Below are 115,343 nucleotides of genomic sequence, written 5' to 3' on the forward strand. Positions count from 1 at the left end.
CCTCAACAAGAATAACACGGAAAATGTAAGCGCTTAAATAAGGCGATCCTCCGATTTTGACGGGTAATCGTATGGTTTTTTAACGGGTAATCCTATGGTATTTCCCGCCAATGGCATTCCGGGACATTCATGCTCTCCATGCCGGCTGCTTAATATGAAATCCCTGCCGTCATCGCCGATGAAGGCAGGGCGGTTATTAGATTGGCGATAAACTGCAATTCCAATCGTTGACATTTAGGTTCGGCAGTGAGTATACTGTGTATATGAATATATACAGTATATAAACCAGGAGGCGAGAGCGGATGACTAGCTGGCAGGGGGCGATGGCGCTTCTTCGATTCGAGGGGCGGCAATCTTGGATCGGCCTGCTCATAACGATCGCTTTTTACACCTACGTGAACGTGATCATGCTGCCGGTTCTCCAGGAGCTGTTGACGTCTGAAGGCGGAGGCGGATTCGGCTGGATCGGGGACTTTCTCTATCTGACCATTCTGCCGATGATGGGCTTCGTGATGAACCGCAGCATGTTCCGCTATTGGATCCAGGATCCGTACACGCGCAAATTGGCGTACTGGCGCACGATGCCGATCGGTTGGGATGCCATCGTTCTCTCGCGCATGCTGCAGCATGTCATCGTGATGACCTTCGTCGCGGCGTACTACTTCGTCCTGCAATATGTCCTGCTCGGCGCCATACGCGAGCTGTTGTCTCCCGGGGAATACGTGCTCTATGCGCTGACATGGTACGGTTATGCGCTGATGGCCGGAGCGACTTACGTGTTCTTCGAACAGACGGTGCGGGGGAAAACGTATCTCGCGGTTTGCTTCGGTTACGTGCTCGTATTTGTACTGCTGGAGCTGCTTCTAAGGGCGACGGACACGGAGCTGCTGTTCCGCTCGATCGAGGAAGCGCGCGGGCATCGCTTCGCATGGCCCGCGGTTTCGCTCGTGCTCGGCGCGGGGGCCACGGCGCTGATCGGATTCTCGATCCGCAAGCGGCTTGCGAAGCGCAGTCTGCTGCTGTAACGGCGCGTAACCAGTTTATTCTCGAGAGAAGGTGGAGCGGTGTGGATACCAATACAACTCAATGAACAAAGCGCGGAGCCGCTTTACCACCAGATCGAAGTGCAGCTCCGCGCGCTTATCGTCAGCGGGCAGCTGCCCGAAGGGACGCTGCTGCCTTCCATCCGGGAGCTGGCGCAGCAGACCAAATGCAGCGTCATTACGATCCGGCGGGTCTATCAGGATTTGGAGAACGAAGGGCTGCTCCGAACCCGGCAAGGGACGGGGACCTTCGTTGCCCAAGTCGACGGGCAGCAGCGGGACAATCAGCGGCGCAGCGCGGTCATGACCGCGATCGAGACGGCGGCGGAGGCCGGGCTCCGGGTCCATTATACCGATGACGAGCTGATTGGCATGCTGCGGGAGGCGCTGCTGCGAATGCGCCCGGCGGCCGGAGAGGCGGAGCATGGAAGCGGGCAAGGCGAAGGAGGGAGACAACATGACGGATAGCGTGGTGGAAATCGCGGGGTTGCTGCAGCGCAGGACGCATTTCGAGCTCGGGCCGGTGGAGCTGAGCATCCCGAAGGGCTGCGTGACGGCGATTATCGGGCCGAACGGCTCTGGGAAAAGCTCGCTGTTTCGCCTTATGCTTGGACTGTCGAAGCCGGACGAGGGCAGCCTGCATCTCTTGGGGGAGCGGCTCGGCGAACGGGACGACGCTTCGCTGATGACGCGTATCGGATATTTGCCCGAAGGGGCGATCGAGCTCGATGACCGGCTGAGCGGCGAGGCGAAGGCGGCATTCGTGCGGCAGTGGTATCCCGGCTGGAATGAGGCCGTGTACCGGGAGCTGCTGCGGCGCTTCGAGATCAATCCGGCTTTGAAGCTCGGCCGAATGTCCAAAGGAATGCGGCGGAAGTACGACCTGTCCCTCGCGTTGGCGCATCAGCCGGAGCTTCTGCTGCTGGATGAGCCTTCCTCGGGTCTCGATCCCATCGCCTGGAAGACGATGATCGACGTGCTTCACCGTTATATGGAGCGGGGCGACAGGACGATCGTCATGGCTTCGCACATCGTGGAGGAGGTGCGGCGGCTCGCGGACTATATCGTCTTCATCGTGCAGGGCAGGATCCTGGGGATCTACGAGAAGGATGCGCTGCTGGCGTCATGGCAGACGATGTACGCGGATGCCGGCGGCCGCGATCTGGCGTGGCAGCAGATGCCGGGCTATCGCAGCGGCGAGATGTCCGGCGGCACGGTCTATAAGGTCGTGACGGATCAAGCGTTCGAGGCCGAACGGTGGCTGGACGCTCAAAGCGTAACCGTGATCAACAGGCAGAAGCTGGAGCTGGACGAGATTCTCGTGCAGCTAACCGAACAAGCGAGAGGAGTTTTATGAGTATGAATGCTTTATCGCTGGAACAGGTTTTCAAGCAATACGGCGACAAAACCGCCGTGAACGGCATCAGCTTCGACGTCGCCCCCGGAGAAATCTACGGACTGCTCGGCGCGAACGGCGCGGGCAAGACGACGACGATGCGGATGGTGCTCGGCCTCATTTACCCGGATTCGGGGCGGATCTTATATAACGGCAAAGCATACAGCAAGGAGCAGCTGCATGGCCTCGGCTATCTGCCGGAGGAGCGCGGTCTCTATCCGAAGGTCAAGGTTAGCGACCAGATCCTGTACCTCGCTCAGCTGCGCGGCATGTCCAGGAAGGACGCTGACCAGAACCTGAAGCGCTGGCTGGATCGGTTCGGCGTGCCGGAATATTACAACAAGCGGGTCGAGGAGCTGTCCAAGGGGAATCAGCAGAAGATCCAATTCATTGCCGCCGTCATCCACAGCCCGCGCATCGTCATTATGGACGAAGCGTTCAGCGGCCTCGATCCCGTCAACGTCGAGCTGCTCAAATCGACGGTCAAGGAGCTTCGGGACGCGGGCTCGAGCATTTTGTTCTCGACGCACCGGATGGAGCATGTCGAGGAGCTGTGCCGCAACATCACGATCCTGCACAAATCCAACCCGGTGCTGCAAGGCAACCTGAAGGCGATCAAGCAGCAGTTTCCGCGGGAACGCATCATTCTGGGCACGGACGGCGAAGTGAACGGCTTGGAGACACTCGGGGGCGTCCTCAGCGTGAACCGGCACGAGTACGGCTACGAGCTGATGATCGCGGACGAAGCCGCGGGCAGGCCCATCCTGGAGAAGGCGATGACGCAGACTGAAGTGCGGCGCTTCGAAATCATGGAACCGACGCTTAACGAAATCTTTATTAAGACGGTAGGTGAGAAGCATGAATAACGGCTTTTGGACGGTTGTCGGCTTCACGGCGAAGAATAAGCTGCGGGGCAAGGCGTTTCTCGTGACGACGCTCATCATCGCGGTCATCATGAGCATCGGCATCAACTTGCCGTATATCATTTCGCAATTCAGCGGCGAAGGCAAGGCAACGGTCGTCGGTTACCTGGACAGCACGGCGGATAAAACGTCGTCGCAGTTATTCACGCCTACGCGCATCGCCGATATGCTGAACAAATATTACGGCGCGCAGGAGAAGCCGGAGCTGAAGATCGTGCCGATCGCGGATGCCGGCTCGGCCGATGCGAACGAGAAAGCGCTGAAGCAGGCGGTGTCCGACGATGTCATCGACGGCTATCTGGCGTTCACGCCCGATCCGGAAAGCGGCTTCCCGGCCGTGACGTACAAGTCGGAGAGCCTGATGGAGTCGAAGGTGTCGCAGTCCCTGAAGACCTCGCTGCAGGCCGTGAAGATGGATGCGGTCATTAACGGCGGCGGGCTCAGCAAGGAGCTGAAGGCGCTGCTGACGAAGCCGATCGAGCTCAACACCGTCCAGATCTCCACCGCCGCCGGAGCCGGCTCCATCGACGGGCAGGGCAAGACGACGGAGCAGCAAGGAATGGATATGGCGACGGTGTACGTCATTATCTTCATGCTGTTCATGGCGATCATGATCAGCGGTCAAATGATCGCGAGCGAGATCACGGCGGAGAAGAGCTCGCGCGTCATGGAAATCCTCATTACGAGCGTCGCGCCGCTGAAGGCGATGTTCGGCAAGATTCTGGGCATGTTCCTCGTCGTGCTGCTGCAGCTGGCCGTCTACGTCGTCGTCATCGTGATCAACATGACGCTGCCGCAGAACGCCGACAAGCTGAGCGAGTTCGGCATCTCGCTGAACGAGATCGATCCCGTCCTGCTCGTCTACGCGGTCGTGTTCTTCCTGACCGGCTTCTTCCTGTTCGCTACGCTGTTCGCGGCGGTCGGCTCCATCGTCAGCCGTACGGAGGATCTCGGCCAGGCGGTGCTGCCGATCACGATGCTGTCGCTCGCGGGCTTCTACATCTGCATGTTCGGCGGACTGAACAATCCGGGCTCCATGCTGATGAAGGTGTCGTCGTTCATCCCGTTCTTCTCGCCATACGCGATGGTCGTCCGGCTCGGACTGTCCGACCCGCCGCTCTGGCAGGTATGGTTATCTGTTCTGATCCTGCTCGTGACGATCCTGATCGCAGGCTGGCTGTCCGCGAAGATCTACCGCGCAGGTGTGCTCATGTACGGCAAGAAGCCGTCGATGAAGGAATTGTTCAAGGCGATGCGGGCTTACCGGTAAGAGCTTCCGAGCTTCTCCTGTCGTTGCCCGCCGTCGTGTCGTCTGTCGCGAGTTAAAGGAACGACTGCGTGACCAGATTATACGAATAATCGATAGTAATAGTAATGAAGCCGGTAGAATCAGATCTTGATTCTTCCGGCTTCTTCGATTTCCAAGGTCGCTCCGCATCGCCGGTTATATAAGCAGTCGCTCGGCAGTGGATCCAAAAATCTTATCGTGAAATAATCCAAGAAATAATAGATTCAATACATTGTCGCCTATGTAAACGATTGACATACTTAGGTTGAATTAACGAATCGGCAGCTATGGCAGGTGATAGGAAGATGTATAAGGTACTTGTTGTGGATGACGAACCATTGATGCTGGAAGGCTGGAAAACGATGGTGGACTGGCAAGCTTGCGGCTACGAATTGAGCGGTACGGCGACCGACGGCGAGGAAGCGCTTGCCCTGATCCGTGCTTGCGATCCGGAACTTGTCATAACCGACATCCGGATGCCCGTTCTTGACGGAATCGGGCTGATTCGGGCGATGAAAGAAATGGGCTGCGGCGCCAAAACGATAATCGTCAGCGCTTATTCCGAGTTTGCCTATGCTCAAAAGGCGCTTCGCTATCAAGTAGACCGTTACGTATTGAAGCCTCTTCTGACCGAGGAAATTCACAGCCTGCTGCTCGATATGGCTGCTTCATTGGAGGATAGGAGGCTGACGGAGGCGTCTGCCTCCAAGATGCAGGCAGACGCTGCCGCTGACGCTATAGTCGGCTTGCTCGGCAACGGAGGTCCGGCGGCTGTCGATATGGCGACGCGGCTTCTTGGCGTAAACGAACGAACGCGCTTCCGTCTGATGTTGGCCGACTCGGTCGGTGGAAGCGACGAATCCGAGCCTGGCGGAAACCTTCCTATCGCTCTGATGAAAACGCTAACCGAGGCATTAATCATGGACGGCGTGCGAGCCTGGGCGTTCGAGGAGTCGCCGGGCCTAGCAGGCCTTCTGATTATCGATAACGATCTGAACGAGGAACAATTCGAAGCTTGGTTGGAGGAAGCGCTCGTCAAGAAAGGATGGCCGCCCAGAGAGCTGGCGCTATACTGCAGCGAAACGTCTATCGGACTCATGACTGTTCCGGATCTCTACCGGCAGGCACTGGAAATTCGGAGCCGGGCGTTACTTGGATCGCATGCAGGCATTCATAGTTATCGGGCACGGAAGGCTGCCGGCCAATGGTGCTTGGAAGATATGACCGCATATGTGGGGGCACTGCTTCAAGCGATCGAAACCAACGATCCGGCGGGCATCGATCGCTCCGTGGATGAACTGGCTAGACTGTTCGACAGGACGGGGGCCCAGGAAGGCTGGAAGATCGCCGTTCGCCATATTCGCGGCGAGCTGCTCCGTCGATACGCGGAACTGGGAGCAGACCATAGGGAGGCAGCCGATTGGCTTCATCAGCTGCTGGACGGGACCGAATCAGCCGATACGGCTTCGTGGACGAGAACTTCGCTGAAGCGGTTGTCCATGAAGGCGACCGAGCAGTTTGCGGTGAAGGAAACGTCGGTCCGGGCCAACGGAAGTGCTATAACGGAGGCCGTCGAGTACCTGAAGCAGCATTACCGCGGGAAAATCCGGCTTCAGGAGCTGGCCGGTCGGTTCCATCTCAATCCGACGTACTTCGGGCAGCAGTTCAAACGGGAGACGGGCCATAGCTTTCACGATTATATCCATCGCCTTCGGGTCGATGAAGCCTGCAAAATGCTTCGCAGAACGGATATGTTGGTGTCGGAGATTGCATCGGCACTCGGTTATCACGATACGGAATATTTCACCGCAAAATTTAAAGCGCTTTCAGGGGAATTGCCCTCCTCTTATAAATACAAACGACAAGGGTGATCTGGATGCGAAGAAGTCAACCTGCAGTTCTAAGCGTAGTCAACGACATTCCTCTGAAATACAAATTTCTGCTTATTTATTTGTTATGCGTGCTTCTTCCGATCATAACGATCAACATCTTTTTCTATCAGCAGAATTCCGCCGATATTAAGATTCGGGAAAAGGATAACTTGCGCAAGTCGATCGAACGGGCATCCGGCGAACTGCTTGGCATGATAGACGAAAGCGTCGCTCTCAGCCGATCGCTCGCCGGCGATGATTCGCTTTACAAAGCACTCGATCGCACCTATATGTCGCCGGTCGATTATTACGAAGAATACGACGATTTTCTGCGGGGGAAGCTGACCCGCTACATGTCTCCGAATATTTTGGAAGTGCGCATTTATACAAATAACACTACCATACAGACGGGCGCGAACTATCATGTGATCAGCAGCGTCCCTGAGGATCTTCCTTGGCAGGAGCAATTAAATCAATCAAACGGGGATATTCTGGTTGTTGCTTACGATGACAACGGCTTTCATCCGACCAAACGGATCAGTGTCGTCAGCAAGATGCACAACTTTCCCCTCTATTCCAATTATGCCAAATACCTGCGAATCGATTTGAACATCGATAAGATGGACAGCATCCTGAATCGCGAGCTTGACAGCCTGCAGCTGAGACTCATCGACGACCGGAACCAAGTTGTTGCCGCCAGTGCAGGAGCCGAAGGTTCTGAGGTTTCGGCCGTTCAGGGTTCGCCGCTCTCGGATACTCCCGCAAGCTCCGGGTACGCGATGGAGGAAGCGATCGGGAATTACAGCTACGTGAAGGGCTGGAAGCTAGTCGGAATCGCGGATACCCGGCACATTGACAGTTTGCTTGCTAACGCCCGGCACTCCATTATATGGCTTGCGATCATTAGTACGGTAGTTCCTTCTCTGCTTATTTTCATTATCCTTCGATCCTATCATTATCGGGTAAAGAAACTGTCCAGGCATATGGAGAAGTTCCGAAATGAAAGATTCGACCTGCTCGACATCCAGGAAGGCCGCGACGAGATCGGGAGCCTGATTCGCACCTTCAACGTCATGACGGGGAAGATTACCTCGCTCATCAACGATGTCTACAAGCTGGAAATCAAGCAAAAAAACCTGGAGCTGGAACGGGTGCGTACCGAACTATCCATGCTGCAAAACCAGATGAATCCGCATTTTCTGTTCAATACGCTTAATGGGCTACTGGTCGTCTGCACGAGGAACGGGTATTCCGACGTGACGGTAATCATAAAAAACTTGTCTCTGCTCATGCGGCAGCTGCTTAGCCGGGCGGATGACCTCGTACCGCTTCGGGAGGAGTTGGAATTGACGTCCATGTACTTGCAGATCGAGACGTTCCGTTTCGGCGACCTGTTCGAGTATTCCTTCGATATCGATCCAAAGGCCTTTCTGCTGTACGTTCCGCGAATGAGTATTCAGACGCTGGTCGAGAATGCTTGCAAACACGGGCTGCAGGCACGTAAGGACAACCGCTCGATCAAGGTGACCGCGAAGCTGACCGAACGGGCGCTTGAGATTAATGTCATCGATAACGGCGTAGGCATGGAGGAAGCGAAGCTGAAACAGCTGATGGAGAACGTGAGGTCGGATAAGGGGATGGATGGTCATGTCGGTATCCGAAACGTCTACCGGCGATTGGAGCTGTATTACAACGAGAGCGTCCGGTTTCGAATCAGCAGCGATCCCGAAAATGGGACCGAGGCTGGCTTTCACATTCCGCTCTCGCGGCTTGAAGCGGTAGAAGAATTAAAGAAGGAAGTGTGAATATGTACAAAGTGCTGCTGGCCGATGACGAACCGCTCGCCCTCGAAGGGTTGAAGATCATGGTCAATTGGGAAAAGTGGGGCTTTCGGATCGATCGATTGTGCCGAAACGGCGAAGAAGCGATCGAACATATTCGCCTAAACCCGCCCGATCTAGTCGTGACGGACATTCGCATGCCCGTACTGAACGGGCTTGAACTGATCGATGAGACGCGTCGCTCGGGTAACCGCTCCACCCTCTTCGTCATAGCGAGCGGATACGACGATTTCGATTATGCGAGACAGGCGATGAATTTAGGCGTCAAGCATTACTTGACCAAGCCGATCATCGAGTCGGAGGCGGACGAGGTGCTGGAGCGAATGCAGAATGAGCTTTGCGAGACGGAAAAACGCATGCTCATGCGTACCGGTGCGGATCGTTATGCCGTGAGGCGAGCATTGTCCATGCTTCTCTTCGGCGGCGAGGAAGCGAATCGGCAGGAACTGATGCGCACGCTGAAGCATCTGTCCAGCCAAGCGTCTAATTGGACCTACGTGCAAGTGCGGATGGAGGAAGAAATGATGGGCAGTGCCCGCGAGGTCGCCTTGCGGATGGCCGAAGAAAACGGCCGCAGTTACGTAATCGATAGAGCGGGAGGTTCGTTCGGGCTCATACTCGGCTCGGATCAAGCGGACAATGAAGGCGTCGACGCTTTCGTTGAGCGTCTGCATGCAGCCATGCGAGCCGCAGCATTCGGACGAATCGAAATCGCGGTCGGTTGCGATGTCGATGATCTGAACGATTTGCCAAGGTCCTACCGCAGCGCCATCGAGGCTGCGCGGTTTCTTTTTTTCGGCGGTACTCCCATCGTTCATTACGCGAAAATCCAGGGTCAAAAGCTGTCTTTCGATCCTAGGGAGCTGAAGGCGGTGGACATCATCGTCGAGACAATGGAGAACGCTCGTCCCGACGATCTTGCGTCTGCGATCCGGGAAGTGTTCCGCACGTTCGAAGAGCGAATGGTTCAGCCAGAGCTGGTTCGCATCTTCGAGACTCAGGTCATGCTGGCCTGCGCATCTCTATTCAAGCAGTTAGGCGGAGATCCCGATGAAATGCGCATGTTATGGGATTCCATCTCCGATGTGGAGCATGGCAAACATTTGCAGAAATCGACGGACACGTTGATTGCCTTCTGCCTGAAATGCCAAGCCGCCGTACGCGAGCTGCAGGAAATGAACTGCGGAGGGACGCCGGCGAAGGTGGCCGACTTCTTGCGCCGCCATTACAAGGAGACGTTCACGATCAAGGAGATTGCGGAGCGATTCTATATAAACCCCGTCTATTTAGGTCAATCGTTCTCGCGCAAATACGGCATAGGCATTCTCGACTTTATTCACGATATTCGTATCGAAAAAGCGCAGCAGCGGCTCCGGGAAACGAACGAAGCCTCCTGTGCGATCGCCGAAGCGCTCGGCTATCGAGGCTATCAGCATTTTCTGAAGCAGTTCGAGAAGCGGATCGGCATGAAACCGTCTGATTATCGGCTTCATCATTTTTCCAAGTGACCCGATTATGCTGCAGCCCTCCGTCTGGCAGCTTAAATTAAGGGGGCATAGAACTTAATTCTGATTATGTTGCAAACGCATACATTTCCCCATAATGAAAGAAGCAAGAAGAACCGAATTAAGAGGAGGAGCATGACATGGGGGTTGTGAAAAGAAAGACTCTTTGGGGCTCGTTATCGCTTGGAATTACGCTCAGTCTCGCGCTTGCCGGCTGCGGCGGTAATACCGACAACAGCAATGCCGTCGTGAATCAGGGGACGAAGGATCCGGCATCTAACGCTGCAAATGCCGATAACGGTTCTGCCGCGACGGCATCCGATGATTTGAAACCGATTACCATTTCGGCTTTCATCGGCTCGCCGAACCAGCAGCCGACAGCGGACAATCGAATTTATAAAAAGATCCAGGACGAGCTGGGCGTGAAGCTCAACATGGAATTCCTGGTCGGAGACCTGCAGCAGAAGCTGGGCGTTATGATCGCAGGCGGGGAATATCCGGATCTGATTAGCGCAGATCCGAAGCTGGTAACGGCAAAAGCGGTTATTCCGCTCGAGGACTTGATCGATAAGTACGGGCCGCACCTGAAGGAGCACTACGCGGCGTATTGGAACCGAATGAAGGATTCCAGCGACGGCCATATTTACTGGCTGCCAAACTACGGCGCCTACACGGGCGAGACGCATAGCAATTCTTATTCGGGCCCGGCCTTCTGGATTCAGAAAAACATTCTCAAGGAAGCGGGCTACCCTACGCCGACAACGTTGGATGATTATTTTAAGCTGATCAGCGACTATGCGGAGAAGCATCCGACAATCGACGGCCAGCCGACGATCGGCTACACGACGCTGGCTTACGGCTGGCAGACGTTCGGGCTGCTCAACGCGCCGGAGCATCTAAGCGGCCATGCGAATGACGGCGGCGTCGTAGTCGACGATGGAGTCGCCAGCGTATTCGCTACGGCGGATATCGCGAAGACGTATTACAAGAAGCTCAACGACGTCTATAACCAAGGCTTGATGGACAAAGAAGCCTTCGTTCAAAACGCCGACCAATATAATGCGAAGATCTCGTCCGGCCGCGTGCTCGGCATGTTCGACCAGCACTGGAACTTCCAGGGGGCCGAGAATGAACTGGTCGCCCAAAACAAGATCGGCGAAACCTACGTCGGCTTCCCGCTGACTTACGACGGAGTCAAGGATCACTACCTCGACCGCGGCGTCATTAACTTGAACAACGGTTTCGGCATCAGTAAGGACGCCAAAGACCCGATTCGCATCATTAAGTTCCTCGACGCGCAGCTGGACGAGAAGTGGCAGAAGATTTTGCAGTGGGGAGAAGAAGGCGTCGACTACCAGGTTGACGAGAACGGCAAGTTCTTCCGCACGCCGGAGCAGCGCAAGCAGCAGGAAGATCCGGCTTGGAAGCTGGCTAACAAAGCCGAGGCCTTGCTTGGTTATGCGCCGAAGATCGAGGGCACTTACAGCGACGGCAACGCTACGGATGCGGGCAGTCAGCCGGACGAGTTTTACGCTTCGCTTAAGCCGGAAGATAAAGAGCTGCTCGACGCTTACCATCATAAGACTTGGTCGGAGTTCTTCTCCCCGGCCCCGGAGAATCCGGTTTATTATCCGGCATGGCAGATCGACCTCATCGACGGATCCGATGCTTCGGTCGCGAACAAGCAAATGTCTGACGCTTCGCTTAAGTATCTGCCGAGGGCAATCATGTCCAAATCGGATAAATTCGATTCCGTCTGGCAGGACTACGTGAACGCGTACAAGAAAATCAACGTGAAAGCTTACGAAGATCGGATTAACGCGCAAATTCAGTGGCGGATCCAGAATTGGACCAGCAAATAAGTGAAGCAATGATAGGCTGCCGAAAGCATCGGCGAACCGCCGGTGCTTTCTTTTCTTTTCTTTTCGTACTACTTGCCGGAAGAAAGATAGGAGGAGAGAACGATGGCGAGCGCCCCGAAAGCCGTTTCATCCAAGACGGCCGTGATGACTGCCGCACCCAGATCGTCCCTATTGAAACGGATGCGCAGCCAGAAGCAGCTGATGATCATGTCGCTGCCCCTACTGCTTTATGTCCTTTTATTTAATTACTACCCCATTTGGGGATGGCTGCAGGCTTTTCAGGACTACAAGCCGGCGTTACCTTTTTCCCAGCAGGATTGGGTCGGTTTTAAGCAGTTCAAATTCCTTTTCAAAGACGATACGTTTCTGCTGGTTCTGCGCAACACAATCGGCATGAGCTTCATCAATCTCGTGCTCGGATTCGTTACGGCGATCGTGTTCGCCATTTTGCTTAATGAAATCAAGAGCAAGCTGCACAAGCGCACGATACAGACCATTTCCTATCTTCCGCATTTTCTGTCGTGGATTATCGTAACGGGCCTCGTTGCGAATGCGCTGTCCGTGGACGGCGGCATCGTCAACGTGGTGCTCATGAAGCTTGGATTCATTCACGAGCCGATCATGTGGCTCAGCAAGCCGCATTACTTCTGGGGAATTGTAGGCGCCTCCCATGTGTGGAAGGAAGTCGGATGGAATGCCATTATATACCTGGCGGCTATTACGTCCATCGATCCCTCGCTTTACGAAGCGGCGGAGATCGACGGGGCGAATCGATACAGGAAAATGCTCAACATCACGCTGCCGGGAATCAGGTCGATCGTCATTATTTTACTGATCATGAATCTCGGCTGGATTCTGGATGCCGGCTTCGAAGTGCAGTACCTGCTCGGCAACGGCGTCGTCGTCGACTGGTCGCAGACCATCGATATTTTCGTGCTGAAATACGGCCTGCAGATCGGCAACTACTCGCTTGCTACCGCAGCGGGCATATTTAAGAGCGTAGTCAGCATCACGCTAATCTTTGTGGCGAATACGATTGCCAAACGCTTCGGCGAAGATCGATTGATATGAGGAGGGCAAACCGATGAGAACGAGAACGCTTCGGCTGGAGCCGGTTGTCTTTCAATCGTTCAACGCGATCGTCATGATCGCGCTGGCAGTCATCACGCTGTATCCTTTTCTGAATACGCTGGCCGTTTCGTTTAATCCCGGCAACGATACGATCCGCGGCGGCATCTACTTATGGCCTCGCGTTTGGACCGATCAGAACTACAGGGCGGTGTTCGCGGGCGGAACGATCTATCATGCCTTCTGGGTATCGGTGGCGAGAACGCTCATCGCCACGGTGCTCAGCCTGTTCCTGACCTCCATGCTGGCCTATACGGTAAGCCGTAAGGAATATGTGTTCCGCAAGCCGGTTACGATCATCATCGTGATGACGATGTATTTTAATGCTGGACTTATTCCGTCGTATTTCTTGATCAAGGATTTGCATCTTCTGAACAGCTTCCTGGTTTATATCGTTCCAGGCCTGATCAGCGCGTTCAATATGATCGTCATTCGAACCTATATACAGACGCTGCCGGACGGGCTGATCGAATCGGCCAAAGTAGACGGCGCAGGAGATTTCCGGACGTTCTTCTCGATCATCATGCCGCTCTGCCAACCCGTGCTTGCTACCGTTGCGCTGTTCGTCGCGGTCGGGCAGTGGAACTCCTGGTTCGATACGTTCCTGTATGCGTCCTCCAAGCAAAGCTTGAGCACGCTTCAGTACGAGCTGATGAAGCTGCTGTCCTCCGCGTCGTTCTCGAACAGCAACCCGTCCGTAGCCAATGGGAACAATGCGAACGCCGCGCTTAACATGGTCACGCCGATATCGATCCGGGCGGCCATCACGATCGTCGCATCCGTCCCGATTCTCGTTGTGTATCCGTTCCTGCAGAAGTATTTCGTGCACGGCATGAATCTCGGCAGCGTGAAGGAATAGCTGCCGCTTCTTCCGTGCCGTTAACTGACGCTGCCGTGCGAATGTAAGACCTGCTCGGTCAGCTGGCGCAAGCTGGTTGGTCTTTTGCTCAGAAAGGGGATGGGAATACGTGTTTCTTGAATCGGCTCCGCCTGGTTATGACCAATATAGGGATGATGTTCCTCGCGGAAAAATGGCTGCGATCGAATATGAATCCGGCACGGTCGGCAGCAAACGTACATGCATGGTCTACACTCCTCCCGGATATACCGATGCGTCGCAGTACAATGTCTTGTACCTCTTGCATGGGATTGGAGGGGATGAGCTGGAATGGTATCATCATGCCGCTCCGCAGGTGATTCTCGATAATTTATATGCGGAAAGCAAGCTCGCCCCTATGATCGTCGTTCTGCCGAACGGCCGTGCAATGCCGAACGACAGGGCAGAGGGGAATGTATTCGATGCCGATAAAATAAAAGCATTCGAGACGTTCGAAGCCGATTTGATGAATGACTTGATTCCTTATGTGGAGTCGCGCTACCCGGTTCTAACGGGCCCGGAGAACCGAGCATTAGCCGGCTTATCGATGGGCGGCGGGCAGGCTTTGAACATTGGATTGAACCGTCTCCATTCATTTGCATGGATAGGGGCTTTCTCCCCCGCGCCGAATACGAAAGCTCCCGGGCTGCTTATCCCGCAGCCGGAGGAGACGACAGCAAGACTCAGGTTGCTTTGGTTGTCGTGCGGCGTCTTGGATGAACTGAAGCATGTGAGCGACAGAACGCATGCCTATCTGGCGGAGCTCCAAGTTCCTCACCTATGGTACGAGGAAAGCGGCGGTCATGATTGGCCCGTATGGAAAAACGATTTGTATCATTTCTCCCAGCTTGTCTTTCGATAGCTCTTTGCATCGAGTCCCGTCCGTATTCATGTACGAATCAAGTGGGAAGATCACGGCCCGTACGGGCCGTGATCTTTTTTGCCGTGATGTCTGATTTTGAAGCCGGTGACCTGCTGGAATGGAAAAAAGACGGGATTTGCATCTCGAATACAAACTGATAAAGTGAGATCAAGTCATATTTATCTTTAGGAGAAAAGAGTATGGGAGAATTTTTCGAACCCGGCAGCGAGCTTGTCGTCGATCTGCATGCCATGTCCAATCTTCATTTTTCCTTCCAGATTTACGGCATTCACTGGCGAAGCGTTCGACAAGGCTGGTCGTATGCCGAACACGAGCACCCGCTCCTGGAGCTTAATCTGGTGCTGGCGGGTACCCAAGTGACACGGGTTGGAGACAAGGAATATGTGCAGAGACCCGGGGATTTACTGCTTATACCGCCAGGGCGGGAGCATGCCAGCAGGTGCGAAGGGATAGACGGCATGACTTTTTTCTGCCTTCACTTGAACATAGACGATCACTTCATCATGGAGCCCTTCTATCATTTAACGGACTTGTTGAATCCCGGTCATTCTGACCTGACCGTGCGGCTTCGGCCGCTGCTGGACGATTTTATAGAAGAGGCTTCCAATCCGTCGGGCCTTTCCTCCACGTATCAACGAATCAGGATGAAAGCCAATGCCCTAAGCCTGATAACGGCGCTAAGCGAAATGCTCCTTCGCGACGGGAGCGGGTTCGTGGACAGGGAGTTTAGCGATGCGGAAAGGAGAACGATGCTGGGGGCGGTCAAGATGAGGGAGCAGACGCTGATGGAAAAGCGCGTGCAGGATCTCTTCTACGGAACGCTGGGTGCGGAGGCGTCGAAAATCTATGAAGCGCTGCTCCCCTCGTACCGCTGGATTAGCGTCTGTTCGATCTCCAGGCGGGATACCCTTTACTGGGATAATAGGCATCGGGCATCCGCCGGGTCGTTGTTGGAGGAAGTCTTGTCCTCGCTGGGCTCGGTCGTGATTATCGACGATCTATTGTTGACGGCCGTCGTGTTCTCCGATCGAATATCGGTCCCGCCCGTTGAGCAGAAGATGCTGGAAGCGGAGAAGCGCCTGCAAAAGAATGTGGACCCTAATCTTCGTTTGGGCTTCGGAGGCATAACCTCGGACTTGCGAGAGGTCGGCTCCATGTACGAGCAGAGCCTGATGGCATTCTCGGCCGATTCACTGGATCCGGCTTCGGAATGTCGAACGATAGAGTTCGTGAATCGAATTATCCGGTTCGCGATGAACCGGCTCGAAACCGAATACGCGAACAAGGACTTCTCGCTCGGCTTGCTGGCCGAGTCGCTGGATGTCTCCCCCAACTATTTAAGCGCGTTGTTCACAACGGAGACGGGCATGACCTTCACGCAGCACCTGACTCGTATTCGGATGGAGCACGCGAAACGCCTCTTGAACGAAACGCGATTAAAAATTTACCAAATATGCCAAGAGGTCGGGTATTCGGATCAAGCCTATTTTAGTCGGCTCTTTAAATCGCTGGAAGGAAGGAGTCCGTTCAATTATCGGGAACATTCTAGAATTCCGGGCGATAACGACTAAACGTAGCTAAGTACAAAAAATGATAAATTCCTTGCCTGTTCTCCCTTGCTACGGCGGTGATATAACTAAGGTGAACTACCGGTCTGTCCTGGAATTCAAGCAAAACGAGATAAAAAGGCTTCTCTTCGAAAGAGGAGCCTTTGTTTCATAAGAAGGATCGAAGACGATCGTACAATCGCGTTCTACCCTACAGAATGGATGGTGAATAAAATGAACGTGGCGGCAGGACGCAAGAGGCTCTGGTACAAGCAGCCGGCCAAGGATTGGAACGAAGCGCTGCCCCTTGGAAACGGACGGTTGGGAGCGATGGTGTTCGGAGACGCGAATAACGAACGACTTCAATTGAACGAGGATTCCTTGTGGTACGGGGGACCGAGGGATCGCAACAATCGGGATGCGCTTCCGAATCTTCCTAAGATCAGGGAGCTGATACTGGCCGGAAAGGTTCGCAAAGCCGAGGAGCTGGCCTGCATGGCGTTGACGGGCATTCCTGAAACGCAGCGGCATTATGTGCCCCTGGGCGATCTGCAGCTTCGCTTCGCTTCATCCGGTTCTGACCCTTCGGCGTACAGCAGGGAGTTGGATTTGGAGAGCGGCGTAATGACCGTCTCCTATCGGCGGGATGGAGTGCGCTTTACCCGCGAAATGTTCGCGAGTTATCCAGATCAAGTCATCGTCGTCCGGCTAACGGCAGATCAGCCAGGGAAGCTGACGTTCCGCGCAAGATGGGACCGCCAGCAGTGGCGGTACGTGGACAGGATCGAACCGTGGGGAACCGATGGATTGGTCATGTCGGGCGAGGGCGGAGGCGAGAACGGGGTCGCATTCCGCGCCGTATTGAAGGCCGTTGCAAAGGGCGGAAGCTGCCGCACCGTCGGGGAATATGTTCTGGTGGATCAGGCGGAGGAGGTTACCTTGCTTATCGCGGCCGACACGACGTTCCGTTCGGTTAATCCGGAGCGATCCTGCAAAGCCGTCATCGATCGGGCAGCGCGGAAGCCGTACGCTGAACTGCTCGGTCGGCATATGGCGGATTATCGTTCTTGCTTCGCGCGCGTGGAGCTGGAACTCGAGGGCCCGAATAAGGACCGGGACGAGTTAGCAACGGACGAGAGATTGGCTGATTACCGACATGGACAAGAAGATCCGGGACTGGTGTCCTTATACTTTCAATTCGGGCGTTATCTTCTTATCTCGTCAAGTCGTCCGGGGACGCTGCCGGCGAATCTTCAGGGAATCTGGAATCCCCACTTCTTGCCGCCATGGGACAGTAAGTTTACGATCAATATCAATACGCAAATGAATTACTGGCTTGCCGAAAATTGCAATTTGGCGGAGTGTCACCTTCCTTTGTTCGAATTGATCGAGCGAATGCGGGAGCCGGGAAGAACGACGGCGGCGATCATGTACGGGTGCCGCGGGTTTACCGCACATCATAACACGGATCTATGGGCGGATACGGCTCCTCAGGATGGGTGGCCGCCATCGACGTTCTGGCCGCTTGGGGCCGCTTGGCTGTGTCTTCATCTTTGGGACCATTACGACTTCGGCAGAGACGAGGCGTTTCTGGCTCAGGCTTATCCGACAATGAAAGAAGCGGCCCGATTTTTGCTGGATTACCTCATTGAAGGGGAGGACGGGCAGCTGATCACTTGTCCTTCGATATCCCCGGAGAACGCTTACTTGCTCGATAGCGGCAAAGCCGAGGTATTATGCGCGGGAGCTTCGATGGACTTCCAAATCATTCGCGCCTTGTTCAACGCTTGCATGCAAAGCGCCGGCATCCTTGGGATCGACGAGGCGTTTACCGGGGAGGTGGCAATCGCCATGAGCAGGCTCCCGCAACCGGCGATCGGCAGACACGGCCAGATTCAGGAGTGGATGGAAGATTACGAAGAAGCGGAGCCTGGGCATCGGCACATCTCCCACTTGTTCGGATTGTATCCCGGAGAGCAGTTCACGCCGGAGAAGACGCCGGAGCTGGCGGCGGCCGCTCGGGTCACCCTCGAGAGGCGGCTGGCTCACGGCGGCGGACATACCGGATGGAGCCGAGCCTGGATCATCAACTTCTGGGCGCGCCTGAGGGATGCGGACAAGGCCCGCGAGAACGTGAAAGCGCTGCTTAGCCATTCCACGCTACCGAACCTGCTGGATAATCATCCGCCGTTCCAGATCGACGGGAATTTCGGCGGCACGGCAGGCATCGCGGAAATGCTGCTGCAAAGCCATTCGGGCGTGCTCGATCTGCTTCCCGCCTGGCCGGCTGCTTGGGGAGACGGGCATGTGCGCGGCCTTCGGGCTCGAGGCGGTTACACGGTTGACATGGCCTGGGCGCAAGGACGGCTGCAGCGCATCGTCATCTACGCGGCACAAACCGGAATCTGCCGCATCCGGGGGATTGGAGAGAACATCATTGAGAAGTTCATGGAGGCTGGGCAAAGCCTTGCGTCATCGTTCCCTTTCGAGGAACTCGTCGCGTCCAAGTCATGAATGGAATGCGTTTGACGCATATCCTGATCAGCTTTGCCGTGAACCGACCTAAATCATATCGACTCACAGCCTGCCGGTTCTATATCCGGCAGGCTGTTATGTTGAGAGCGGGCATGCGGCCCTTGGTTAAGCTTCTTAGCTTGATTGTATTTGCTGCTCGGAATACAGGCGATTAAATGGAAAATGGCAGCCGAAAGCGGCTGCCTTTTCTTTATATTTTTTATCGTCTTAAAATCTAGCAACATTTTGTGAGCGTTATCGTTTATACGAGCCGCAATTCGGCAACTCTAGTAGTATACCAAGCGTTATGAAAGGAGTTTTTATCCATGAAATGCATCAACTGCAGCTCGATCGATATCGGAAAGATCGGTCCTCATCAGTATTTCTGTTGGAATTGTTGTATCGAGATGAACGTCGTCGGCGAGAAGCTCGACGTGTATCAGGTGGAAAAGGATGGGTCGCTTAGTTCGTTGAATGACTTGTTCGTGACGGAAGAGGTCGCGAACCCTCAGGAAACGGAAATGGAAGTGTATGCTGACAGACATTAGCGGTTATCGAGATAGGTCCCGCGGATGCGAAACCGCGAGCCCTCGGTTTAATGTCGCCAGTCGTCATCGATGCGATAAAGGATTGCTAGGATCGATCTTCTAATGGTAGATTGATCATGAGAAGACGAATCCATACATCCTTATGTTGACGATACAGAGGCTGACAGGCGGCGAATGCCTTGCGTGGCAGACATGCCATGACCGGGCACGTGCCGCAGAGGCGCTCCGACCGAAGGCGGGACGAGATGAATTATACGGATATCCGGCTTGAACACGGCTTCATGGCCGAGGAGAAGATCGCGTCGCTGACGGAGCATGAGCTGCACACCCATGACGCGCTGGAAATCAACATTCCGCTGGAGAACAGCATTCGCTGCACGCTGCTCGGCGGCAATTATGACGCCGTGCCCGGGGACGTGTTCTTGTTTCGTCCCTACGAGCCGCATTGGAACCTGATCCAGGAAGGGAACGAGCCGGCACGCTGGATCATGCTGCTATTCTCGCCGGCTGTCGCCGCTCAGCTGCCGGGCGGCAGCAAGCTGCTGCTGCCGTTCTATCGCATGGACGTGCCCCCGCTTATCCCGGCCGATTCGCCGCAGGCCCAGGAGATCGGAAGGCTGGCGCTTACGCTGGTGGAAGAGGAGAAGACTCGTCAGCCGGCCTGGGAGCTGCAGCAATTTACGGCGCTGCTTCAGATTCTCGTCCAGCTGCACCGGTTCTATGAAGCGTACGAGTCGATGCAGCCGGGGAACGGCATGGATGCCGCCGATATCGTTCGTTCGGTCGAGTACATGATCGCTTGCGGAACGGACGAGGCCGATATGGAGGAAGCGATACGGCTGTCGGGCTGCGGGAAGACTCGGTTTTATGGCAAATTCAAAGAATTGACGGGGGTAACTCCGCACGATTTCCTGATCCGGCTGCGTCTGCAGCATGCCAGCCATCGGCTGCGCATGACGGATGACCCCATCGTGCGGATCGCCCATGACTGCGGTTTCGGCTCCTCCAGCTACTTCAATAATCGCTTCAAAGCATTCTACGGCATCACGCCGCGCCAATTCCGCAAACATGGAAGCCGCGTGCCGGAGCAAGTCTGATACGGAGATCTGGAAACCGGGCGTACATAAAAGAAGAAGAACCTTGGGCCTCCCATGTTTAAAAAAAGAGCCTTGCGCCTCCCATGCGGGAGCGCAAGGCTCTTCGATCTTCCGGGCGGGCGCCGTTCGGCAAGGAACGGCTAGGTCCGCAGGCCGGACAGCATCGCCCTGTCGTCGATCGGCTTCCCGGTCCGCGCATAGCGGCAGCTGGCCGCTCCCGCTTGGAAGGCGAAGGCCCGGCGCGGACGATCGGTATGGTTTTGCTTGCTGTGATGCAGCGTCTCCCGATGGAAGAAGACGGCATCGCCCGGAGACATCGGACGGCAAGGCATGGCGTTCGCCGGTTCCGCGGCGCGCCGATGCGCGTGCCCCGGCCCGTTCAGGTCGGGCTGCCGGCCGAGAAGGTGGGAGCCCGGCGCCAGCCACAGGCCGGCGTTGGACTCGTTGATGGCATCGAGAGCGATAAAGCCGTTCAGCATATGGCCCAGCACATGCGTATACTGATTGTCCTGATGCCATTCGAGGCCGGTGCCGTGCGGTTCCACGACAGCGAACATTCCGAGCCACAGCCGCACCTTGTCTCCGAGGATGCGCTCCAGGATGCCGACGATACGAGGATCGGTCAGCATGGCGATCGTGACGGGATACTCGGCTTGATCGTCTTGGAGGCTGATTCCCCGGCTTCGCCATTGGCCGTCCCCCGGCCCGTTCGCAAACCTCTCGTTCTCCTTGTTGAGCGCCTCGACCGTTTCCGGGCGAAGAAAGCCCGGCGCGTAGAAATACCCTTCTCTGTAAAATTGCTCGATTAGCTCTTCCGTTAATTGAAACGCCGCTGCGTTTGCCATGTTTCGTACGCCTCCGTTTACGTTGAGATTTCTGCTCCAGTATAAGGCGGCGACGCCGGCCGATCTTGCGGCTTATGCCTTGGGAAATAGCAATTTTGTTCACGGGCGGCCGGCACGCGCGAAAAGCTTCGTCGCTGAGCGGATAATCGGGCTAATGCTTATATTCATCCGCATTCAGGTGCAGCGGAATGGGGTGCGAGCATTTGACATCCCGCATTCTTTGCGTTATACCTAAGTTGTATGTACACCGAACGAACAAGGGGGATGCATGATGGATAATCCGATGCTAGACGCTCCGGGCGGACAGGCTGACGAGTCGTTCCTTCGAAATTGCCTGTTCTTCAACGCCAACCGGCTGAGCCGCGCCGTCACGAAGCTGGCCGAAGAGCATTTCGCCCAGACGGGGCTCTCGCCGATGTACGGGTATTTGATCCGAATCGTGAACGGCTCGCCGGGAATCACGCAGAAACTGCTCGCGGAGAAGCTGTATATTACGCCTTCGACGCTGACGCGGTTTATCGATAAATTGGAAACGAAGAAGCTTGTCGAACGAAAAGTGCAAGGAAAGACCGTGCTCGTATACCCGACGGAGAAGGGGTTGGCGCTGGAGAATCAAATTCGCGACGCCTCCAAATCGTTCAAAGCGGCGTACGAGGAGCTGATCGGCCAAGCGGCGGCGGTCATGCTGTCGGCCGAGATCGAGAAGTCGAGCGCGCTGCTCGAAGAACACTGACCGACGTGCTGCCATGATCATGTTCTGATCGAAACCTAAGCCCGGCATTGCATGGCAATGCCGGGTTTGTTATGCCGTCCGCGCCTTGCGGAGCAAATGGCCAACGACGACGTCCCGGGCAAAAAGAACGTTCCGAAGATGGGGATTGACAAAGTCAATGTCTCAGTTTTATATTAGTTGTACATACAAAATATAAATACGCGTTGTCTCTTACCGAGCATCGCAAATCGCAAATCCAAAACGAGGCAGGTGTACATCCATGAAATCATCCGTTCCTACGGCATCCCGGTTTTATTACGGCTGGATTGTCGTGTTCGTGGCTTTTCTTGCATTGCTTGTAACCGCCGGCATCCGGTCGATGTCGAGCATATTGATGGTGCCGTTCGAAACGGAGTTCGGATGGGATAGAAGCAGCATATCCGGCGTCATCTCGGTCGGTATCTTCCTCTACGGGCTGGTTGGACCTTTCTCGGCTGCGCTGCTGGCGAAGTTCGGCATCCGCAGAATGATGGTCATCTCGCTGGCCGTGCTGGCGGCCTCGCTCGTGCTGACGCCGCAGATGACGAGTCTGTGGCAGTACCAGCTGCTCTGGGGGATCGTATCCGGCCTCGCAACGGGCATGATGGCGAACGTGCTCGGCGTGACCGTCGCGAGCCGCTGGTTCGTAAAGCGCAGAGGCTTGGTCGTCGGCATGCTGACCGCCAGCGCCGCCACCGGGCAGCTGCTGTTTCTGCCGATCCTTGCGCGCATCACGGTGCATGAAGGCTGGCGGCACGCCGCTTACGTGTCTGCAGCCGTCGCGTTAGCGCTGCTTGTCGTCGTTGCGGTCTTCATGCGCAACCACCCCTATGACGTTGGCGCGGCCGCGTACGGAGAGAGCACGCCGACGAAGCCGGAGCCGTTCCGGGGCAGCATCTTCCTGATGCCGCTCCTCACGCTCCGCGATGCCATGAAGAGCGGCACGTTCTGGCTGCTGGCCGGCACGTTCTTCTTCTGCGGCTTCTCGACGAACGGCCTGATCGGCACGCATCTGATTGCCGCTTGCGGCGACCATGGCATTCAGGAAGTGACGGCCGCAGGGCTGCTCGCGTTCATGGGCATCTTCGATCTCGTCGGCACGACCATGTCGGGCTGGTTCACGGACCGGTTCGACGCGCGCAAGCTGCTCTTCTGGTACTACGGCCTGCGAGGGCTGTCCTTGCTCTTCCTGCCGTATGCGTTCGATGCGACGCCTGCGATGCTCGTCGTCTTCTCCGTTTTCTACGGTCTGGATTGGATCGCGACCGTGCCGCCGACGGTCAAGCTCGCCGCGCAAACGTTCGGCAAGGAACGCGCGGCCATGGTGTTCGGCTGGGTCGTCGTCTTTCATCAGATCGGCGCGTCGACCGCTGCCTACGGGGCAGGATTGGTACGGCAATGGACCGGCACGTATACGTCGATATTCGTGACGGCGGGGTTCATCTGCCTCCTGGCGGCGCTCATGGCGCTTCGGATCGCGAAGCAAGCCGCAGCGGCGCGGGCATAAGGACGACAGAATCCGTTTGTCACAAAATCGATCGCAGCGTCGTTATATCTGGAGTTGTTCGGTAATTTTAAGATAACGATTCCAGGAAAGAGAGGCACTGTGATGACGCAACGCATCAATTTCGCCCAACGATCGCCGGATCTTTTCAAGAAATTTTTGGCCTTTACCAACGCGCTGGGTAAAAGCTCGATTGAGGAGGGCATTCTCCATCTCGTTTCGATCCGAATTTCGCAATTGAACGGCTGTGATTTCTGCCTGGACATGCACGTCAAGCAAGCTGCGATCTATGGCGAGAACGAACAGCGCCTCGATCAGATTGCCGGTTGGCGGGAATCTGCGCTGTTTACGCCGCGCGAACGCGCCGCGCTGACATGGACCGACATCCTGACCCGTCTGCCCGATCAAGGCGTGCCTGACGAAGTCTATGATCGCGTACGCGAGGAGCTGTCCGAACAAGAGATCGCGGACTTGAGCTTCCTGATCGTTTCCGTCAACGGATGGGACCGCATAAACATCGGCTTCAAGACGGAATCGGGGCGTTCGACGCGAAATGAAGCAAGCACTTGGCCGATGTGATGAATCTGGCGACAAGAATAGCATTCCTCCATGGGGCCGCGTAATTCGCGGCCTTTTTTGCATTGCGGTTCATGACCTGCGGGGCTTGGGGCAAGCCGGCTCGCTAACTACAAAACGAATGCCGAGCAGCGAGCGCGGCACCTGCTGTCACACATTGGCGCCCTAGATCGTTTAACTAGTGATCAGTCATCTTAGAAAGGAGCAGCATACCATGAAAGGTAATGCCTATTACTGGCGCAAGCTTCACTCGCTGTTCGGCGTCATTCCTCTCGGGGGATTCATTCTCGTGCACGTATCGATCAACTTTCAGGCGTTCGAACGCGGGCCGGAAGGGTTCGCGACCTACGTGAAATTCATTAACAGTCTGCCGCTTAAGCCGCTGCTGGAGATTTTAGGGATCTATTTGCCGATCCTATTCCATGGCGTTTATGGCTTGTACATGGCCTACCGGTCCAATATGAACGCCGGGCAATACGCGTACGGCCGCAACTGGGCGTTTATTTTGCAGCGCATGACGGGCGTCGTGACGTTTATTTTCGTGTTCTGGCATTTCTTCAACACGCGGCTTCAAGTGTACATGGGTACGATCACGCACGAGGATCTTGGTTCGACGATGCATCGGATTGCCTCGAATCCGGCGTACTTCATTCTTTATGTCATCGGCGTCTTGTCGGCTGTTTTCCACTTCAGCAACGGTCTCTGGGCGTTCCTGATCAGCTGGGGCGTGACGATCTCGCCGCGATCGCAGAAAATCTCTTCTTATGTCTGCATGGGGATATTCGCGGTCGTTTCCCTGCTGTTCATTCTGTCGCTCGTTGCGTTTACCGGGGAAGAATTCAGCGCATAGAAAGGAATGCGGTCATCATCGGATCCGCGAAAGCGCGGGGACTGGGGAAACGCAGCGTAATCTTCTTCCATGCGCTGACTAACGGCTGCCCTACGGCTGCCGCAAGCAAGCACGAAACAAAGAGAAACCCGCGTCCATGACGCGGGTTTCTTCGTATGGCCGCAGCTGCGCGGATTAGGGTTCCAATATGCCTTTTGCGACATCGGCGATGCGATAAAGCTTTTCTTTGCCGGCCATACTACGAGTAAGCACGCGAAGACCGAGCAGGCTGGCGTGCAGGCTCTCGGCGAGAATCGCCGCGTCGTGCTTCGACGTGAACTCGCCGGTCTGCTGCCCCTTGCGAACGACGTCCGCGATGACGTGTTCCCATTCGGCGAAGCTTTCGTTTACGAACGTTTCAGCCTCGGGATCCCGGGAAGCCAGCTCTACCGCCATATTCACGAGCATGCAGCCCGCAGGGCTGTCTTCGCCCATGCCGCGGATGACGAAGTCGAATATAAAATCGATGGCCTGCTTGGCGGTAGCGTCGCGGATGCCCGGGCCTAGTTGGCTGTTGGCCAGATCGCCGTAACGATGGATGGCCATGAGATAGAGTTTATGCTTATCGCCGAACGTATCGTACAGGCTTCGGCGATGAATGCCCATATGTTCGACAAGATCATTGATCGACGTTTTCTCGTAGCCCTGCTCCCAGAACAGCCGCATGGCCTTCAGCAGGACGGCATCTTCTTCGAATTCCTTCGTTCTAGCCATAGTACGGCCCCCTTCGGTTTGATCTTATCATAATGAGAACAATCGGTAAATAATTCGGCAAGCCGACGAAAATAATTCTTTACTGATCGTTCTCAATAGGGTATGATGGGTTTGCGGATAATTAGAATGGTCGTTCTCAAATAAATCGGCAGTCATCGGCACCGATCGGCCGACTGCTCGCACGATGGCGAAAAACCGGCATTCCGCTCGTCGCGGGATGCATGTCCGCCTGGATTAGCCATTCCATTCATTCCAAATACACAGCGAAGGAGCAATTATAATGACAACATTCCATGGGAATCTCGAAGGGAAAGTCGCTTTCATCACCGGAGGGAACCGCGGTATCGGCCTGCAAACCGCACGCGATCTGGGCAAGCTCGGCGCTCAAGTCGTCATCGGGTCGCGCGATGCGGAGAAGGGCAAGGCCGCGGCGGAATCCCTCGCATCCGAGGGTATTCGCGCGGAGAGCATCCAATTCGACGTGCTGCGGGCCGAAGACCGTCAGGCGGCTTTCGACTATTTTGAACAACGGCACGGCAAGCTCGATATCTTGATCAACAACGCCGGCGTGCAAAAAGAAGTCGAGCATCTGATGCCGATGAACGAGACTAGCACCGTGCCGCCCGCCATCCTGCGCGAGACCTTCGACGCGAATTTCTTCACGCTTGTCGAATTGACGCAGCTTCTGCTGCCGTTGATCCGCCGGGCGCCCGCGGGCCGAATCGTCAATCTCTCCAGCGTGCTGGGCTCGCTGTCGCTGCATGCCGATCCCTCGGCTCAGATTTACGGCGTGAAGGTCTTTGCCTACGACGCGTCCAAAGCGGCCGTGAATATGTTCACGATCCATCTTGCGCACGAGCTCAGGGACACGCCGATTAAAGTCAACTCCGCTCACCCGGGCTGGGTGAGAACAGAAATCGGCGGCAAATTCGCCGATCTCGACGTGTCGGAGAGCAGCAAGACCAGCGTGATGCTGGCTACGCTGCCCGATGACGGCCCGTCCGGCCAATTCTTCTACTTGGACAATCAGCTGCCTTGGTAAGCCAAACGAATTGAATAGGGCAGCGACGATTCGTCGTGCGACTCGAGATGGCCTCTGATCCGATCAGGGGCCATCTTCTAGTATGCGCGGATTGTTCTCAGCCGAGCCTCAACGACAACGCTGCACATGCTGTAACTGCCTGGGCGGATCGAGTAAGTACTTCAGCGGATCGCTGGAGGTGCAGCAAAACTTGACGAAATTCACCGCGCGGGAATTGTCGAGGTATGATAAATAAAAACGTGACTGATATGCATATCGAAAAGAAGGAACATTTTTTTCCGTGCAGAAGCTTATTATAGAACATAAAGAAAACGCTTACAAAAGGTGGGGACGCTGAAGCGCATATTCTCATAATGTTGGAGGGTGATGAGGTGCATACCTATCAAGCAGCTGATTGCGTACGCCAAGATGAGAAAGTAGCTCTATGGAAAATAGCCAACCACGAGCATGAGCCCGAGCATACCCACAGTTTTGTCGAGCTTGTCTATATCCTGCACGGTTCCGGCATTCACCGTATCAACGATCAAAGCTACAACGTCAGGCGCGGCGATTTATTGTGGATGAACGTCGGGGACCGCCATTCCTTCTATGCCGGGCAGGACATGCATTACATGAATATTTGCATTGTGCCTGACTTGTTGAACGAACACTTATCCTCGCTCGAGCCGAACCAAGGCTTTTTCTCGCAGCGGTTGTTCCAAGAATTCCGGCAAGCCTTGCAGCGTTCGTTCCACCACATCCGGTTTCAAGGCCGGTCGCTCCTGGAGCTGGAGGCGCTTCTCGAATCGATGTATAACGAGTATGTATCCAAGAAAATCGGCTATTGCGCCATGCTGTGCGGCTATACGATGCTGCTGCTGGCTTCCGCCTTCCGCAAAATGCAGGACAATTTCGAACAGGAAACGGGAGTCGATTTCCAGGAATTGCTGCCCAAGCTTCTATCCTATATCGAGCAGCACTATGCTTCGCCGATCACGCTTCGGGACTTGGCCAAAGAAAGCTATTATTCGCCGCAGTACATCAGCAAGACGTTCAAAGCCTGCTGCGGTTATACGTTTACGGAATACGTGCAGGGCGTTCGTCTTCGCGAGGCGAAGCGCCTGCTGCTCGAATCCGGCGAATGCGTCGTTACGATCGGCAGAAGCGTCGGTTATGCCGATAAATCGCAATTTTACAGGTTGTTTAAGCAGTACTACGGGATTACGCCGCAGCAGCTGAGAGAACAAGCGTCACGTTTATGAACCGCTGCGTACTCGTCGTCCGGAGTCTTGTCGAAAAGTCCCATTTGGGACTTTTTTTGTTTGTCCGCGGTCGAAAGTTCGCCGTTCTTGTCACGGAGTAGACGATCTTTGCTTGTTGTCCCTTTGCCGTTGAATTGTTTGGCATCCCACATAATAATGATGGTGAGTCCAAAAAACTCAAAGACAAACAAACAAAAACGTTGGAGGGTTGTGCATGAAGGTAAGGAGAAGGTTTCTGGCAGCAGTTCTTGTAACCGCTCTCATTTTGACCGCCGCTCTAACCGCTTGCGATGACGGATCGAATTCCAATTCCAAATCGACCTCGTCGAACACGGACAACAAGTCTGATTCCTCTTCATCGAACGATGCGAACACGGCCAAGAACGATGCAAACGAACCGGCGAAGTCCGGGAACGCGAACGACGGCGCAGCGAGCGCGGCGGATGGGCAGATCGGCGAATTTCATCAGTCCGCCGCCCTGGACGGAAAGAACCTGCCGGACGTGAAAGACCGCCTGCCCGCCGATTACAAGATTACGAACGAGATGGACGAGAATCAGCTGAAGTACGAAATCGGCTCCTACGGCGGCACGCTCCGCACGGTGACATCCGTGGCGAACTGGGATGCGGACGTATTCGTCATGGACAACGAACCGCTGCTCAATACGCCGAGTATTCTCGGCGAGAAAATCACCGGGAACGTCCTGAAGGATTATTTGCTCAGCGACGACCAGATGTCGATATCGTTTCAAATGCGCAAAGGACTGAAATGGTCCGACGGCGAGCCCGTGACGACGGAGGATATCCGCTTCACGGTCGAGGACGTGCTCATGAATCCGGAGCTGACGCCGATCTTCCCGCTGTACCTTCGTTCCGGCGGCGTGGCCGAAGGCGCTCCGATGAAGCTGGAAGTCTTGGATGACTACAACTTCAAACTGACGTTCGATCGGCCGTACGGCGGTCTCTTGATCCGCTTGGCGATTCAAGGCTGGCGCGGATATACGGAGCTGCTCAAGCCCGCTCACTATCTGAAGCAATTCCACACGAAGTACACGCCGCTTGCGACGATCGAGCCTGCAATCAAGGAAGCCGGGTTCAAACCGGGCGAGTGGGTCAATCTGTTCAACTTCAAGGATATTACGAACTGGAAGCTGAACCATTCGGAAGCGGTCGGCTTCCCCGTGCTCTATCCGTGGGTCATTACGAAAGCCACGCAGAGCATGACGACGTACGAACGTAACCCGTACTACTTCAAGGTCGATACGGCCGGCAACCAGCTGCCCTACATCGACAAGATCGAAAGCACGCTCGTCAACGACATCGAGATGGTCAGCCTCAAGACGATTGCCGGCGAAGTCGACTTCTCGCGGGAATCGGCAGCCCTCGTGAAGATGCCGCTGTACAAAGAGAACGAGAAGAACGGGTACAAGGCGGTGCTGAACAATATGCACGTCACGCCGACCGATATCTTCCTCAATCTGACGTACGATAACCCGACGTGGCAGAAGGTCGTCCAGGATGTCCGCTTCCGCAAAGCGCTCAACATGGCCATCGACCGCCAAGAGCTGATCGACACGATCTATTACGGCTTCGCGCAGCCTGGCAGCATCGAAGATCCGACGTTCGATCTCGATCAAGCGAACCAGCTTCTCGACGACATGGGCATGAAGAAGAATGCCGACGGCAAACGATTGGGTCCGGACGGCAAAGTATTCACCATTCCGTTCGAAGTCGGCGCGCAGGCGCCGGATATCGTACCGTACACCCAGCTGATCTCGGAAATGTGGAGAGCGCTGGGCCTGAACGTCACGATGAAGACGATCGACCAAACGCTGTGGGGTCAGCGGCAAACCGCGAACGACCTGCAGGCCACCGTCATCTGGACGCACACGCCGCTCTGGTACATGGGCGACTGGGGACAGGGTCAATGGGCGCCGGTATGGGATCAATGGCATTCGAGCTCGGGCAAGAACGGCAAGGAGCCGCCGGAAGACGTCAAGAAGCTGTACGCGAAGATCGACGAAGCGATGGCTTCGAAACCGGATGACGCCAAGCGCCTGATCGAAGAAGTGAAGCAAATGATGAAAGACAACGTGTATTACATGATCCCGCTGAGCGAAGTGAAACAGCCGCTGATCGTGAACGACAAGCTGGGCAACATCCCGACCGACAGCAGCTTCGCGATCGGAACCGACTTCAGCGGCGAGCAATTCTTCTTCAAGAAGTAAGGAAGCCGGCTAACCGGCAGCTCGCAGGGCCCAGCCGCGCCGTTTCTCCGGGCGGCTGGGCTTCGGAGTTCCGCCAAAGACGGCAACGCCGATTTACCCTGATTCGGAGGAGGGAACCGCATGCTTAATTATATCTCCTATCGCCTGCTGCAGCTGATCCCGCTGCTGGTCGCGATCAGCATTATCGTGTTCGTCATCATACAGCTGCCCCCGGGCGATTTTCTGACCAACTATATCCAGCAGCTGAAGCTGTCGGGCAATGACGTGTCGGAGAGCGCCATCTTGAATTTGAAGCAGGAATACGGCTTGGATAAATCGATGATCGTCCAGTACGTCTACTGGATCAAGGATATGGTGCTGCACGGCAATATGGGCCGTTCGTTCCAATTCAACATGCCGGTTGCCGATGTCATCTGGCCGCGGCTCGGGCTGACGGTGGCGATCTCGCTGATCTCGCTCGTCTTCGTATGGCTCGTCGCGATTCCGATCGGCATCTATTCGGCTACGCACCAATATTCGATTCTGGACTACGTATTCACGTTTATCGGGTTCATCGGCGTGGCGGTGCCGGGCTTCCTCATCGCGCTCGTGCTCGTCTATTTCATCTTCATCGAAACCGGCGTCTCGATCACGGGGCTGTTCTCGCCGGAATACGTCGATGCGCCGTGGACGCTGGCGAAGGTGCTGGATATGCTGCCCCGGATGATCCTGCCCGTCATCGTCATCGGGATGGCATCGGCCGCTTCGCTCATCCGCATCACGCGGGGCATGCTGCTCGACGAATTGTCGAAGCAGTACGTCATCACCGCGAGGGCCAAGGGAGTCTCGGAAGGCAGGCTGCTCTTCAAGTATCCCGTTCGGATGGCGATCAACCCGCTCATCAGTACGATCGGGTGGACGCTGCCGGCGCTCATATCGGGGGAGGTAATCGTCTCGATCGTGCTTAACCTGCAGACGACGGGGCCGATGCTGCTCAAGGCGCTGATGACGCAGGATATGTATCTATGCGGCAGCTTCATCCTGGTGACCAGCGTCATCACCGTGCTCGGAACGCTCTTGTCGGATATTCTGCTGGCGGCGATCGATCCGCGAATCCGCTTCGGGGGTGTCGGTGAATGAGCGGGCTAACGACGGTCATCAACCAACTGCGCCGGCCGCGGACCAGACGGAAGAAGAAGACCGATCAACCGAGCATGGAAGTCGCCTCGCAATGGCAGCTGATGTGGTGGAAGTTCAAGAAGCATAAGCTGGCGGTCATATCGGCGGTCGTTCTCATTCTCATGTACTTGATCGCGCTGTTCAGCGAGTTCGTATCGCCCAATCTGTCCGCTACGCGCTTCACCGCGTACAAGAACGCGCCGCCGCAGAAGATCCACTTCGTGGATGCGGAATCCGGGTTCCAGCTTCGCCCGTTCGTCTACGGCATGAAGGAGAAGATCGACGAGGAAACGTTCCTGCGGACCTTCAGCGAAGACAAGACGAAGAAATATCCGATTCAATTCTTCGCCAAAGGCGAGCCTTACAAGCTGTGGGGCGTCATCCCTTCGAGCATCCATCTGTTCGGCGTGAACAATCCCGACGGGGCTTTGTTCCTGATGGGGACGGACCAGCTCGGACATGATTTGTTCTCGCGCATCATCTACGGCGGGCGCATCTCTTTATCGTTCGGCCTCGTAGGGATCGTGCTGACGCTGTTTATCGGACTGCTGCTGGGCGGTGTTTCCGGCTACCTCGGCGGCGTCTCCGACACGATCATTCAGCGGATCATCGATTTCCTGATCTGCATCCCGACGATCCCGCTGTGGATGGCGCTATCGGCGGCGGTGCCGCGAGAATGGTCGGCGACCCAGATGTATTTCGGCCTGATCATCATCTTCTCGATCATCGGCTGGACCGGGCTTGCCCGCGTCGTGCGCGGCAAGATCCTATCGCTGCGCGAGGAAGACTTCACGATGGCGGCCCGTCTTGCGGGCGCGGGCGATCTGCGCATCATTCGGAAACACCTGCTCCCTTCCTTCGCCAGCTACATCATCGTCAACGTGACGCTGTCGATTCCCGCCACCATTCTTGGGGAAACGTCCTTGAGCTTCCTCGGCATCGGACTGCAGGCGCCTGCTGTATCATGGGGCGTGCTGCTGCAGGATGCGCAGAACCTGGAGACGCTCGCGCATCATCCGTGGCTGCTTTGGCCGGCTGCTTTCATCATGCTGACCGTGCTCATGTTCAATTTTCTCGGAGACGGGCTTCGGGATGCAGCAGATCCATACAAATAAGCGTACGCTTCCGAAGTCGTTTTGCTCCTATTTCGCTAGATTCCGGCAAAATATACGACAAAACTTTTAGGGGGAGTTCCCGTGTCGCAGCAAGAGAACGTCATATTGGAAATGAAGGACGTCAAGGTGCAGTTTCGATTGGATGAAGGGCTGCTGAAAGCCGTCGACGGCGTCGACCTGCGGATTAAACGCGGCAAGACGCTGGGCATCGTCGGCGAAAGCGGCTGCGGCAAAAGCGTGACTTCGCAGGCGCTGCTGCGCATCGTTCCGAAGCCGGGCGAGGTGCAGGGCGAGATCCGGCTGACCCGCAAGAAGAAGGACGGCTCGCTCGAGGTCGTCGATCTCGCTAAGCTCGATGCCCGGGGCAAAGAAATTCGGGATATCCGCGGCGCCGAGATCGCGATGATCTTCCAGGAACCGATGAAGGCGTTCTCCCCGATTCACACCATCGGCAATCAAATCATGGAGGCGATCCTGCTTCATACGACGGACGATCAAGACGAGGCCTACCGGATCGGCGTCGAGATCTTGAAGAAGGTCGGGATGTCGAACCCGGAGCAGCGGATGAGCGAGTATCCGCATCAGCTCTCCGGCGGAATGCGCCAACGGGCGATGATCGCGATGGCACTCTCCTGCAGCCCGTCCATTCTCATCGCCGACGAGCCGACGACGGCGCTGGACGTGACGGTGCAGGCCCAGGTGCTGCAGCTGATCAACGACTTGAAGTCGAGCCATGATACGTCCGTCATCTTCATTACGCATGATCTCGGCGTCATCGCGGAGATGTCCGACGACGTGGCCGTCATGTACTTGGGCAAGGTCGTCGAATACACCGACGTCGATACGCTCTTCCATCATCCGAAGCATCCGTATACGAAGGCGCTTCTCAACTCCATCCCTTCGGTGATGCGGGAGAGCAAGCGGCTCGAGTCGATCGAGGGAACGGTGCCGTTTCCGATGAATTTGCCGAAGGGCTGCGGCTTCTACACGCGCTGCAAGCTGGCGAAGGACGGCGTGTGCAACGTGGAAGACGTGCCGCTCGTCGAAGTGACGGCGGGTCATTCCGTCCGCTGTTTATTGGTGGATGAGGTCTAAATCCGAAGCGGAGGCTGAGCCATGACGCAACAGGAGTTCGTGTTGGACGTGCGATCGATGAAGAAGTATTTTCCGATCAAGCAGGGCTTCATGAAGAAAACCGTCGGCTTCGTGAGAGCCGTCGACGATGTCCATATTCAGATTCGGCCCGGCGAGACGCTCGGTCTGGTCGGGGAGTCGGGCTGCGGCAAGACGACGCTCGGGCGCTGCGTCCTGCGGGCGATCGAGCCGACCTCGGGCACCGCGTTATTCCAGGACCGGCAAGGTCAGGTCAAGGACGTCTTGAAGCTGAACAACCATGACCTGCGGGCGATTCGCCGCGATATGCAGCTGATCTTCCAAGACCCGTATTCCTCGCTCAATCCGCGGATGACGGTGCTCAACATTATCGCGGAGCCGCTGATCTGCAACGGCTTGGCCCGGGGTGAGGCGCTCAAGGAACGCGTCAAGGAACTGATGGAGATGGTCGGATTGAACAGCCGGCATCTCGAGCGTTATCCGCATGCGTTCAGCGGCGGGCAGCGCCAGCGGATCGGGATTGCGAGAGCGCTCGCGACGAATCCCAAATTCATCGTGTGCGACGAGGCGGTGTCGGCGCTCGACGTGTCCGTGCAGGCCCAAATCATTAATCTGCTGCAGGATTTGCAGGAGAAATTGCATCTCAGCTATCTGTTTATCTCGCATGATCTTGGCGTGATCCAGCATATCTCCAACCGGGTCGGCGTGATGTATGTCGGCAAGATGGTCGAAACGGCGGCGACGAAGGAATTGTTCCGCAATCCGCAGCACCCGTATACGGAAGCGCTGTTGTCCGCCAAGCCGGTGCCCGATCCGCGCAAGAAATCGAATCGGATCATTCTGGCCGGCGAGGTCGCCAATCCGGCGAATCCGCCTTCCGGCTGCTATTTCCATCCGCGTTGTCCGTATGCGCAGGACATCTGCAAGAGCCAAGCGCCCGAATGGAAGCAGGTCGGGGAAGGCCATTATTCAGCCTGCCATTTTGCTGGCGAGCTGCAGCTGCAGGGGGCGGTTGCCCAATGACGGCGATTGCGTTGATTCTGCTCGTCTTCATGGCGTGCCTGACGCTGATCATGGTCGCTTCCATCTGGTATATGCGCCTCATGCTCGACAAGATATTCGGAGAGAAGCACCGCGATCTCGAGCACATCGCGTCGACCGGCATGATCCCGGAGCGCTGGTCGCTGAAGCATGCCAAGAAGATGATCCGCCTCTATGAGAAGGGCGACGACAGGGCGCTCCGCAGCGCGCGGCGGGCGGCTGCCCGCAGCTACTTGAGGAAGCTCCGCCGATTATCGGCTTATGTAAAGAAAACCAATCTCGTCGAGAACGAGGAGACGCGCCAGTCCATGCTGCGCAATCTTCGGCAAGCTGCTCGCGAGTGGAGCGAAGAGGTGCAGAATGGATCCATTGCTGCAGGAGCATAGAAGACAGACCGCAGCCGGATTTCTATCCGTTGCCCTGACCGTCGTTCTCTCGTTCATCGGCATCTTCGATTGGCTGTCGATGCGCGGGGTGGTCATCGATCTGCTGTCGTATTACGGGGTAGATCCGTATGCGTGGCAGGCCGTCGAATACGGAACGTTCATCGTGCTCGGGATCGTCTGGCTCGCGTTCGTGTATTATTGCCAGCATTTCTTGAAGATGCGGGCGCTCGCGGGCAAGCTGTGGGTGTCGTTCACGAAGCTGTTCGCCATCCAGTTGGCGGTATTGTTCGGGTGCGAGCTGATCGTGTTCGCCATCGACGAGAAGAAGAACCTGACGGAAGCCTGGCTCCTGGCCGCCGCGGAAGGCATCTGCGCGCTGGCGCTGTTCCTGGTATCCATCGCTCTTGCGAAGAGGGCGGTTCCCTCAGACCAATGAGCCGTTAGGAACCAAGCTTAGGCAAGGGGGGAAGATCATGCTCGTCGCGGAAAGGTACCAGTACATTCTAAGGTTGGTAAACGAGAAAGGCAGTATCCGCGTTGCCGAGCTTAGTCAATTGTGCAAGGTGACGGAGGAAACGATTCGCCGCGATCTGGACCGGCTGGAAGGCGAGGGCCGCCTGCTTCGCAGTTATGGCGGCGCGATCCGCATCGGGCCGCAGACGGAAACCCCTTATTTGCTCCGCGAGACGGTTCATGTCGCGGAGAAGAAGTATATCTCCACGGAAGCCGCGGCGTACGTCGAACCCAACGAGCGGATCGTGCTGGATGCAAGCACGACGGCCTGGCATCTGGCCTCGCAGCTGCCCGACATCCCGCTGACGGTAGTGACGAATTCGCTGAAGGTCGCGTTCGTGCTCAGCGAGAAGAAGAATGTCGTCGTCATCAGCACCGGCGGCACGCTCGTTCCGAACTCGCTGTCCTTCGTCGGCCCCTTGGCGGAGCAGTCGCTGGAAGAGTATTACGTGGACAAAGCGTTCATATCCTGCAAGGGCGTTCATATGGAACGCGGGATCTCCGAGTCCAACGAGCTGCAGGCCAGGGTGAAACGGAAGATGGTCGGGATGGCGGAGCATGTTTACTTGCTGGCCGACTACAGCAAGTTCAATACGCAGGCCTTTACGACGATTACCGGCTGGGAACGGATCGACCACCTCATCACGGATGCGCATACGCCGGCCGAATACGTGCAGCAGCTGCGGCGCCGGTCCATCAACGTCATTCAGCTGTCGGAGTGAAGGAGCGTGGGTCATGGAACGTAATGCCGGATTGGACCTCATCCGGAGCAGCGCAATTCTGCTCGTCTTGTTCTGCCATGGGCTCGGTTTCTTCTTCATGCCGTACCATGATTTCAATCCGCTCAACTACGTGACGGGGTACTTGGGCGTGGAATTGTTTTTCGTCCTGAGCGGTTTTCTGATCGGCCGCATCTTGCTGCAGGAAGTCGTGGAGCGAGGGTCCCTGGCCCGGCTGGGCACCTTCTACGTGCGCCGCTGGTTCCGAACGCTGCCGCTCTATTTGCTCGCGGTCGCGACGACCTACTTGTTCTTCAACCGCCATATGAATCCGACGAACCTGTTCTTCCTGCAAAATTTCGACGAGGGTCATCTGTCCTTCCTGCCGATCTCCTGGAGTCTGTCGATCGAGGAGTGGTTCTACCTGCTGATTCCGGTTCCGCTGCTGCTGGCAGGCAAATTCCGCCATAAACCTGCGGCTTTCTTCGCGATCTCGGCGCTGCTCATCCTGTTTTTCCCCGTTCTGAGGATGATCGAAGTTCATCACAATCAGCCGTTGTGGGATTACGGGGTTCGCAAGCAAATCCCGCTGCGTCTCGACAGTCTCGTGTTCGGCGTCCTGCTTGCAGGGGTCAAGACGTACCATGCGGCATTGTACCGAAAATACCTGGCCGGCAAATGGGCCTTGCCGATCGGGGTCTTAGGGCTCGCTTATTTCGGCGGGTATTTGGTTTATAATGGGATTGCGGAGCAAACGATGGATCATTCCTGGTTCGGCCGGACGCTGCTGTTCAGCGTGGTATCGCTCCTGATCGCCCTGCTGATCGCGGCAGCCGAAACCCATATTCCGCGCATGGAGCGGCTGCCGAATTTGCGCGGCTTCATCGGGTTCGTCAGCGCGCAGAGTTATGGCTACTACTTGTTCCATTGGAATCTGTTCGTCTGGTTCAGCAAGGAAAATACGACCGCAAGCGTCGCTCACAGCTTGTATTTGCTTCTATTCGCGCTCATTGTGCTGATCGCGTTTACGTTCGTCGTCCATCGTTATTTCGAGGTGCCGATCATGAAATTACGGGATCTCCTCACGAAGAAATCAAAGCGTCCCGCGGCGCATGCACCGGCCGCTCGGGGCAATGAACCGCTTAAGCTCGATTGATCCGTTAGACTTGATTGACGTATGAGATTGGATTGACGTATTTCACGAGAATGGATTGACGTACCGGGGATGAAGGAGGAGAACAGACCATGACCGCGCATGTGAAACCGCTGATCGCAGCCGCCGAAATCGAAAGCGCGATCGGCCATCACCTCGGAGAAGGCGCGGCTGCGATAACGCCCGTGAGCGGCGGGAATTTGAGCAGCGTCTTCTCGTTCGAGCTGCAAGGCAAGGAATATATCATTAAGTTCAGCGAGCTGGAGCACGCGTACGAGACGGAAGCGTACGTCTCGGAGCTGCTCCGGAAGCATGGCATTCCTTTCCCGAGATGCGTGGGGCAAGGGAAGTCGGGCATCCGGGCATATTCGATCCTGGAGAGAATACCCGGCCATAATCTCGTCGACTGCACCGCAACGGAGCAAGCCGACCAGCTTCCGGAGCTCATCGGCATGCTGACCGCGATGAACCGTATCGAACTGGGAGAGACCGGCGGCTATGGCTGGATCAAGCCTGACGGGATGGGAACCTATCCGACGTGGAAGGCCTATGTCGAAGCATTCTTCTCCGAAGAGCAGACCGGCTTCTGGGAGGGATGGCTCGAGATCCCCGCCTTGGAGAAGGACGTGGCCGCGGAGTGTTATGAACGGCTGCTGGCCTACGCGGCCTTCAATGAACCGCATCGGCATTTCGTCCATGGCGACGTGTCCCCTTGGAATATTCTATCGGACGGCCGGCGGATCACCGGGATCATCGACGGCAACTTCGCCTATGGCGATTTTCTCGTCGACCTGGCCACCTTGAAGCTCATGTCGGGGGAATTGGATGTCGTGCAAGCCTACAGGGAGCACAACGAGCGATTGGGCATTTACATACCGGACTTCAATGAGCGGATGATCGGCGCCTGCTATTTCAAGGGATTGGACGGACTCCGATTCTTCGCGAAGATGGGCTGGGACGATGCCTACCGGAATATGAGGAAATTTCTATTCTCGTTAGCGAACTGAACCGAGGCGGGCGAATCCGCGAGCAGCGTGGCAGAAGCTCCAAAAAAAGCATGAATTCCCTGTTGCATAACGAACGCGTGTTCTGGTTATAATAAGATCATACGTTCGTATCGGAGGGGATGCACATGTCAATCGACCGGTATATCGACTGCCTTGTAACCATCGTATATATGGACCGTCATCGGCGGATCACGCAGCGAGACATTACGATCAAAGCGGTGAGAGACGGGTATGTAAAGGCGCACTGCCTAAAGTCGAAGGGGCCGCGAATCTTCGCGGTCGACAATATATTGGCCTATCAGCCCGTGAGCGCGAAGTCAGGCAGGTACCGGGCCTGACTTTAACCGATATGCGGATCCCCTGCCATCCGGCTATGGGGATTTTTTGCTGTTTCCGATCTGCGCGAACCGTGCGGCATCCGAGCCATGCCGGTTAATGAGAGAACTGCAACCTCGAGACGATTACCTGCTGTTAAGAACCATGCGCATCCGTTACAATAAAATGGCAAACGGCTCTCTTGGCCTCAATGAATGTAAACGCTTACGGTTGCTCGGCGAAACGAATCAAGGATTCAGGTTTTCACTATCCGAGAAGGGAGCGCCAATGAAAGCAGTGGTCAATTATTCGTCCGGCAGCGGGAGCGCCGAGGTGCGGGACGTCCGGATTCCGTCGGACTCGCGCCGAGGGCGAGGGAAGTGCTGATCCACGGAGCGGGACGCGAACCGGATGGAGGTCGCCAAGCGATCCGGCGCCGGTCGGCTTCTCGCTGGATCCGCTCATTCAGAAGGCAGCCAGGCTTCAAGGATCTTTCAGCCATAATTATCCGATGTGGGAGAAGGTGCACCCTCATGGGCAGCCGCTTGATCGATCCGCTGCCGATGGCGCGCAGCTACGGCATCGGCGGCTGGAAGCAGGCATTCGACGAGATGGATGCCTTGCAGCACGCAAAATCGATTATATTGCCAAACGCGTAGACGAGAACGAGGAGGAGAGATCCGAATGGAGCCAATCGTGCAAATTTCGTTGGATTTGACGACGATCGAGGAAGCGCTCGACATGGCGGCGATCGCCGTGGAAGCAGGCATCGACTGGATCGAGGCGGGCACGCCGCTATTGTTGGGAGAAGGACTGCATGCCGTGGCCGCGCTTCGCAAGGCGTTCCCCGACCATCCGATCGTCGCCGACTTGAAGACGATGGACGGCGGGTATCTGGAAGCGGAGATGATGGCCAAGGCCGGCGCGACGCATGTCGTCGTCATGGGCGTCGCCCATCCGGCGACGATTCGCGCCGTGGTCCGGGCGGCCCGGGATTACGGCATCCAGGTCATGGGAGACATCATGGCCGCTCCGGATCCGGTCGCATGCGCCCGGATGCTGGAGCGGAACGGGGTCGATTATATTCTCGTCCACACGTCCTTCGACGAGCGGGGAGAAGATCCCGCACGCAGTCCGTATGATCACTTGGAAGCCGTCGTGAAGGCGGTCTCCATCCCCGTCCAGGCCGTCGGCGGGCTATCCGTCGAGCAGGCCGCGGAGATGCCGAAACTCGGCGCGCCGCTCGTCGTCGTCGGCGCGCCGCTCGTCATCGACCGTCAGGAGTTCCGTCCCAGCAAGGATCGCGACGAGCTGAAGCGCATCCTGGAGCAGCTCGTGGCGAAGGTGAAGAACCATGCCGCGACCTAATCTGCAAGACGCGCGGGTGGCCGTGTTCCCGAAGGGGCTTATGGATGAATTGACGAACGGGACGATTACGATATTCGACTGGATCGAGATGGCCGCGTCGCTCGGGGTGGACGGACTCGAGCTGTACCCGACCTTCCTCCAGGCCGGCGGCGACGAGTATTTGCACAGCGTGAAGGCAGCCGCGGAAGCGCACGGACTCGCCATCCCGATGATGTGCTCGTCGCCCGACTTCACGAATCCCGACGAGAACGAGTGGGAACGTGAGGCGCGGCGCATGGAGCGGATGATCGACGTTATGGCGCTGCTCGGCCCCGAGGAATTCCGCAGCGTTCGCGTCTTGTCGGGGCAGAACCGCCCCGGCCTCTCCCGGGAGGACGGCATCGCATGGACGATCGCCGGCATTCGCCGGCTGCTTCCGTATGCGGAGGAGCGCGGCGTTCACTTGGTCATGGAGAACCATTACAAGGACGGCTATTGGATCTACCCGGAGTTCGCGCAGTCGTCCGAGCTCTTCCTGGCTATCGTCGGGGAGATCGACTCGCCGTGGTTCGGCGTGAATTTCGATCCGTCGAACGCGCTGCTCGCGGGCGAAGATCCGCTGGACGTAATGGAGCGCGTGAAGGACCGCATCCTGACGATGCACGCGAGCGATCGATACTTGAAGCCGGGCTATACGCTGGACGACCTGCGCGAGTATTCGCTGCAAGGCTATTCCGAAGCGCTGGCGCACGGCGTCATCGGGGAAGGACTGAACGACTACGACGCGATCTTCGCGAATTTGCGGGAGATCGGGTTTCACCGATGGATTTCCATCGAAGACGGCGTTAACGGGCTGGACGAGATGCGGCAATCGGCCGTGTTTCTACGATCAAAGCTAGCGGAATGGGCCGCGAAGACGAAGGAGTGAATGACATGGGGCACAGGCTGGCCGGCAAAACGATCGTCATAACGGGAGTGGGGGAGACAGCCGGAATCGCCGCTGCGATCACAATTTTAAGACAGCTTTTTTCGATTTTCGGCCAGGATGGATGAAAGCGATTACGGGATGTTCGGTTCAGTGCTACACTGCTGATAAGAACAGGCTGAAGATCGAGGAGTGACGGTACAGTGAGAACCATCGAAGTGCTGGAAAACAAGCTTCATATCGTCTACGAGGTGGGCGATTACGACGAGCTGCGCTTGATGCATTTTTCCCGGCTGCCTTATCGCGCGGAAGACGTGGACGCGTCTTGCAAGTGGCGGTTCAGAGCGATGGAGGTCCATGCGACGGGCGAGAACCAAGGGGATCATCACGGACCGAAGCATACGGGTTCGAATCCCGGAGAACGGATGAAATACCTCTCGCATGCGGATACGCGCAACGAACGGGGAAGGAAGCTGGCGATCGAGCTGGGGGAAGCGCGCACGGGACTGCGGGCGACGATGCATCTGCAGTTCTACGACGGCGTATCGGTCGTTCGTTCGTGGACGGAGCTGCGCAATGAATCGGACGCGCCGATTCCGCTCGAATACGTCACCTCGTTCGCGCTCACCGGGCTCGGGAAGGAGGGGCTGGCCCCGTGGGAGCGGAAGCTGCGGCTCTCGATTCCGCACAGTACGTGGTGCGGCGAAGCGCAGTGGCGGACGCATACGCTGCCGGAGCTGGGTTTCCAGAACGTCAACGATTACATGATGAAACGCATCTCGCTGACCTCGACGGGGACATGGTCGACCGCCGAGCATTTGCCGATGGGCTATCTGCATAACGACGAATCCGGCATCGGTTTGCTCTGGCAGATCGAGCATCACGGCTCCTGGCACTGGGAAATCGGCAATATCAACGATCAGCTGTATCTGCATCTGAGCGGGCCGACATGGACGGAGAGCCACTGGCTCAAGCAATTGCGGCCGGGCGAAACGTTCGTGTCCGTGAAGGCGGCGATCGGCAGCGCGCCGGGCTTCGATGCCGCGGTCGGCGAGATGACGAACTACCGGCGGGCGATTCGCAGGCCGAACGAGGACAATAGGCGGCTTCCCGTCATCTACAACAACTACATGAACGGAATCAGCGGCGACCCGCGCGAGGATACGCTCCTTCCTTGCATCGATGCGGCTGCGGCCGTCGGCTGCGAATATTACGTCGTCGACTGCGGCTGGTATTCCGACGGCAACTGGTGGTTCGAGGTTGGCGACTGGCAGCCGTCCGCCAAGCGCTTCCCGAACGGCATCGGGGCGGTCATGGACTATATTCATGCCAAAGGGATGGTGCCCGGCTTATGGCTCGAGCTCGAGGTGATGGGCATCGACAGCGAGACCGCGAAGCGGGTGCCGGACGACTGGTTCTTCTGCCGGAACGGCAAGCGCATCATCGCCCACAGCCGCTACCAGCTCGATTATCGGAATCCCGAGGTCATCGCCTACGTGACCGAAGTCGTGGATCGGCTCGTCCTGCAGTACAGGGTCGGCTATATCAAAATGGACTATAACATCAATGCCGGCGTCGGCACGGATATCGGCGCGGACAGCCCGGGCGACGGCTTGCTCGAACACAACCGCGCTTACTTGGGCTGGCTGGACGGGATCTTCGCCAAGTATCCGTCGCTCGTGATCGAGAACTGCAGCAGCGGCGGCATGCGCTGCGATTATTCCCTGCTGGAGCGGCACAGCATCTATTCCGCCAGCGATCAGGCCGAGTACCGCAAGAACGCCGTCATCGCGGCGGCGAGCGCTTCCGCCGTTACGCCCGAGCAGCTCGCCGTTTGGTCGTATCCGAACCGGAAGAGCGACGAAGAAGCGGTCATCATGAACATGGCGAGCGCGCTCCTGCTGCGCGTTCATCAGAGCGGGGAGCTCGAGGCGCTGGCGCCGGAGATGACGGCGCTCGTCCGCGAGGGCATCGCGTATTACAAGTCGATCCGCGACCGGATTCCGGTCTCGCTGCCGATCTGGCCGACGGGAATGCCCAGTCTCGACAGCCGCTGGACCAGCTTCGGCCTAGTGGACCCGGCCGGCGATCGGATCTTCCTCGTTGCCTGGCGGTTCGAGAGCCCCGACGAGACGCTCGAGATTCCGCTGCCCGCCTGGCGCGGACGGCAGGCCGCCGCGACGATGAGCTATCCGCGCGAGCGAGCGGGCGACTGCCGCTGGAACGCGGAAGCGGGGACGTTGTCCGTACGGCTCCCTGCGATGAACGCGGCGCGGGCGTTCGAGGTCAAGCTGAACGAGGAATCGCGATAGCGCCGGCATTCCGCCGTGCGAATCCATGGAGCCGCCCTATGCGAGGGGCGGCTTTTCCGATGAGGCGAATATTGCGACTCCTGATCCGTGGAAGTTTTATAGTATAGTAATAGGCAGACGAATTTTACTATACAGCCAAAGGAGCTTACGCATGCTGCTAGAAGTGATCGCGCTGACGCCCGAGGATGCGAGGGTCGCGGCCAAGCACGGCGCAGACCGGATCGAGTTCGTGTCGGCCATCGAGGAAGGCGGGCTTACGCCCGCGTTAACGTTTATTGAAGAGACGGCGGCGGAATGCGCCATCCCCGTGCACGTCATGATTCGTCCTCACGGCAGGTCGTTTCTCTACTCGGAGGCGGACTTGGAGCGGATGATCCGCGATATGTCCGCGCTTGGCAAGGCCGGAGCGGGTGCGTTCGTGCTCGGGACGTTGACGCCAGTGGGGACGGTCGACGAGGAGAAGCTGAAGCGGCTGCTGGATGCGGCGGGCGATATTCCCGTCACGTTCCACCGGGCGTTCGACGAAGCCCGGAATCTGGAGGAAGCGTTCGGGACGCTGGTGCGTTATCCGCAGATTCGAACAATATTGACGTCCGGCGGCAAGCCGAGCGTATTGGATGCCGCGGAGGAAATAGCCCGGCTGGTGCGGCTGAGCAGCGGAACGACGATTGAAATCATGGCGGGGAGCGGCTTGACGCCGGCGTCATTGGCCGGCTTCGTGGACGCGACGGGAGTCCGCGCCGTGCATTTCGGCTCGGGCGTTCGTCAGGACGGCGCGCAGACGGCGCCGCTGGATTCCGTTCGGCTGGCGGCCGTTCGCGCTGTGCTTGGCGGGCGAGAGCGAGGCCGGGACGCTTAGATCCGATGGCGTAAACGCATGACGAACAACGAAGCGAGTAAAGAGTAAGCAAGTAAAGAGTAAGCGAGTAAAGAGTAAGCAAGCAGCGGTGTTATTCCCTTTCCGAGCATGCTAGTTGGGTTCGTTCGACAGAGCCCCGCAGGCCAGCCATGGATCGGCGGGTGCGCCGTTTTTGCCGTGCTTGCTCAACTGTCGGAGGGACGGCCCGCATCGGCGGGGATGGTGCCCAACCTAAACGTTCGCTCGCGCACGAATACGATAATTATCAGCCTCCGAATGGGCGTTACCCCCTGTTATCCGGCTCGCCAACCACTTCATCTCATGCCCAGTTTACCGTGTAGCCAACCACTACATCTCGTGCCCAGTTTACCGTGTAGCCAACCACTACATCTCGTGCCCAGTTTACCGTGTAGCCAACCACTTCATCTCATCCCAAGTTTACCGTGTAGCCAACCACTACATCTCGTGCCCAGTTTACCGTGTAGCCAACCACTTCATCTCATGCCCAGTTTACCGTGTAGGCAACCACTACATCTCGCGCCCAGTTTACCGTGTAGCCAGCCACTTCATCTCATGCCAAGTTTACCTCCTCACCAACCGCTTCATCTCATCCCAAGTCTACCGTCTCACCGCCATTCCGCGCACGCAGGAGATGATTTGTGTATTTAGTACAACAATTTCAGCTCAAAATCCCGCATTCTCTTGATTTGTTGTACGAACTGCAACAATTTTAAGCCGAGAGCGGCATTTGGCTTGATTTTCGGCGAGATTGTTGCAGAATCTGCAACAAATGCTCTTTGAACGCCACTATTGGGTCAGTAATGTTGTACAATGTGCAAATTTCACCGTACGGCGCGCGCGGCCCCTCGACCAATCAAGCGACCTATTCAACCGCAAAGCGCTCGCAAGTTTAATGCTTGCGGGTGCAGCCGCCCGAATCAAGCGTCTCATTCGGCCGCGAAGGCAGGCTTGCATCCGTCCATTCCTTCAACCGACGCACTGCCAACCGTGTCCGCGGCAGCGCGGTTTGCGCCGCTCACTTCTCTATTTTCGCCCCGACGGCCGCTGCGAAAATCGCATAGTGCCTGCAATTGGAAGGAAAAAGGAGAACTGGCCGAAAAAATCCCGTTGAGTACGCCCGATTCCGCATTTATCCTAAGTCTACTCAAGCTTATGGAAGGAGTGGAGAAATGGGTGTATTCGCAGTAGAAGGAAGCGCATTCATCTATGACGGGGAGCCGGTTCGGCTGCTCTCGGGCGCCATGCATTATTTTCGAATCGTACCCGAGTTATGGCGGGACCGGCTGCTGAAGCTGAAGGCATGCGGCTTGAATACGGTGGAAACGTACGTGGCTTGGAACGTTCATGAGCCGAATGAAGACGAGTTCCGCTTCGAGGGCATGGCTGACGTATGCGCCTATATCGCGCTTGCGGGCAGTCTCGGCCTGCATGTCATCGTTCGTCCGAGCCCGTATATATGCGCGGAGTTTGAATTCGGCGGATTGCCTGCGTGGCTGCTGGCCGATTCCGATATGCAGCTGAGATGCAGCCATCCGGCTTTCCTGCGAAAGGTCGATGCTTACTACGACGAGCTGCTCCCGCGATTGAAGCCGCTGCTCTGCACGAACGGGGGGCCGATTATCGCGGTGCAGATCGAGAACGAATACGGCAGCTACGGCAATGACGCGCGCTACCTCGAATATCTGCGGCAGGCGCTGCTTGTCCGGGGCATCGACGTACCGCTGTTCACCTCGGATGGTCCGACCGATGCGCTGCTGCAGGGCGGGTCGGTACCCGGCGTGCTGGCGACGGTCAACTTCGGCTCCAACCCGGGTTCGTCCTTCGACAAGCTGAAGGAGTACCGGCCGAACGCGCCGCTGATGTGCATGGAGTATTGGAACGGCTGGTTCGACCATTGGGGCAAACCGCATCATACGCGCGGCGCGGCAGAGGTCGCGGCCGTGCTGGAAGAGATGCTGTCGGCAGGCGCTTCGGTCAACTTCTATCTGTTCCATGGGGGCACGAACTTCGGGTTCGGAAGCGGAGCGAACTGCCAGGAGCCGAATCTCTACGAGCCGACGATTACCAGTTATGACTATGACGCGCTGCTGGATGAGTCGGGCGAACCGACGGACAAGTATTTCGCGGTACGCGAGGTGATCGCCCGCTATTCGAACGTTGAACCGCTGCCGCTTCCCCCTGCCGCAGACAGGCAAGCTTACGGCCGGGTCGAGCTGTCGGAGCAGGCAGACCTGTTCGAGCAATTGGACGTCTTGTCCGCGCCAATCCGGTCGGTCGCGCCGATGCCGATGGAGAAGCTCGGCCAGAACTACGGCTATATTTTGTACACGACGCGGGTTTCCGGGCCAAGGCCGGAAGAGCGGCTGTTCGTGCAGGAAGTCCGGGACAGGGCGCTGGTCTTCGTCGACGGGGCGTATCAAGGCGTCATCGAGCGGGCGCCGACGATGCAGTCGCTGCCGATTGCCATTCCGGCAGAGGGCGCGAGGCTGGATATCCTCGTCGAGAACATGGGCAGGATCAACTACGGACCGTATCTGAAGGACGCGAAGGGCATCACGGAAGGCGTTCGTCTCGGATTCCAATTTCTCTTCGATTGGACGATCCGGCCGCTGCCGCTGGCGGATTTGTCGGGACTGCACTATGCCCGCGGCCGTTCGGCCGACCGTTCTTCCGATCGTTCTATCGTCTATTCTGCGAACCTCTCTACCGGCCGTCCTGCCGATTCTTCTATCGTTCTTTCTGCCGGCCTTCCTACCAATCTAACAGCAGCACTCTCTGCCGCCCATCCCGACAGCCGCACCGCCGGCCTTCCAGCGGCAACGGAAGAGCCCCGCTTTTATAAAGGGACCTTCCAAACCGCCTCGTGCGCGGATACGTTCCTGGATATGCAGGGCTGGACGAAAGGCGTCGTCTTCGTCAACGGCTTCCATCTCGGCCGTTACTGGAACAAGGGGCCGCAGCGAACCTTGTACGTGCCCGCTCCTCTCCTACGGAAGGGCGGCAATGAAATCGTCATTTTCGAGCTCCACCACACGCGGGAAGCGGCGGTTGTTTTCACGGATCGCCCGATGCTCGGCCAGCCTTATGAATGATCGCACCTAACACACACAAATAAACACACGATGAGCGGCTGAACAGCCGCCTGCCAGGAGGAACTAACCATGAGCGAGAACGCAGTCGAAGCACAAAACGGCCATACAGAAGAAGTCGAGAACGGCATCCATAATTACAGCGGCGAATCGGAATGGGTACGGCCGGATAACCCGGTGACGCTGGAGCGGCTGGAATGGTTCCGGGACCAGAAGCTGGGCCTGATGATGCACTGGGGACCTTATTCGCAGATCGGCATGGTCGAATCATGGACGCTGAGCGACGAGGACAGCGATTGGGCCAGAAACGACGTCGACTGGACGAATGATTATGAAGAAATGAAACGGGAATATTTCGCCCTGAACAAAACGTTCAATCCGATCCGCTTCGAGCCCGGTAAATGGGCGGAGGCGGCTGCGGACGGCGGCTTCAAATATTTGATCTTCACGACCAAGCACCATGACGGCTTCTGCATGTGGGATACGCACACGACCGATTACCGCATCACCGGCAGCGATACGCCGTTCCATGCGCATCGCTATGCCGACGTATGCAAGCAGGTGTTCGATTCGTTTCGCGATAAAGGACTTGCCATCGCCGCTTATTTCTCCAAGGCGGATTGGCACACGCCGTCTTATTGGGCGCCGGGCATGGAGAGAGGCCGCCATATGTGGCGCGGGCCTTCTTATGACCCGCAGGAGCATCCGCATCTATGGGAGAAATTCGTATCGTTCACGCACGAGCAGATCATGGAGCTGATGACGCGCTACGGCCGCATCGATATCTTGTGGCTGGATGCCGGCTGGGTGAGAGAGGGCGGCAGAGTCAGTCAGGATATTCGCCTTGGCGAACTGGTGGAGCGAGCTCGCCAAACGCAGCCTTGGCTCCTGTCGGCCGACCGCACCGTGGGCGGAGCGTACGAGAACTACGTCACGCCGGAGCAGACGATTCCGGACCGGCCGCTGAACGTGCCTTGGGAGAGCTGCATCACGATCGGAACCTCGTTCTCGTTCGGATTCGAGGACAAGTACAAGTCCGCCCGCCGTTTGGTTCATATCCTGATGGAAGTCGTCGCGAAGGGCGGCAATCTGGCGCTGAACGTCGGACCGCAGCCGGATGGCCGGTTGCCGAAGGGCGCCCTCAGAAGCATGAAGGAACTCGGCGCTTGGATGAAGGCGTACGGGGAAGCGGTATACGGCACCCGTATCTGCGCGCCGTACTTCACGAGCGGCTGTGCGTTCACGCGCAAGGGCGACATCGTATACTGCACCTACTTGTACGCGAGCGAGGATGCGCAAGTATCGGAATTCCTGACGGTGCCGTATACCGAAGCGGCGTCGAGCGTCGAGCTCGTCGGCACGGACGAAGCAGTCTCGTACACGCAGGACGGCAGCGGACTTACGCTGCGGCTTCCGGCGAGCCAATTAAGCGGAGGTACGCCGATTGCGCATGTATTCCGCATTCAATCCTAAGGCGGCGCCATGGCGGGTGCGGCAGAAATGGCAGAATTTGAGAATTTCGCTTGCCGACCGCGATGGTAGAATTGCTCCGCCCTATCGTGTAGAATAAACTTTTTAACGCGTTGCACCGCTAAATACGAGCGAAGAGGAGGATAACATGAACAGCAGCTGGTTCCGCAAATTGCTATTATCCTATCTTCCCGTGTTTGTCGTGGTGGTTACGATCTTATTCGTCGTGTTCTTCCAATCGCTGAGCGAACAGAATCGCAAGCAGGCGATCAAAGCCAACGAGTTCCTGGCGGAACAGGCCGTCCGGTTCACGGACAATTCGTTGAAGACGCTGGATTACCAGATCTTGCGGGATACGCTGTCTTCCGCGGATTTGAAGCGGTTCTTCGGCACGGACAGCGACGATGTCTACGGCAATATTCAAGGCAATAAGCTGATCGACGATTGGAAGCTCAATTATTCGATCATCGATTCCGCCTATTTCATCCGAGTAAAGGATCGATTCGTGCTCGGGGACGGGTCGGGCCTGCAATCGGACTTTCTGGATCAACCGTTTATCCTGCCGTTCATGAACCGGCAGGCGCAGCCCGGCAAATGGTCGGGCAAGCGAAGCTTCAAGCCTTATCAAGCGTCCAAGCCGGCGGACGTGATTACGCTGGTGCAGGGCTATCCGCAGTTAACGAAGGCCAAGAAAGGGTACGTCGTCGTGAACGTCAGCTTGTCGAAGCTGAAAAACGCGATTACGCCCATGTACAATCCGGCGTTTACGTTCATACGGATCAGCGACCAAGCAGGCGGCATCCTGATGGATGACAATGGCGTCGACAACGGGAAACGAAGCGTCTTGGCCAGTTACATCTCTCCCTACACGGGCTGGCTCGTGGAGAGCGGTCCGGCGAGCGGAAGCTTGTCCCGGATCGCGCTCGATTTCTACAACGTCTGGGTGGTCATTGCCCTGGCCGTCGTGGTGCTGGGCGTTCTCTGGGTCGTGCATGTCACGCGCCGCAATTACAAGCCGATCAGTCAGCTCGTCTCGCTCATACGGACAAGCGCCTTGGTGAATCCCGGGATTCATCCCTTCGGAAGCAATGAGTTCGGTTTTATCCAAGGCGCGCTGGAGCAGCTGATGGAAGAGACGACGAGAACGAGGCAGAAGGATAACGAAACGATCATTTTGCAGAAGAAGCATCGGTTTCAAGAGGCCGTCTTGGGTACCGCTCCCGTGCGCGAGACGGAATGGCAGACGGATTTGCTCGCCTTCCACGTGAATCCGGCGGGAGCGAGGGCGTTCATGCTGGAGCTTGAGATCGACCGATATGCGCAATTCACCGCGGCCTACCATCATCAGGACCAATCGATTCTGAAATTCGTCGTCGCGAGCGTTGCGCAGGAGATCGCCGGACTGAGCGGCGCCTCGGTATGGGCCGAATGGGTTGCGGATCGCAGGCTGTCCGTCATCGTATGGGTGCCCGATGAAGCGGACGGCGCTTCGCTCGGCATGCAGATCGGCGAGCAAGTCTTGGAGTGGGTGCGCGGCAACTTGAGCTTCACCGTCACGATCGGTATCCATGGCATGGCGGAAAATCTCGAGGAGATTCGGCGCTCGCATGAAATCGCGCGCGATATGCTGCACTATAAGGCGGTGCTCGGCACGGGCAGACTGCTGGATGCGACGGCGATGGAAGGGGCCAAGTATCATGGGCATGATTTCTTCGGCACGATCCATGCGTTGTCGCAGTCGATCCGGCTGGCCGAGGACGGCTGGAGGAAGCATCTGGACGAGCTGTTCGGCCAAATCACCGATGCCGTCTCGTCGCGCAAGGAAATCGAGAGCTTCATGCAATTTCTTCAGCAGCAGCTGAACCGCGTCTTCCTCGAGCTGTCCAAGGACTATCGCAACGTGTGGAAGGATGCCGATGCGGCGCTGCGCGAGCTGTGGGCGAATTGGGAAACGCTAGCGGAGCTGAAGCAGAGCTGCGCGCAGATATTCGAAGCGGCGGCAGGCAAACTGCAGACGTTGAAGGATTCGCAGGGGACGCGCGCCGTCATCGGCGACATTCGCGCCTACATCGAAGAGAACTATCCGAATCCGGAGCTGTCGCTCGACCACCTCAGCGCCAAGTTTTCGCTCCATGCCAAGAACATCAGCAAACTGTTCAAAGAAGAATTCGGCGGCAACTTCGTCGATTTCCTCATCGGTCTGCGGATGGACAAGGCCAAGCAGCAGCTGCTGTCGACGGACAAGTCGCTGCAGGAAATCAGCGCGGAAGTCGGCTATTTCAACTACAATTCGTTTAACCGGGCCTTTAAGAACGTTGCGGGCATGTCGCCAAGCGACTACCGCAAGCGGCAGGCCGATCGATAATGCCAGAAACCTTGAATCTGCCGGCGGCGGACTTCAAGGTTCTTTTTTTGGTTTGCCCGGATTCCGGTTTGTATGAATTCGGTTTGTATGGATTCCAGTTTGCCCGGACGCCGCACCCGCCGCGAATTCGGCATGGTCCCGCACGCGCCGCGAAATCCACGCGTTCCACGCACCTACGCATCACCAATTCAACCATTCCAATCATTCCAACCATTCCAATCATCGCCTGCCGCGAAAAGCGCACAGCGTAGAAAAACGGGAAGTCCGCATGATTCTCCCATGTTAACGGCTTGTAAACGCGCGTCCGGAGAAAAATGCGTGGTCGCCGAATCTTACGAATTGATGGCGCGGGCGGCAGCGGGCTAGAATCGAGCTATCCAACCGAGCCCGTCAGGGAAGTCGGCCGAAGAATCAACGACGATTCAATCTGAAAGAAGGAGAAATGCGGATGGTGCAAACATGGATCAAGATGAGACGGAGCTGGGAATTGTATCTCCTCGTCCTTCTTCCGGTGCTTTACCTCATTATATTTCAGTACATTCCGATGTTCGGCGTCATTATCGCGTTCAAAGACTTCAATATTATCAAAGGGATTTTAGGCAGTCCGTGGGTAGGCTTCAAGCACTTTAACGAGTTGTTTCATTCGCCGAATTTCCAGCTGCTCCTGAAGAACACGCTGCTGATCAGCCTGTACTCGCTTCTCGCGGGCTTCCCGGTTCCGATTCTGCTGGCGCTGGCGCTGAACGAGATCCGGATGGGTCTCTTCAAACGATCGGTACAGATGATCACGTACGCGCCGCATTTTATATCGACCGTCGTCATGGTGTCGATCACCATCCTGATGCTCTCGCCGCATGTCGGCGTCGTGGACAAGCTCTTGTCTTCGCTCGGATGGTCGTCGACGAATTTCATGGGAGAGCCCAAGCTGTTTAAGTCCATCTACGTCTGGTCCGGGGTATGGCAGGAAATGGGCTATGCATCCATCATCTATATCGCCGCGCTGTCTAGCGTCGATCCTTCGCTGTATGAAGCGGCGCGTATGGACGGGGCGTCCAGGTTCAAGAAGATCATTCACATCGATCTGCCGTCGCTGCTTCCGATTACGATCACGATGCTGATTCTAAGCTTGGGCAACGTCATGGGCGTCGGCTTCGAGAAAATCTACTTGATGCAAAACTCGCTGAACGTCAGCACGTCGGAGGTTATTTCCACCTACGTCTACAAGGTCGGTCTCCTCGGCGCCAACTTCAGCTTCTCTTCCGCCGTCGGACTGTTCAATTCCGTCATCAACCTGATCCTGCTCGTCACCGTCAACGCGATTTCCCGTAAAGTTTCGCAAAACAGCTTGTGGTAGAAAGGCGGCCGTCCATGTTGACCAATCAAACCATCAGAGAACCGTTCGGCGACCGCATGCTGCTCGTCTTCATCTATGCCTTGCTCGGCCTGTTGACGTTAACGGTGCTGTACCCGCTGCTCTATATTCTCAGCTCCTCCCTCAGCTCGCCGAGCGCCGTCGTGTCCGGTCAAGTGTGGCTGTACCCGGTCGAGTTCTCGTTGAAGGCGTACCAGTCGATTTTCAAGAGCTCCCAGTTAATGATGGGCTTCTATAACAGCGTCATCTACACCGTTGTCGGAACGCTGATCAACGTCCTGTTCACCGTGCTGATGGCTTTCCCGCTGTCGCAGCGGGGGATGCCCGGCCGCAAGTACATCATGATTCTCATGATGGTCACGTTGTTCTTCAGCGGCGGTCTTATCCCGACGTATCTATTGGTGAAGAACCTGCACATGCTGGATACGCGCTGGGCGCTGTGGCTCCCCGGGGCGTTCTCCATCTTCCAGGTCATCATCGCCAGAACCTTCTTCATGTCCTCCATTCCGCTGGAGCTGCAAGAGGCTTCCCAAATTGACGGCTGCAGGGATACCCGCTACCTGTGGAGTATCGTACTGCCGCTGTCGAAACCGATTCTTGCGGTCATGACCTTGATGTATGCGGTCGGACACTGGAACGCGTACTTCGACGCCCTCATCTATCTGCGGTCCGAGCATCTGTTTCCGCTCCAATACGTGCTGCGCAACATGCTCATCCTGAATGCGGCCGATCCGGAAATGCTGGCGAACACCGCGCAGTCGCTGCGGGATCAAGGCTTCGAGCAGGTGCTCAAATACGCGCTTATCGTCGTGGCCTGCATCCCGGTGCTCGTCATGTATCCGTTCGTGCAGAAGCATTTCGTCAAAGGCGTCATGATCGGTTCCTTGAAGGGCTGATTTGCAGTGCGATTGAAATTGGTCGATTATTAGTGGAGGTGATCGGGAAGCGCATACCGTACGATCCGAGTACGATTAAGGCATAGCAGGGGGACTGCCCCTCAGCGGGCAGAGCAGCGAAGGATACGATTCAAGGAGGAGACGTCGATTGAAAAAGTCCATTTGGGTTTCGCTCATGATAGTCATGATCAGCAGCATCGTTCTTTCCGCTTGCGGAAGCTCGGGAAATAATACGAACGCAGGCAATGCGGGTTCAGCCGCTACGAACGGCGAGGCTTCCGATACGGCTGATGCCAAGCCGGTCAATCTCGGATTCTTTGCCCCGCAGGGCAAGGCTCCGCTTGAAGATAACGATTACACGAAATACATCGAACAGAAATTCAACGTCAAGATCAAATGGGATCTGGCGCCTACCGACGCGCTTGTCGACCGCAGACAGCTGCTGCTCGCGAGCGGCGACTATCCGGAAGTGTTCCTGGAAGGCAAGTTCACGAATTCGGATTTGATGACCTACGGCAAACAAGGCGTGCTCGTGCCGCTTAACGAACTGATCGATAAATACGCGCCGAATCTGAAAGCGATGATGGACAAGAAGCCGTACTTGAAAGAAGCGATGACGGCGCCGGACGGCAACATCTACGGCATTCCGCGCTTCAATGAATGCTACCACTGCACGTTCTCGCAGAAGTATTGGATGAACAAGGAATGGCTCGACAAGGTCGGACTTGCCGTGCCGAAGACGACGGACGAGCTCTACAACGTCCTGAAGGCGTTCAAGACGAAGGACCCGAACGGCAACGGCAAAGCGGACGAAATTCCGATGACCGGCGCGCCGAACAAATACGTATGGAACGGCAATGTCGACTCGTTCCTGATGAATGCCTTCATCTACAATGACAACGACAAATACTTGACCGTAACGGACGGCAAAATCGATTTTGCTGCGAACAAGCCCGAATGGAAAGAAGGCTTGGCATATATGCACAAGCTGTACAGCGAGGGCTTGATCGATAAAGCGTCCTTCACGCAAAACGATCAAGCGGTCGGCCAGCTCGGCAACCGCGAGGGCGACGAGGTCGTCGGCTCCATCACGACGGCGCTGCTCAGCTACCTGGTCGATACGTACGACGACAAGAAAACGCGCAGCAAGCACTGGGTCATCGTACCGCCGCTAAAAGGGCCGAACGGCGTGCAGCTTGCGGGCATGTCGCAGGGCTTCGGCGAATTCGCGATGGCGATCACGAATAAAGCAAGCGAAGCGCAGCAAATCGCGGCGATCAAAATCGCCGACTACGCGTTCTCGGAAGAAGGCGCGCTGTTCAGCGAATACGGCGTGAAAGAAGGCACCGGCTGGAAGAAGGCGAATGCGGACGAAATGAACATCGACGGCAAGCCCGCCAAATACAGCTTCGCCAACCTGGCGCCGGTCGACCCGAACGTCGTCCGCAACGACAGCTGGTCGCTGCTTGGACCGAAGGATCTATCGAAGGACTTCCGCGACCTGTTCGCGACGGCGCAGGATCCGCTCACCGGCGCAGGCTACGAGAAACGCCTGGCGGACGCGACGAGCGCGTACGCGCCGTACGCGCCGAAGGAATCCTATCCGTCCAGCGCGTTCGTGCGTCCCGAAGATACGGATACGATGGCGCAATTGGCGACGTCCATCAAAGACTACGTCCAGTCCAATATGGCGCAGTTCATCATCGGCGACAAAAACCTCGACAAGGATTGGGATTCCTACGTGAAAGGGTTCGATGGCCTGAACCTGCCGCAGTATATTCAAATCTATCAGTCGGCAATCGAGAAAAAATAAGCAAGCTTATCGGGACAAGACTTTATATAATAGAGAAAAATATAACAGTGCAAGCGCACGGGAAGTATTCCTTCGGGTATACTTCCCTATGCTTGTCTAGGAGCAGGAAGGGGAAATCGACGGATGCGTTACAAGGACAGTACGCTTACGGCCAACGAACGGGCAGCCGATCTGCTGGCGCTGATGACGGCGGAGGAAAAGATCGGCCAGATGACGCAGCCCTTCGGTTGGAAAACCTATCATAAGCAGGGGGACGGGACGATCGAGCTGGATGCCGCTTTTCGGGAGCAAGTCAAGGCAGGCGGCATCGGATCTCTCTACGGCACGCTGCGCGCCGACCCGTGGACGGAAGTGACGCTGGAAAACGGCCTCTCTCCGGAAGAGGGCGCGCATGCGGTCAATCGCATTCAGCGCTTCGCGATCGAGCAATCCCGGCTCGGCATCCCCATTCTGTTCGGCGAGGAATGCTCGCACGGCCATATGGCAATCGGCGCGACCGTGTTCCCGGTTCCGCTGCTGATCGGCAGCGCGTGGAACGTAGAGCTCTACCGCGAGATGTGCCGGGCGGTGGGGCTGGAAACCCGCAGCCAGGGCGGCGCGGCGACGTACTCGCCGGTGCTCGACGTCGTCCGCGATCCGCGGTGGGGAAGAACCGAAGAATGCTTCGGCGAGGATCCCTACATGATCGGGGAGATGGCGGCGGCTGCCGTGCAGGGCTTGCAGGGAGAGAGGCTGGACGGCGAAGGAAGCGTGATCGCGACGCTGAAGCATTTTGTCGGCTACGGCCATTCGGAGGGGGGCCGCAATGCCGGCCCCGTCCATATGGGCCGGCGCGAGCTGCACGAGATCGACCTGCTGCCGTTCCGGAAGGGGGTAGAAGCCGGCGCGATGTCCATCATGCCGGCCTACAACGAGATCGACGGCGTTCCTTGCACGACGAATGAAGAGCTGCTGGAGCAGGTGCTGCGCAGGGAGTGGGGCTTCGACGGCTTCGTCATCACGGACTGCGGAGCGGTCAACATGCTGGCCTGGGGCCATGACGTGGCCCAAGACGGCGAGGACGCGTCGGCGATGTCCGTGAAGGCGGGAATCGACATGGAGATGTCCGGCGAGATGTTCGCCGCTCACCTGCACGGGGCGCTGCGGAACGGCCTGCTGGACGAAGCCGATCTGGACCGTGCGGTTCGGCGGATACTGGAAGCCAAGTTCAAGCTCGGCCTGTTCGACAATCCGTACGTCGATCCGGCGGCAGCCGCGCGCATCATCGGCAGCCAGGCGCATAAGCGGCTGGCCCTCGAGCTCGCCCGGCAGGGCGTCATCCTGTTGAAGAACGAGGGAGCCGCGCTGCCGCTCGCGAAGAAGAGCTTGGGCAAGATCGCGGTCATCGGACCGAACGCCGATCACGCCTACAACCAGCTCGGGGATTATACGTCGCCTCAGCCGCGCGAGTCCATCGTCACGCTGCTCGACGGGATCAAGGGAGCACTCGGCGAGGAAGCGGACGAACGCGTGCTCTATGCGCCGGGCTGCAGAATTCAAGGCGATTCCCGCGAAGGCTTCGCTTCCGCCCTCTCCTGCGCCGAGCAGGCGGAAGTCGTCGTGCTTGCGCTCGGCGGCTCCAGCGCCAGGGACTTCGGCGAAGGCACGATCGACTTGCGGACGGGCGCATCCGTCGTAACGGGATTATCCTGGAGCGATATGGATTGCGGCGAAGGAATCGACCGCGCCGGCCTGCATTTGATGGGCGTCCAGCTGGAGCTCGCCCAAGCCGTTCATAAGCTGGGCAAACGGCTGATCGTCGTCTATATCAACGGACGTCCGATCGTCGAGCCTTGGATCGACGAGCATGCGGACGCCATTATCGAAGCCTGGTATCCGGGTCAGGAAGGGGGAGCGGCGCTCGCCGACATCTTGTTCGGCGACGTCAATCCTTCAGGCAGGCTGACGATCTCCGTGCCTAAGGACGTCGGGCAGCTGCCGGTCCGCTATAACGGAAAGCGCAGCGGCTCGAAGAAGTATCTCGAGATGGACGCGAAGCCGCGGTATCCGTTCGGCTACGGGCTCAGCTATACGACTTTCGCTTACGAGGATTTGACCGTATCTCCGGAAGAAATCGCTCCGGACGGAGAAGCGACCGTCACGGTGAACGTGACGAATACCGGCGAGGTCGAAGGGACCGAGGTCGTCCAGCTGTACGTGACCGACGTCGTCAGCTCGGTAACGAGGCCGGCCAAGGAGCTGAAGGGCTTCGCGCGCGTCCTGCTTGCGCCGGGAGAGAAGAAGGCCGTTCGTTTCACGATCGGCAGGGAACATTTGCAAATGTGGAACGCGCAGCTGAAGCAAGTGGTGGAGGCCGGCGAATTCATCATCACGGTCGGCAGCAGTTCGGCAGAGGGTAACGGCGCAGCGCTGACTGTGCGGAAAGAGGGTTAAGGCATGCAACGCATTCAACGTTTTATTCGCGAATTATCGGAGCGTCAGTGGGCGGAGACAGAGCCGCTGCGCAATTGGCATATCAAGAAAACCCGTTATGGCTTGCCGGGAGAATACGTGACGCTGCCCGGCGGCGAAGGGAGCTTCCAGGAGGATATTCAGCTTGACGGGGAGCATGGCATCACGTATTTTCTGACCAAACGAATCGCGATTCCGCGGCACTGGGAACCCGGTACGGCAGGCTTGACCGTGAGCGGCGGCGGAGAGGGCTTGCTGCGGGTGAACGGAGCTTCATATCAAGGCATCGACCGCAATCATGACGTGGTGCCGCTCTATCTGGAAGGCGTCGGCCTGGATCCGCTGCTGGAATTCGAATTGTTCGATCCGATCCCGGAGCCGGTCGATCCGCTGAACGATCAGGCGCCGGTCAATCCGCCGGTAACGCGGTTCGAGGTAAAGCTCGTGCGCTTCAACAAGCCGGTGCAGCAATTGCGCTACAGCGTCAAGACCGCGTGCGAGACGATGGAGCTGCTGCCCGAGCAGGACGGCAACCGACGCCGGCTATTGGATCTGTTGTACGGGACGATGAACGAATGCGGCGCCTGGACGGAGGAAGAATGGCTGAACGGCGAGCGGGTGAGCGCGGCCGAGCGGCGTCTCGCGGACCGGATCACTTCGGAATTCCCTTCGGCTCCGAACCGAGGCAAGATGCATATGGTGGGCCAATCGCACATCGACATCGCCTGGCTGTGGCCGGTGCGGGAGACCGTCCGCAAGGTGAGCCGCACCTTCTCCACGATGACGTCGCTCATGGAGGAATACCCGGACTTCGTCTATTCCCAGAGCCAGCCGCTGCTGTACGCGTTCGTGAAGGAGCATGATCCCGCGCTGTATGCCAAGATCAAGAAGGCGGTCTCCGAAGGGAGATGGGAGCTCGTCGGCGGCATGTGGGTCGAACCGGATTTGAACATTCCGAGCGGCGAGTCGCTCGTGCGTCAGATGCTGCACGGCCAGCATTTCTACCGCGACGAGTTCGGCAAGGGTTCGGCGATCGAATGGCTGCCCGATACGTTCGGCTATTGCGCTTCGCTTCCGCAGCTGCTGAAGCTGGCCGGCGTCGATTACTTCATGACGACCAAGCTCGACTGGAACGATACGAACAAATTCCCGCACGAGCTGTTCAACTGGGTCGGCATCGACGGCACGTCGATCGTGTCGTACTTGAACCACGGGCTGAACGAGCATACGCGTCCGAAGAACATGGACGAGCATTGGCGGGAGTTCCGCCAGCAGGACAAGCTGAACGAGCTGATGCTGCTGTACGGACACGGCGACGGCGGAGGCGGCGTTACGCGTGACATGGTGGAATTCGTGCAGCGCAGCCCGCTCATGCCGGGTCTTCCGGCGGGCGGCTTCAGCACGGCCGGCGCGTTCTTCGATAAGGTCGGCGAAGCGGCGGGGACGCTGCCGGACTGGCATGGCGATTTGTACCTGGAGCTGCATCGCGGCACCTTGACGACGCATGGCCGCAACAAGCGAAGCAACCGCAAGGCGGAGGTGCTGTACCGCGAAGCGGAGATATGGGCTTCCCTGGCCCGCGCCTATACGGGAGCGGAAGCGAATGCCGATGCGATGAACCGCGGCTGGAAGCTGATGCTGCTGAATCAATTTCACGATATTATTCCGGGCACGGCCATCACGGAGACGTACGAGACGTCGGCAGCGGAATACGAGGACGTGTTCGCCCTCGGCGGCGAGGCATTGCAGGCGTCGATGCTTGCGCTTGCCGGAGCGGTGAATGCTTCGGGCGAGGGGACGCCGTATGTCGTGTTCAACAGCTTGGGGTGGGAACGGGACGAGACCGTCGTTATCGAAGGCGGGGCGGAGCTTGCTGGTCTCTGCGCTTATGACGAAGCGGGCTTCCGGCTGCCGTGCGATTATCTGGCGAACGAGCCGGGAGAAGCGGCTGAGGCGGACGGGGCGGACGAATTCGGTGGAACGAGAAAATCGGGTGCGGTGCATGGCAGCTTGTCGGTGACCGTTCCGGCGATCCCGGCATTCGGCTACAAGACGATTTGGCTGAAGGAGCCGGACGCTCAGGAAGCATTGCAGCAGCGGACGCAGCAGCAGCAGCAGGCGCCAAACGGGGACGCAGGCGAATTCGACGCATGGGAGACGGCGCACTACCGGCTGGAATTCAACGCGCGCGGCGAGATCGTCCGCTGGCTGGACAAGGCGGCGCAGCGCGAGCTTCTGCCGCCGGGCGCCAAGGCGAACGAGCTGCAATTCTTCCATGACAAGCCGACCTATTGGGATGCGTGGGACATCGATCCCAACTACGAGCAGCAGCCGGCGGGTCAGGCGGAGCTGATCGGGAAACGGGTCGTGCAGTCCGGCGATACAGCAGATATTCTCCGGTTCGAGTGGCTGCTTGGCCGGTCGCGCATCACGCAGGATTTGATCCTCTACCCGCATCGGAAACGGGTGGATTTCAAGACGCGCATATCTTGGCATGAAAGCCATAAGCTGTTGAAAGCGGCGTTCCCGATCGACATCGTGTCGACGAAGGCCGCTTACGAGATCCCGTTCGGCGCCTTGGAGCGTCCGACGCACCGCAATACGAGCTGGGAACAGGCGCAGTACGAGGTATGCGGACATCGCTGGGCGGATATTTCGGAAGGCGATTACGGCGTCAGCCTGATGAACGATTGCAAGTACGGCTACGACATCAAAGGCGGCGTCCTGCGCCTGTCGCTGCTGCGCGCGCCGAAATGGCCGGACTCCGGCGCGGATCAAGGCGAGCATGAATTCACGTATTCGCTGTACCCGCATGAACGGGACTGGCGGAATGCCGAAGTCGTGCGCAGAGCGGCGGAATTGAACCATCCGGCGGCTGCGATTCGAGTGCCGGCGGGAAGCGGGGACGGTTCCGGAGAATCGGGGCACAGCCCGGGTTCCGGCTCAAGCTCCCATTCAAGTTCCGGCTCAAGCTCCGGCTCCGGCAAAAGCTTGCCGGCGACGAACACGCTGCTGCAGCTGAACAGCAGCACGGTTATATTGGACACGGTCAAGCCGGCGGAAAGCGGCGAGGGCATCGTTCTTCGCTTCTACGAATCGACCGGCAGCCGCGACCGGATCCAATTCCAGCTGCCGCCGACCGCTCGGCGGGCGTCCATCGTCAACTTGCTGGAGGACGAGTTGGAAGCCTGCGGCGTCAGCCCGGAAGGAACGGTCGCGCTCGCGTTCAAGCCGTTTGAGATTATATCGATCCACTTATCATAATCCTATCTTAGAAATGGAAGGGCGGTAATCGCAATGAAAATCGGGTTAAGCACGTACAGTTTGCTGGGGGCGCTCAAATCCGGCGAAATGACCGTATTGGACGTCATTGATTGGATCGCCGAGAACGGCGGCGAGCATATGGAAATCGTGCCGTACGGCTTCACGCTCGTCGACAATCCGGAGCTGGCCGATGCGGTGCGCGGGCATGCGAAGGCCGCCGGCATCGCGCTGTCGAACTATTCCATGCCGGCGAATTTCGTGCAGCCGGACGAGGCGTCGTTCGAAGCCGAGATGGCGCGCATGAAGACGCATGTCGACCTCGTCCGCCGGCTCGGCATGACGCATATGCGCCATGACGTGACGGCGTTTACGATCGAGAAGGAACAGATGACGATCGCCTGGTTCGAGGAAAGCTTGCCGCTCATCGTCAAGGGCAGCCGAATCGTTGCCGATTATGCGGCGCAATACGGCATTACGACGACGATCGAGAATCACGGCTTCAGCGTCCAGGCGAGCGACCGCGTGCAGCGGGTGCTTCAGGCGGTGGACCGTCCGAATTTCAAGACGACGCTCGACATCGGCAATTTCATGTGCGTGGACGAGGATCCGGTCATCGGCGTGATGAAGAACCTGCCGTACGCCTCGTTGGTTCACTTTAAGGACTTTTACTTCCGGCCGTTCGACGAGCCGCCGGGCGGAGGCGACTGGTTCCGGACCAGCAACGGCAATTACCTGCGCGGCGCGATCGTCGGCCATGGCGAAATTCCGATTCGCCGCATTATCAAGCTGATCAAGGGATCCGGATACGACGGCAGCATTACGGTCGAGTTCGAAGGCATGGAAGAGTGCAAGTCGGCGTCGCGAATCGGGATGGACAATCTCCGCCGGTTGTGGGAGGAAGCATAACCCATTTTGGATGTTAAGGAAGGCGGGCAAAGGATGCAAACGGAGACGAATACGAACATTATTCCTACGGCGAAGCAGCTGGCTTACCAGGACTGGGAGTTTGGCTTGTTCCTGCATTTCGGCTTGCGGACGTTCTATGAAGGGTATGCCGATTTCGACGAGCGGCCGATGACGCCCGCCGATTTCAACCCGGCCGGGCTCGACTGCGAGCAGTGGATCCGAACGGCCAAGGAAGCCGGGATGGCGTATGCGGTCCTGACGGCGAAGCATCATGACGGCTTCTCCAACTGGCCGTCCAAGTACAGCCGCTTCTCGGTCGAAGCATCCCCGTGGAAGGACGGCAAGGGAGACGTCGTGCGCGAATACGTCGACGCCTGCCGCAAGTTCGGGGTGAAGGCGGGCCTCTATTATTCGCCTTACGACGGCTCCGCCGATTTCTACGCGCAGGACGCCGAAGCGTACGACGATTATTTCGTGAATCAAATCACGGAGCTGCTCGGCAGCTACGGCGAGATCGACATTCTCTGGTTCGACGGCTGCGGCTCCGAGAATCATACGTATGACTGGGACCGTATCATCGGCACGATCCGCCGGCTGCAGCCGGGCATACTCATCTTCAATATGGGCGATCCCGATTTCCGCTGGATCGGCAACGAAGACGGCATCGCGCCGATCCCGTGCTGGAACGTGGCCGACGCGACCGATTTCTCGATCTTGACCAAAGAGAAGGAAACGCTCGGAACGCGGCTCTGGCTGCCGGCCGAATGCGACGTGCAGATGCGGGCGAACGGCAGCACCTGGTTCTACAGCGATCAAGACGAGCACATGGTCAAGAGCGTCGGCGAGCTGATGGGGCTCTACTATCTGTCCGTTGGCCGAGGCACGAATCTGCTGCTCAATATCGGACCGAACCGCGAGGGGCTGCTGCCGGCGAAGGATACGGCGCATCTGGAAGCCTTCGGGGAAGAGATTCGCCGCCGCTTCGGCCGGCCGATCGCGACGCTTGCGGCATGTAGGCAGGAGGGGCTGGTATGGCGGTATGACGCGCAGGAATCCCATCTGCTCGATCACATCGTCATTCAAGAGGATTTGACGGAGGGCGAGCATGTCCTCGCCTTCCGCGTTTCGGTCCTGACGGCCAAGACGCATCAGCCCGTCGCCGTCTACGAAGGCAGGAATATCGGACATAAGGCGATTATCCGCCTTCCGGCGGTCAAAGCCGCCGGGGTCATCGTGGAAGTGACGGCGCACGGCGGCGCGAGAGAGCCCGTGCTCCGCGAGCTCTCGATCCACTATTCGGGGGATACGGGAGTTGTTTAAACCGTATTTATGAATCAGGTTCATGAGACGGGGCCGTTTGGATCGATTCGTTGATCCAAGCGGCCTTTTTTTGCCGGCCGATTAGGCATTGTAGCGTATTCTAGCCGAGTGTTATGATGAACGGGTCAAGCGGTTCATATCATGCTGAGAAGGGGCTTTTAACCGATGAAAGACATCCAGCAGCACATGCAAGCGGTTCTCGAACGAATGGTCGACGAGGGCAGGGAACGGGGCGTCCAGCTCGCCGCGTATCATGAAGGCGAATTAATCGTCGACGCTTCCGCCGGCATCGCGGACCGGCGCACGGGCCGGGCGGTGAACGGCAGGACGCTCTTCCCCGTATTCTCCACGACCAAAGGCATCGCCTCGACGGTCCTCCATCACGTGATGGAGCGGCAAGGGATCGATTACGACCTGCGGATTGCCGAGCTGTGGCCGGAGTTCGGCGCGAATGGGAAAGAACGGGCGACGATTCGCCATGCGCTGAGCCATACGACCGGCATCCCTCATATGCCGGATGGAATCGGGCTTGCCGAGGTCGTAGATTGGGACCGGATGGCTGCGGAGACGGCGAAACTCGTTCCTCAATGGCCGCCGGGAGAGCGTATGGAATACCACGCGATTACATTCGGCTGGATCGTCGGCGAGATTGCCCGGCGGCTGGACGGCAGGCCGTTCGCGCGCATTCTGGAAGAGGATATTTGCGATCCGCTCGGCATTCGGGATGAATTGTTCGTCGGGATTCCGGATGAGGCGGACGCGCGCGTCGCGTATCTGGAGGAACCGGGATTCGATCCGGCCGCGTTTCCGGCAGCGGGACTGCAGGCGATCCCGGCATGGGTCACCCCGCTCGCCGACTGGATGAACCGCCCGGATGCGAGACGGGCATGCGTCCCGGCCAGCAACGGCATCATGTCGGCCAAGGCGATTGCCAAGCATTACGCGGCGCTCCTGCCGGACGGCGCGGACGGCATTCGGCTGCTGCCGGAATCCCGCATCAGGCTTGCGACCGCGCTCCAGGACCTGCCCAGCCAGGAACCGCAATACAGAGCGCTCGGCTACCACATCGGCTCGCCGGGCTCCATCATGGGCGGGAGCCCTTCTGCCTTCGGTCATGGCGGCTACGGGGGATCCATCGGATTCGCCGATCCGGATCATCGGCTGGCGATCGCCTACGTCAATAATTTATACACGCCCCAGAGCGCGGGCACGGCTATTATCCATGAATTGAAGAACGCGCTTGGCATCGCGATTGAATAAACCTCCTCAACCAAACGGGCGGTTCTCCTTTGCTTCTGACAGCAAACGGAGAACCGCCCGTTATTTACGCAGCGGATATTTCAAGATCCCACCACCGACAGTAGAGACAGTCAGTAAGGTGGTCGGATTTAGTCAGGTTAGTCAGTCAGCCAGATTAGTAGGAGTCATCCGGCTGGGGTCAATGGAATAGAGAGCTTGCAGCTTAAGCGCTGGCCTCGCTCCTCGGCGCTTCTTCCTTCTTCGGCAAGCGGCTGCCTGCGCCAATCCGGAGATAGCCAAAGGCTCCAGCGGCCATCAGAGCGGCGACGGCGACGCCGGCCGCGCCAATCCAAGTAATGGCGGTCAGCGAGCTGCCCTCCACGATGACGCCGCCGACGCCGGCTCCGGCTGCCATGGCGAATTGCAGGACGGAGCTGTTCAGGCTGAGCATGATGCTCGTAGCTCCGGGCGCCAGCGTGATGAGATGGTACTGCTGCGTCGGGCCGGAAGACCAAGCGGAGAAGGACCATAGCATAAGCAGCGGAAACATGAGCGACGGCGAATGGGCGGCGAAGGAAATGACGACGAGCCAGACAGCGTGCAGGATCATGCCGCCGACGAGCGTCCGCCGATAGCCCCACCTGTCCGTGCTGAAGCCGCCAAGCTGGGAACCGATCAGGCTGGCAACGCCGAACGCGAAGAGCGCGATGCTGACGGTGCTGCCGCTCATGCCCGTAACGTCCAGCAAGAACGGAGACATATAGGTGTAGGCGATGGCATAGCCGCCGATCCAGAAGAAGGTGATGGCTAGGCCGATGGCGATCCTTGGATTCTTCAGGAGCGATAGCTGCTGACGGAGCGGCACGGGCAGTTCGTTGTCCGTCTTCGGTATCGCGGTCGCGATGAGCAGCAGCGCGAACAGGCCGAGAATCGCGATGGCGCCGAAGACGGCCTTCCAGTCATAGACGGAAGCGGCAAGGCGGCCAAGGGGCACGCCGACGATGAGCGCGGTGCTGAAGCCCATGACGAGCGTCGCGATGGCGCTGCCCTGCTTCTCCGGCGGAGCCAGCTTGGAGGCGACGGTCAGCGCCGTGACGACGAATACGCCGCTGCTGAGCGCCACGATGACGCGGGAAACGATGAGGGCGCCGAAGCCCGGGAGCACGTAAGCGGCGGCGTTGCCGACGACGAACACCGCCAGCGAGTACAGCATGAGCTGCTTGCGGCCGACGCGGGATGCGGCAGCCATCAGGAACGGCGTTCCGAAACCGTACGCCAGGGAAAATACCGTAATCAATTGGCCGGCCGCGGCCACGGAGACGCCGATGTCGGTCGATACTTTATCCAGGATACCCGCGATGATGAACTCCGATGTGCCGACGAGAAAGCTGACGATCGCCAGCATATAGATTTTCCAGGCAGTAGACATTCTCTCCAACTCCTCTTGCCAAGCTATTTTTATATTTCTAAGTTTATCGAAATAAAGGGCGAAAAAAACGCTACCCCAGCAAGTAAGGGGCGTATTTGCGCGCGACTTCCTTGTTGACGCTGTAATAAATGTACGTGCCGTCCTTGCGCAGCGAGAGCAGTCCGCAGTCCGTCAGCTGCTTCAGATGATGCGACAGGGTGGAACCGGCGACGGATTCGAGCTTGCTGCCGATATCCGAACAACAGAGATTTTTCTCTTCCGTAAGCAGCATCGCGATTTTGATTCGGGTCGGTTCGCCGAGTGCTTTGTACACTTTCACCGCTTGTTTGACTTCCTCGTTGTCCTCGACCATGGGTTCTCACCGCCTCTTCGCCGTAATTTCGAATGCCGTAATTCGATGTTTGTTGAAATATACCATGCCTCGCCGTCTCCTGTAAATAGGCTGCGTAAAAACGGCCGCATACGGCATATATAGGGCAAGTTCTTTCCTTCCGCGGTTGTCATTCCGCCTGATTCGCTATATGATGTTAGATAACTTGACATCTTAGGTTGTTCAACTTGGGGAAGGACACGGAAGGAGGCGACGAGCATGCATTTGACCGTCGAACAGGCACTGGCTGTTTATCCGCTGTCGGAAGGCGAACTGATCGCGGGCGATTCGGGCAAGCAACGAATCGTCAAATCGATCAACGTGATGGATGCGCCGGACATCGCGGATTGGATCAAGGAAGGCGAAATGTTGTTCACGACGGCCTACCTGATCAAGGACGATCTCGAGGAAGCGTCGGAGCTGATCAGGAAGCTGCATTATCGCGGCGCATCGGGGCTAGGCATCAAGCTCGGCCGATTCTGGGAATCGATTCCGGAGCGATTGACCTCGTTGGCGGACGAACTCGGCTTTCCTCTTATTGCGCTTCCGTTTCAATTCACCTTCTCCGATCAGATGAACGGCTTGTTCCATGCCGAGATGAAACGGAGCACCGACCAGCTCGAGGGAGCGCTGCAGAAGCAAATCCGCCTCATGCGTTTCGCGCTGCGGGCGGAGTCGATCTCGTCGCTGTTCGAATCCGTCACGGACGCGATCGGGTGCCCCATCGCGGTCGTCGGCGCCAAAGGCCAGGTCGTATTCAGCTCGCCCGGCATCCCCGCGGATTGGCTGACCGATCAATGGCCATGGCCCCCGCTCAAGACGCGTCTCAAGCATCTAGGCAGGCAAGCATTCCGCATTCCGCTCATGAACCGCGACGCCTGCACGGGCTTCGCATTCTTCTTCGATTCCCTGCCGTTCCTCTCGCCCGTCGAGGAAGGGCTATACACGCAGGCGGCCGAAATCATTTCGCATCATCTTAATTACAGCTACGAGGACTATTTTGAATTATCGGTACAGAAGGACTTCGGCTCGTTGATCAAAAAGTTCCTCAAGAACGGCGTCACTGCGGAGGCCGTGCTCGAATACGCCGAGCGATGGGAAATGGAGTGGCTCGAAACGGGTTATTACTGCGCGCTCGTCGATCTTCCTCCCGCCGCCGCCGTACTGCGGACGGAACGGCTGGATGATTTGAAAGCCTCCATGCTGAGCAACGCGCGGATGCAGGCGCTGAAGGGGATTCACGTCGTAATGGACGAAGGCGTACTCTGCGTCGTTCCGATCGCAACGGCGGGTACCGAAGGCGAGCTGCTGCGCGAAGCGCTCGAGTCCTGCCTGGCCGGACTCGGACTGGATGAACGAAGAGCCCCGAAGGCGGCCATCTGCGCGCGCAAGAAGCAGCTGAAGGAGATGGCGGACGCGTTCGCGGAATGCCGGAACACGTTCAGGCTTGCCCGAGAATGGGGCGTCGAGGAGCGGATCGTCCGTTACGATACGCTGGACCTGGCGATGATTTTCGAACCCGTCTCCCGCGAGAAGATGCGGATCTACTGCCAGCGCTGGCTCGGCGGCCTGCTGAGCAAAGATCCGGGCTACGCCCTCGAGATGCTGAAGACGCTGGAGACGTATCTCGACTGCGACGGGCAGTTGAACGACACGGCGAAGAAGCTGTTCATCCACCGCAATACGGCCACCTACCGGATCGAAAAGCTGAGCGAGCTTCTGGACGTGGACTTCAAGAAAGTGAATGTGCTCGTACGGCTCAAAATCGCCTTTCTCTTCCGCAGCCTGTTGGCCGCGGAGACGGGGGAAGGAGAGCGCGGAGCATGAGGCGGCCGCGGGATGTTCTGGCCGAGCTCTCGAAGGATGCAGCATGCATGGCAGACAAACCGGCCGGCAGACTACGTGCGCGTAGTGCTGCCGGTTTGTTTTTGCCGAGAATTGCCCGTCGCCGACGCCCGGCGTCAAGGCCTTTGTTAAATGGCGTGATTTCATAGGATTTTTAGATCAAGGAAGAAGACTGGAATTTAGTGTTACATATATGTTAGTTAAATAGAAATGTAAGCGCTAAATCTGAATGTTTATTGTCATCCGCACCAATAATGTACGTCTATTTCGGCATGACGCACAAATATATGTGAGGTATGTAGACATAAACATGACTCAAATCATAAACTAAGCGTAGAAAGAGCTACACGATGATCGCAATTTTGGAGGGGGACGAGGATGATGAAATCAGCCAAGGGTACGGTTTACTTCTCGAAACGCAATGCGGCGATGGCGGTTTGTCTGGTGACCGCAATGGCGGCCTTGTCCGCATGCGGCAGCAATGAAGCGTCGAACGACGGCAATAACGCGGCGGCCAGCAATGCCAATGCCGGCACGGATGCCGGCAACAATGCGGCTGCCAATGCGGGAACCGGCACGGAAGGCACGACGACGAATGCCGGGACGGATACGGCGGTCAAGGATCCGGTGAAGGCGACCCTCATCCTGAACTGGTTCGCCGAACCGGAGCATGGCGGCAACTTCGCGGCGCTGGCCAAAGGCTTCTACAAGGATGCGGGATTCGACATGACGCTGATGCCTGGAGGACCTTCCGTCTCCGCCACGCAGCTCGTCGCTTCAGGCAAGGCCGAATTCGGCATGGCCAACGGAGACGATATTCTCGTGGCCCGTCAGGAAGGCATCCCGGTGGTGGCAATCGCGACCGCGTTCCAGAAAAGCCCTCAGGCGTTGTTCTACCATAAAGATTCGGGCATCTCGGATTTCGGCGATCTCAACGACCATAAGGTATACGTCGCCGCGACCGCAAACTTCTGGCAGTACATGAAGAAGAAATTCAGCCTGGATAAAGCGCAGGAAATGAAGTATACCGGACAGCTCGTCAACTTCATCAACGACAAGAACGCGGTCACCCAAGGCTACGTAACATCCGAGACCTATACATTGCAGCAAGAAGGCATAGACTTCGACGTCCTGCTGAACGCGGATTCCGGCTACAACATCTACGCGGGCGTATATTTCACGACGGAGAAGATGATCAAGGAGCATCCGGACCAAGTCAAAGCGTTCGTGGAAGCGACCGTGAAGGGCTGGGACTACTACAAGACGAATTCCGACGAGATCAACCCTGCGATACAGGAGAAGAACCCCGAAATGACGCTCGACATGATGAAATTCAGCGCCGAGAAGGAAATGGACTTCGCCTTCGGCGGCGACGCGGCGACCATGGGCACCGGCGTCATGACGACGGAGCGTTGGACGGAGGTTCAACAGCAGCTGAAGGATGTCGGCGTACTGACGAAGGACGAAGATATCGGCAAAGCGTTCACGACGGAGTTCTTGCCTAAGAAATAAGTTTCTAGGCACGAAAGGGACGGTGGGGCTCCGGCCCCTTCTTCTCTCAAAATGTGTATGAGTTTGAATGTGTGGTGAATAAGTGACCGCAGGTCATGATTCTACGCAAAAAACGAAAGGAGCATGGCTATGGCAGCGGAAGAAGCGAACAACAGTATGCTGAAAAGCGAAATGTACCCTGCCCGCGACCGGTCGAGCCGGATGTCCAGATGGCTGGAGGGCCGCTCGAGAAAGGGAAGCAAGCCGCTCGCGGCTTACATCAAGAAGCTTACGCCGCCTCTTGCGGCATTCATCGTGTTTATCGGAGGCTGGCAGCTGATCTGCCATTTGCTCGATTCGCCGACTTACCTCGTGCCGAAGCCTTCGGACATCTTCAAGGCGGCGATCGACAACCGTCATGAGCTCTGGACGGCGGTGTCGACGACGGCATTCGAATCCGTCTTTGGCTTCCTGCTCAGCATCGTGCTTGGCATCTCGTTCGCGATTCTGATGGCCAGTTCGAAGGTCATCGAAGAAAGCGTATATCCGTACGCCATTATCATGCAGACCATACCTATCGTGGCCATAGCGCCGCTTATCGTCATCTGGTTCGACGCCGGCTTTCAAGCCATCGTGATTATCGCCTTCTTGATCGGGTTCTTCCCGATGCTGTCCAATACGCTGATCGGTCTCAATTCGACGGAACATAACCTGCGAAACCTCTTCTATTTATATAACGCGAAGCCGCTGCAGACGATGTGGCGCCTGCGCATTCCGGCCGCGCTGCCGTATATCGTGGCGGGACTCAAAATCTCCTGTACGCTGTCCGTCATCGGCGCGATCGTCGGGGAGTACATCGCCGGCATCGGCGGCGGCAACGGGGGTCTCGGTTACGCGATCACGTACGCGGCGGGCCGGCTCAAAACCCCGTATTTATTCGCCTGCGGCCTGTCGGCGTCGCTGCTCGGCATTCTATTCTTCCTGCTCGTGAACAGGCTGGCCAAATGGATGCTCAGCTCGTGGCATGAATCCGAAATGAAACGCGAAGGCTGATTCTCCCGGAGGACGCCGCGGACTCGCGGAACAGCCGAAGGAGAAGGGTCGGATCACCTACTATCGAGAGGAGGCCGCAGTATGCTGCAAGCGGAACAATCGGTACTGCGCAAGTACTATTATCCGGTCATGCCGGTCACGGATCTGAACGAAGGACCGAAGCCGATCACCATGTTCGGGGAGCCGGTCGTCGTCTGGCTGGATGAGCAGGGCAAGCCGGCGGCTGCCATCGATCGCTGCTGCCACCGCACGGCGAAGCTGTCGCTCGGAGCAACGCGGAACGGCTGCATCGTCTGTCCCTATCACGGCTGGACGTTCAACCGCGACGGCAAATGCACCTTCTTCCCGCAGTCGGAGCTGGAGGATCCGCCGAAGGTTTACAAGATCAAGGCCTACCGCTGTGAAGAGAAATACGGGTACGTCTGGATCGCGCTCGACGAGCCGCTGGCAGGCATTCCCGATTTCAGCCGCTACGGCGATCCGGAGATCCGGCAAATTCATCAGTTTCACGAGACGATCCGCTGCTCGGCGCTCCGGCTCATGGAGAACTCGTTCGATACGGCGCATATCGCGTTCGTGCATCACAATACGTTCGGCAACAATCAGGACCCGGTTCCGCCGGAATTCCGCATCGTGCCGAATGAGCTTGGCTTCGAAATGTTCTACGAGGTTCGCGTCACCAACAAGCTGAACAAGGACGTCAAGGCGATCAACGTCGATTCCGACGAGACGGTGCGCAGCGTCCGCGCGGCGTGGTTCATGCCGTTCGTGCGGCAGCTGGACATGACGTATCCGACGGGACTGGTGCATTCCATCGTCACCTGCGCGACGCCGATCGATAACGAATCCTGCATCCTCATTCAGTTCGTCTTCCGGAACGACACGGAGGCGGACGTGCCGGCCGCGACGATCATCGCGTTCGACCGGGCCGTCGTCGACGAGGATATGCTCATCCTCGAATCGACCGAGGCGAACATTCCGCTCGATTTGAAGCTTCGCCTCGAGACGCATATGCATGCCGACAAACCCGGCATCGTCATGCGGGAGATGCTGCTGAAGCTGTTCGACGAGCACGGGGAGAAGGAAGTTCTGCCGCGGCTGCGGACGCCGCAGCTGTACAAGACGGAAGTGCTGGAGCGCGCCGCCGAACCAAATTGACCGAGAATCCGGGAGGTGCATGGGCGATGCGGCAGCCGATGATAGGAACGAAAACGATGGTCGTCAGCCCGCACTACCTGGCTTCGTCCGCCGGGGCGCGCATCCTGCAGCGCGGCGGCAACGCATTCGATGCCGCCGTTGCGGTCAGCGCCTGCCTTGCGGTCGTCTATCCCCATATGACCGGTCTTGGCGGCGACTCGTTCTGGCTCCTGCACAGCAAAGCGGACGGAGCCGTTCGCGCTTACAATGCCAGCGGCAGATCCGGTTACCGGGCGAGCCGAGCTTTGTACGCGGGCCTGGATGCCATCCCGCAGCGGGGCATTCGAAGCGTCGTTACCGTGCCCGGCATGGTCGACGGCTGGGACGCCGTCCTTCGGGAATATGGAACGATGACGCTGGCGGACGTGCTGGAGCCGGCAATCGGTTATGCCGAGCACGGCTTTCCGCTATCGCGGGATCAATACGCGAACACGCTGCAGCGGCATTTGCTATTGAATGCCATGCCGGAAACCTCGGCTGTTTATACGCCTGGCGGCTGCGTTCCCCGGGCGGGCTCGCGGTTCGTCCAGCGTCAGTTGGCGCAGAGTCTGCGGCGGCTGGCGATGACCGGGAGAGACGGATTTTATAAAGGAGATTTGGGAAGGCGCATCGCCTCTTACTTGGCGAACCGCGGCGGCGTGCTGAACGAGGACGATTTCGCGGATCACGAGGGCAGTTGGGAGACGCCGCTCAGCGGTTCGTACAAAGGGCTGACGCTCTACCAGGTCCCGCCGAACTCGCAAGGATTCACGGGCATTATGGCCCCGCAGATCATCGAAGGCTTCGGCTTCGGAACGGCGCCGGGCGCCGTCGAGCATGGGTCCTTCGCTTATTATCATTTGCAGATCGAAGCGTTGAAGCTGGCTTTTCAAGACCGGAACGCGGTGCTGACCGATCCGGACTTCTCCGCGATTCCGGTGGAGCGGCTCATCGATAAGGCGTACTGCCGGGCGCTGGCGGATCGGATCGATCCGAACAAGGCGCTTCCGGTATTGTCGGAGCCCGTCGGAAGCGATACGGCCTACGCGGCCGTCGTGGACGGAGACGGCAACGCGGTATCGTTTATCCAAAGCCTGTATTTCGAATTCGGCTCGGCGGTCACGGCTGGCGATACCGGTATTCTGCTGCAAAACCGCGGCTCGTTTTTCTCGCTCGATCCGAAGCACGTCAATGCGCTGGAGCCGCGCAAGCGGACGTTCCATACGCTGATGCCCGCCATGGCCTGCAGGGACGGGGCGCCGCATCTGCTCTACGGGACGCAGGGCGGCGAAGGCCAGCCGCAGACGCAGTGCGCGCTGCTCACCCGGATCGCCGATTACGGCATGGATCCGCAGGCCGCCGTCGACGCGCCGAGATGGGTATGGGGCCGGACGTGGGGAGAATCGACGCAGGAGCTGCGGATAGAGAGCCGCGTGCCGGAAGACGTGCGCGCCGAGCTAGCCCGGGCGGGTCACCTCGTTCGGACGGTAGACGCCTTCGACGGCGTCGTCGGCCATGCGCATGCGATTCTGATCGACGGCCACGGCTTCCGCCTCGGCGGCACGGATCCGCGGAGCGACGGTCAAGCGATCGGCTGGTAAGCCGGTCCGGAATGCCGAATCACGACAGAGGAGGAGAGCCCATGCGATTCGGTGACGTAATCGTGAAACGAAACGTTCCCTGCACGATGCGGGACGGCGTGAATTTATATGCGGATATTTATTTGCCGGAGGAATCCGGGGAATACCCGGTCCTCCTCATGCGGCAGCCATACGGCCGCAAAATCGCTTCGACGGTCAGCCACGCGCACCCGGTCTGGTACGCTTCGCGGGGGTATATGGTGATCGTGCAGGACGTTCGCGGCAGAGGCGATTCCGAAGGGGAGTTCGTCCCTTTCGTCCACGAAGCCGAGGACGGCTACGACACGGTGGAATGGGCGGCGAAGCTTCCGTATTCCAGCGGCAAGGTCGGCATGTACGGCTTCTCGTACCAAGGCATCGCGCAATGGGCGGCCGCATCGCTCCATCCGCCGTCCCTGGCGACGATCATTCCGAGCATGACGGCCGCGGACATTCACCGGTGGGCCTATCCGCAGGGCAGCTTCTCCAGCGGCATGCTGATCTGGGCGTTCCAGCTGGCGCGGGATTCCGCGCGGCGGGCCGGCGACACGGAAGCGGAGCAGGCATGCACGCGCATCATGAACAGCCCCGAGGCGGTGCTGCGCCGTCTGCCTTTGAACGAGCGCCATCCGATCCTGGCGCAGTATTGTCCGGCGTACTTCGACTGGGTCGATCATACCGAGTACGACAGCTACTGGCTGTCGCTCAATTGGCTGCCGGCGTTCATCGACAATCCGATTCCGGCGTTCCATATCGGCGGCTGGTACGATTTTCTGCTCGATGGAACGGTCCAGTCGTATCTGGCGCTCCAGGAAACGCTGCCGGAACGGTCGCCGGACCTGTTCCACCGGCTGGAGATCGGACCTTGGATCCATATTCCGTGGGGCCGGAAGGCCGGCGGCGTCGACCATGGCCCGGATGCGGACGGCGACATGCACCGGAAGCAGGCGCAGTGGTTCGACTATTGGCTGAAGGGCAAGCGGGATAACGGGTTGTACGAGGAACCCGCTGTTCGATACTTCGACCGCGAGGAGAAGCAGTGGAAGACGTCCGATAGATATCCGGCGCATGCCGGCGGCCGCAAGTGGCTGCTGGGCGGCTCGGGCAAGCCCGCGAACGGGGCGCTCGGCGGCGGCCGCATCCTGAATGTGGCAGCGGAGCCGGATGCCGAAGCGGCAGCGGACGTATTCGTCTACGACGCGCGGCTCCCGATGGCGCTCGCGGGTTATGCGCCGACGGACCGAAGCGCGCAGCAGGATCGCACGGAAATTCTTGTCTATACCGGAAGTCCGGCCGATAAGGCATTCAGCGTGCTGGGCGCGCCGGTCGTCAACGTGCACGCGCAGTCGATGGAAGGTCCGACGGACCTGGTCGCCATTCTGACGATGCTCCTGCCGGACGGCAGCGCGAAATTCCTGTCCGTCGGCCGGACCGAAATCGGTCAGAGCGGCGACGGCGGCTGCTGGCGTCCGGCGCGGATCGTGATGCGGCCGCTCGCGGCGACCTTCCCGCCCGGCTCGGCGATCCGCCTGGAGCTGACGGGGAGCGCGTTCCCGACGCTAATCCGCCATCCGAACGGCATTCCGATGAACAGCGCCCACGGGGCAGGGGAATGCGACTTGACGATCGCCGTCGTGGCGGTGAAGAGCAGGCCGGGCATGGAATCCTGGATCGAGCTTCCGGTCGTGGAAGGAGAAGCGTAGTAAAGGTCAAGTTGCTGGAGGGCCGGGTTTCAGCAAAATTTTCGAAAGGGGCTGCGGGCGAATGACGAACGAATGGAAGCTGATTAACGTAAGTTTACCGCTTCGGGACGAATCTCATCTCTATGCGCTTACGATCCGGGACGGCATCTGGACGGAGATAACGGCGCAGCCGGCGGCGGCGGATCTGCCGGGAGCCGTGCCGATCGACGAAGCGACGGGGAATGCGGCCGGCGGAACGGTTATCGATCTAGGCGGCAACGTGCTGCTGCCGGGTCTTGTCGACGCCCACATGCATCTCGACAAAGCGTTCTCGCTTCCGCAGGTCGGCAACGTGTCGGGGACGCTGGACGAAGCGGTGAACAACTACGCCAACGCGGTTCACGCCTTCTCCAAAGAAGAGATCAAGGCGCGGATTATCCGCTCCGCCCTGCAGGCGGTATCGTACGGCACGACCGCGATTCGCACGCATCTCGATTATCATGTCCGGTGGGGCGCGGAAGTCGCGCTGCGGACGATCGAGGCGGCGCTCGAGGCACAGGCGGAGCTTGCGCCTTACGTGAAGCTGGAGCTGTTCCCGCTTGCGCCGATGTTCCGTTTCGCGCCAGGCGATCTCAACATACTCGAGGAGACGCTGCGCATGGGCGTAACCGGCGTCGGCACCGCGGCCCATATGTCGCAGACGGCGGAAGCCGATATCGACAAACTGTTCGAATTCGCGGCGAAGTTCGATATGCCGCTGGATTTCCATACCGACGAGAGCGACGATCCGAACATGCGGACGGTCAGCCATATTGCCCGTCGGACAATCGATTACGAATGGTCCGGCCGGGTGACGGTCGACCATCTATGCTCGCTCGCCGCGATGAACGACATGGACGCCGGCATGCTGATCGAGCAAATGGCGGCCGCCAAGCTGCACGCGGTCACGCTGCCGGGCGCGAACCTGTACCTGCAGGGACGCCGCGACAGCTTCCCGGTCCGGCGCGGCGTCACGCGGGTGAAGGAGCTGCTTGCGGCAGGCATTACGCTGGCGACGGCATCGGACAACATTCATGATCCGTTCCATCCGTTCGGACGGGGCGACCTGCTGCAAATCGGCTTGATTACGGCTTATGCCGCTCATATGGGCAGGCCGGCCGATTTGCGGACGATTCTGCGGATGATGACCGAAATTCCGGCCGCGATCCTGCGCCTCGAGGGCTACGGCGTGGAGGTCGGCAACGACGCCGATTTCGTCGTCTTCGACGGTTCGACCCCCGAAGAGCTGTTCACGATGGTGCCGGAACGGCGCTGGGTATTCCGCGGCGGCGGCTGGCTGAAGCTGGCGGCCGGGCGGAGGGGCTTCCAGCTGCCCGAGCTGGATCGCAAGCTGAAGGGCGCGGCGGAGAAGCTGGCTTTCGGCACGCCGGCGGCCGCCTCCCGGGCATAACCAAAGAAGGGAGCTGCGGTGATGACCAACCTGCTCGTCGTTTATTACAGCGCTTACGGCCACGTGCACGAGATGGCGCTGGCCGCCGCGCAGGGCGCCGCGAACTTGGCGGACTGCGAGGTGCGCGTCGTCAAGATTCCCGAGATGGAATCGGAGAACAATCGGACGCCTTATCTCGATAGAAGGAAGAAACAAGAAGAAAGCGCCTTGTCCGGCAAATTCCGAACCGTGGGCCGCTTCGCCAAGTACGAAGGCTCCAAGCTGCTTCAAGCGCCGATTCCGTTCGCGACGAACGACGATCTTCGCTGGGCGGACGGCATCGTCTGGGGCTTCCCGACGTACTTCGGCTCCATGCCGGCGCAGGTGAAGCTGTTTCTCGAATTCGCGAGCGAGCTGTGCGCGGACGGCGGTCTCGAAGGCAAGCCGGCGGGACTGATCACGAGCGCCGGCTCGATCCATACCGGTCATGAAGCGAACCTGTTGACCTCCATGGTGCCCCTGTTCCATTTCGGCATGATCATGGTCGGGCTTCCTTACTCGGAGAACCCGGAGTATCTGACGGCCGACGCGATCGGCTGCTCGCCGTACGGCGCGTCGACGGTGGCCGGCCCCGACAGCGGGAAGACGCCGGACGAGCGCGAGCTGGTCATGGCGGGCAGATTGGGCTTGCGAGTGGCCAAAGTGGCTGCGGCATTGAAGAAGTGCGAATTTCAGTCAGGCCAATAACGCGTAAAGGGGACAACCGACATGAGTTTCCTATCCACGATTCTGACTTCCGCCGGATCGGCAGCCCCTGCCGTGCACCGCACGACGGACTCGCTGATCCGCCTGCAGGATGTCGGCAAGACGTATCCGAACGGCACGGTCGCCGTGCAGCATGCGAATCTGACGGCGGGCGAAGGCGAGTTTCTCTGCTTCGTCGGCCCGTCCGGCTGCGGGAAATCGACGATCTTCAATATGATCGCCGGCCTAACCGGCCAAACGAGCGGCCAGCTCGACGTGCTCGGCACGACGCCGAAGGAGGCGCGCAGGCAGAGCGAGATCGCGTTCGTGTTCCAGGAGCATACGCTGCTCCCTTGGTCGAAGCTGATCGACAACGTGACGCTGCCGCTCAAGCTGCGGGGCGTGCCCAAGAAGGAGCGTCTTGCGGAAGGCGAGCGCGTGCTGGAGCTGGTCGGCTTGAAGGATTATTTGAAGGTGCTGCCGCGCGAGCTGTCCGGCGGAATGAAGATGCGCGTCTCGATCGCGCGGGCGCTCATCTCCCGGCCGAAGCTGCTGCTCATGGACGAACCGTTCGGCGCGCTCGACGAGATCACCCGCCAAGCGCTGCAAGACGAGCTGCTGAAAATCTGGCGGCAGGACAAGAAAATGTCGGTGCTGTTCATCACGCACAACGTATTCGAGGCCGTCTTCCTCTCGACGCGGGTCGTCGTCATGACGCCGCGGCCGGGCAAAATCTCGGACGTGATCGACATCCCGGCACCTTACCCGCGCGATCATGATTTCCGTTCGTCGCCGGAATTCGGGGAGTACGTAAGGCATGTGTCGCATCAATTGAAGCATTAGTTGAAGAGCGTGACCTGCGGTCGGCAGGGTCTCCAATCGCTGTTGTAGTTCCTGATTTCTTTGATTATGTAAGTGAGTATAGGTAGAAATCAGACTACAAAGGCGAACGCTGGCGCTTTTCCGACTCCTGCCGACCTCCGGTCACTCCTGCTAAGACATGGTGCATACACCGACTTCCGGTCACTCCTGCCAAAAACTCGAGCTTCACGAACTTATTAAGAAAAGAGGGATGCCGATGCATCGTCTAGGCAATCGCAAACGGGCATGGCGCGTGTCCCGGGAGCATGTCGACTTAAGCGGGAGCGCAGGGACGCGCGATGCGAATGCAAGTGCAGGCGCCTCCTCGGCGGAGGAAGAGGCAGATGCCTCTTCCGTCATCTCGTTCGAGGCGCAGCCGCAGCGTTTGACGCTTGATCTTGAACGGACGGCGATCATCGTCGTCGATATGCAGAACGACTTCTGCAGCCCCGGCGGCTGGCTGGATTCCATCGGCGTCGATACGGCTCCGCTGCTGTCGCCGGTCGATCCGCTTAACCGCCTGCTGCCGGCGCTTCGCGCAGCCGACGTTCCGGTCGTTTGGCTCAATTGGGGCAACCGGCCGGACCGGCTTAATCTCAGTCCTTCGGTGCTGCACGTGTATAATCCGGACGGCGCGGGCGTCGGCATCGGAGACCCGCTGCCGGGTAACGGCTCGCTTGTGCTCGAGAAGGGCAGCTGGGGCGCGGCGCTGATAGACGGGCTCGTGCCGGAGCAAGAGGACGTTCGCGTGGACAAATATCGGATGAGCGGTTTTTGGGATACGCCGCTCGACAGCATTTTACGGAACATGGATATTACGACGCTGCTCTTCGCGGGGGTCAATCTGGATCAATGCGTCATGCATACGCTGCAGGACGCGGGCTGTCTCGGCTACGACGTCGTTTTGCTGGCGGACTGCTGCGCGACCAGCTCGCCGGATTATTGCGCCGAGGGCGCGATTTACAATATTAAGCAATGCTACGGCTTCGTTGCGGAGTCGGCCGATGTGCTTGGGGCATTGGCAGCCAATTACGGGAAGGTGGAGCTACGATGAGCATACCAGGATTGATTGCAAGCCACTACACGGATTGTCCGGTTCGGAAAATATCGCCGCGCGACTCCAATAAATTCGTGCTGCTGTGCGACGGTACGCAGGCGCCGTTCGTCTCGGTCGTGGAGATCTTCGACGAGGGCGGCAAGACGCCGCCGAACGAGCATTCGGCAGCCGTGGAATATTTCTACGTTTTGGCGGGCGAAGGCTCGGCCGTGGTCGGCGATGAAGAGCTGCCGATCCGCCAGGGATCGTTCTTCATCGTGCCTCCCGGCAATAACCATGAGGTGCGCAATACGGGACGGGGACGTCTGTACGTGTTGACGACGATGGTGCCGGACGAGGCGTTCTCCGATCTTATCAAAGCCGGTCCCGAGGCGTCGCTGGACGAAGCGGACCTGGCCGTGTTGAACGGGATATTGCAGCCGCGCTAGTCTACGGCAACGGACGGATGGAGGAAACGGACATGGCCGATCATTGGCGCGCTTACGTGAAAGAGGATTTTACGATCGAACCGGCCGGTACGGGCTTGCTGCATGGGCGCTTGTTCGCGGTCAAGGACGTGTTCGGTCTCGCGGGCTGGACGAATACGGCCGGCAATCCCGATTGGCAGCGCACGCACGGTCCTTCCGCCGCCAACGCTCCCGCCGTCGATCTGCTGCTGGGCCAAGGCGCCAGGCTGCAGGGCATTGCGCACACCGACGAGCTGATGTTCAGCTTGAACGGCGAGAACCATCACTTCGGAACGCCGGTCAACCCGCGCGCGAAGGATCGCATTCCGGGCGGTTCATCCAGCGGATCGGCCGTCGCCGCGGCTTCGGGCGCAGTGGATTTCGGGCTGGGCACCGATACCGGCGGTTCGGTTCGGATCCCGTCCGCTTACTGCGGATTATACGGCATCCGGACGACGCACGGCGCCGTTCCCCTTGACGGCGTCATCCCGCTCTCCGCGAGCTTCGATACGGTAGGATGGATGTCCGCCGACGCCCGGACCCTGCTCGACGTCGGCGTCGCATTGCTTGGGCAGGACGAGGCGGGCAGAGACGGCGAGGAAGGACGGCCGGGCACTTATGGCGCGTTCGATCGCCTGCTGTTCGCGGAAGACGCCTGGAGCATGACCGACGATAGGTGCAGGAAGACGGTCATGGCTTGGCTGTCCCGCGCGGGACTCGCCGAGAAGGAAAACGGCGATTGGATCGCCGTTGCGCCGGATGGACTGGATGCTTGGTTCGAGACGTTCCGTACGATTCAAGGGTACGAGATCTGGCAGGAGCATGGGGATTGGATCGAGCGGGAGCAGCCGCGGTTCGGACCCGGCATCGCGGAGCGCTTCGCCTGGTCGTCGACGCTGGAACGGGGCGGCTTCGAACGCGCGCAGCATAACCGGCAGCGTATCCGCGCCGAGCTGCGGCGTCTGCTCGGACGCGACCGGCTGCTGGTCGTCCCGACGATGCCGGGCATCGCGCCGAAGATCGGCACGACCGGCGAGGCGCTGGAGCAGCTGCGGAAGCGGACGATGCAGCTGTCGTGCATCGCGGGCCTAGGCGGGTTCCCGCAGGTTACGGTGCCGGCCGGTACCGTGGACGGCGCGCCGGTCGCGGTTTCTTTTATCGCCGGTGCCGGCATGGATGTTCCCCTTCTGCGGTGGGTCGACCGAGTGGTCTCGGCCGCGGCCGGGCCGGTCGGCCAAGCGGCCGGGCAGGCGCCATCGGTGCGCGGTTTACCGCTGGAGGCGGGCATTCCGGATGCGGCGCGAACAGGGCGCGCGGCAAGCGCGGCCCCTGCGGCCAGTTCCGCGGGCGCGACAGGCGATGCCCGCATACACAACTAAACGGATAAGGATGAGGACGATGTTCTTACGATACGAAGGAACCGCTTGGGAGACGCGTTTCTTGCCGCGGCTGACCAGCAAGCAAGTGAAGGAACTGCCGAAGGAAGACGCGCTCGTCATCCTGCCGATCGGCGCGGTCGAGCAGCACGGCTCGCATCTGCCCGTGCTGACCGATACGCTGATCGGCGAAGCGACGCTGACCGCCGCGCTGGAGAAGCTTAACGCGGAAGCGCAGGTATGGCTGCTGCCGCCGGTGCCGTACGGCAAGAGCAACGAGCATCTGGGCCTGCCCGGCACGATCTCGCTGTCGGCCGCGACGCTGCAAGGCGTGATTCTCGACATTGCCGAGAGCCTCAAGCTGAGCGGCTTCGACCGGCTGCTGCTGTTCAATACGCACGGCGGCAATACGGATTTATTGAACATGGTCGCTCGGGAGATTCGGATCCGCAGCGGCATGACGGTATTCTATCTCAGTCCGAGCAGCCTTGGCGGCGCCGAGGATGTAATCGCGCCGGAGGAGCTGGAATACGGGATTCACGGCGGCGACTACGAGACCTCGATCGTGAAAGCGATCAAGCCTGGCTGGGTGCAGGATCAATTCGCGGTCAAGGAAATACCGGCAATGACCGGCTACGAGTTTCTGACGTTGGAAGGCAAGATCCGCTTTGCTTGGCGGATGGCGGATATCTCGGCCAGCGGCGTCGCCGGAGACGCGACGATCGCGACCGCGGAGAAAGGGATCATCATCATGGAGCGGGTAGCCGGCATTCTCGCCAAGGCGCTGCAGGAGCTGTGCACGTTCAAGCTTTCGGATTTGGATCGGAAACAGGTCGAAGCATGAGACGCGGAGGCGCTGGCGCAGCGAGCCGCAGGCAGCGAGGGGCGAACGGTCTATGAAACTAGCATCCATCCGGTTAGACGGAATTGAAAAAGCAGCCATCGTAAATTCAGAAGGTTACGTGCTGCTGGGAATGCTGAACGCCGTGACCGGCTCCGCATGGAGCGAGACGATCGCGGGCCTGCTCGGCAACGAAGAGGTGGACGGCTTGAACGCCTGGTACCGGGCAGGCGGGGCGGAGGAGTTGGCGAGGTTCGAAGCCATTCCGGCCGGGGAAGCGGTCTGCGCGCCGCTGCTGCGGAACCCGCCGAAAATATGGGGCATCGGCGCCAACTATACGGAGAAAGCCGCGGAGATGGCGGTAACGCCTCCCGAAGGCGAGCCGATCTGCTTCATGAAGCCGACGACGGCGCTGATCGGTCCCGGCGAAGCCATCGTCCTCCCGAAGGGCGAGCACCGCATTACGGCGGAGGCGGAGATCGGCATCGTCATCGGCAAGTCCTGCAAGCATGTATCCGAGGCGGAGGCGATGGGTGTCATCGCGGGCTTCACGCCGACGCTCGACATGACCGCCCAGGACATTCATGCGCGGAATCCGCGTTTTCTCGGCCGGTCGAAGTGCTTCGATACCTTCTTCAGCTTCGGCCCCCATCTCGTCACGCCCGACGAATGTCCCGATCCCGCGCAGTGGACCGTCGAAACGGTTCTGAACGGCGAATCGGCCTACCGGACGGACGTGACGCGCATGATTTATTCGATCCCTTATATCGTCTCGTACTTCTCCGAAATGATGACGCTGCAGCCGGGAGACGTCATTATGACCGGCACGCCGGGCTCGGTCCCTCTGCGGCCGGGCGATGCTGCCGAGTGCAGGTTAGGCGGTTTCGAGCCGCTGATCAATCCGGTCGCGGCGGAATAGCGGATGCGGGGATCGGACGAAGCGGGACAGTCGGGGAGAGCTCAATTTATACGAGATAGAAGCAGCGAAGAGGAGGCGGGAGCGCTATGGAAACTCTTGCATGGAAGGCTGATATGCTGAAGTCGCTCGGCGGGCTCGTGCTGACGGACGACGATTCCGTCGAGAAGCTGTCGAAGGACTATTACTGGTATTCCCCCGTGTTGGATAAAAGGCTCAAGGAGAAAAAGGCCGACGTCATTATCGCCCCGAAGACCGAGGAGGACGTCGCGGCAGCGCTGGCTCTCGCCTATCGGCTGCGTATCCCGGTCACGGCGCGGGGCGCCGGAACGGGCAACTACGGGCAGGCGATTCCGCTCGAGGGCGGCATCGTCCTCGACTTAAGCGGCTTGGACCGCATCGTCGAATTCGGAGCGGGCTGCGTCCGCGCGCAAAGCGGCGTCCGGCTCGGCGTGCTGGATAAGACGGCGCGCGAGCAAGGGCAGGAGCTGCGCATCTATCCAAGCACTTACGTGAAGGCGACCGTCGGGGGCTTCGTCAGCGGCGGCTCGGGGGGCATCGGCTCCGTTACGTGGGGCAACCTGTGGGACGGAAACGTGCTGGAAGCGGTCGTCTATACGCTGGAAGAAAAGCCGCGCCGGCTTGTCATTAAGGGCGATGAGCTGTACGACTACATCCACAATTACGGTACGACCGGCATCATGACGGAGGTTACGGTTCCGCTGGCCCCCCGCAACGAGTGGACGCAATGCGTCTTCCAGTTCGCTTCGTTCGAGGATGCCGTGCGATACGGGGAAGCGCTCGCCCGCGACGGCGCCGTTACGAAACGGCTCATCAGCCCGATGGAATGGCCGTTGCCCTCGTTCTTCAAGCCGCTCGCCAAGTCGCTTGCGCCGGCCCAAGCGGCCGTGTTGACCGAGATCGCGGAGCATGCGGTCGATCTCGCGGCGAAGCTGGCGGAAGCTTACGGCGGCAAGCTCGGTCATGTCATCGCGGCGTCGCAGTACCGCAAAACGATCGGCGTATCCGACTTTACGTGGAATCATACGACGCTGTGGGCGATCAAATCCGATCCGTCCTGGACGTATCTGCAGGCGGGCTTTGCGCCGGACCGATACCTGGAGCAGCTTCGTGCAATCAAATCCGCTTATGGCGACGAAGTGCTGTTCCACTTCGAATGGGTGCTGAGCGGCGGAGCGCTCGTGCCGACAGCGCTGCCGGTGGTCCGCTTCTCGACGGAGGAACGGCTGTACGAGATCATCGCCTTCTTCAAATCCGTCGGCGTCGCCATCTTCGATCCGCATACGTGGATGCTGGAGGACGGCGGACGCGGCTCGGTCGGCCGCATGCGCAGCCGGAAGCTGGCCAACGATCCGCTCGGCCTGCTGAATCCCGGCAAGCTGTAGCGCTTGGGCTAAGCATGATTGGACTTATCCTGCCCATTGCGCGGCTAGCCGGAGCTGCGAGGTCTGGACTAGGAACGCGGCAGCAAGACAATATTCGGTTATGAAAGCCCAGTCGCGCGATGATGCGCGAAACTGGGCTTTTGTTGCGTGTCGAATGATATGCGTTACAAACGGTGCTGCCTGCGGTATTCGGAGGGCCTCGCGCCTTCCATCTCTTGGAAAACCCGGCTCAGATAAGAACCGCTGTCATAGCCGCACAGGCCGGCGATATGCTCGAGCGTGTAATTCGTATGAGTCAGCAGCTGCTTGGCCCGATTCAGCCGGAGCATGTTGATATGCCGCTGCGGCGTGATCCCGTAAGCGGCTTTGAACCGCTTGGTCATGACCGTCCGGTTCATATTCGAGGCGGCGGCCAAATCCTGCAGTCTGGCATGCTCGAAGGCGCCGGCCTCGATCTGCCGGCGGATCGCTTGGATGGCGGGATCGGGCGGCGAGGCGGCTTTCTGCAACCGGTCCTCCAGCTCTTCCTGCAGCTGCAGCCACAGCTCGTTCAAGCCATGGCACAGTCGAAGCGCCGATCTGCCGTCGCGCTTGTCCGAGACCGCGGCAATGCGGCGCAAATTGGCATAGTGGCGGGCCGTATCGCGGATGGCGTGGCGAAACGGATCGCCGGATCCGCTCATGCGCGGCTGAAGCAGCGCGGCCTCTTCGGACGTCAGCCGCACGCCCGCGTAATGCAGCGTCAGCGGAGCCAGCGCTTCGCGCCCGACATCGATGCCCGGCGGGCAGACGATGACGTCGCCGGGAACGGCGGTTCCTTCGATACCGGCGATTCGGTAGCGAAAATGTCCGTGCGTCAGCGCGAACAGCAGCCAATGGTCGTCATCCCGCCCGGTCGGCAGGACGAAGCGGGGCTTGTTCACGGAATAATGATAGAAGCCGACGTGCAGCGGATATTCCATTTTTCGCGCTCCGATCCGGTCCGTGGATGACCGTGTTTTTGCTGGCAGACGACCGAGTAAGTTCGTCGAATGCCGGGTAGAAGGCTTCTGGGTAGCATGGGGCCGAAAGGCTAGAGATTCGCGTGGAACAAAAGTGCATGGAATTGTTTCTTTTCTGCATCGTGATCCGATTTTCCTGCATGTATAATAGGCGCAAACCTACAGGAGGCGATGAAGTGAACGCGAATCATCGTTATGAAATCATTGTATACGGAGCGACGCCGGGAGGCATCGGAGCGGCGATTGCGGCCGCGCGCAGAGGCAGGAGAACGCTGCTGCTAGAGCCCTCGCCATACATCGGAGGCATGATGACGAGCGGTCTTGGCCGTACGGACATCGAGTGGTTCGAAGCTTCGGGCGCGATATACCGCGAGTTCGCTAGCCTCGTGGAAGCGCATTACGAGCAAACCTATGGAACCGCTTCCGCCGAGGCGGCCGCCTGCAACCGCGGCATGTTCTTCGAACCTTCGATTGCGCGCGCGACGCTCGAGGGCATGATGGAGAAGGAAAGGCTGCTTACCGTCGTTCGCAGGGCGGAGCTGTTGTCCGCGGCAACGTCCGAGGGCCGCTTGACCGAGATTCGCATTCAGGTAGAGGACGGCAGCTGGGCAGGGGAGCACGCGTTGGCGGCCGACGTCTTCGTCGACGGTACCTACGAGGGGGATCTTGCCGCGAGTGCAGGCGTGCCGTTCGAGGTCGGGAGAGAATCGCGCAACGAATGGAACGAGGAATACGCCGGCGTGCTCTATATGAATTTCGATCCTTCCAAAGAAGTGTTCCCCGGAAGCACCGGCGAAGGAGACGACCGAATCCAGGCGTACAACTATCGGCTGTGCCTGACGGACGTGCCGGAGAACCGCGCGGCGGTCCGCAAGCCGGATGCCTACGATCGCGGGGAATACGCAAGCTTGAGCATCGATGCGGCGGAAGGCCGGATCCGATCCATTCGCGACGTGCTGAATATTCTGCCGGTTCCCTGCGGGAAGACGGATACGAATAACCACCATTATTGCCTGTGTTCAAGCGATCTGCCGGAGGAGAACGGCACGTACCTCGAAGGCGGACGCGAGGAGCGCCAAAGGGTCAGAGACCGCCATCGTCATTATTACCAAGGTTTGCTGTGGTTCCTTCAGCATGACGAATCGCTTCCGGAGGCTTTCCGCGAGGATGCCCGGCGCTGGGGGTATGCGGCGGACGAGTTCACGGACACGGACAACTTTCCTCCGCAGCTGTACGTGCGGGAAGGCAGGCGCATTCTCGGCGAGTACCGGTTTACGGAGAACGATGCCCGCCTGGCCCCGGGCTTCGGACGGACGCCGATTCATGCGGACAGCGTCGCGGTCGGCGCTTATGCGATCGATTCCCATGCGACGCGCAAGCGGGAAGCGGCCGGACAAAATGCCGCGCTCGAAGGCTTCCTCGGCCTGGGCTGGCTGACGGAAGTGTACCAAATTCCGTACGGCGTCATGCTTCCGCTTGCCGTGGAGGGACTGATCGTGCCGGTCGCGGTATCGTCGACCCACATGGGGCTTGGCACGATCCGCATGGAGCCGTGTTGGATGCAGCTCGGATTTGCCGCAGGGGCGGCTGCGGATCTGGCAATCGCAAGCGGCAAGCCGCCGCGCGAGATCTCCATCGATGCGCTGCAGGACGAACTGCTGGCGGCCGATCAGCTGATCGGGTACTACCGCGATATCGATGCTTCCGTCCTGCCGGGCAAAGCGATTCAATACTTTGGCGCCAAGGGAGCGTTCCGCTCGTATGACGCGGCACCCGATGCGCCCGTCACGGCGGAGCAGGCCTCGGCGCTGCTTGCGCTGGCCCGGCTGCTGCCCGGCGGCGTCCGTTTCCCGGCGCTGCCCGCCTCCGGCACTATTCTGCCGGCAGGTGTGGATATGGGGCCGCGGCTGCCGAAGGAAGAACCGTCGCCTGCCGAATATTGGCAGCGCAATCAGCTTCTAACGCAGGAGCAGTCCCGCCGCTGGCAGCAGGCGGCAGGCAGGGCGCTGTCCGCGGGAACGCCGGGGGCAAGCGATGCGTTCCGCGCCGCAAGCGCCGGAGCGGAAGCGGCGAAGACCGATGCCAAGGCGTACGTGACGGTCGGGGAATGGTGCGCGCTCTTGTATGGTTTGCTGCTTGAAAATCGGCGCGCTTAGCGCGTCTTATCCATTCGAAAAAGTTCGAATAGATAATAAGGGATGGAGCAGATGTCTGCTTCGTCCCTTATTCATGTCCGTCGATCGTTATTTTCTCCAGCCCATCACCCCGGCGGCTTTCGCGGAAGCGAAACAATCATGGCCATAATTGCGTCTTATAGGAGGATGTACCTTACACTCCCGCAAATCCCGCATATGCCGGAGACCGCTGTTTCGAATGGATTTCGACTTGGTGCAAATAGAGGTATAATGGGTATTAACCTGAGCTAGGTGCATGTAGAGCGGGATATTTTGGTTATATTGTGGCGGTTCCTTGACCAGGCAGGAACGAGCAGGCGGATCTAGAAATAAGTGTAGTTGACTGCCTGAGAACGTCGGTCGGCTTCTCAATACATAGGGTTCAAAGGAGTGCTGGCATGAAAGCGCAAGACGATTCCAAAAACAAGGCCAAAACACGCAACGCGTTCACGCTGCGTTTGAACATATTTTTCGGTGCGACGTTTCTTCTGTTCAGCATATTGATCGTTAGGCTCGCGATCCTGCAATTTGTCGATGGACCGTCGCTGCAGGAAGAGTTCGATAACAACAGCACGAGGTCGGTTAAGATTCCGCCGATCCGCGGCAATATCTTGGATTCCACGGGCGCTCCGATCGCATACTCGACATCGACGCAATCGCTGTATTTCACGATCCAGCCGCCGTTCAAGGATAAGGATGCGGACGCGCTCGCGCAGCGGTTGTTCGATATTTTCAACAAACTCGGCACGAAAGCGCTGAAGCCGCTGACGGTCAAGGAAATCAAGAAACGGATGGACCTCGGCCACGTGCAAAATACGTATTCCGTGCCAAGGCGGCTCAAAGTCGGCTTGTCGAAGGAGGAAATCGCTTATTTCTCCGAGAACCGCGAAGCGTTCCCGGGCATCGACATCGTCGAGGAGAGCGTCCGCAATTACGACAAGGAAGACGTCGCGGTCCAGTTGGTCGGCTATCTCAAGAAATTCCGCGGCGTGCGGGAATCGATGAACAAATACGAGAATATGGCGGACGTGGAAGACCCTAAGCTGCAATACCTGGACGATGAAGACGTCGGCATAGACGGCTTGGAATACATGTACCAGGACGTGCTTCGGGGCAAGAACGGATTGAAGGAATTTCCCGTCAACGCGCAGGAGACGATTATCGGGCCGCCGGTCACCACGGTTCCGATCAAAGGGGACAATATTTACCTCACGATCGACAAGCGCGTGCAGCTGCTGACGCAGCAGGCGATCACGAACCACCTGGATTTCATGAAGCATGCGACATCGGGCTATTGGATGGACGGCGCGGACGCCACCACGGGTTATGCCGTTGCGATGGAAGTGAACACGGGCAAGGTCGTGGCTATGGCCAGCATGCCGGATTATGATCCCGAAGTCTGGGCAGGCGGCTCCATCAGTCCGGAGGACTACGCCGCTACGAGCTTGTTCCAGGCCAACGGCACGATCCGGCAGTCGTATCCACCTTACGCGGACGAGAAGGAGCGTAACCGCCATCCGTCGTCCATCGTTCCGCTCGGCTCGACGCAGAAGCCGCTCACCGTGCTCATCGGGTTGAACGAGAAGCTGTTCTCGACGCATACGATTTATAACGATAGAGGCGTATTCGGATTCGGTAAATCGGGTCATGAAGTGTTTATCCATGACTCGCAGAATCATGCGTACGGCGCGATCGACCCCGCCTCGGCGATCGCGCATTCGTCCAATACCTTCATGGCCGAGATGGTCGGCAATCCGCTGTATAAGAAATACGGCAACAAAGGCGTCGACGTCTGGGACAGCTACGTGAAGCAGTTCGGTCTCGGGGTCTCCACCGGAAGCGGACTTCTGGGCGAAAGCAAAGGCGTTATCGACTACTATCACGAAGCCGAGAGCGCGAGCGCGCAGTCGGCGCTTATCCGGGCTTCCTTTGGCCAGCAGGCCAAATATACGACGCTGCAGCTGGCGCAGTACGCGGCGATGTTGGGGAACGAGGGCAAACGGTTGCAGCCGCAGTTCGTCAACAAGATCGTCGATCAGGACGGCAAGGTCGTGCAGGGCTTCACGCCGAAGGTGCTGAACACCGTCTCCTTCCCGCAGGACTTTTGGGATGAGATCTATGAAGGCATGAGCAAGGTTTCCGTGCAAGGCTTCGAGGGCTTCAAATACAATTTCCTGCGTAAAACCGGTACGTCCGAGCAGGACGTCGGCGACCGCAAGAAGGTCGAGAACTCCGTGTTTATCGCTCTCGCGCCCGCGGAGCATCCCGTCCTTGCCGTGGCGGTCGTCGTTCCGGACGGCGGCTTCGGTTCCTACGGCGCGGCTCCGATCGCGCGCAAGATCTTCGATGCGTACGACGAGTACGTCGGTCTGGACGGCACGCCGCATCCGCCGGCGACGGGCACGGGAAATGCAACGGGCACGGGAACGACAGGAACCGGGACCGGGCATTGAACGGAACATGTAAGGAAGGACCTTGGGGGCATGCGCCTCCAAGGTCCTTTTGGCATTTCAGGGCGTCACGGCGCAAGAGGAGCTGGAGAAGCATGACAGCCCCTGTAGGCTGCCGATCTTACCGGGCAGCCTGGTAGTGCGCCATTTTATCTCGTTGTCGAGTATATTAGAGGAGATTATTTATAGCTATTTCCTATTAAATTAATCCTCTCTATATATTGGATAAATAGCGTTTTTACGTTTTAGAATACATGAAACGATTGATTCTAATTTTATCCATTCGAGTGGAGGTTGAAGCATGGAGGTTTCTGCTAATAAACGTTTGATTCAAAATGAGCCTTATCTCTCCATCGTGCTTGTAGCCGGGATAGGCATGTTTCTTACGACCCTGGACTCAGGCATACTTAATGTTGCCATCTCTTCCCTTGTTCGAGCGTTCCATTCTTCCGTCACGACGATAGCCTGGACCATTTCTCTATATACGATTGTCATATGCAGCTGCATTGTGGTCTTCGGGAGGCTAAGCGACCGTTATGGACGCCTAAAAATATACGCGATTGGATTAACGGTATTTGCGCTTGCCTCCTTGTTTTGTGCTTTTTCGGATACGGTGATGCATCTGCTCTTATTTCGAATCTTACAAGGGATCGGGGCTGCCATGCTTCAGGCGACTTCAGCTGCCCTCATTACAACCTTAGTACCTCCTAACAAAAAGGGCGAGGCACTCGGGGCTCTGGCCGCATTCTTCGGTTTAGGGCATGTCCTTGGGCCTGTGGCTGGCGGAATCATCTTATCGACTGCAGGCTGGAAGTGGCTTTTTTTAATGAATATTCCTATTTGTCTCCTTTGTTTGCTTGCATGCCGATATGTCTTGAAGGGAAAAGGATCCTCGATAAGCAAACTTCAGCCGTTAAATTTGTCCGGCGGTCTTTTACTGTCCGCCTCTATTTTTTCACTGGTTTATGGATGCGCGGAGCTAGAATCTCTACATTCCCGCAGCTATATTTTCCTTCCGACCTTTGCAATCCTTATGTTCGTGTTTATCCTCCGAGAAAAACAGACCTCTCATCCCATTGTTCCCTTAGCGTTGTTTAAGAATGGTTTCTTCACCGTCGCTTTATACGCGATTTTTTCTTATGGAGGCGTTACGCGCCTTTGCATGGTTGCCATACCCTATTATTTGGAGCAAAAAAGCGATTATGTCCCTTGGCAATCAGGATTGGTGAATTTGCTGTTACCCTTGGGCATCGTATTGACCTCGACGATAGCCGGCCGGCTAATGAGGAGCCGGGGCACGTTTCGATTAATGACAATCGGACTTTGCTGTATGTTAGTTCCGCTTCTGATTCTGGCTTTTCTGCACCCGAACCGCCACCTGCCGATTGTCTGCTTCATGCTTTTCGTTTATGGCCTGGGCGCCGGTCTTTTCCAGCCGTCAAACATGGCGGCGATTATGGAAGCAGTCGGACCGGACCATCAAGCAACGATCGGCTCTGTACAAAGACTTGCGCAGAACATTGGAATTTCATTGTTCACTGTCGTTACAGCCGGATTTCTTCAATCCCCCGCTCATGAAGTTTGGATAGGCTTACGCGACTCTTTCTACTTGGCAGCCGCGGCCACTATCCTAAGTCTTATGGGGTTTTGCATGTTAAAACAGTATGGGAAATAGTAATCCGCCCCTTCTATATAACCGCATAAAAATGCTCGTCAAAGCTGATTACGCGTGACAACAAAGTGCATCCTCAGCGGTTCGCTCACTGAGCTGAAGACGCCGACGACATATTCGAGATATAGACAAGAAGCTGCTCTGGCAGCGCGTAAGCGCGGTGTTTCAAGACTGCGGCCGCTATCCGTTGAGCTTGCGGGAGTACGCTGCCGCCGGCCGATCCGGCCATGTGATGGAGGATGCGGTTATTGAAGAGACGCTCGACGCTTGCGGACTTCGTTCCTTACGGGAGGCTGGCAAGGGGCTTGATCTGGCGCTTACTTCGGTTCAGGAAGGGGGTCGCGAGCTCTCGGGCGGTCAGTGGCAGCGGCTTGCGATCGCCAGGGCAATGCTTCGTCAGGGCGACGTTGTGGCCTTCGATGAACCGACCTCGGCGATCGATCCGAGCGGAGAGCAGGACTTGTATCGGAGCTGCGGCAAGCTGGTTCAGGGGAAGCTGGCGGTGTTCGTATCGCACCGGTTAGGGTGGGCGCGGCATTCCGACCGCATTCTCGTGCTGCATAACAAGTCGATTGCCGAGGACGGCACGCACGACGAGCTTATGAGACGGAACGGATGCTATGCCGAGTCGTTTCGCCAGCAGGCTTCCTGGTACGAAGAGGAATCTGCACTTGACGGCGGAGATCACGTAGAAGGATAAGAAGAGGAATATAGACGATTGGCAGGGAATATAGGGGATAGATACGCGTGTTTGCAAGTGCGGCATTCGAAAGGAGGATCCTATGTTTATACTCGACCTCGTATCGGCTCCATGCAAAGTCTATTCGACGAACAACGGCGGTTGTTTGCATGGAGCGGAACGGAACCGCTTGAAGGTCTGACTTCCGAACGTTTGCCGGATAGACTTTGCTCCCTTAAAAACTCAACCTTTTAAGGAGCGGAGCCCTCATGAAATACGTAAATGCGGATGTTGTTTTTCCCGAAGAGCTTCTGAAAGAAATTCGGAAATACGTCAAAGGCGGCTTGGTGTATATACCTAGCCCCGAGGGCGACCGCAAGAAATGGGGAGAGAATTCAGGCAGCCGGGCGTATATGGTCGAACGCAACGACGGGATTCGCCGCGCGTTTGCCGCCGGCGAGACGCTGGATCAACTCTCGGACCACTACTGTTTGTCTCCCGAAAGCATCAAAAAAATCGTGTATGCCAAAAAATAGCGCTTTTCGTTCTCGTTCGGAGCCGCCTTGGATTTCATGCCGATGCGGCTTTTTGCGTGTAAAGATTCTTTTTAGCCGATTTTGAACTAAGCTTCGACTCTCCCCGTTGGTATGATTTGACTGCGTTCGGGTCATTCCGCATGCTAGTCATTCCAAATGCCGATCATTCAACCTTGGAGGTGCGATATGAGAGATATCGATTATTCGAACTATTTTTGGCAGGACGACGCCATTCGGCTGCGAGCGACGAAGCCCGAAGATTGGGAGGGGCACTATATCAATCGCTTCGATACGCCTGCGCGGCGGCTGGTCGACTGCTTGGTGGAGCTGCCTCCGACCGTCGCGGAGGCGCAAGCGTTCTCGGAATCGCACGCCGGCTTCGGCTCCAACCGCCTGATGTTTACGATGGAGACGCTGGGCGGCGTTCCCGTCGGCGGCTTGAATCTCAACAGCATCGACGAGCGCAACGGCACGTTCAGCATCGGCATTCAAGTCGATCGCGATCACCGGGGGCAGGGTTATGGGACAAGGGCGATCCATATTTTATTGAAATACGCGTTCTTCGAAAGACGGTTGAACAAGTTCAATGATGCCGTTCTCGAAGGAAACGAAGCCTCGGCGGCGATGATGAGGAAGGTCGGCTGCGTGCAGGAAGGCGTTCGCCGGCAGATTGTTTATATGAACGGGCGGTATATGGACATGATTTTATTCGGTCTGACGAAAGAAGAGTATGTGGAGGTACTGAAGAAGAGGGAATCGGCTTCTTCTTGATTTAGGATCCGCTCCGACAAAAGAATATTGAATTATTATTCAATATATAGAATAATAATCCATAGATGACGAGTTGGTAAGAGGAGGTCGGATACGCGTGATGATACGCAATGATCGGCTGGAGGCCTACGCACTTGAATCCGAAGAGGTCGATTTCAGCGATCCGGCTATTGCGGCAAAAGCAGAGGAACTGACCCGGGGATGCGCCGACGAGATGGACTACGTTCAGCGGGCCTATCGTTTCGTCCGCGACGAGGTTGCTCACTCCTGGGATATTCGGAGTCGGCGAATTACGCGCACGGCTTCGGAGGTGCTTACGTTCGGAGAAGGCATCTGCTACGCGAAGTCCAATTTATTGTGCGCGCTGCTGAGGAGCAAAGGGATTCCGGCCGGTTTCTGTTACCAGCGGCTTACGCTCGGCGATACGCAAGGCACGGGATATTGCGTGCATGCGCTCAATGCGGTATTCATCGCGTCCGAGGAACGATGGGTTCGACTGGACGCCCGCGGCAACAAGGCCGGCATCCAGGCGGAGTTCTCGCTCGATGCAGAGAAGCTGGCTTTTCCCGTTCGGGAGCATGAAGGCGAGATCGATTATCCGGGCGTCTATGCCTGGCCGAATTCGAAAACCATGGATGCGCTGAAGCAGTACGCCGACTGCATAAATATGTATCTGCATGGTCTCCCGTCCTCATTGTAGCGAGCATGCGCGAACTAGCTGTGGATATGCGGGAGCAAGAGCAAGTCAGAAGCAGTCGCGACGAGGCGGCAGACCGAAATGAGCGGCAGTATAAACAAGAGGCAGGCCTAAGCAAGTGGCTGGTATAAACAAGCGGTAGACATAACATGAGGCACAAACAATCGGCAGACAAGTAAGGACCCCCCAGGGAAGTCCTTACTTGTCTGCCGCTTTGCGATGCAAAGCTTATTTCGCCGCGCGCTCCGTGACCGTATAGCGCAGGCTCCATGCATTCGGCCGCTCCTCCGATACATCGTAACCGAGCACCGAGGCCAGCCTCAGCAGCGGGACCTGCGTCTGACCGCCGACCAATCTTGCAGGCTGCGCGAGCTCGATCGTGCTGCCGTCCTTGTCCACGGCCTTCGTCTGATCCAGAGTCAGCGACACGCGGTTTGCGGCATGCGCGAGAGTGAGCGTCTTCGTCGCCTGGTTCCAGTCGAGCGTGGCGCCGAGCGCCGCGGCAGCTTCCTTGGCGGGAACGAGCAGCTCGCCCTCGCCGGGGATGGCCAGGCTGCTGAACCATACTTCTTTGGCGGAGGACGCAGCGCTCCCCACGAGCAGCTGGACGCTCTTGGGATCGCCCGTTTCCGTCAGCGCCAGCGTCCGAACCTGTTCTTCCAGCTCGTCCGACAACGCCTGCGCATTCGCCGTCGTCATGCGATAACGGGAATCGCCTGCGCCGATCGTATGGATAATCGCCGTATTGATCGCTTGATCGTGATGGGAGAGGTCCTTGTACCGATCGAGATCGTAGGTCCATTCGCCAGCCGTTTGGAAATTGTAGACCTCCGCGTTCGGAAGCCCGTTCAGCCGTTCGAACATCCAGACGTCCATCTCCAGCTGGTTGCGGTACCGCTCCGCGTTCGTCGACGCCCACACGGCTTCGCGCAGGACGCTGTACGGCGGATAATAGAAGATGAACTTGACCTCCGGATGCGCTTTCACGAGCGCCAGCACTTCGGTATCGAAGTTCGCCTGGATGACGTCCAGCGGGTCTTCGTTTAAGCCGAAATAAGCTTCTTCCTGCGCCGCGGTCCGATAATGCGCCAGCACTTCCTTCTTGCCGAAGGTTACGCTGTCGTTCCAGTTGTACAGCTTCTCCAAGCTTTGGACGCCGGACCCGGTCAGCTCCTTATAGACGCCTCGGAAAAACTGCCCGTACACGCTGTAGTTCAGCAGATAGCGATAGTCGTTCCACCGGTTGCGGTCATAGAGATAAGCGGGGAAGGGACCTGCCGATTCCTGGTCGCCTGTCTTGAGCGCGAAATAATCCAGCCCCCACAGCGCCTGCTTCACCTTGCCGGTGCCGATCGCAAGCTTGGCGATCTGGTACTGCTCGTCTGCAGTCGACCCGCGGATGGACAGCTTCAACGTCTTGCCGCCAAGCGCTTTGTCCACTTCGGAGGGCAGGAAATTCTCCGTCATCGACGTGCCGAGAATAATGGTGTCGTAATCGTAATGAAGCGCCAATCCGGGATTCTGGTACCGCTGCTCCGACGAGAAGATCGGCTTGTACCCGAACGGCTTGTGGTAGAACTGCAGCGGATCAAGCAGATACGTGACGAGCGATGCGAGCACGGCGAAGAGAAGCGCAAGCAGCGCGGATAGGACGAGCATTCGCTTGGCGGCTTTCGCGGTGATTCGCGTTTGCCCCGAGGTGCCGGGCGAAGAAGCGGCAGTTGTGCCCGGAGCGGGGGCGGAATGCCCCGTATTCGGCTGCGGTCGCTGCGATGGAATGGGAGCCTGCATGCCGGTCACCAGCCTCTCTCTCTAGAAGTTGAAATACAGAAACTCGCTGATGCGGTTAATGTAAAGCAGCGAGAAGACGAACAGCGAGGCGACGGCGACGGCCGTGCGCCAGGTCGGGCGGAAGGAAGCGCCCAGCTGCGACGAATTGTTGAATGCGAGCACGATCGGCAGGAAAAGCGCGAGCAGCAGGAGCGTCGGCGCAAGCGTCTTGAGATCGACCAGCGAGATCCCCTGCAGGCCGCTCATTCCTTTGAGAATGCGAAGCGCCTGCCCCCAACTGTCCGCACGGAAGAACACCCACGTCGCATTGATGAACATGAAGGTAACGAACCACGCGAGCCATCGGGGCAGGGGGCGGCCAAGCTTGCTCCAGAACCGGTGAACGACCTGTCCGACGCCGTGCATCAGACCCCACAGGATAAACGTCCACCCCGCGCCGTGCCACAAGCCTCCGAGCAGGAACGTCACGACGAGGTTGCGCAGCATGACGGCCTCTCCCCGCCGGTTACCGCCGAGCGGAATGTAGATATAGTCCCGCAGGAAGCGGCTGAGCGTCATATGCCAGCGCCGCCAAAAATCTTGGATACTGAGCGCCTTGTACGGCGAATTGAAGTTTTGCGGCAGCTTGATGTTGAAGACGAGCGCCGCGCCGATTGCCATGTCGGTATAGCCGCTGAAATCGTAATAGAGCTGGAAGGTATAGGACAGCGAAGCCGTCCAGGAGGCGAAGAAATGCGTCGCGTTCGCGAAGCCGTCGTTCGCGGCGGCCGCGAAGGTATCGGCGATGACGACCTTCTTGAACAGGCCGATGCAGAAGATGTATACGCCCCGGGACGCGTTGCCCCACTGCCAGACTTTATTGCGCAGGCGGTCGAATTGCGGCATCATCTCGCTGTGATGCAGGATCGGCCCGGCGATCAGATGGGGATAGAACGTGACGAACAGCATGTAGCTGACGAGATTATATTCGGTCGCTTTGCCCTTGTAGGCATCGGCGAGATAGGCGATTTGGGTGAAGGTGAAGAAGCTGATGCCGAGCGGGAGGATCAAGTGAAGCGCCGGGAAGGCATGTCCGGTCCAATCCGAGAGGCTGCCGAGGAAGAAATCGGCGTACTTGTAATAGCCGAGCAGCAGCAGGTTGCCGGCAATGGCGGCCGCGAGCAGCCATTTTCCGCCGCGCCCGCGCTCGGTTCCCGCTGACCTGGCCTGAATGAGCCGGCCGAACGCGTAGTTGAAGGCGATCGACCCCAGAATCAGCGGCAAATAGCGGATGTCCCACCAGCCGTAGAAGAAGAGCGAGGAGATCGTCAGCCAGCATTTGGAGGCGAACACGAGCCGGAAGCGGTTGAGCAGGAAGTACACGGCGACGGACAGCGGCCAGAAGGCGAAAATAAAGACGTAGGTGTTGAACAGCATCGAGGCGCACGCTCCCTGCGTAACGGATGGTTGAGGCGATGAATGCTCGTAATCGTAACTCTCGAATCGTAACTCTATTATACAGGAACGTCAGAACCTGGAAATAGGTTGCGCTGGCCGGACGCCTGTTTTTGGAGCGGATGCGGGAAGAAACGCTCTATTCGTGGTATAGTAGAGTAGAATAGCATGCTTACGGTAGACGGAAGGAGACGATCGCGATGACAAGATTTCTGTTTGAATACGAAGTGCCGGCCACGGGGAAGAAGGCCACGTTCAGCTGGATCGGCAAAAACGAAGAAGAAGCCCGCGCCGCGGTTCATGCCAAGGTAGCCGATTTTGAATTTATGGAATTAAGCGATATCGTGATCGGGGCCATGATCGAAGCGAAAGAAACGACAGGCAACCAATATTACGAATGCGAAGGCTGCAGCGCGTAAGCGGGGATTTCTGCATGCCAGGTTATCAAAAGGCAGCCGAATCGATAGTCGATTCGGCTGCCTTTTTCATTTCCGATATGCGAGACGCCAAGGTCAGATCGGGCGTTTGCAGCTAAGCCTGATCCACGTCGTACAGCCGTTTGCGATACTCGCTCGGCGTCTGGTCGGTCCATTTCTTGAACACCTTGCTGAAATATTTCTCGTCCTGGAAGCCCGCCATTTCCGCGATCTGGGTAATCTTCAGATGGGGACTCGCGAGCAGCATCTTCGCCCGGTTGATCCGGCAGGTCGTGATATAGTCGGAGACATTCTGATTCAGCTCCTGCTTGAACTTGCGGGAGATATATTCGCGGCTCAGATGGAAGCGTTCCGATATGCTCTGAAGCGTCAGGTCCTCGTGCGCGAACTGCTCGATATGCGCCGCGATGTCGCGGATCGTGCTGCCTTTCTCGCTGCCGGCCTGCAGCCTCTTCGCCGTCTCGCAGGCCTCGCGGACGAAGGTCTCCTTCCACGCGCCGTAATCGAAGCCTCCGTCCGCATCGACGGGAATCGTCTCTTCGTCCTGTTCCGGGTACGGAATCGTCGTATCCGCGACCTGCGCGCTGCCTTCCCAGATGGACGACGCAAGCCGGAATTCCTGCCGCCATAGGAGCAGCTGCTCCGGCGTCAGCTTCGCGCGAGCGTCCAGCGCTTGGAACCAGGGCTGCAGCGCCTTCCGAATACCGTCGTCGGCGCCGCTCTGGACGGCCAGCCGGACGCGTTCCTCGTAAGCACTGAAGAAGAGGGCGGGTCCGGTATCCCCGCCCGCCGCGGGATCGAAGATGTGAATGTGCTTGCCCTGGCGCAGCAGATTACGCTGCAGGAGCGCGGTCCGCGCCTGGCGGTACGAAGCGGCGAGCCCTTGCGGGAATTGCACCTGCTGGCCGACGCCGAACGCGAAGCGGGCTTTGAACGCGGCGTGCAGCGCGTCATTGAATTCCACGAGCAGGCTGCACGCGTCATCAAGCCGGTCCCAGAACAGCAGGACGATCTCTTGATGGGCGCCGACGTTATGGCGGAAGGCCTGTCCGCAGCGGTGCTCGCCGAGCAGCTCGCCCGCGATGTTCGCCACGGCGAAAGCCAGCAGGTCGCTGCCGTCCGCGCCGAACTTGGCCGCGAGCAGCGGCGGAGCGGAGTCCAGCTCCAGCACCGCGATTCGAATCGCGGCAAGCGGCGCCGAAGCATCCCGGCCGCGAAGCGAGGCCGCGAATTCCTGCGCCGACCCCGTTCCCTTGAGCAAGGCCCCGAACTGCTGCTCCGCATACACCGGCTTCAGCCGGTTCAGCTCCATATCGATTCCGCGGGAGCGGGAACGGTGCCCTTCTTCCGCGCGCCAGCTCTCCAGCGCCCGCTCGACGGCGGCGTTCAGCTGGACGGGATCGATCGGCTTGAGAATATAGTCCATGCCGCCGTACTGCACGGCCGTCCGGACGAGCTCGAAGTTGTCGTGGCCGCTGACGACGATGACTTTGCTCTCCGGCGCATGCTCCGCCGCCCAAGCCATCAGCTTATCCCCACCAAGCACCGGCATCATCATGTCGGTGAACACGAGCGCCGGCCGCTCGGCTTGAATGAGCGCGATGCCGGCTTGACCGTTGTCGGCCTCCAAGACGGTATCGATCCCGAACGCGGACCAGTTGACGAGCAGGGAAATCGCCTCCCGGACATGGCGTTCGTCGTCGACGATCAATGCTTTCATGCTTCTTTCTCCTCCTTGGCGTGCGGGATATGGAGCGTTACCGAGAATCCGTGCGGATGCAGCTGCTGGACGCTGAGCGAGGCATCCGGACCGAACGACAGGCGAAGCCGGGACAGAATGTTGCGCAGCCCTATGCCGTTATCCGAGCCGACCGCGCCATCCGGCCGATCTTCCTCTTGAATCGCCGCATTCAGCCCCGCAAGCTTCTCCGCCGGCATGCCGCATCCGTTATCCGATACGACGATGGTCAGCGATCCGTCTTCGCCGAGCGAGCTCGCGATGACGAGCTGGGCAGGCCGCTCCGACGGCGAGAAGCCGTGCTTGAAGAAGTTCTCGACGAGCGGCTGCACGATCATCTTGGGCATCCGGATATCGCGCGTCCTTTCGTCGATCATCAGGATCACGTCGAGCGACTTATCGAACCGTTCCTTCTGCAGGTCGAGGTAAGCCTGCACGTAATCGAGCTCCTGGCTGAGCGTCACCTCGGCGTCCGCCATGTTCATCTGGTACCGCATCATTTTGCCGAGCGACGTTACCAGGCCGTACACCTCCTTGTTGCCCTGCTGAAGCGCGACGGTACCGACGGATTGCAGGGCGTTGTAGAGGAAATGCGGGTTGACCTGCGCCTGCAGCGCCTTGAGCTGAATCGTCTTATTGGCGAGCTCGAGCCGGTATTCCTTCAAGATCAAATTGTTGATCGTCTGCATCATCGAACGGAATCGCTTCGCCAGCAGCCCGATCTCGTCGTTGCTCTGAATGTCGATCTGCACGCCGAGATTGCCGGAGTCGATCTTGTTGACGTAGCCGATCAACGCGAGCAGCGGCTTCGTGAACCGGAACGAGATGATCAAGGTGGCAATGACCGCCACGCCGAGGAAAGCGGCCCCGACCCACATGTTCAGCCATGCGGTCTTGTTGGCGGCGGCGTACAAATGGCTGTCCGGCGTCTGCTTGATCAAGAACCAGTTCATGTAGGGGGTGCTGACCTGCTGGTAGAAAATCATCCCCTTGAAGCCGTCATGATCCCACTTGAAATGCCCTTGCTCGGCGCCGGCGCCGGCCGCGGTCCGAAACCAGCCGTCGTCCAGCCGCTGACCTACGTAATCGGGCTTCGACGACAGGATGAGCGCGCCGCTTTGGTCCACCACATAGAAATTTTCATTGCCGGCATCGTACAGCTGGCTGTTCAGATCGCTCAGCACGCTCGTCTTCACGTCGATCGTCAGCTCCGCGAGCTGCTTGTCGCTCGGTGCGAGGAAGATCGGGCGGTGCAGCGAGAAGACGGGCTCCTCCTCCACCGGCGACTTGATGGGCAGGCCGTAGTTATGGCTGATATGCGTCGGTTCGATATAGGTTTTGGGCGCCATGGCGATCGTATTCGGTTCATGCTTCCCGACCTTGATGTCGTCGTTCCACAGCAGGTAGCTCGTATTTTGGGCGGCGACGTACAGCCGGATTTTATAAAATTCCTTCATGCTCTGATAAATGTTGTACAAGTGGTCCTTGAGCAGATTGCGGTTCTCGATGACGTCGCTGATCCCGTTCGGGAACGATTCGTCCTCGAGGTTGTGCTCGAGCAAATAATACAGCGACCGCGGCACGTTCATCGAATTGTAGACGGCGAGCGACTTCTGGTTGATGTTGTTCATATAGTTCACGATGTTCGCGCTGCCGAGCGAGAGCAGGCGATTATTCTTCGTAATCGCTTCTTTCGTGATGGATGAGCGGGTCTCGTGATAGGAAATCGCGATGGATGCGGCGATGGGCACGATGGTCGCGATCAGGAAGAGCAGCATCATTTTTTTGCGGATCGTGGCGTTCTTGAACAGGCTTCGGGCGGACAAAGCGGCGCGCCTCCTTTGCCGGATGCGGATTTTAGCTATAAACATACGTCAAGGAAGCGAGAGCGGTCAATATCGGCAGATCAATATATTCCACCTTGCAGTTCACGATCTTCCGTCGAAGGGAACGGCGGTTCGCGGCTATACTAAGTACCATGAGTAAGGAGAGGGGACATCTTTGTGCATAATACGAGAAGCAGAACCAGATGGAGCGAATGGCTGCAGCAGATGGTGTTCGTCGGGCCGGGGCTGCTTATTTTCCTGTTGATCGTGGCCGTACCTTTTTTCATGGGCTTTTATTATACGTTTACCGAATGGAACGGGCTTGACCTGAACAATGCCAAATGGACGGGCATGACGAATCTGAAGCGCATCTTCACGGATGACGGCCGGTTCTGGACGGCTTTCGGCTTCACGGCGAAATTCACCGTTGCCGCCGTGGTCATCACGAACGTGCTGGCGCTCGCGCTCGGCATGCTGCTGACCCGGAACCTGAAGGGCCGCAGCGTGCTGCGGGTTATCTTCTTCCTGCCGAACGTCATCGGCGGCTTGCTGCTCGGTTATATCTGGTACTTCATCTACACGCGCGGTTTCGCGGCCATCGGCGAAGCGACCGGCTGGCATCTGTTCAACCTGCCATGGCTGGGCACGCCGGCCACCGGGTTCTGGGGCATCGTCGGCGTCTTCGTCTGGCAGACCTCCGGCTACATGATGATTATCTATATCGCCGCCATTATCGGCGTGCCGAAGGACTTGTCCGAAGCCGCCCGGATCGACGGCGCGTCGGCGTGGCAGACGTTCCGCAGCATTACGTTCCCGCTGATCATGCCGGCGATCACGATCTGCTTGTTCTTGACGACATCCAATGCGTTCCGCGTATTCGATCTGAATCTATCCTTAACCGGCGGCGGGCCGGGTTATTCGTCGGAATCGATCGCGCTGAACATTTACCGCGAGGCCTTGACGAACAGCCGCTACGGCCTCGGCACGGCGAAAGCGATGATCTTCTTCTTCGCCGTCGCGCTCATTACCGTGACCCAGGTTTGGGTGACGAAGAAGAGAGAGGTGGAAGCTTAAGATGGAAACCAAACCGCGCTATTCGCCGCTGCTGCTCGGGCTCGAGCTGCTATGCTTCCTGCTTGGCCTGGCGTTTCTGATGCCGTTTTATTTTCTTATCATCAACTCGTTCAAGAAGCTGGGCGCCATTCTCCTGAACGCGGCGTCGCTGCCGGACAGCTGGGGCTTCGGCAATTTCAAGCGCGCCTGGGTCGCGATCGATTTTCCCGTCGTCTTCATGCATTCCTTCGTGATCACGTCGCTCAGCGTCGGCTGCCTCGTCGTGGCTGCGAGCATGACGGCTTACCGGCTCGTGCGGAAGCCGACGACGTTCAATAAGCTGCTGTTCACGATCTTCGTGGCCGCGATGATCATTCCGTTCCAATCCGTCATGCTGCCGCTGATGCGCATTACGTCGCTGTTCGAGCTGCGGGGACATGTGTACGGCATCGTCATCTGCTATATCGGCTTCGGCATCTCGCTGTCGGTGTTTCTGTTCCACGGCTTCATCAAGTCCGTGCCGCTCGAGATCGAAGAGGCGGCCGTCGTTGACGGATGCACCCCGTACGGATTATACTGGCGCGTCGTCTTCCCGCTGCTGAAACCGATCTCCGTCACGGTGATCATCCTGAACGTGCTGTGGATTTGGAACGATTATTTGCTGCCGGTGCTGGTCATCAACGATGCCTTCACGACGATTCCGCTGGCGGTGCAGAAGTTTTTCGGCCAATATTTGCGCAAATGGGACTTGGCGATGGCGTCGCTTACGCTCAGCACGCTTCCGGTCATTGTTTTCTTCCTTTTCCTGCAAAAACATATTATCGAAGGCATTACAGCTGGATCAGTAAAAGGTTAATATGCCATACTAAAACCCTATTAATTCCTTATTGAAAGCGTAAATCAAAATATTACACCTTGCAGTTCAATTTATTCGGTGTTTGTCACGAAGCATTCACAATATAATCATCCATGTAGTCACAATTCATTTGGGAGGTAACCCATGAAAAAGATTCTTGCACTTACGTTTGCGACCGCTTTGATCGCGAGCGGCTGTTCCAGCAACAACGGGGGTAACACGAATAACGCAGCAGGCGGCAATGCGGCCGATACCGGCAATGCCGCAGCGAATACGAACACGAACACGGCGACAAATACAAACAAGCCGAAAGAAGACGTCACGATTAAAGTATTTCAATTCAAAGTCGAAATTTCGAATGCGCTTGCCAAAATGGCGGAAGAATACGAGAAAGAAACCGGCGTGAAGGTGGAAGTCGAAACGCACGGCGGCGGCGAGGACTACAGCGCGCTGCTCAAGGCGGAGCTGGCGGCAGGCGAAGAGCCCGAGATCATCACGTCGTCCGGCTGGTCCGGCTTCGATCCTTACGCGGACCGCGCGGTGGATCTGTCGAACGAACCGTGGGCGAAGGATCTGGTGGACGCTTCCCGCGCCCAAATTACCCGCGACGGCAAGCTGCTCGGCATGCCGATGAACCTCGAAGCTTACGGCATTACGTACAATAAGGATCTGTTCGCGAAAGCCGGCATCGCGGAGCTGCCGCAAACGCTCGACGAGCTGGAAGCGGACTGCAAGAAGCTGCAGGAAGCGGGCATTATTCCTTTCGCGCTGACGAACGAATGGTGGTCGCTCGGCATTCACACGCTGAACATCGCGAACGCGACGCAAGCCGATCCGGCTGCCTTCATCGACGCGGTGAAAGCGGGCACGAAGACGTTCAAGGACGATGCGCACACGAAGGCATGGGTTCGCCTCGTGGACATCATGTTCGCGAACGGCCAGAAAGCCGCGCTGACGACGGACTACAACACGCAGGTCGCTGAATTCGCCGCAGGCAAGTATGCGATGATCCAGCACGGCAACTGGATCCAAGGCATGGTGGACGAAGTGAATCCGGACCTCAACCTCGGTCTGATGCCGGTACCGACCGAAGACGGCAAGCCGAACGTGTTCACGGGCGTGCCGAGCAACTGGGTCGTGAACAATAAATCGAAGCATCCGGATGAGGCGAAAGCGTTCCTCAACTGGATGGCCACGTCCGAGACGGGCAAGAAATTCGTCGCGACGGACTTCAAATTCATCCCGTCCATCTCGTCCATCCCGGCTGACCCTGCCGCGATCGGCAAGATCGGCGCAGACTTCGCGGCCTTCTCCGCGGCGCATCCCGATCAAGTCAAAGGCTGGCAGTGGGACCGGTTCCCGGATGGCATCACGCAGCAGTTCGGCGCGGCGATGCAGGACTACATGGGCAAACGAATCAAAGCCGATGAGCTGCTTGGGCGGTTTGACAAAGCGGTTGCTGATATTGTGAAGAAGTAGGTGAGAAGAGCAGGACCTGCGGTCGGTATGGGTTTCCAAGCTTATACTTTCAAAGTAGGTTTTCTTACGAAAACCCTCAGCTGTTGTAGTCGGATTTCTTGAATTGGTAAATTCAGAAATGGTTGAAATCCGACTACAAAGGCGAACGCTTGAGGTGATTGGTTTGCGTTGCCTGTCGGAAGACAGGAAATGCAGCATTCACCGGCTTCGTAAGCATAAGCATCGCTCCAACTCCATACCGACCTCCGGTCCCTCTTTCACCACTTTGTGTGGGGAATGAAAGCCGCCTGACCCTTGCAGTACTCGGGGTCAGGCGGCTTTGTTTTGCTGGCAGGCGGCTGAAACAACAGGCTGCCTCGCGCTGATTATAGGGTATGACCGTAACTTTTTCCGACGTCTCACGTCTATTTCAATGCCATATGGGATAAATTAACAAACACTGTTCGCCTGCCTTACCGTAAACAACGAAAGGAGGGTTTCTCGTCATGCCATCCAAAACCGAAAAGGAAAAGATGATCAGCGGGGAGCTTTACAACGCCGGCGACCCGGAGTTGGTACAGGAGCGGTTACGTGCGCGCCGAATCTCGCGGTTGTTCAATGAGTCGCTCGAAACGGAGGATGAACGAAGAAGAGAGCTCCTCGGGGAATTGTTCGGTTCAACGGGCTCCCGTTATTACGTTGAGCCGACCTTTCGCTGCGATTACGGCTACAACATCCATGTCGGCGAGAATTTCTATGCGAATTTCGATTGCGTGTTTCTCGACGTGTGCGCGATTCGATTGGGCGATAACTGCTTTCTCGGCCCCGGCGTGCATATTTACACCGCGACGCATCCCTTAGATGCCGAGGAGCGAATATCCGGAGCGGAATTCGGCAAGCCGGTCACGATCGGCAGCAGCGTATGGATCGGCGGCCGCGCAGTCATTAACCCGGGCATTACGATCGGTAACAATGCCGTTATCGCTTCGGGAGCGGTCGTGACGAAGGACGTCCCCGACAATGTAGTCGTCGGCGGAAATCCGGCCAAGGTCATCAAGCTTATCGGTGTCGTACAGGATCGCGAGCCATCGAACTAATCGCAGCCCTGTATACGATCGGATTACAATCGCAGCATGGGCGCATGCGTAAAACAGGCCGAGGCCGTACCCGTTCGAGGTACGCTTCGGCCTGTTTTCGCAGACAAGGTTTTTAGGACAAGGGGTTACTCGCCGTCCAAGGCGTCCAGAACGGCCTTCGCGCCGTACGTTGCCGTCATGTCATCATGCTCCGTCATGCCCGGGGATGCTGCCGCCGGGCGGGATTTGTCCAAGTATAGCATACTTTCGAGGCGTTATGGGAATGGGGAATAGAACAGCGGATGAACGAAAACCAGCCGAAGCGCAGAAGCGCTTGGGCTGGTTTTTTTATGCGGATCGCGCCTGCAGCCTATACCAAGCCCCGCTCCATCGTCTTGACGATGAGGTTGGCGAACAAGCCGTCACACCTCGCTGCCACGCGCAATATGTATCATTTGCATGGGGGACGGCGAGTAAAATACGACACATTGCGCCCCGGAAGACAGCTGCCCGGGAAAGAGGGATGAATGGCCGAAAGCCTTGCCGCGCCTGAGGCGGCGCGCCGAACGGACATGACAATTCATATTCGACATATATACGATCGCCCGCGAAATTTTCTAGTATAGGACGTATGAACGGGCAGGGCGTTTATGAATACGCTTGCTCGGGGGATCATCGTCCGCCTTCATTAGGAATACGGAAGCGGGGTCAGGGGTCAAGGGAAAGGAGTCGGTAGGTGTTGAAAGCAAGTCAAGAGGTGGCGCTTCGGACGCAGCTTGGAACGACGAACAGGAAGACGTCCTGGCGAAGAAAAATCCTGCACAATTGGGAGCTGTACTTGTTTATAGCGCCGTGCATGCTGTACTTCATCATCTTTAATTACGTGCCGATGTACGGGGTTCAGATCGCCTTCAAAAATTTCCTGCCCGTCAAGGGCATCGCCGGCAGCGATTGGGTCGGCTTCGATCACTTCGAACGGTTCTTTCATTCGTATTATTTCTGGGATCTCCTGTGGAACACGTTCAGCATCAGCTTGTACGAACTGGCGATCGGATTCCCGCTGCCGATCCTATTGGCGCTGGCATTCAATGAAATCAAGAACGGCCTGTTCAAGCGAAGCGTGCAAACGGTTACGTACGCGCCGCACTTCATCTCCATCGTCGTCATGGCGGGGATGATCATCACGTTCCTGAGCCCGTCGTCGGGAATCCTGATCCGCATGATCGAGTGGGTCGGCCTGCAGCCGGCGAGTTTCCTGGAGGATCCGCGCTGGTTCAAGACGGTCTACGTCCTCTCGGGCGTGTGGCAGAGCGCGGGCTGGGGCACGATCATCTATCTGGCTGCCTTGTCGGCCGTCGATCCGCAGCTGCACGAAGCGGCGATCGTCGATGGAGCAAGCCGTCTCAAGCGGGTGCTTCATATTAATATCCCGACGATCATCCCGACGATCGCGATCCTGTTGATCCTCAACGTGGGCAACATCCTCGGCGTCGGGTACGAGAAGATCCTGCTGCTGCAAAACTCGTTGAACATCGAATCTTCCGATGTCATATCCACCTTCGTCTACAGGTCGGGCTTGCTCAGCAACCAGCTCAGCTTCTCCACGGCAGTCGGCTTGTTCAACTCCGTGGTCAATGCAATCCTGCTCTTGACGGTCAACCGAATTGCCAAAAAGACCAGCGACAACAGTCTCTGGTAGTTAGGAGGACGCATCGATGGTATCGGCAATCAAAGAATCCAAAGGGGACAAGCTCTTCCTCGTCCTCGTCTATCTCTTCTTGACGGCGGCGCTGATCGTCGTGCTTTACCCGCTGATCTACATGGTCAGCGCATCGATCAGTACGCCGAAGTACGTGAACTCCGGTGAGATGTGGCTGCTGCCGAAAGGGTTGACGCTGGAAGGCTACAAGCTCGTGTTCGGGAACGCCAAGATCTGGGTGGGCTACCGCAATACGATCGTCTACACCGCCATCGGAACGCTCATCAACTTGGCGGTGACGCTGCCGGCCGCGTACGCGCTCAGCCGGAGCGACTTCGTCGGCCGGAAATTCTTCATGATCGTGATTCTCGTGACGATGTTTTTCAGCGGCGGCCTGGTGCCGACGTATCTGGTCGTGAAGAATCTCGGCCTGATCAACTCGATGTGGGCGCTGATCCTGCCGGTCTCCGCTTCCGTATGGAACATCATCGTGGCCCGGACGTTCTTCCAGTCCACGATCCCGAAGGAGCTGCAAGAAGCGGCGCATATCGACGGCTGTACCAACATGCGGCTGTTCATGCGCATCGTGCTTCCGCTGTCGGCGCCGATCATCGCGGTCATGGCGCTGTTCTACGGCGTGGGACACTGGAACAGCTACTTTACCGCCCTGATCTATCTCAACCAAGAATCGAAGTTTCCGCTGCAGATGGTGCTTCGGCAGATCCTGGTGCTCCAGCAGATGGGCGCGGAGACCAACGGCGCGGTGCTGAACGGCGATGCGGCGAGTCTGGCCGCCTCCAAGGCGGAGATCGCCTCGCTCGTGAAATACGCCGTCATCATCGTGTCTACGCTGCCCATCATCGCGGTTTATCCGTTCCTGCAGCGTTATTTCGTGCAAGGCGTGATGATCGGGTCGGTGAAAGGCTGACGGGCAGGCAGTCGAAAGGCACGCCGAGCGTTCGTCCGAACGCTGGCGCTGCCAGGCATAAGTAACCGAGGATCAGGCCATTCCCTACTCGAATGAATCGCTGCATATGGCCCGAGCGGTCATTCTATGAAGGGACTGCCGCAATCTTCGTTTATGATAGATAGCAACAGAATGCGAACAATAAGGAGGAGCACATGCATGAAAACAGGTAGAAGAGGGTTGAATCTGCTGCTCGCGGGCACTTTGCTGGCCGGCGTGCTGGCCGGCTGCAGCTCGACAGAGAAAGAGACGGGCAGCAAGGCGGGCGCCGCCGCGGACAACGTGAACAAGGAAGGCTTTCCCGTGGTCAAGAAGCCGCTGACGCTCTCCATGATGGGGCCGGACGTCGGCATTCAGAACTGGGACAAGATGCCCCTGTTCGAGGAAATGGAGAAGCTGACGGGCATTCATATGACGTTCCAAAACGCGCCGAAGGACGCCTTCGAAACGAAGAAAAGCCTCGTGTTCGTCAGCGGCAATTATCCCGATATTTTCTATGCGGCCGGATTGACCCCGGCGGAACAAATGAATTACGGCGAGCAGGGCATTCTCGTGCCGCTCGAGGACTTGATCGACAAGTACGCGCCCAACGTCAAGAAGATTCTCGACGAGAACCCGGATATTCGCAAGTCGATTACCGCGCCGGACGGCCATATCTACGCGCTGCCGGTCATTGAATTCAACCAGCCTTGGTACCGCAATCCGCTGTGGTACAACGGCGAATTCCTGAAGGCGCTCGGAGTGAACAAGCTGCCGGAAACCACGGAGGAGCTGTACGCGTACTTGAAGCGGGTCAAGAACGAGGATCCGAACAAGAACGGCAAGCCGGACGAAATTCCGCTGTCCTCCGCTTCCCCGGGCAACAGCCTGCGCGATATCCGGACGTGGCTGCTCGGCGCCTTCGGCATCTACGAGGAAGAGATTTACGTGGACGACAACGAGAAGGTGCACTATACGCCGATCGAGGCGGGCTACAAGGAGTACCTGGCCTACCTGAACCGGCTGTGGAACGACAATCTGCTCGACCATGAGAGCTTCTCGCAGACGAGCGAGCAGCGCGAAGCCAAAGCGCGCAACGATCAGCTCGGCTTGTTCTCGTCCTGGACGGCCTTCCAAATGATGGGCGAAGAGCCGAACACCGACGACCCGATGTTCAGCCCGGTGAAGAGCGACTCCGTGGATAAGCCGGCTATCGCCAAGAACAAGGGCATCAACACCGGCGCGTTCGCCATCTCGAATACGAATCCGTCGCCCGAAGCATCCATACGCTGGATCGACTATTCGTACTCCGTTGAAGGCGCGACCCTGTTCAACAAAGGACCGGAAGGCATTCTGTGGAAATACACGGACAAAGCCACGTTCAAGAAGGAATACCTGCCGGTGCCGGGCGGCGGCGACCGCGAGGAATACCGCGGCAAAATCACGCCGAATTACGGCATTCCGGCTCCGACGATCAACCTGAAGGAAATCGATAACGGCCTGCTGGGCGACGTGGACGCCTGGATCGCCAACGAGACCAAGACCAAGCTGCTCGACCGCGGCGCGCGCATCCCGTTCCCGGTGCTGTTCCTGACGCCGGACGAACAAGCGGAGGTAACGGCCATGACGTCCGACCTGAACACGTATGTGCGTCAGATGGAAGCCAAGTTCGTCACCGGCGCGGAGCCGATGACCGGCTGGGACGGCTACGTCGGCACGATCAAGAAGATGGGCGGCGAACGGATGGCCGAGATCTACCAAACCGCTTACGACCGCTGGAAGTCCAACTAACGGCGGATGCATTCATCGCCCGAAAACTCTCCGAGGGCTCATGCTGCCGGAGAGTTTTTCTTTCCGCGGATCCAACCGCGAACGTACCACCATACGACTGCACAGGAGGAATATTGTCATGAACATCACCAGACATCCCGCCAACCCGATCGTGGTTCCCGGCGGATTCGAATGGCGGAAGGCGACGGTCTTCAATCCGGCCGTCATCCTGGACGGGGATAAGTTTTATATGATCGAGCGTACCGCCGGCTCGCTGACCCCGTGCAAAAACTATCTCGGCCTGCTGGAGAGCGAGGACGGGGTGCATTTCACGCACGTGAAAGACGAACCGATCCTGACGCCGGACGAGCTGGGCTTCCCGTACGGCAGCGTGCAGGATCCGCGCGTCGTCAAGATCGACGGCACGTTCTACATGAACTACGCGCTGCGGCCGTGCGCGATGAATTACTATCCGACGAACACCGGCGTTCCGGAGCGCTCGTTCCCGAAGTATCCGGACGGCTGGGGCGAGCAGGAAGGCCACTGGCTGACCCGCTCGTCCATCGTCAAGTCGGACAACCTCGTCGACTGGGCGTTCGTCGCGGATACGACCGAGCTGGATATCAACGACCGCGACAATATCTTGTTCCCGGAGAAGATTAACGGTAAATATGCCCTGCTGCGGCGTCCGGAAGAATATATCGGCGAAGCGTACGGCACGGAGAAAGCGGCCATGTGGATTACGTATTCCGACGATTTGATCAACTGGGAGCAGCCGAAGCTGCTGGCCAAAGCCGAGAACATGGCTTGGGAGTCCCGCAAGATCGGCGGTTCGACGCCGCCGATCAAGACGGACAAGGGCTGGCTCGTGCTCTACCACGGCGTCGACGACGAGATCGTCTACCGGGTCGGAGCGCTGCTGCTCGATCTCGACGACCCGGAGAAGATCATCGCCCGGACGCACGACTTCATCATGGAGCCGGAGACGTATTACGAGAAGTTCGGCTACCAGATTCCGAACGTCATCTTCCCGACGGGCAACGTCGTCAAGGACGGCCTGCTGTATATCTATTACGGCGTGACGGATACGGCCATCGCGCTCGCGACGGTCCCGCTGGACGAGCTGGTGGCGCATATACTGAGCGGGCCGAAGTCTTAGGAGACCCTGCGGGTTGGAAGAAACAGGAGCTGTCCCGGACGTCGAAGGACGGGGACAGCTCCTGTGGTTTGACGGAAGCGGAGGTGAAGGTGAATTAATTCGCTTCGAAGATCGGGACGCCCGCGCCGTGCAGCTTGCGGTATTGGCCGGGGGTATGGCCGGTTTCCTTCTTGAATTTGCGGATGAAGTTCGGCGCGTCCAGGTAGCCGACGCGCTCGATGATGTCCTTGAGCGGCGCGCTCGTATGAAGGAGCTGGCGAATCACTTCCCGGAGACGGCATTGCCAGATATACTCCGTGAAATTGCAGCCGATCTTCTCTTTGAAGCTGCGGCTGAGGTATGACGTGGAGGTATCGTACTTGAGGGCGATATGCTCCAGGCTGAGCGTATAATCGGCGTAATTCTGTTCGACGTAGGCGACGATCTCGTCCATAAGCGACGGCTGGACCGTCTCGCTCTGGCGCGAGGCCGCATGGCAGATGCGCTTCGCGAGCGAGCAAAGCTTGCTCTCCAGTCCCTCCAGCGTCTCGAAGGCATGCAGCGACGAGATATCGGCTCGCGCCTCGTCCATGCCGAGCTCGGCGGCGGTTCGCAGCAGGGAATTGAGCACGTCGAAGCATTGGCATCGCAGCAAGCCGGCGGGCAGCGTTTCGGTCTTGAGCTTCGCCATCATGCTCGCGATCAGCTGGAGCGCCGTGGCTTCGTTGCCCTGCTTGAGGCTCTGCTCCAGCTTGAGCAGCCATTTCTTGGGGATCCAGGAGCTCTCGCCGGTTTCCGACGGGGTCGCCGGCTCCGTCAGCTCCTCGAAGTAAGCGATCCGGCCGCTGAGCGTCAGCATCCGCTGTTCCAGCGCCGAGGCCGCTTCGAGGAAGGATTGGTTCAGCCCGGACAAGTCGTCGTACAAGGTGCCGACGCCTAGGTTAGGCCGATTGGGCAGCCGTTCCGCCAGCAGCTCGTCGAGCTCGCCGACGACCAGAGCCGCGCGGTTCGCCTCGTCATTGCCGTCCGCCTGCAGCAGCGTTACCATGAGCGCGAGCTGATGGGTGACGGACAGCTCGACGCCGTCGATCTGAGCCTGCAGCCCGGGGAGCTCCAGCCGGCTCAGCCACGCGCGCAGCGCCTGCTGGTCCTCCCACGTCTGCTCGCCGCGGCGCTGCTCGTCCAAGCTGAGGATGATCGCGAAGCAGGCGGCCCGCTCCGGCAGCTCCAGACCGGATTGGACGATCATGCGCTCGATCTCGGGATCGTCCGGCTTGCCGTGCTTGAACAGCAGCATGAGGCATTGGTTGCGCACGAACGGCTCCTGCATGTCGATGCGGGCGTGGTAGTCGTGGATCGTCTGCTTGATCCAGTCCCACTCGTTGCGGATCTTCGGCGTTTCCTTGGCGCCGCCCTGAAGCGAGGCGAATTCCAGCAGGTCGCGGATCGGGTGGTACTGCCTTCTGGCGAGCATCATCGCCGCGGCAATGCCCGTCAACGCCGTGAAGACGAAGACGAGCAGGATGATCGTTCGGATCTGGCCGACCTGTTCGAAGAACTGATAGCTGGGGATGGCCGTGGCATACGTCCAGCCGTTGACCTTGGACTTGACCGAGACGACCGAATAGCGTTCGCCGTCCAGCTTCAAGCCGTGAATGCCCGGCTCGAGCGCACTCAGCGACGTCAGGTCTTGTCCGCGCAGCGCTTCGCCGCGGTAATTGGAGGTCAGCACTTCGCCCGTTCCCGAGAAGATGTAGCTGCTTCCGGAGAAGTCGTTCAGGATGGCGTTCATGACGCCGGTAAGCCGGTCTTCTTTGATCAAATAGAGCACGGTGCCGTACGGGTAAGGATCGTTCGTCTTGATCGGGACGAGCATCGCCAGCATGCCTTCGCTGCGCGAGCCCATGGTGACGTTCTCGGCCGGCCGCACGGTGTTGAACGCCGTACCGTTGAGCGCCTGCTTGACCTCCTGCGGCTGCCAGCGATCGAACCGGAACAGCTTGTCGAAGACGAGGTCGAGATCGGTCATCCCTAGATTGGAGTAGATCCGATCGTCGCCGCGGTAGTAGAGAAACAGTTCGTCCAATATGGAGTTGTTGGTCTTGTACCGAGCTAAGGAGGCGATGGCGCCGCGGCTGTAATAGGGATGCGAGACCATGAATTTGGTGAGATTCTCGTCGAAGGAGATGTTGCTGGCGGTCTCCAGCAGGTTGGTCATCTGCGTGTCGATGGATTGTCTCACCTGGTTCAGCTGGTTGACGTTGGACTGCTCGATCTCGGCGCGCAGATTGGCCGTCGCGTTATGGTAGATGACGAAGGTGACGCCCGAAAGCGGAACCAGAAAAATGAGAATGTAAGATAAGGTGTAGGTGACGAGAAGCCTCGACTTGAAGCGGCTCCAACTGAAGCGGATGCTCGATGTCAGGCTGGACGGCGTTATGGATAATTTCACGAGGACCTCCTGGAAATAAGATTGCCGGGCGTATGAGTTGGGCAGATCAATTCGGCGATCTAATTTGGCGTGTCGAAGCATCGCGCTTTCGATATCGCAATCTGCCTGTGCAAGGCGAGATGCCTTATAACGCCGGCAAGTATGCGCTTTCTTAAACCGTTCTTTGCCCCCCGCGGGGGAAGGATGAAGGATAGACCCTATTGTCCTAAGCGAATGTCTAACGAATGTGTTGATGTTTAAACATTATAACGTTATGTTCATTTAATTGCTAGGATGTGCTAAGCTAATGAACAAATAGAAGACAACGTCTAGGCGCGCTGTCACGCGAAGAAAGGACGCATCCAGAGCATGGGAATCGTACTGCGCAAGATGAAACGGATGGACGGACAAGAAGCCGATATCGTGATCGAGGGCGGCCGGATCGCCGCGATCGTCCCTTCGGGAACGGGGGAAGGCGAGGTCGTCGCCGAAGGCGGCTGCGTATCGGACGGCTGGATCGACATGCACGTGCACGCCTTCCGCGAGTTCAAGCCTTACGGGGACGCGATCGACGAGATCGGCGTCAAGCAGGGCGTCACGACGATCGTGGACGCCGGCAGCTGCGGCGCGGACCGGATCGGAGAGCTGCGGGAGGCGGGAAGCCGCGCGGCCACCAGACTGCTGGCTTTCCTGAACGTCTCGCGCATCGGCCTCGAGCGCGTCGACGAGTTGTCGAATCCGGCATGGCTCGACGAGAACGCCATTAACGAGGCGGTGCGGGCCTATCCGGAATTCATCGTCGGGCTGAAGGCGAGGATCAGCCGCAGCGTCGTGAAGGAGCAGGGCATCGAGCCGCTCCGGCGCGCGCGCCGGTTCTCCGAAGCGACGGGCTTGTCCCTCATGGTCCATGTCGGGTCGGGACCGCCTGCGATCGGCGAGGTCATCGCGCTTCTGGCGCCGGGCGACATCGTGACCCATTATTTGAACGGCAAGGCCAACAATCTCTTCGATAATCAAGGGAGGCCGCTGCCCGCGCTGCTGGACGCGATCGACCGCGGCGTGCATCTGGACGTCGGGCACGGAACGGCCAGCTTCTCGTTCCGCGTGGCGGAGCAGGCTCGCGCGGCCGGGCTGCCGCTGCACACCATCAGCACGGATATCTACGAGAGCAACCGCATCGGCGGGCCGGTCTACAGCTTGGCCGACGTGATGAGCAAGTTTCTCTATCTCGGCTACAGCCTCCGGGAGGTCGTAGACGCGGTGACGGTCAACGCTGCGCAATGGCTCGGACGGCCGGAGCTCTGCGGGCTGAAGGTCGGCGGAACGGCCGATCTGACGCTGTTCGACGTCGTGAAGGGGAGCAGGACATTGGTGGATTCCGAAGGGGCTTCGCGTACGGCGGACACCTACATACAAGTCAAGGGAGCGGTTATCGATGGATCATACTTTGCATGCTAAATACGGATTGAAACGCGTCGTCAACGCCAGCGGCCGGATGAGCATCCTCGGCGTATCGGCACCGACGGACGGCGTCATGAACGCGGTCAAGACGGGCGGCCAGAGCTACGTGGAGATGGCCGATCTGGTGGACAAGTCCGGCGCTTACGCGGCCGGGCTGCTGCATGCCGAAGACGCGGTCATCGTCAATTCCGCCTCCAGCGGTATCGCCATGACCGTGGCGGCCGTCG

93 protein-coding genes (1 of these 93 cut by a window edge) are annotated in these 115,343 nt (G+C 58.1%); 83 read left to right on the forward strand and 10 right to left on the reverse strand.

Annotation, left to right across the window (positions count from 1 at the left end; translation table 11 throughout):
- Window positions 1-302: 302 nt before the first annotated feature.
- The 16 genes from GT003_RS06385 to GT003_RS06460 all read left to right on the forward strand — a co-directional run bounded on the left by GT003_RS06385 (window position 303) and on the right by GT003_RS06460 (window position 20,323).
- The gene (locus tag GT003_RS06385) at window positions 303-1,025 is read left to right on the forward strand and encodes a hypothetical protein (RefSeq protein ID WP_161695614.1); all 723 of its coding nucleotides are present in this window, start codon (window positions 303-305) and stop codon (window positions 1,023-1,025) included.
- A gap of 39 nt (window positions 1,026-1,064) precedes the next feature.
- Complete coding sequence (locus GT003_RS06390) at window positions 1,065-1,511, forward strand: GntR family transcriptional regulator (RefSeq protein ID WP_161695616.1); 447 nt, start codon at window positions 1,065-1,067, stop codon at window positions 1,509-1,511.
- A complete protein-coding gene (locus tag GT003_RS06395) occupies window positions 1,501-2,400 on the forward strand; it encodes an ABC transporter ATP-binding protein (protein WP_161695618.1) in 900 nt (299 codons plus the stop codon). The genes GT003_RS06390 and GT003_RS06395 overlap by 11 nt, the downstream gene beginning before the upstream one ends.
- A 2-nt stretch (window positions 2,401-2,402) precedes the next feature.
- On the forward strand, window positions 2,403-3,305 hold the full coding sequence (locus GT003_RS06400; protein ID WP_161695620.1) for an ABC transporter ATP-binding protein: 903 nt from the start codon (window positions 2,403-2,405) through the stop codon (window positions 3,303-3,305).
- Window positions 3,298-4,632, forward strand: coding sequence for an ABC transporter permease (locus GT003_RS06405; RefSeq protein ID WP_161695622.1), 1,335 nt, complete (start codon window positions 3,298-3,300; stop codon window positions 4,630-4,632). Before GT003_RS06400 ends, GT003_RS06405 begins: the two co-directional genes overlap by 8 nt.
- A 323-nt stretch (window positions 4,633-4,955) precedes the next feature.
- Complete coding sequence (locus GT003_RS06410) at window positions 4,956-6,521, forward strand: response regulator transcription factor (protein WP_161695624.1); 1,566 nt, start codon at window positions 4,956-4,958, stop codon at window positions 6,519-6,521.
- A 5-nt stretch (window positions 6,522-6,526) separates the two neighbouring features.
- Entirely contained in the window at window positions 6,527-8,326 is a 1,800-nt protein-coding gene (locus GT003_RS06415) for a sensor histidine kinase (RefSeq protein WP_161695626.1), read from the forward strand.
- Window positions 8,327-8,328: 2 nt separating this feature from the next.
- Entirely contained in the window at window positions 8,329-9,870 is a 1,542-nt protein-coding gene (locus GT003_RS06420) for a response regulator (protein ID WP_161695628.1), read from the forward strand.
- Window positions 9,871-10,007: 137 nt separating this feature from the next.
- A complete protein-coding gene (locus tag GT003_RS06425) occupies window positions 10,008-11,729 on the forward strand; it encodes a type 2 periplasmic-binding domain-containing protein (RefSeq protein WP_161695630.1) in 1,722 nt (573 codons plus the stop codon).
- 144 nt (window positions 11,730-11,873) lie between these two features.
- The gene (locus GT003_RS06430; protein WP_239565877.1) at window positions 11,874-12,800 is read left to right on the forward strand and encodes an ABC transporter permease; all 927 of its coding nucleotides are present in this window, start codon (window positions 11,874-11,876) and stop codon (window positions 12,798-12,800) included.
- A 13-nt stretch (window positions 12,801-12,813) separates the two neighbouring features.
- The gene (locus tag GT003_RS06435; protein WP_161695634.1) at window positions 12,814-13,716 is read left to right on the forward strand and encodes a carbohydrate ABC transporter permease; all 903 of its coding nucleotides are present in this window, start codon (window positions 12,814-12,816) and stop codon (window positions 13,714-13,716) included.
- A gap of 109 nt (window positions 13,717-13,825) precedes the next feature.
- Window positions 13,826-14,596 (forward strand): alpha/beta hydrolase, encoded by a 771-nt coding sequence (locus GT003_RS06440; RefSeq protein ID WP_338045940.1) that lies wholly within the window; start codon window positions 13,826-13,828, stop codon window positions 14,594-14,596.
- Between the two features lie 200 nt (window positions 14,597-14,796).
- Window positions 14,797-16,188: an AraC family transcriptional regulator gene (locus GT003_RS06445; protein ID WP_161695636.1), complete on the forward strand. Its 1,392-nt coding sequence runs from the start codon at window positions 14,797-14,799 to the stop codon at window positions 16,186-16,188.
- Window positions 16,189-16,398: 210 nt separating this feature from the next.
- The gene (locus GT003_RS06450; protein ID WP_204798910.1) at window positions 16,399-18,678 is read left to right on the forward strand and encodes a glycoside hydrolase family 95 protein; all 2,280 of its coding nucleotides are present in this window, start codon (window positions 16,399-16,401) and stop codon (window positions 18,676-18,678) included.
- Window positions 18,679-19,004: 326 nt separating this feature from the next.
- Window positions 19,005-19,226, forward strand: coding sequence for a hypothetical protein (locus GT003_RS06455; protein WP_161695640.1), 222 nt, complete (start codon window positions 19,005-19,007; stop codon window positions 19,224-19,226).
- A 245-nt stretch (window positions 19,227-19,471) separates the two neighbouring features.
- Complete coding sequence (locus tag GT003_RS06460) at window positions 19,472-20,323, forward strand: helix-turn-helix transcriptional regulator (protein WP_161695642.1); 852 nt, start codon at window positions 19,472-19,474, stop codon at window positions 20,321-20,323.
- 140 nt (window positions 20,324-20,463) lie between these two features.
- Here GT003_RS06460 and GT003_RS06465 read toward each other — a convergent pair whose 3' ends face one another.
- On the reverse strand, window positions 20,464-21,168 hold the full coding sequence (locus GT003_RS06465; RefSeq protein WP_161695644.1) for a phytanoyl-CoA dioxygenase family protein: 705 nt from the start codon (window positions 21,166-21,168) through the stop codon (window positions 20,464-20,466).
- 271 nt (window positions 21,169-21,439) lie between these two features.
- Between GT003_RS06465 and GT003_RS06470 the strand changes: the two genes are divergently transcribed.
- From GT003_RS06470 to GT003_RS06485, 4 genes are all read left to right on the forward strand, one after another.
- Window positions 21,440-21,901 carry a MarR family winged helix-turn-helix transcriptional regulator gene (locus GT003_RS06470; protein ID WP_239565859.1) on the forward strand — a complete coding sequence of 154 codons (462 nt, stop codon included), beginning with the start codon at window positions 21,440-21,442 and terminating at the stop codon, window positions 21,899-21,901.
- A 259-nt stretch (window positions 21,902-22,160) separates the two neighbouring features.
- Window positions 22,161-23,426, forward strand: coding sequence for an MFS transporter (locus GT003_RS06475; RefSeq protein WP_161695648.1), 1,266 nt, complete (start codon window positions 22,161-22,163; stop codon window positions 23,424-23,426).
- A 102-nt stretch (window positions 23,427-23,528) separates the two neighbouring features.
- The gene (locus GT003_RS06480) at window positions 23,529-24,002 is read left to right on the forward strand and encodes a carboxymuconolactone decarboxylase family protein (RefSeq protein WP_161695650.1); all 474 of its coding nucleotides are present in this window, start codon (window positions 23,529-23,531) and stop codon (window positions 24,000-24,002) included.
- Window positions 24,003-24,213: 211 nt separating this feature from the next.
- Window positions 24,214-24,849 (forward strand): succinate dehydrogenase cytochrome b558 subunit, encoded by a 636-nt coding sequence (locus tag GT003_RS06485; RefSeq protein WP_161695652.1) that lies wholly within the window; start codon window positions 24,214-24,216, stop codon window positions 24,847-24,849.
- Window positions 24,850-25,023: 174 nt separating this feature from the next.
- On the opposite strand, the gene GT003_RS06490 is transcribed toward GT003_RS06485, so the two are convergent.
- A complete protein-coding gene (locus tag GT003_RS06490) occupies window positions 25,024-25,602 on the reverse strand; it encodes a TetR/AcrR family transcriptional regulator (RefSeq protein WP_161695654.1) in 579 nt (192 codons plus the stop codon).
- Window positions 25,603-25,882: 280 nt separating this feature from the next.
- Here GT003_RS06490 and GT003_RS06495 point away from each other — a divergent pair, with 280 nt between their 5' ends.
- The 30 genes from GT003_RS06495 (at window position 25,883) to GT003_RS06640 (ending at window position 64,302) form a co-directional block, all read left to right on the forward strand.
- On the forward strand, window positions 25,883-26,644 hold the full coding sequence (locus GT003_RS06495) for an SDR family oxidoreductase (protein WP_161695656.1): 762 nt from the start codon (window positions 25,883-25,885) through the stop codon (window positions 26,642-26,644).
- A 371-nt stretch (window positions 26,645-27,015) separates the two neighbouring features.
- The gene (locus GT003_RS06500; protein ID WP_161695658.1) at window positions 27,016-27,885 is read left to right on the forward strand and encodes a helix-turn-helix domain-containing protein; all 870 of its coding nucleotides are present in this window, start codon (window positions 27,016-27,018) and stop codon (window positions 27,883-27,885) included.
- 214 nt (window positions 27,886-28,099) lie between these two features.
- A complete protein-coding gene (locus GT003_RS06505) occupies window positions 28,100-30,112 on the forward strand; it encodes an ABC transporter substrate-binding protein (protein ID WP_161695660.1) in 2,013 nt (670 codons plus the stop codon).
- 120 nt (window positions 30,113-30,232) lie between these two features.
- Window positions 30,233-31,231, forward strand: coding sequence for an ABC transporter permease (locus GT003_RS06510; RefSeq protein WP_161695662.1), 999 nt, complete (start codon window positions 30,233-30,235; stop codon window positions 31,229-31,231).
- Entirely contained in the window at window positions 31,228-32,385 is a 1,158-nt protein-coding gene (locus GT003_RS06515; protein ID WP_161695664.1) for an ABC transporter permease, read from the forward strand. The genes GT003_RS06510 and GT003_RS06515 overlap by 4 nt, the downstream gene beginning before the upstream one ends.
- 81 nt (window positions 32,386-32,466) lie before the next feature.
- Window positions 32,467-33,480: an ABC transporter ATP-binding protein gene (locus GT003_RS06520; RefSeq protein ID WP_338045939.1), complete on the forward strand. Its 1,014-nt coding sequence runs from the start codon at window positions 32,467-32,469 to the stop codon at window positions 33,478-33,480.
- 21 nt (window positions 33,481-33,501) lie between these two features.
- Window positions 33,502-34,521: an ABC transporter ATP-binding protein gene (locus tag GT003_RS06525; protein ID WP_161695666.1), complete on the forward strand. Its 1,020-nt coding sequence runs from the start codon at window positions 33,502-33,504 to the stop codon at window positions 34,519-34,521.
- Complete coding sequence (locus tag GT003_RS06530; protein WP_161695668.1) at window positions 34,518-34,925, forward strand: hypothetical protein; 408 nt, start codon at window positions 34,518-34,520, stop codon at window positions 34,923-34,925. Before GT003_RS06525 ends, GT003_RS06530 begins: the two co-directional genes overlap by 4 nt.
- Window positions 34,900-35,361, forward strand: coding sequence for a hypothetical protein (locus GT003_RS06535; RefSeq protein WP_161695670.1), 462 nt, complete (start codon window positions 34,900-34,902; stop codon window positions 35,359-35,361). Before GT003_RS06530 ends, GT003_RS06535 begins: the two co-directional genes overlap by 26 nt.
- Window positions 35,362-35,398: 37 nt before the next feature.
- Window positions 35,399-36,160, forward strand: coding sequence for a DeoR/GlpR family DNA-binding transcription regulator (locus tag GT003_RS06540; RefSeq protein WP_161695672.1), 762 nt, complete (start codon window positions 35,399-35,401; stop codon window positions 36,158-36,160).
- A 13-nt stretch (window positions 36,161-36,173) separates the two neighbouring features.
- Window positions 36,174-37,313 carry an acyltransferase family protein gene (locus GT003_RS06545; RefSeq protein ID WP_161695674.1) on the forward strand — a complete coding sequence of 380 codons (1,140 nt, stop codon included), beginning with the start codon at window positions 36,174-36,176 and terminating at the stop codon, window positions 37,311-37,313.
- A gap of 89 nt (window positions 37,314-37,402) precedes the next feature.
- A complete protein-coding gene (locus GT003_RS06550; protein WP_161695676.1) occupies window positions 37,403-38,317 on the forward strand; it encodes a phosphotransferase family protein in 915 nt (304 codons plus the stop codon).
- A 125-nt stretch (window positions 38,318-38,442) separates the two neighbouring features.
- Window positions 38,443-38,655 (forward strand): hypothetical protein, encoded by a 213-nt coding sequence (locus GT003_RS06555; protein WP_161695678.1) that lies wholly within the window; start codon window positions 38,443-38,445, stop codon window positions 38,653-38,655.
- A gap of 510 nt (window positions 38,656-39,165) precedes the next feature.
- Window positions 39,166-39,291: a hypothetical protein gene (locus GT003_RS32830; RefSeq protein ID WP_275589159.1), complete on the forward strand. Its 126-nt coding sequence runs from the start codon at window positions 39,166-39,168 to the stop codon at window positions 39,289-39,291.
- 25 nt (window positions 39,292-39,316) lie between these two features.
- Window positions 39,317-40,000: an orotidine 5'-phosphate decarboxylase / HUMPS family protein gene (locus GT003_RS06560; protein ID WP_161695680.1), complete on the forward strand. Its 684-nt coding sequence runs from the start codon at window positions 39,317-39,319 to the stop codon at window positions 39,998-40,000.
- Window positions 39,987-40,907: a sugar phosphate isomerase/epimerase family protein gene (locus GT003_RS06565; protein ID WP_161695682.1), complete on the forward strand. Its 921-nt coding sequence runs from the start codon at window positions 39,987-39,989 to the stop codon at window positions 40,905-40,907. The genes GT003_RS06560 and GT003_RS06565 overlap by 14 nt, the downstream gene beginning before the upstream one ends.
- Before the next feature lie 200 nt (window positions 40,908-41,107).
- Window positions 41,108-43,216 (forward strand): alpha-galactosidase, encoded by a 2,109-nt coding sequence (locus GT003_RS06570; protein WP_161695684.1) that lies wholly within the window; start codon window positions 41,108-41,110, stop codon window positions 43,214-43,216.
- A 151-nt stretch (window positions 43,217-43,367) separates the two neighbouring features.
- Entirely contained in the window at window positions 43,368-44,075 is a 708-nt protein-coding gene (locus GT003_RS06575; protein ID WP_161695686.1) for a copper homeostasis protein CutC, read from the forward strand.
- Window positions 44,076-45,265: 1,190 nt separating this feature from the next.
- The gene (locus GT003_RS06580) at window positions 45,266-47,188 is read left to right on the forward strand and encodes a glycoside hydrolase family 35 protein (protein ID WP_239565857.1); all 1,923 of its coding nucleotides are present in this window, start codon (window positions 45,266-45,268) and stop codon (window positions 47,186-47,188) included.
- 69 nt (window positions 47,189-47,257) lie between these two features.
- A complete protein-coding gene (locus GT003_RS06590; RefSeq protein WP_161695688.1) occupies window positions 47,258-48,658 on the forward strand; it encodes an alpha-L-fucosidase in 1,401 nt (466 codons plus the stop codon).
- A 145-nt stretch (window positions 48,659-48,803) separates the two neighbouring features.
- Window positions 48,804-51,020, forward strand: a complete 2,217-nt coding sequence (locus GT003_RS06595; RefSeq protein ID WP_161695690.1) for a helix-turn-helix domain-containing protein — start codon at window positions 48,804-48,806, stop codon at window positions 51,018-51,020.
- Complete coding sequence (locus GT003_RS06600; protein ID WP_161695693.1) at window positions 51,020-51,271, forward strand: hypothetical protein; 252 nt, start codon at window positions 51,020-51,022, stop codon at window positions 51,269-51,271. The genes GT003_RS06595 and GT003_RS06600 overlap by 1 nt, the downstream gene beginning before the upstream one ends.
- 197 nt (window positions 51,272-51,468) lie before the next feature.
- Window positions 51,469-52,374 carry an ABC transporter permease gene (locus tag GT003_RS06605; protein WP_239565856.1) on the forward strand — a complete coding sequence of 302 codons (906 nt, stop codon included), beginning with the start codon at window positions 51,469-51,471 and terminating at the stop codon, window positions 52,372-52,374.
- Window positions 52,375-52,388: 14 nt separating this feature from the next.
- Complete coding sequence (locus GT003_RS06610; protein WP_161695696.1) at window positions 52,389-53,288, forward strand: carbohydrate ABC transporter permease; 900 nt, start codon at window positions 52,389-52,391, stop codon at window positions 53,286-53,288.
- A gap of 148 nt (window positions 53,289-53,436) precedes the next feature.
- Window positions 53,437-55,101: a type 2 periplasmic-binding domain-containing protein gene (locus GT003_RS06615; RefSeq protein WP_239565855.1), complete on the forward strand. Its 1,665-nt coding sequence runs from the start codon at window positions 53,437-53,439 to the stop codon at window positions 55,099-55,101.
- 123 nt (window positions 55,102-55,224) lie between these two features.
- Window positions 55,225-57,534 carry a glycoside hydrolase family 3 N-terminal domain-containing protein gene (locus GT003_RS06620; protein ID WP_161695698.1) on the forward strand — a complete coding sequence of 770 codons (2,310 nt, stop codon included), beginning with the start codon at window positions 55,225-55,227 and terminating at the stop codon, window positions 57,532-57,534.
- A gap of 3 nt (window positions 57,535-57,537) precedes the next feature.
- The gene (locus GT003_RS06625) at window positions 57,538-60,816 is read left to right on the forward strand and encodes an alpha-mannosidase (protein WP_161695700.1); all 3,279 of its coding nucleotides are present in this window, start codon (window positions 57,538-57,540) and stop codon (window positions 60,814-60,816) included.
- A 33-nt stretch (window positions 60,817-60,849) separates the two neighbouring features.
- Window positions 60,850-61,722, forward strand: a complete 873-nt coding sequence (locus GT003_RS06630; protein WP_161695702.1) for a sugar phosphate isomerase/epimerase family protein — start codon at window positions 60,850-60,852, stop codon at window positions 61,720-61,722.
- 33 nt (window positions 61,723-61,755) lie between these two features.
- A complete protein-coding gene (locus GT003_RS06635) occupies window positions 61,756-63,042 on the forward strand; it encodes an alpha-L-fucosidase (protein ID WP_161695704.1) in 1,287 nt (428 codons plus the stop codon).
- A gap of 165 nt (window positions 63,043-63,207) precedes the next feature.
- Window positions 63,208-64,302, forward strand: coding sequence for a serine hydrolase domain-containing protein (locus GT003_RS06640; protein WP_161695706.1), 1,095 nt, complete (start codon window positions 63,208-63,210; stop codon window positions 64,300-64,302).
- 202 nt (window positions 64,303-64,504) lie between these two features.
- On the opposite strand, the gene GT003_RS06645 is transcribed toward GT003_RS06640, so the two are convergent.
- Together GT003_RS06645 and GT003_RS06650 are read right to left on the reverse strand one after the other, a co-directional pair.
- On the reverse strand, window positions 64,505-65,710 hold the full coding sequence (locus tag GT003_RS06645; RefSeq protein ID WP_161695708.1) for an MFS transporter: 1,206 nt from the start codon (window positions 65,708-65,710) through the stop codon (window positions 64,505-64,507).
- A gap of 70 nt (window positions 65,711-65,780) precedes the next feature.
- Window positions 65,781-66,062, reverse strand: a complete 282-nt coding sequence (locus tag GT003_RS06650; protein ID WP_161695710.1) for an ArsR/SmtB family transcription factor — start codon at window positions 66,060-66,062, stop codon at window positions 65,781-65,783.
- 237 nt (window positions 66,063-66,299) lie between these two features.
- On the opposite strand from GT003_RS06650, the gene GT003_RS06655 reads away from it, so the two are divergent.
- From GT003_RS06655 to GT003_RS06725, 15 genes are all read left to right on the forward strand, one after another.
- On the forward strand, window positions 66,300-67,907 hold the full coding sequence (locus GT003_RS06655; RefSeq protein ID WP_161695712.1) for a PucR family transcriptional regulator: 1,608 nt from the start codon (window positions 66,300-66,302) through the stop codon (window positions 67,905-67,907).
- 399 nt (window positions 67,908-68,306) lie between these two features.
- Complete coding sequence (locus GT003_RS06660) at window positions 68,307-69,437, forward strand: ABC transporter substrate-binding protein (RefSeq protein ID WP_249043561.1); 1,131 nt, start codon at window positions 68,307-68,309, stop codon at window positions 69,435-69,437.
- Between the two features lie 129 nt (window positions 69,438-69,566).
- Window positions 69,567-70,469, forward strand: a complete 903-nt coding sequence (locus tag GT003_RS06665; RefSeq protein ID WP_420831449.1) for an ABC transporter permease — start codon at window positions 69,567-69,569, stop codon at window positions 70,467-70,469.
- Window positions 70,470-70,550: 81 nt separating this feature from the next.
- Window positions 70,551-71,627, forward strand: coding sequence for an aromatic ring-hydroxylating dioxygenase subunit alpha (locus GT003_RS06670; RefSeq protein ID WP_161695716.1), 1,077 nt, complete (start codon window positions 70,551-70,553; stop codon window positions 71,625-71,627).
- Between the two features lie 26 nt (window positions 71,628-71,653).
- Complete coding sequence (gene ggt, locus GT003_RS06675) at window positions 71,654-73,246, forward strand: gamma-glutamyltransferase (protein ID WP_161695718.1); 1,593 nt, start codon at window positions 71,654-71,656, stop codon at window positions 73,244-73,246.
- Between the two features lie 41 nt (window positions 73,247-73,287).
- On the forward strand, window positions 73,288-74,967 hold the full coding sequence (locus GT003_RS06680; protein ID WP_161695720.1) for a CocE/NonD family hydrolase: 1,680 nt from the start codon (window positions 73,288-73,290) through the stop codon (window positions 74,965-74,967).
- 61 nt (window positions 74,968-75,028) lie between these two features.
- A complete protein-coding gene (locus tag GT003_RS06685) occupies window positions 75,029-76,396 on the forward strand; it encodes an amidohydrolase family protein (protein ID WP_161695722.1) in 1,368 nt (455 codons plus the stop codon).
- Between the two features lie 21 nt (window positions 76,397-76,417).
- Window positions 76,418-77,122: an NAD(P)H:quinone oxidoreductase gene (wrbA, locus tag GT003_RS06690; protein WP_161695724.1), complete on the forward strand. Its 705-nt coding sequence runs from the start codon at window positions 76,418-76,420 to the stop codon at window positions 77,120-77,122.
- Between the two features lie 21 nt (window positions 77,123-77,143).
- Window positions 77,144-77,962 carry an ABC transporter ATP-binding protein gene (locus GT003_RS06695; protein WP_161695726.1) on the forward strand — a complete coding sequence of 273 codons (819 nt, stop codon included), beginning with the start codon at window positions 77,144-77,146 and terminating at the stop codon, window positions 77,960-77,962.
- A gap of 235 nt (window positions 77,963-78,197) precedes the next feature.
- Window positions 78,198-79,034, forward strand: a complete 837-nt coding sequence (locus GT003_RS06700; RefSeq protein WP_161695728.1) for a cysteine hydrolase family protein — start codon at window positions 78,198-78,200, stop codon at window positions 79,032-79,034.
- Complete coding sequence (locus tag GT003_RS06705; RefSeq protein WP_161695730.1) at window positions 79,031-79,465, forward strand: cupin domain-containing protein; 435 nt, start codon at window positions 79,031-79,033, stop codon at window positions 79,463-79,465. Before GT003_RS06700 ends, GT003_RS06705 begins: the two co-directional genes overlap by 4 nt.
- A 32-nt stretch (window positions 79,466-79,497) precedes the next feature.
- The gene (locus GT003_RS06710; RefSeq protein WP_161695732.1) at window positions 79,498-80,862 is read left to right on the forward strand and encodes an amidase; all 1,365 of its coding nucleotides are present in this window, start codon (window positions 79,498-79,500) and stop codon (window positions 80,860-80,862) included.
- A gap of 19 nt (window positions 80,863-80,881) precedes the next feature.
- A complete protein-coding gene (locus tag GT003_RS06715; protein WP_161695734.1) occupies window positions 80,882-81,703 on the forward strand; it encodes a creatininase family protein in 822 nt (273 codons plus the stop codon).
- A gap of 52 nt (window positions 81,704-81,755) precedes the next feature.
- On the forward strand, window positions 81,756-82,619 hold the full coding sequence (locus GT003_RS06720) for a fumarylacetoacetate hydrolase family protein (protein WP_161695736.1): 864 nt from the start codon (window positions 81,756-81,758) through the stop codon (window positions 82,617-82,619).
- Between the two features lie 86 nt (window positions 82,620-82,705).
- The gene (locus GT003_RS06725) at window positions 82,706-84,022 is read left to right on the forward strand and encodes an FAD-binding oxidoreductase (protein ID WP_161695738.1); all 1,317 of its coding nucleotides are present in this window, start codon (window positions 82,706-82,708) and stop codon (window positions 84,020-84,022) included.
- Between the two features lie 164 nt (window positions 84,023-84,186).
- On the opposite strand, the gene GT003_RS06730 is transcribed toward GT003_RS06725, so the two are convergent.
- The gene (locus GT003_RS06730; RefSeq protein ID WP_161695739.1) at window positions 84,187-84,984 is read right to left on the reverse strand and encodes a helix-turn-helix transcriptional regulator; all 798 of its coding nucleotides are present in this window, start codon (window positions 84,982-84,984) and stop codon (window positions 84,187-84,189) included.
- Window positions 84,985-85,199: 215 nt separating this feature from the next.
- Between GT003_RS06730 and GT003_RS06735 the strand changes: the two genes are divergently transcribed.
- From GT003_RS06735 to GT003_RS06765, 7 genes are all read left to right on the forward strand, one after another.
- Entirely contained in the window at window positions 85,200-87,179 is a 1,980-nt protein-coding gene (locus GT003_RS06735) for an FAD-dependent oxidoreductase (RefSeq protein ID WP_161695741.1), read from the forward strand.
- 416 nt (window positions 87,180-87,595) lie between these two features.
- On the forward strand, window positions 87,596-89,650 hold the full coding sequence (locus GT003_RS06740; RefSeq protein ID WP_161695743.1) for a peptidoglycan D,D-transpeptidase FtsI family protein: 2,055 nt from the start codon (window positions 87,596-87,598) through the stop codon (window positions 89,648-89,650).
- 298 nt (window positions 89,651-89,948) lie between these two features.
- Window positions 89,949-91,322: an MFS transporter gene (locus GT003_RS06745; protein WP_161695745.1), complete on the forward strand. Its 1,374-nt coding sequence runs from the start codon at window positions 89,949-89,951 to the stop codon at window positions 91,320-91,322.
- A 121-nt stretch (window positions 91,323-91,443) separates the two neighbouring features.
- A complete protein-coding gene (locus GT003_RS06750; RefSeq protein WP_346266590.1) occupies window positions 91,444-92,019 on the forward strand; it encodes an ATP-binding cassette domain-containing protein in 576 nt (191 codons plus the stop codon).
- Between the two features lie 248 nt (window positions 92,020-92,267).
- Window positions 92,268-92,534 (forward strand): CD3324 family protein, encoded by a 267-nt coding sequence (locus GT003_RS06755; RefSeq protein ID WP_161695747.1) that lies wholly within the window; start codon window positions 92,268-92,270, stop codon window positions 92,532-92,534.
- A gap of 186 nt (window positions 92,535-92,720) precedes the next feature.
- On the forward strand, window positions 92,721-93,305 hold the full coding sequence (locus GT003_RS06760) for a GNAT family N-acetyltransferase (protein ID WP_161695749.1): 585 nt from the start codon (window positions 92,721-92,723) through the stop codon (window positions 93,303-93,305).
- 91 nt (window positions 93,306-93,396) lie between these two features.
- Window positions 93,397-94,005 carry a transglutaminase-like domain-containing protein gene (locus GT003_RS06765; RefSeq protein ID WP_420831452.1) on the forward strand — a complete coding sequence of 203 codons (609 nt, stop codon included), beginning with the start codon at window positions 93,397-93,399 and terminating at the stop codon, window positions 94,003-94,005.
- 225 nt (window positions 94,006-94,230) lie between these two features.
- Here the strand turns inward: GT003_RS06765 and GT003_RS06770 are convergent, their stop codons facing one another.
- Window positions 94,231-95,793 (reverse strand): stalk domain-containing protein, encoded by a 1,563-nt coding sequence (locus GT003_RS06770; RefSeq protein WP_239565874.1) that lies wholly within the window; start codon window positions 95,791-95,793, stop codon window positions 94,231-94,233.
- A gap of 21 nt (window positions 95,794-95,814) precedes the next feature.
- Window positions 95,815-97,209: an MBOAT family O-acyltransferase gene (locus GT003_RS06775; protein WP_161695753.1), complete on the reverse strand. Its 1,395-nt coding sequence runs from the start codon at window positions 97,207-97,209 to the stop codon at window positions 95,815-95,817.
- Between the two features lie 218 nt (window positions 97,210-97,427).
- On the opposite strand from GT003_RS06775, the gene GT003_RS06780 reads away from it, so the two are divergent.
- Complete coding sequence (locus GT003_RS06780; protein WP_161695755.1) at window positions 97,428-97,646, forward strand: hypothetical protein; 219 nt, start codon at window positions 97,428-97,430, stop codon at window positions 97,644-97,646.
- Window positions 97,647-97,758: 112 nt separating this feature from the next.
- Here the strand turns inward: GT003_RS06780 and GT003_RS06785 are convergent, their stop codons facing one another.
- Together GT003_RS06785 and GT003_RS06790 are read right to left on the reverse strand one after the other, a co-directional pair.
- The gene (locus GT003_RS06785; protein ID WP_161695757.1) at window positions 97,759-99,384 is read right to left on the reverse strand and encodes a helix-turn-helix domain-containing protein; all 1,626 of its coding nucleotides are present in this window, start codon (window positions 99,382-99,384) and stop codon (window positions 97,759-97,761) included.
- A complete protein-coding gene (locus GT003_RS06790; protein WP_161695759.1) occupies window positions 99,381-101,228 on the reverse strand; it encodes a cache domain-containing sensor histidine kinase in 1,848 nt (615 codons plus the stop codon). Before GT003_RS06790 ends, GT003_RS06785 begins: the two co-directional genes overlap by 4 nt.
- Before the next feature lie 225 nt (window positions 101,229-101,453).
- Here GT003_RS06790 and GT003_RS06795 point away from each other — a divergent pair, with 225 nt between their 5' ends.
- The 8 genes from GT003_RS06795 (at window position 101,454) to GT003_RS06830 (ending at window position 111,245) form a co-directional block, all read left to right on the forward strand.
- A complete protein-coding gene (locus GT003_RS06795; RefSeq protein ID WP_161696208.1) occupies window positions 101,454-102,302 on the forward strand; it encodes a carbohydrate ABC transporter permease in 849 nt (282 codons plus the stop codon).
- Window position 102,303: 1 nt separating this feature from the next.
- Window positions 102,304-103,137, forward strand: coding sequence for a carbohydrate ABC transporter permease (locus GT003_RS06800; protein ID WP_161695761.1), 834 nt, complete (start codon window positions 102,304-102,306; stop codon window positions 103,135-103,137).
- 144 nt (window positions 103,138-103,281) lie between these two features.
- Window positions 103,282-104,616, forward strand: coding sequence for an ABC transporter substrate-binding protein (locus tag GT003_RS06805; protein WP_161695763.1), 1,335 nt, complete (start codon window positions 103,282-103,284; stop codon window positions 104,614-104,616).
- Window positions 104,617-105,101: 485 nt separating this feature from the next.
- Window positions 105,102-105,692 carry a maltose acetyltransferase domain-containing protein gene (locus tag GT003_RS06810; RefSeq protein ID WP_161695765.1) on the forward strand — a complete coding sequence of 197 codons (591 nt, stop codon included), beginning with the start codon at window positions 105,102-105,104 and terminating at the stop codon, window positions 105,690-105,692.
- 718 nt (window positions 105,693-106,410) lie between these two features.
- On the forward strand, window positions 106,411-107,370 hold the full coding sequence (locus GT003_RS06815) for an ABC transporter permease (protein ID WP_161695767.1): 960 nt from the start codon (window positions 106,411-106,413) through the stop codon (window positions 107,368-107,370).
- Between the two features lie 16 nt (window positions 107,371-107,386).
- The gene (locus GT003_RS06820) at window positions 107,387-108,298 is read left to right on the forward strand and encodes a carbohydrate ABC transporter permease (RefSeq protein WP_161695769.1); all 912 of its coding nucleotides are present in this window, start codon (window positions 107,387-107,389) and stop codon (window positions 108,296-108,298) included.
- A gap of 198 nt (window positions 108,299-108,496) precedes the next feature.
- Window positions 108,497-110,107 (forward strand): type 2 periplasmic-binding domain-containing protein, encoded by a 1,611-nt coding sequence (locus GT003_RS06825; protein ID WP_161695771.1) that lies wholly within the window; start codon window positions 108,497-108,499, stop codon window positions 110,105-110,107.
- Window positions 110,108-110,225: 118 nt separating this feature from the next.
- Window positions 110,226-111,245: a glycoside hydrolase family 130 protein gene (locus GT003_RS06830; RefSeq protein WP_161695773.1), complete on the forward strand. Its 1,020-nt coding sequence runs from the start codon at window positions 110,226-110,228 to the stop codon at window positions 111,243-111,245.
- 94 nt (window positions 111,246-111,339) lie between these two features.
- On the opposite strand, the gene GT003_RS06835 is transcribed toward GT003_RS06830, so the two are convergent.
- Window positions 111,340-113,676 (reverse strand): helix-turn-helix domain-containing protein, encoded by a 2,337-nt coding sequence (locus GT003_RS06835; RefSeq protein WP_338045938.1) that lies wholly within the window; start codon window positions 113,674-113,676, stop codon window positions 111,340-111,342.
- 348 nt (window positions 113,677-114,024) lie between these two features.
- Here GT003_RS06835 and GT003_RS06840 point away from each other — a divergent pair, with 348 nt between their 5' ends.
- Together GT003_RS06840 and GT003_RS06845 are read left to right on the forward strand one after the other, a co-directional pair.
- Window positions 114,025-115,113: an amidohydrolase/deacetylase family metallohydrolase gene (locus GT003_RS06840; protein ID WP_161695777.1), complete on the forward strand. Its 1,089-nt coding sequence runs from the start codon at window positions 114,025-114,027 to the stop codon at window positions 115,111-115,113.
- Window positions 115,091-115,343 carry the start of a DgaE family pyridoxal phosphate-dependent ammonia lyase gene (locus GT003_RS06845; RefSeq protein ID WP_161695779.1) on the forward strand. Its footprint extends 854 nt past the window's final position, so only the first 253 of its 1,107 coding nucleotides appear in the window; it begins with the start codon at window positions 115,091-115,093; its stop codon lies beyond the right edge, outside the window. The genes GT003_RS06840 and GT003_RS06845 overlap by 23 nt, the downstream gene beginning before the upstream one ends.

This window comes from Paenibacillus sacheonensis (genome assembly GCF_009909195.1).
In the GTDB taxonomy this organism is placed as follows: Bacteria; Bacillota; Bacilli; order Paenibacillales; family Paenibacillaceae; genus Paenibacillus_Z; species Paenibacillus_Z sacheonensis.

Bases quoted from the DNA above. Each gene is read 5' to 3' on its own strand.
- GT003_RS06670 (WP_161695716.1), top strand. From the start codon at position 70,551: ATGCTGCAAGCGGAACAATCGGTACTGCGCAAGTACTATTATCCGGTC.
- GT003_RS06805 (WP_161695763.1), top strand. From the start codon at position 103,282: ATGAAAAAGATTCTTGCACTTACGTTTGCGACCGCTTTGATCGCGAGC.
- GT003_RS06830 (WP_161695773.1), top strand. From the start codon at position 110,226: ATGAACATCACCAGACATCCCGCCAACCCGATCGTGGTTCCCGGCGGA.
- GT003_RS06840 (WP_161695777.1), top strand. From the start codon at position 114,025: ATGGGAATCGTACTGCGCAAGATGAAACGGATGGACGGACAAGAAGCC.
- GT003_RS06455 (WP_161695640.1), top strand. From the start codon at position 19,005: ATGAAATGCATCAACTGCAGCTCGATCGATATCGGAAAGATCGGTCCT.
- GT003_RS06530 (WP_161695668.1), top strand. From the start codon at position 34,518: ATGACGGCGATTGCGTTGATTCTGCTCGTCTTCATGGCGTGCCTGACG.
- GT003_RS06490 (WP_161695654.1), bottom strand. From the start codon at position 25,602: ATGGCTAGAACGAAGGAATTCGAAGAAGATGCCGTCCTGCTGAAGGCC.
- GT003_RS06795 (WP_161696208.1), top strand. From the start codon at position 101,454: ATGGTGTTCGTCGGGCCGGGGCTGCTTATTTTCCTGTTGATCGTGGCC.
- GT003_RS06655 (WP_161695712.1), top strand. From the start codon at position 66,300: ATGCATTTGACCGTCGAACAGGCACTGGCTGTTTATCCGCTGTCGGAA.
- GT003_RS06590 (WP_161695688.1), top strand. From the start codon at position 47,258: ATGAGCGAGAACGCAGTCGAAGCACAAAACGGCCATACAGAAGAAGTC.
- GT003_RS06660 (WP_249043561.1), top strand. From the start codon at position 68,307: ATGAAATCAGCCAAGGGTACGGTTTACTTCTCGAAACGCAATGCGGCG.
- GT003_RS06525 (WP_161695666.1), top strand. From the start codon at position 33,502: ATGACGCAACAGGAGTTCGTGTTGGACGTGCGATCGATGAAGAAGTAT.
- GT003_RS06540 (WP_161695672.1), top strand. From the start codon at position 35,399: ATGCTCGTCGCGGAAAGGTACCAGTACATTCTAAGGTTGGTAAACGAG.
- GT003_RS06470 (WP_239565859.1), top strand. From the start codon at position 21,440: ATGGATAATCCGATGCTAGACGCTCCGGGCGGACAGGCTGACGAGTCG.
- GT003_RS06400 (WP_161695620.1), top strand. From the start codon at position 2,403: ATGAATGCTTTATCGCTGGAACAGGTTTTCAAGCAATACGGCGACAAA.
- GT003_RS06640 (WP_161695706.1), top strand. From the start codon at position 63,208: ATGAAAGACATCCAGCAGCACATGCAAGCGGTTCTCGAACGAATGGTC.
- GT003_RS06395 (WP_161695618.1), top strand. From the start codon at position 1,501: ATGACGGATAGCGTGGTGGAAATCGCGGGGTTGCTGCAGCGCAGGACG.
- GT003_RS06770 (WP_239565874.1), bottom strand. From the start codon at position 95,793: ATGCAGGCTCCCATTCCATCGCAGCGACCGCAGCCGAATACGGGGCAT.
- GT003_RS06730 (WP_161695739.1), bottom strand. From the start codon at position 84,984: ATGGAATATCCGCTGCACGTCGGCTTCTATCATTATTCCGTGAACAAG.
- GT003_RS06430 (WP_239565877.1), top strand. From the start codon at position 11,874: ATGACTGCCGCACCCAGATCGTCCCTATTGAAACGGATGCGCAGCCAG.
- GT003_RS06755 (WP_161695747.1), top strand. From the start codon at position 92,268: ATGAAATACGTAAATGCGGATGTTGTTTTTCCCGAAGAGCTTCTGAAA.
- GT003_RS06780 (WP_161695755.1), top strand. From the start codon at position 97,428: ATGACAAGATTTCTGTTTGAATACGAAGTGCCGGCCACGGGGAAGAAG.
- GT003_RS06485 (WP_161695652.1), top strand. From the start codon at position 24,214: ATGAAAGGTAATGCCTATTACTGGCGCAAGCTTCACTCGCTGTTCGGC.
- GT003_RS06715 (WP_161695734.1), top strand. From the start codon at position 80,882: ATGTTCTTACGATACGAAGGAACCGCTTGGGAGACGCGTTTCTTGCCG.
- GT003_RS06745 (WP_161695745.1), top strand. From the start codon at position 89,949: ATGGAGGTTTCTGCTAATAAACGTTTGATTCAAAATGAGCCTTATCTC.
- GT003_RS06580 (WP_239565857.1), top strand. From the start codon at position 45,266: ATGGGTGTATTCGCAGTAGAAGGAAGCGCATTCATCTATGACGGGGAG.
- GT003_RS06775 (WP_161695753.1), bottom strand. From the start codon at position 97,209: ATGCTGTTCAACACCTACGTCTTTATTTTCGCCTTCTGGCCGCTGTCC.
- GT003_RS06515 (WP_161695664.1), top strand. From the start codon at position 31,228: ATGAGCGGGCTAACGACGGTCATCAACCAACTGCGCCGGCCGCGGACC.
- GT003_RS06625 (WP_161695700.1), top strand. From the start codon at position 57,538: ATGCAACGCATTCAACGTTTTATTCGCGAATTATCGGAGCGTCAGTGG.
- GT003_RS06450 (WP_204798910.1), top strand. From the start codon at position 16,399: ATGAACGTGGCGGCAGGACGCAAGAGGCTCTGGTACAAGCAGCCGGCC.
- wrbA (WP_161695724.1), top strand. From the start codon at position 76,418: ATGACCAACCTGCTCGTCGTTTATTACAGCGCTTACGGCCACGTGCAC.
- GT003_RS06635 (WP_161695704.1), top strand. From the start codon at position 61,756: ATGCAAACGGAGACGAATACGAACATTATTCCTACGGCGAAGCAGCTG.
- GT003_RS06505 (WP_161695660.1), top strand. From the start codon at position 28,100: ATGAAGGTAAGGAGAAGGTTTCTGGCAGCAGTTCTTGTAACCGCTCTC.
- GT003_RS06645 (WP_161695708.1), bottom strand. From the start codon at position 65,710: ATGTCTACTGCCTGGAAAATCTATATGCTGGCGATCGTCAGCTTTCTC.
- GT003_RS06420 (WP_161695628.1), top strand. From the start codon at position 8,329: ATGTACAAAGTGCTGCTGGCCGATGACGAACCGCTCGCCCTCGAAGGG.
- GT003_RS06445 (WP_161695636.1), top strand. From the start codon at position 14,797: ATGGGAGAATTTTTCGAACCCGGCAGCGAGCTTGTCGTCGATCTGCAT.
- GT003_RS06405 (WP_161695622.1), top strand. From the start codon at position 3,298: ATGAATAACGGCTTTTGGACGGTTGTCGGCTTCACGGCGAAGAATAAG.
- GT003_RS06545 (WP_161695674.1), top strand. From the start codon at position 36,174: ATGGAACGTAATGCCGGATTGGACCTCATCCGGAGCAGCGCAATTCTG.
- GT003_RS06475 (WP_161695648.1), top strand. From the start codon at position 22,161: ATGAAATCATCCGTTCCTACGGCATCCCGGTTTTATTACGGCTGGATT.
- GT003_RS06665 (WP_420831449.1), top strand. From the start codon at position 69,567: ATGGCAGCGGAAGAAGCGAACAACAGTATGCTGAAAAGCGAAATGTAC.
- GT003_RS06480 (WP_161695650.1), top strand. From the start codon at position 23,529: ATGACGCAACGCATCAATTTCGCCCAACGATCGCCGGATCTTTTCAAG.
- ggt (WP_161695718.1), top strand. From the start codon at position 71,654: ATGCGGCAGCCGATGATAGGAACGAAAACGATGGTCGTCAGCCCGCAC.
- GT003_RS06465 (WP_161695644.1), bottom strand. From the start codon at position 21,168: ATGGCAAACGCAGCGGCGTTTCAATTAACGGAAGAGCTAATCGAGCAA.
- GT003_RS06720 (WP_161695736.1), top strand. From the start codon at position 81,756: ATGAAACTAGCATCCATCCGGTTAGACGGAATTGAAAAAGCAGCCATC.
- GT003_RS06510 (WP_161695662.1), top strand. From the start codon at position 30,233: ATGCTTAATTATATCTCCTATCGCCTGCTGCAGCTGATCCCGCTGCTG.
- GT003_RS06560 (WP_161695680.1), top strand. From the start codon at position 39,317: ATGGAGCCAATCGTGCAAATTTCGTTGGATTTGACGACGATCGAGGAA.
- GT003_RS06820 (WP_161695769.1), top strand. From the start codon at position 107,387: ATGGTATCGGCAATCAAAGAATCCAAAGGGGACAAGCTCTTCCTCGTC.
- GT003_RS06710 (WP_161695732.1), top strand. From the start codon at position 79,498: ATGGCCGATCATTGGCGCGCTTACGTGAAAGAGGATTTTACGATCGAA.
- GT003_RS32830 (WP_275589159.1), top strand. From the start codon at position 39,166: ATGGGCAGCCGCTTGATCGATCCGCTGCCGATGGCGCGCAGCTACGGC.
- GT003_RS06425 (WP_161695630.1), top strand. From the start codon at position 10,008: ATGGGGGTTGTGAAAAGAAAGACTCTTTGGGGCTCGTTATCGCTTGGA.
- GT003_RS06695 (WP_161695726.1), top strand. From the start codon at position 77,144: ATGAGTTTCCTATCCACGATTCTGACTTCCGCCGGATCGGCAGCCCCT.
- GT003_RS06575 (WP_161695686.1), top strand. From the start codon at position 43,368: ATGCTGCTAGAAGTGATCGCGCTGACGCCCGAGGATGCGAGGGTCGCG.
- GT003_RS06415 (WP_161695626.1), top strand. From the start codon at position 6,527: ATGCGAAGAAGTCAACCTGCAGTTCTAAGCGTAGTCAACGACATTCCT.
- GT003_RS06700 (WP_161695728.1), top strand. From the start codon at position 78,198: ATGCATCGTCTAGGCAATCGCAAACGGGCATGGCGCGTGTCCCGGGAG.
- GT003_RS06410 (WP_161695624.1), top strand. From the start codon at position 4,956: ATGTATAAGGTACTTGTTGTGGATGACGAACCATTGATGCTGGAAGGC.
- GT003_RS06825 (WP_161695771.1), top strand. From the start codon at position 108,497: ATGAAAACAGGTAGAAGAGGGTTGAATCTGCTGCTCGCGGGCACTTTG.
- GT003_RS06680 (WP_161695720.1), top strand. From the start codon at position 73,288: ATGCGATTCGGTGACGTAATCGTGAAACGAAACGTTCCCTGCACGATG.
- GT003_RS06785 (WP_161695757.1), bottom strand. From the start codon at position 99,384: ATGAAAGCATTGATCGTCGACGACGAACGCCATGTCCGGGAGGCGATT.
- GT003_RS06565 (WP_161695682.1), top strand. From the start codon at position 39,987: ATGCCGCGACCTAATCTGCAAGACGCGCGGGTGGCCGTGTTCCCGAAG.
- GT003_RS06595 (WP_161695690.1), top strand. From the start codon at position 48,804: ATGAACAGCAGCTGGTTCCGCAAATTGCTATTATCCTATCTTCCCGTG.
- GT003_RS06385 (WP_161695614.1), top strand. From the start codon at position 303: ATGACTAGCTGGCAGGGGGCGATGGCGCTTCTTCGATTCGAGGGGCGG.
- GT003_RS06685 (WP_161695722.1), top strand. From the start codon at position 75,029: ATGACGAACGAATGGAAGCTGATTAACGTAAGTTTACCGCTTCGGGAC.
- GT003_RS06600 (WP_161695693.1), top strand. From the start codon at position 51,020: ATGCCAGAAACCTTGAATCTGCCGGCGGCGGACTTCAAGGTTCTTTTT.
- GT003_RS06550 (WP_161695676.1), top strand. From the start codon at position 37,403: ATGACCGCGCATGTGAAACCGCTGATCGCAGCCGCCGAAATCGAAAGC.
- GT003_RS06460 (WP_161695642.1), top strand. From the start codon at position 19,472: ATGAATTATACGGATATCCGGCTTGAACACGGCTTCATGGCCGAGGAG.
- GT003_RS06610 (WP_161695696.1), top strand. From the start codon at position 52,389: ATGTTGACCAATCAAACCATCAGAGAACCGTTCGGCGACCGCATGCTG.
- GT003_RS06740 (WP_161695743.1), top strand. From the start codon at position 87,596: ATGAAAGCGCAAGACGATTCCAAAAACAAGGCCAAAACACGCAACGCG.
- GT003_RS06435 (WP_161695634.1), top strand. From the start codon at position 12,814: ATGAGAACGAGAACGCTTCGGCTGGAGCCGGTTGTCTTTCAATCGTTC.
- GT003_RS06705 (WP_161695730.1), top strand. From the start codon at position 79,031: ATGAGCATACCAGGATTGATTGCAAGCCACTACACGGATTGTCCGGTT.
- GT003_RS06800 (WP_161695761.1), top strand. From the start codon at position 102,304: ATGGAAACCAAACCGCGCTATTCGCCGCTGCTGCTCGGGCTCGAGCTG.
- GT003_RS06725 (WP_161695738.1), top strand. From the start codon at position 82,706: ATGGAAACTCTTGCATGGAAGGCTGATATGCTGAAGTCGCTCGGCGGG.
- GT003_RS06605 (WP_239565856.1), top strand. From the start codon at position 51,469: ATGGTGCAAACATGGATCAAGATGAGACGGAGCTGGGAATTGTATCTC.
- GT003_RS06630 (WP_161695702.1), top strand. From the start codon at position 60,850: ATGAAAATCGGGTTAAGCACGTACAGTTTGCTGGGGGCGCTCAAATCC.
- GT003_RS06535 (WP_161695670.1), top strand. From the start codon at position 34,900: ATGGATCCATTGCTGCAGGAGCATAGAAGACAGACCGCAGCCGGATTT.
- GT003_RS06555 (WP_161695678.1), top strand. From the start codon at position 38,443: ATGTCAATCGACCGGTATATCGACTGCCTTGTAACCATCGTATATATG.
- GT003_RS06810 (WP_161695765.1), top strand. From the start codon at position 105,102: ATGCCATCCAAAACCGAAAAGGAAAAGATGATCAGCGGGGAGCTTTAC.
- GT003_RS06760 (WP_161695749.1), top strand. From the start codon at position 92,721: ATGAGAGATATCGATTATTCGAACTATTTTTGGCAGGACGACGCCATT.
- GT003_RS06650 (WP_161695710.1), bottom strand. From the start codon at position 66,062: ATGGTCGAGGACAACGAGGAAGTCAAACAAGCGGTGAAAGTGTACAAA.
- GT003_RS06495 (WP_161695656.1), top strand. From the start codon at position 25,883: ATGACAACATTCCATGGGAATCTCGAAGGGAAAGTCGCTTTCATCACC.
- GT003_RS06620 (WP_161695698.1), top strand. From the start codon at position 55,225: ATGCGTTACAAGGACAGTACGCTTACGGCCAACGAACGGGCAGCCGAT.